Source organism: Parablautia sp. Marseille-Q6255 (genome assembly GCF_951230155.1).
Lineage (GTDB): Bacteria > Bacillota > Clostridia > Lachnospirales > Lachnospiraceae > Choladousia.
The window spans coordinates 1-111,292 of the sequence record NZ_CATNVD010000017.1; the positions used below are offsets into that span (position 1 = coordinate 1).

The 111,292-nt window shown below is 47.1% G+C and carries 112 protein-coding genes and 1 riboswitch; of the genes, 104 read left to right on the forward strand and 8 right to left on the reverse strand.

From position 1 onward, the window contains the following. On the forward strand, nucleotides 1-488 hold a 488-nt coding region (locus tag QOX44_RS13595), incomplete at its 5' end, for a UPF0236 family transposase-like protein (protein ID WP_283683797.1). Nucleotides 489-838: 350 nt separating this feature from the next. After that, nucleotides 839-1,414 (forward strand): pentapeptide repeat-containing protein, encoded by a 576-nt coding sequence (locus tag QOX44_RS13600; RefSeq protein WP_283683799.1) that lies wholly within the window; start codon nucleotides 839-841, stop codon nucleotides 1,412-1,414. A gap of 198 nt (nucleotides 1,415-1,612) precedes the next feature. Here the strand turns inward: QOX44_RS13600 and QOX44_RS13605 are convergent, their stop codons facing one another. Continuing rightward, a complete protein-coding gene (locus QOX44_RS13605; protein ID WP_283683800.1) occupies nucleotides 1,613-2,440 on the reverse strand; it encodes a helix-turn-helix domain-containing protein in 828 nt (275 codons plus the stop codon). Nucleotides 2,441-2,577: 137 nt separating this feature from the next. On the opposite strand from QOX44_RS13605, the gene QOX44_RS13610 reads away from it, so the two are divergent. The 10 genes from QOX44_RS13610 to QOX44_RS13655 all read left to right on the forward strand — a co-directional run bounded on the left by QOX44_RS13610 (nucleotide 2,578) and on the right by QOX44_RS13655 (nucleotide 8,268). After that, a complete protein-coding gene (locus tag QOX44_RS13610) occupies nucleotides 2,578-2,775 on the forward strand; it encodes a helix-turn-helix domain-containing protein (RefSeq protein WP_283683802.1) in 198 nt (65 codons plus the stop codon). Between the two features lie 2 nt (nucleotides 2,776-2,777). Further along, nucleotides 2,778-2,972: a DUF6462 family protein gene (locus QOX44_RS13615; RefSeq protein WP_283683804.1), complete on the forward strand. Its 195-nt coding sequence runs from the start codon at nucleotides 2,778-2,780 to the stop codon at nucleotides 2,970-2,972. A 161-nt stretch (nucleotides 2,973-3,133) separates the two neighbouring features. After that, on the forward strand, nucleotides 3,134-3,652 hold the full coding sequence (locus QOX44_RS13620) for a CHC2 zinc finger domain-containing protein (RefSeq protein ID WP_283683806.1): 519 nt from the start codon (nucleotides 3,134-3,136) through the stop codon (nucleotides 3,650-3,652). 3 nt (nucleotides 3,653-3,655) lie between these two features. Then, the gene (locus QOX44_RS13625) at nucleotides 3,656-5,020 is read left to right on the forward strand and encodes a DNA primase family protein (protein WP_283683808.1); all 1,365 of its coding nucleotides are present in this window, start codon (nucleotides 3,656-3,658) and stop codon (nucleotides 5,018-5,020) included. A gap of 257 nt (nucleotides 5,021-5,277) precedes the next feature. Continuing rightward, a complete protein-coding gene (locus tag QOX44_RS13630) occupies nucleotides 5,278-5,571 on the forward strand; it encodes a hypothetical protein (protein WP_283683810.1) in 294 nt (97 codons plus the stop codon). 98 nt (nucleotides 5,572-5,669) lie between these two features. Then, on the forward strand, nucleotides 5,670-6,179 hold the full coding sequence (locus QOX44_RS13635) for a hypothetical protein (RefSeq protein WP_283683812.1): 510 nt from the start codon (nucleotides 5,670-5,672) through the stop codon (nucleotides 6,177-6,179). 297 nt (nucleotides 6,180-6,476) lie between these two features. Then, nucleotides 6,477-6,629: a hypothetical protein gene (locus tag QOX44_RS13640; protein ID WP_283683813.1), complete on the forward strand. Its 153-nt coding sequence runs from the start codon at nucleotides 6,477-6,479 to the stop codon at nucleotides 6,627-6,629. A 2-nt stretch (nucleotides 6,630-6,631) separates the two neighbouring features. Beyond that, entirely contained in the window at nucleotides 6,632-7,426 is a 795-nt protein-coding gene (locus QOX44_RS13645; protein WP_283683814.1) for a hypothetical protein, read from the forward strand. A 151-nt stretch (nucleotides 7,427-7,577) separates the two neighbouring features. Further along, complete coding sequence (locus tag QOX44_RS13650; RefSeq protein WP_283683815.1) at nucleotides 7,578-8,006, forward strand: hypothetical protein; 429 nt, start codon at nucleotides 7,578-7,580, stop codon at nucleotides 8,004-8,006. After that, the gene (locus QOX44_RS13655) at nucleotides 7,999-8,268 is read left to right on the forward strand and encodes a hypothetical protein (RefSeq protein WP_283683817.1); all 270 of its coding nucleotides are present in this window, start codon (nucleotides 7,999-8,001) and stop codon (nucleotides 8,266-8,268) included. Before QOX44_RS13650 ends, QOX44_RS13655 begins: the two co-directional genes overlap by 8 nt. Nucleotides 8,269-8,767: 499 nt before the next feature. Here the strand turns inward: QOX44_RS13655 and QOX44_RS13660 are convergent, their stop codons facing one another. Further along, nucleotides 8,768-8,971, reverse strand: a complete 204-nt coding sequence (locus QOX44_RS13660; protein WP_283683820.1) for a hypothetical protein — start codon at nucleotides 8,969-8,971, stop codon at nucleotides 8,768-8,770. A gap of 341 nt (nucleotides 8,972-9,312) precedes the next feature. Here QOX44_RS13660 and QOX44_RS13665 point away from each other — a divergent pair, with 341 nt between their 5' ends. From QOX44_RS13665 to QOX44_RS13795, 27 genes are all read left to right on the forward strand, one after another. After that, nucleotides 9,313-9,642 (forward strand): hypothetical protein, encoded by a 330-nt coding sequence (locus QOX44_RS13665; RefSeq protein ID WP_283683822.1) that lies wholly within the window; start codon nucleotides 9,313-9,315, stop codon nucleotides 9,640-9,642. 183 nt (nucleotides 9,643-9,825) lie between these two features. Next, the gene (locus QOX44_RS13670; RefSeq protein WP_283683824.1) at nucleotides 9,826-9,957 is read left to right on the forward strand and encodes a hypothetical protein; all 132 of its coding nucleotides are present in this window, start codon (nucleotides 9,826-9,828) and stop codon (nucleotides 9,955-9,957) included. A gap of 78 nt (nucleotides 9,958-10,035) precedes the next feature. Further along, a complete protein-coding gene (locus tag QOX44_RS13675; RefSeq protein ID WP_283683826.1) occupies nucleotides 10,036-10,194 on the forward strand; it encodes a hypothetical protein in 159 nt (52 codons plus the stop codon). 5 nt (nucleotides 10,195-10,199) lie between these two features. Then, nucleotides 10,200-10,349, forward strand: a complete 150-nt coding sequence (locus QOX44_RS13680) for a hypothetical protein (RefSeq protein ID WP_283683828.1) — start codon at nucleotides 10,200-10,202, stop codon at nucleotides 10,347-10,349. Between the two features lie 179 nt (nucleotides 10,350-10,528). Then, entirely contained in the window at nucleotides 10,529-11,752 is a 1,224-nt protein-coding gene (locus QOX44_RS13685; RefSeq protein WP_283683830.1) for a tyrosine-type recombinase/integrase, read from the forward strand. Nucleotides 11,753-11,946: 194 nt separating this feature from the next. Further along, nucleotides 11,947-12,291, forward strand: a complete 345-nt coding sequence (gene ylxM, locus QOX44_RS13690) for a YlxM family DNA-binding protein (protein ID WP_283683832.1) — start codon at nucleotides 11,947-11,949, stop codon at nucleotides 12,289-12,291. A gap of 1 nt (nucleotide 12,292) precedes the next feature. Then, complete coding sequence (gene ffh / locus QOX44_RS13695) at nucleotides 12,293-13,642, forward strand: signal recognition particle protein (RefSeq protein WP_283683834.1); 1,350 nt, start codon at nucleotides 12,293-12,295, stop codon at nucleotides 13,640-13,642. Between the two features lie 32 nt (nucleotides 13,643-13,674). Beyond that, nucleotides 13,675-13,920, forward strand: a complete 246-nt coding sequence (rpsP, locus tag QOX44_RS13700) for a 30S ribosomal protein S16 (RefSeq protein ID WP_120392143.1) — start codon at nucleotides 13,675-13,677, stop codon at nucleotides 13,918-13,920. Nucleotides 13,921-13,936: 16 nt separating this feature from the next. Continuing rightward, a complete protein-coding gene (locus QOX44_RS13705) occupies nucleotides 13,937-14,167 on the forward strand; it encodes a KH domain-containing protein (RefSeq protein WP_176851299.1) in 231 nt (76 codons plus the stop codon). 76 nt (nucleotides 14,168-14,243) lie between these two features. Next, entirely contained in the window at nucleotides 14,244-14,753 is a 510-nt protein-coding gene (gene rimM / locus QOX44_RS13710) for a ribosome maturation factor RimM (RefSeq protein ID WP_283683837.1), read from the forward strand. Further along, nucleotides 14,750-15,541 (forward strand): tRNA (guanosine(37)-N1)-methyltransferase TrmD, encoded by a 792-nt coding sequence (trmD, locus tag QOX44_RS13715; protein ID WP_283683839.1) that lies wholly within the window; start codon nucleotides 14,750-14,752, stop codon nucleotides 15,539-15,541. The genes rimM and trmD overlap by 4 nt, the downstream gene beginning before the upstream one ends. A gap of 95 nt (nucleotides 15,542-15,636) precedes the next feature. Further along, on the forward strand, nucleotides 15,637-15,984 hold the full coding sequence (gene rplS, locus QOX44_RS13720; protein WP_283683840.1) for a 50S ribosomal protein L19: 348 nt from the start codon (nucleotides 15,637-15,639) through the stop codon (nucleotides 15,982-15,984). A 93-nt stretch (nucleotides 15,985-16,077) separates the two neighbouring features. After that, nucleotides 16,078-16,692 carry a signal peptidase I gene (gene lepB / locus QOX44_RS13725; protein WP_283683841.1) on the forward strand — a complete coding sequence of 205 codons (615 nt, stop codon included), beginning with the start codon at nucleotides 16,078-16,080 and terminating at the stop codon, nucleotides 16,690-16,692. A 49-nt stretch (nucleotides 16,693-16,741) separates the two neighbouring features. Then, a complete protein-coding gene (gene ylqF / locus QOX44_RS13730; RefSeq protein WP_283683842.1) occupies nucleotides 16,742-17,593 on the forward strand; it encodes a ribosome biogenesis GTPase YlqF in 852 nt (283 codons plus the stop codon). Between the two features lie 28 nt (nucleotides 17,594-17,621). After that, nucleotides 17,622-18,215 carry a signal peptidase I gene (gene lepB, locus QOX44_RS13735; RefSeq protein ID WP_331488410.1) on the forward strand — a complete coding sequence of 198 codons (594 nt, stop codon included), beginning with the start codon at nucleotides 17,622-17,624 and terminating at the stop codon, nucleotides 18,213-18,215. A gap of 59 nt (nucleotides 18,216-18,274) precedes the next feature. Continuing rightward, on the forward strand, nucleotides 18,275-18,784 hold the full coding sequence (gene lepB / locus QOX44_RS13740) for a signal peptidase I (RefSeq protein ID WP_283683844.1): 510 nt from the start codon (nucleotides 18,275-18,277) through the stop codon (nucleotides 18,782-18,784). A gap of 10 nt (nucleotides 18,785-18,794) precedes the next feature. Next, nucleotides 18,795-19,553 (forward strand): ribonuclease HII, encoded by a 759-nt coding sequence (locus tag QOX44_RS13745; RefSeq protein ID WP_283683845.1) that lies wholly within the window; start codon nucleotides 18,795-18,797, stop codon nucleotides 19,551-19,553. Between the two features lie 39 nt (nucleotides 19,554-19,592). Next, complete coding sequence (locus QOX44_RS13750) at nucleotides 19,593-19,997, forward strand: YraN family protein (protein WP_283683846.1); 405 nt, start codon at nucleotides 19,593-19,595, stop codon at nucleotides 19,995-19,997. 50 nt (nucleotides 19,998-20,047) lie between these two features. Continuing rightward, nucleotides 20,048-20,944, forward strand: a complete 897-nt coding sequence (gene pgeF / locus QOX44_RS13755; RefSeq protein WP_283683847.1) for a peptidoglycan editing factor PgeF — start codon at nucleotides 20,048-20,050, stop codon at nucleotides 20,942-20,944. A gap of 289 nt (nucleotides 20,945-21,233) precedes the next feature. Next, on the forward strand, nucleotides 21,234-22,808 hold the full coding sequence (locus tag QOX44_RS13760) for a response regulator transcription factor (RefSeq protein ID WP_283683848.1): 1,575 nt from the start codon (nucleotides 21,234-21,236) through the stop codon (nucleotides 22,806-22,808). Nucleotides 22,809-22,819: 11 nt separating this feature from the next. After that, the gene (locus tag QOX44_RS13765; RefSeq protein WP_283683849.1) at nucleotides 22,820-23,665 is read left to right on the forward strand and encodes a sensor histidine kinase; all 846 of its coding nucleotides are present in this window, start codon (nucleotides 22,820-22,822) and stop codon (nucleotides 23,663-23,665) included. Next, a complete protein-coding gene (locus QOX44_RS13770) occupies nucleotides 23,634-25,040 on the forward strand; it encodes a hypothetical protein (protein ID WP_283683850.1) in 1,407 nt (468 codons plus the stop codon). The genes QOX44_RS13765 and QOX44_RS13770 overlap by 32 nt, the downstream gene beginning before the upstream one ends. A 117-nt stretch (nucleotides 25,041-25,157) precedes the next feature. Beyond that, the gene (locus QOX44_RS13775; protein WP_283683852.1) at nucleotides 25,158-26,177 is read left to right on the forward strand and encodes a sugar ABC transporter substrate-binding protein; all 1,020 of its coding nucleotides are present in this window, start codon (nucleotides 25,158-25,160) and stop codon (nucleotides 26,175-26,177) included. Between the two features lie 89 nt (nucleotides 26,178-26,266). Further along, nucleotides 26,267-27,745, forward strand: coding sequence for a sugar ABC transporter ATP-binding protein (locus QOX44_RS13780; RefSeq protein ID WP_283683854.1), 1,479 nt, complete (start codon nucleotides 26,267-26,269; stop codon nucleotides 27,743-27,745). A 10-nt stretch (nucleotides 27,746-27,755) separates the two neighbouring features. Further along, complete coding sequence (locus QOX44_RS13785) at nucleotides 27,756-28,757, forward strand: ABC transporter permease (protein WP_283683855.1); 1,002 nt, start codon at nucleotides 27,756-27,758, stop codon at nucleotides 28,755-28,757. Nucleotides 28,758-28,786: 29 nt separating this feature from the next. Further along, complete coding sequence (locus QOX44_RS13790) at nucleotides 28,787-30,307, forward strand: sialate O-acetylesterase (RefSeq protein WP_283683856.1); 1,521 nt, start codon at nucleotides 28,787-28,789, stop codon at nucleotides 30,305-30,307. Nucleotides 30,308-30,320: 13 nt separating this feature from the next. Next, nucleotides 30,321-32,417: a glycoside hydrolase family 3 C-terminal domain-containing protein gene (locus QOX44_RS13795; protein WP_283683857.1), complete on the forward strand. Its 2,097-nt coding sequence runs from the start codon at nucleotides 30,321-30,323 to the stop codon at nucleotides 32,415-32,417. A 197-nt stretch (nucleotides 32,418-32,614) separates the two neighbouring features. On the opposite strand, the gene QOX44_RS13800 is transcribed toward QOX44_RS13795, so the two are convergent. Further along, nucleotides 32,615-33,784: a ribose-phosphate pyrophosphokinase gene (locus tag QOX44_RS13800; protein WP_283683859.1), complete on the reverse strand. Its 1,170-nt coding sequence runs from the start codon at nucleotides 33,782-33,784 to the stop codon at nucleotides 32,615-32,617. A gap of 128 nt (nucleotides 33,785-33,912) precedes the next feature. Next, nucleotides 33,913-34,317 (reverse strand): DUF3783 domain-containing protein, encoded by a 405-nt coding sequence (locus tag QOX44_RS13805; protein WP_283683967.1) that lies wholly within the window; start codon nucleotides 34,315-34,317, stop codon nucleotides 33,913-33,915. 177 nt (nucleotides 34,318-34,494) lie between these two features. Here QOX44_RS13805 and QOX44_RS13810 point away from each other — a divergent pair, with 177 nt between their 5' ends. The 19 genes from QOX44_RS13810 to QOX44_RS13900 all read left to right on the forward strand — a co-directional run bounded on the left by QOX44_RS13810 (nucleotide 34,495) and on the right by QOX44_RS13900 (nucleotide 56,463). Then, the gene (locus tag QOX44_RS13810; protein ID WP_331488411.1) at nucleotides 34,495-35,886 is read left to right on the forward strand and encodes a DUF512 domain-containing protein; all 1,392 of its coding nucleotides are present in this window, start codon (nucleotides 34,495-34,497) and stop codon (nucleotides 35,884-35,886) included. Beyond that, the gene (gene der / locus QOX44_RS13815; RefSeq protein ID WP_283683860.1) at nucleotides 35,879-37,204 is read left to right on the forward strand and encodes a ribosome biogenesis GTPase Der; all 1,326 of its coding nucleotides are present in this window, start codon (nucleotides 35,879-35,881) and stop codon (nucleotides 37,202-37,204) included. Before QOX44_RS13810 ends, der begins: the two co-directional genes overlap by 8 nt. A gap of 3 nt (nucleotides 37,205-37,207) precedes the next feature. Further along, the gene (gene plsY / locus QOX44_RS13820) at nucleotides 37,208-37,861 is read left to right on the forward strand and encodes a glycerol-3-phosphate 1-O-acyltransferase PlsY (protein WP_283683861.1); all 654 of its coding nucleotides are present in this window, start codon (nucleotides 37,208-37,210) and stop codon (nucleotides 37,859-37,861) included. 38 nt (nucleotides 37,862-37,899) lie between these two features. After that, nucleotides 37,900-38,904, forward strand: coding sequence for an NAD(P)H-dependent glycerol-3-phosphate dehydrogenase (locus tag QOX44_RS13825; RefSeq protein WP_283683862.1), 1,005 nt, complete (start codon nucleotides 37,900-37,902; stop codon nucleotides 38,902-38,904). 289 nt (nucleotides 38,905-39,193) lie between these two features. Further along, complete coding sequence (locus QOX44_RS13830; protein WP_283683864.1) at nucleotides 39,194-39,616, forward strand: cobalt transporter; 423 nt, start codon at nucleotides 39,194-39,196, stop codon at nucleotides 39,614-39,616. A 29-nt stretch (nucleotides 39,617-39,645) separates the two neighbouring features. Next, nucleotides 39,646-39,828, forward strand: a complete 183-nt coding sequence (locus QOX44_RS13835; RefSeq protein WP_283683866.1) for a CooT family nickel-binding protein — start codon at nucleotides 39,646-39,648, stop codon at nucleotides 39,826-39,828. A 70-nt stretch (nucleotides 39,829-39,898) separates the two neighbouring features. After that, nucleotides 39,899-40,825: a methylenetetrahydrofolate reductase gene (locus QOX44_RS13840; RefSeq protein WP_283683867.1), complete on the forward strand. Its 927-nt coding sequence runs from the start codon at nucleotides 39,899-39,901 to the stop codon at nucleotides 40,823-40,825. A gap of 91 nt (nucleotides 40,826-40,916) precedes the next feature. After that, entirely contained in the window at nucleotides 40,917-41,687 is a 771-nt protein-coding gene (locus QOX44_RS13845; RefSeq protein ID WP_283683868.1) for an ATP-binding protein, read from the forward strand. A gap of 43 nt (nucleotides 41,688-41,730) precedes the next feature. Next, on the forward strand, nucleotides 41,731-43,623 hold the full coding sequence (gene cooS / locus QOX44_RS13850) for an anaerobic carbon-monoxide dehydrogenase catalytic subunit (protein ID WP_283683869.1): 1,893 nt from the start codon (nucleotides 41,731-41,733) through the stop codon (nucleotides 43,621-43,623). A 59-nt stretch (nucleotides 43,624-43,682) separates the two neighbouring features. Then, nucleotides 43,683-44,453, forward strand: coding sequence for an ATP-binding protein (locus QOX44_RS13855; RefSeq protein ID WP_283683870.1), 771 nt, complete (start codon nucleotides 43,683-43,685; stop codon nucleotides 44,451-44,453). A 13-nt stretch (nucleotides 44,454-44,466) separates the two neighbouring features. After that, the gene (acsB, locus tag QOX44_RS13860) at nucleotides 44,467-46,599 is read left to right on the forward strand and encodes an acetyl-CoA decarbonylase/synthase complex subunit alpha/beta (RefSeq protein ID WP_283683871.1); all 2,133 of its coding nucleotides are present in this window, start codon (nucleotides 44,467-44,469) and stop codon (nucleotides 46,597-46,599) included. 391 nt (nucleotides 46,600-46,990) lie between these two features. Then, on the forward strand, nucleotides 46,991-47,932 hold the full coding sequence (acsD, locus tag QOX44_RS13865; protein WP_283683972.1) for an acetyl-CoA decarbonylase/synthase complex subunit delta: 942 nt from the start codon (nucleotides 46,991-46,993) through the stop codon (nucleotides 47,930-47,932). A 30-nt stretch (nucleotides 47,933-47,962) separates the two neighbouring features. Beyond that, nucleotides 47,963-49,312 carry an acetyl-CoA decarbonylase/synthase complex subunit gamma gene (gene acsC / locus QOX44_RS13870; RefSeq protein WP_283683872.1) on the forward strand — a complete coding sequence of 450 codons (1,350 nt, stop codon included), beginning with the start codon at nucleotides 47,963-47,965 and terminating at the stop codon, nucleotides 49,310-49,312. 87 nt (nucleotides 49,313-49,399) lie between these two features. Next, nucleotides 49,400-50,185, forward strand: a complete 786-nt coding sequence (gene acsE / locus QOX44_RS13875; RefSeq protein ID WP_283683873.1) for a carbon monoxide dehydrogenase/acetyl-CoA synthase methytransferase subunit — start codon at nucleotides 49,400-49,402, stop codon at nucleotides 50,183-50,185. A 185-nt stretch (nucleotides 50,186-50,370) separates the two neighbouring features. Beyond that, nucleotides 50,371-52,299, forward strand: a complete 1,929-nt coding sequence (acsV, locus tag QOX44_RS13880) for a corrinoid activation/regeneration protein AcsV (RefSeq protein WP_283683875.1) — start codon at nucleotides 50,371-50,373, stop codon at nucleotides 52,297-52,299. A gap of 135 nt (nucleotides 52,300-52,434) precedes the next feature. Further along, entirely contained in the window at nucleotides 52,435-53,070 is a 636-nt protein-coding gene (locus tag QOX44_RS13885) for a DUF3786 domain-containing protein (protein WP_283683877.1), read from the forward strand. 32 nt (nucleotides 53,071-53,102) lie between these two features. Beyond that, a complete protein-coding gene (locus QOX44_RS13890; protein WP_283683879.1) occupies nucleotides 53,103-54,788 on the forward strand; it encodes a formate--tetrahydrofolate ligase in 1,686 nt (561 codons plus the stop codon). Between the two features lie 133 nt (nucleotides 54,789-54,921). Then, nucleotides 54,922-55,551, forward strand: coding sequence for a cyclodeaminase/cyclohydrolase family protein (locus QOX44_RS13895; protein WP_283683881.1), 630 nt, complete (start codon nucleotides 54,922-54,924; stop codon nucleotides 55,549-55,551). A gap of 57 nt (nucleotides 55,552-55,608) precedes the next feature. After that, nucleotides 55,609-56,463: a bifunctional 5,10-methylenetetrahydrofolate dehydrogenase/5,10-methenyltetrahydrofolate cyclohydrolase gene (locus QOX44_RS13900; RefSeq protein WP_283683884.1), complete on the forward strand. Its 855-nt coding sequence runs from the start codon at nucleotides 55,609-55,611 to the stop codon at nucleotides 56,461-56,463. Between the two features lie 127 nt (nucleotides 56,464-56,590). Here QOX44_RS13900 and QOX44_RS13905 read toward each other — a convergent pair whose 3' ends face one another. Both QOX44_RS13905 and QOX44_RS13910 read right to left on the reverse strand, forming a co-directional pair. Then, on the reverse strand, nucleotides 56,591-58,324 hold the full coding sequence (locus QOX44_RS13905) for an FAD-binding protein (protein ID WP_283683886.1): 1,734 nt from the start codon (nucleotides 58,322-58,324) through the stop codon (nucleotides 56,591-56,593). Between the two features lie 24 nt (nucleotides 58,325-58,348). Further along, the gene (locus tag QOX44_RS13910) at nucleotides 58,349-59,071 is read right to left on the reverse strand and encodes a FadR/GntR family transcriptional regulator (protein ID WP_283683888.1); all 723 of its coding nucleotides are present in this window, start codon (nucleotides 59,069-59,071) and stop codon (nucleotides 58,349-58,351) included. Between the two features lie 256 nt (nucleotides 59,072-59,327). Between QOX44_RS13910 and QOX44_RS13915 the strand changes: the two genes are divergently transcribed. The 40 genes from QOX44_RS13915 (at nucleotide 59,328) to QOX44_RS14110 (ending at nucleotide 102,856) form a co-directional block, all read left to right on the forward strand. Next, nucleotides 59,328-60,995, forward strand: coding sequence for an ABC transporter substrate-binding protein (locus tag QOX44_RS13915; RefSeq protein ID WP_283683889.1), 1,668 nt, complete (start codon nucleotides 59,328-59,330; stop codon nucleotides 60,993-60,995). Nucleotides 60,996-61,067: 72 nt separating this feature from the next. Further along, the gene (locus tag QOX44_RS13920; protein ID WP_283683890.1) at nucleotides 61,068-62,027 is read left to right on the forward strand and encodes an ABC transporter permease; all 960 of its coding nucleotides are present in this window, start codon (nucleotides 61,068-61,070) and stop codon (nucleotides 62,025-62,027) included. An 11-nt stretch (nucleotides 62,028-62,038) separates the two neighbouring features. Continuing rightward, a complete protein-coding gene (locus QOX44_RS13925; RefSeq protein WP_283683892.1) occupies nucleotides 62,039-62,947 on the forward strand; it encodes an ABC transporter permease in 909 nt (302 codons plus the stop codon). 11 nt (nucleotides 62,948-62,958) lie between these two features. After that, the gene (locus tag QOX44_RS13930) at nucleotides 62,959-63,984 is read left to right on the forward strand and encodes an ABC transporter ATP-binding protein (RefSeq protein WP_283683893.1); all 1,026 of its coding nucleotides are present in this window, start codon (nucleotides 62,959-62,961) and stop codon (nucleotides 63,982-63,984) included. Next, nucleotides 63,977-65,002 carry an ABC transporter ATP-binding protein gene (locus QOX44_RS13935; RefSeq protein ID WP_283683894.1) on the forward strand — a complete coding sequence of 342 codons (1,026 nt, stop codon included), beginning with the start codon at nucleotides 63,977-63,979 and terminating at the stop codon, nucleotides 65,000-65,002. The genes QOX44_RS13930 and QOX44_RS13935 overlap by 8 nt, the downstream gene beginning before the upstream one ends. Next, nucleotides 64,999-65,922: a dihydrodipicolinate synthase family protein gene (locus QOX44_RS13940; RefSeq protein ID WP_283683896.1), complete on the forward strand. Its 924-nt coding sequence runs from the start codon at nucleotides 64,999-65,001 to the stop codon at nucleotides 65,920-65,922. Before QOX44_RS13935 ends, QOX44_RS13940 begins: the two co-directional genes overlap by 4 nt. Nucleotides 65,923-66,069: 147 nt before the next feature. Then, nucleotides 66,070-67,239 carry a PdaC/SigV domain-containing protein gene (locus QOX44_RS13945; protein WP_283683897.1) on the forward strand — a complete coding sequence of 390 codons (1,170 nt, stop codon included), beginning with the start codon at nucleotides 66,070-66,072 and terminating at the stop codon, nucleotides 67,237-67,239. Nucleotides 67,240-67,504: 265 nt separating this feature from the next. Continuing rightward, nucleotides 67,505-68,197, forward strand: coding sequence for a response regulator transcription factor (locus QOX44_RS13950; protein WP_283683899.1), 693 nt, complete (start codon nucleotides 67,505-67,507; stop codon nucleotides 68,195-68,197). A 29-nt stretch (nucleotides 68,198-68,226) separates the two neighbouring features. Then, on the forward strand, nucleotides 68,227-69,717 hold the full coding sequence (locus QOX44_RS13955; RefSeq protein ID WP_283683901.1) for a sensor histidine kinase: 1,491 nt from the start codon (nucleotides 68,227-68,229) through the stop codon (nucleotides 69,715-69,717). An 89-nt stretch (nucleotides 69,718-69,806) separates the two neighbouring features. Then, nucleotides 69,807-71,360: a DUF6034 family protein gene (locus QOX44_RS13960; RefSeq protein ID WP_283683902.1), complete on the forward strand. Its 1,554-nt coding sequence runs from the start codon at nucleotides 69,807-69,809 to the stop codon at nucleotides 71,358-71,360. 1 nt (nucleotide 71,361) lies between these two features. Then, nucleotides 71,362-72,258 carry a hypothetical protein gene (locus QOX44_RS13965; protein WP_283683903.1) on the forward strand — a complete coding sequence of 299 codons (897 nt, stop codon included), beginning with the start codon at nucleotides 71,362-71,364 and terminating at the stop codon, nucleotides 72,256-72,258. A gap of 3 nt (nucleotides 72,259-72,261) precedes the next feature. Next, a complete protein-coding gene (locus tag QOX44_RS13970; protein ID WP_283683905.1) occupies nucleotides 72,262-72,993 on the forward strand; it encodes an ABC transporter permease in 732 nt (243 codons plus the stop codon). 55 nt (nucleotides 72,994-73,048) lie between these two features. After that, a complete protein-coding gene (locus QOX44_RS13975) occupies nucleotides 73,049-73,723 on the forward strand; it encodes an ABC transporter ATP-binding protein (protein ID WP_283683907.1) in 675 nt (224 codons plus the stop codon). A 45-nt stretch (nucleotides 73,724-73,768) separates the two neighbouring features. Next, a complete protein-coding gene (locus QOX44_RS13980) occupies nucleotides 73,769-75,844 on the forward strand; it encodes a hypothetical protein (RefSeq protein ID WP_283683908.1) in 2,076 nt (691 codons plus the stop codon). A 46-nt stretch (nucleotides 75,845-75,890) separates the two neighbouring features. Continuing rightward, complete coding sequence (locus tag QOX44_RS13985; protein WP_283683910.1) at nucleotides 75,891-76,673, forward strand: hypothetical protein; 783 nt, start codon at nucleotides 75,891-75,893, stop codon at nucleotides 76,671-76,673. A 119-nt stretch (nucleotides 76,674-76,792) separates the two neighbouring features. Continuing rightward, nucleotides 76,793-76,994, forward strand: a riboswitch (cobalamin riboswitch). Between the two features lie 405 nt (nucleotides 76,995-77,399). Beyond that, the gene (locus tag QOX44_RS13990) at nucleotides 77,400-78,347 is read left to right on the forward strand and encodes an L-lactate dehydrogenase (protein ID WP_283683912.1); all 948 of its coding nucleotides are present in this window, start codon (nucleotides 77,400-77,402) and stop codon (nucleotides 78,345-78,347) included. Between the two features lie 40 nt (nucleotides 78,348-78,387). Beyond that, nucleotides 78,388-79,215 (forward strand): CoB--CoM heterodisulfide reductase iron-sulfur subunit B family protein, encoded by an 828-nt coding sequence (locus QOX44_RS13995; RefSeq protein ID WP_283683913.1) that lies wholly within the window; start codon nucleotides 78,388-78,390, stop codon nucleotides 79,213-79,215. Further along, nucleotides 79,212-79,601, forward strand: a complete 390-nt coding sequence (locus tag QOX44_RS14000) for a 4Fe-4S dicluster domain-containing protein (protein WP_283683915.1) — start codon at nucleotides 79,212-79,214, stop codon at nucleotides 79,599-79,601. The genes QOX44_RS13995 and QOX44_RS14000 overlap by 4 nt, the downstream gene beginning before the upstream one ends. A gap of 5 nt (nucleotides 79,602-79,606) precedes the next feature. Then, nucleotides 79,607-81,595 (forward strand): CoB--CoM heterodisulfide reductase iron-sulfur subunit A family protein, encoded by a 1,989-nt coding sequence (locus tag QOX44_RS14005; protein ID WP_283683917.1) that lies wholly within the window; start codon nucleotides 79,607-79,609, stop codon nucleotides 81,593-81,595. Next, nucleotides 81,586-82,032: a hydrogenase iron-sulfur subunit gene (locus tag QOX44_RS14010; RefSeq protein WP_283683919.1), complete on the forward strand. Its 447-nt coding sequence runs from the start codon at nucleotides 81,586-81,588 to the stop codon at nucleotides 82,030-82,032. Before QOX44_RS14005 ends, QOX44_RS14010 begins: the two co-directional genes overlap by 10 nt. Before the next feature lie 35 nt (nucleotides 82,033-82,067). After that, nucleotides 82,068-83,066: a 4Fe-4S dicluster domain-containing protein gene (locus QOX44_RS14015; protein ID WP_283683973.1), complete on the forward strand. Its 999-nt coding sequence runs from the start codon at nucleotides 82,068-82,070 to the stop codon at nucleotides 83,064-83,066. A 3-nt stretch (nucleotides 83,067-83,069) separates the two neighbouring features. Then, a complete protein-coding gene (locus tag QOX44_RS14020; RefSeq protein WP_283683920.1) occupies nucleotides 83,070-84,122 on the forward strand; it encodes a 4Fe-4S dicluster domain-containing protein in 1,053 nt (350 codons plus the stop codon). Continuing rightward, a complete protein-coding gene (locus tag QOX44_RS14025; protein WP_283683922.1) occupies nucleotides 84,119-85,012 on the forward strand; it encodes an FAD/NAD(P)-binding protein in 894 nt (297 codons plus the stop codon). Before QOX44_RS14020 ends, QOX44_RS14025 begins: the two co-directional genes overlap by 4 nt. 52 nt (nucleotides 85,013-85,064) lie before the next feature. After that, nucleotides 85,065-85,739 (forward strand): 2Fe-2S iron-sulfur cluster-binding protein, encoded by a 675-nt coding sequence (locus QOX44_RS14030; protein ID WP_283683923.1) that lies wholly within the window; start codon nucleotides 85,065-85,067, stop codon nucleotides 85,737-85,739. A gap of 12 nt (nucleotides 85,740-85,751) precedes the next feature. Then, nucleotides 85,752-87,353 carry an FAD-dependent oxidoreductase gene (locus QOX44_RS14035; protein WP_283683925.1) on the forward strand — a complete coding sequence of 534 codons (1,602 nt, stop codon included), beginning with the start codon at nucleotides 85,752-85,754 and terminating at the stop codon, nucleotides 87,351-87,353. Between the two features lie 39 nt (nucleotides 87,354-87,392). Continuing rightward, on the forward strand, nucleotides 87,393-88,235 hold the full coding sequence (locus QOX44_RS14040) for a fumarate hydratase (protein WP_283683975.1): 843 nt from the start codon (nucleotides 87,393-87,395) through the stop codon (nucleotides 88,233-88,235). A 1-nt stretch (nucleotide 88,236) separates the two neighbouring features. Next, complete coding sequence (locus QOX44_RS14045; RefSeq protein WP_283683927.1) at nucleotides 88,237-88,797, forward strand: Fe-S-containing hydro-lyase; 561 nt, start codon at nucleotides 88,237-88,239, stop codon at nucleotides 88,795-88,797. Nucleotides 88,798-88,832: 35 nt separating this feature from the next. Next, a complete protein-coding gene (locus QOX44_RS14050; RefSeq protein ID WP_283683929.1) occupies nucleotides 88,833-89,522 on the forward strand; it encodes a YoaK family protein in 690 nt (229 codons plus the stop codon). 68 nt (nucleotides 89,523-89,590) lie between these two features. Continuing rightward, nucleotides 89,591-91,060 (forward strand): stage IV sporulation protein A, encoded by a 1,470-nt coding sequence (gene spoIVA / locus QOX44_RS14055; RefSeq protein ID WP_283683930.1) that lies wholly within the window; start codon nucleotides 89,591-89,593, stop codon nucleotides 91,058-91,060. 179 nt (nucleotides 91,061-91,239) lie between these two features. Beyond that, nucleotides 91,240-92,349 (forward strand): cell wall hydrolase, encoded by a 1,110-nt coding sequence (locus QOX44_RS14060; protein WP_283683932.1) that lies wholly within the window; start codon nucleotides 91,240-91,242, stop codon nucleotides 92,347-92,349. A gap of 141 nt (nucleotides 92,350-92,490) precedes the next feature. Beyond that, nucleotides 92,491-93,105, forward strand: a complete 615-nt coding sequence (gene ruvA, locus QOX44_RS14065) for a Holliday junction branch migration protein RuvA (RefSeq protein ID WP_283683934.1) — start codon at nucleotides 92,491-92,493, stop codon at nucleotides 93,103-93,105. A gap of 14 nt (nucleotides 93,106-93,119) precedes the next feature. Further along, the gene (gene ruvB, locus QOX44_RS14070; protein WP_283683936.1) at nucleotides 93,120-94,112 is read left to right on the forward strand and encodes a Holliday junction branch migration DNA helicase RuvB; all 993 of its coding nucleotides are present in this window, start codon (nucleotides 93,120-93,122) and stop codon (nucleotides 94,110-94,112) included. 160 nt (nucleotides 94,113-94,272) lie between these two features. Beyond that, complete coding sequence (locus QOX44_RS14075) at nucleotides 94,273-94,680, forward strand: cell division protein ZapA (RefSeq protein ID WP_283683938.1); 408 nt, start codon at nucleotides 94,273-94,275, stop codon at nucleotides 94,678-94,680. 116 nt (nucleotides 94,681-94,796) lie between these two features. Continuing rightward, nucleotides 94,797-97,232 (forward strand): peptidase U32 family protein, encoded by a 2,436-nt coding sequence (locus QOX44_RS14080; RefSeq protein WP_283683940.1) that lies wholly within the window; start codon nucleotides 94,797-94,799, stop codon nucleotides 97,230-97,232. A 3-nt stretch (nucleotides 97,233-97,235) separates the two neighbouring features. Further along, entirely contained in the window at nucleotides 97,236-98,924 is a 1,689-nt protein-coding gene (locus tag QOX44_RS14085) for an FtsW/RodA/SpoVE family cell cycle protein (RefSeq protein ID WP_283683942.1), read from the forward strand. Nucleotides 98,925-99,042: 118 nt separating this feature from the next. Then, nucleotides 99,043-100,401, forward strand: coding sequence for a peptidoglycan D,D-transpeptidase FtsI family protein (locus tag QOX44_RS14090; protein ID WP_283683977.1), 1,359 nt, complete (start codon nucleotides 99,043-99,045; stop codon nucleotides 100,399-100,401). Nucleotides 100,402-100,517: 116 nt separating this feature from the next. Beyond that, nucleotides 100,518-100,970: an NUDIX hydrolase gene (locus QOX44_RS14095; protein ID WP_283683944.1), complete on the forward strand. Its 453-nt coding sequence runs from the start codon at nucleotides 100,518-100,520 to the stop codon at nucleotides 100,968-100,970. A gap of 77 nt (nucleotides 100,971-101,047) precedes the next feature. Further along, nucleotides 101,048-101,377, forward strand: coding sequence for a hypothetical protein (locus QOX44_RS14100; protein WP_283683946.1), 330 nt, complete (start codon nucleotides 101,048-101,050; stop codon nucleotides 101,375-101,377). Nucleotides 101,378-101,397: 20 nt separating this feature from the next. Next, on the forward strand, nucleotides 101,398-102,390 hold the full coding sequence (locus tag QOX44_RS14105; protein ID WP_283683948.1) for a DUF2953 domain-containing protein: 993 nt from the start codon (nucleotides 101,398-101,400) through the stop codon (nucleotides 102,388-102,390). A 58-nt stretch (nucleotides 102,391-102,448) separates the two neighbouring features. Further along, on the forward strand, nucleotides 102,449-102,856 hold the full coding sequence (locus tag QOX44_RS14110; protein WP_283683950.1) for a GerW family sporulation protein: 408 nt from the start codon (nucleotides 102,449-102,451) through the stop codon (nucleotides 102,854-102,856). 354 nt (nucleotides 102,857-103,210) lie between these two features. Here the strand turns inward: QOX44_RS14110 and rpmB are convergent, their stop codons facing one another. Beyond that, nucleotides 103,211-103,399 carry a 50S ribosomal protein L28 gene (gene rpmB, locus QOX44_RS14115; RefSeq protein WP_176851380.1) on the reverse strand — a complete coding sequence of 63 codons (189 nt, stop codon included), beginning with the start codon at nucleotides 103,397-103,399 and terminating at the stop codon, nucleotides 103,211-103,213. Nucleotides 103,400-103,626: 227 nt separating this feature from the next. Between rpmB and QOX44_RS14120 the strand changes: the two genes are divergently transcribed. Genes QOX44_RS14120 through recG form a run of 3 tightly spaced genes read left to right on the forward strand, consistent with a single transcriptional unit; the run spans nucleotide 103,627 to nucleotide 107,761 of the window. Further along, a complete protein-coding gene (locus tag QOX44_RS14120) occupies nucleotides 103,627-103,983 on the forward strand; it encodes an Asp23/Gls24 family envelope stress response protein (RefSeq protein ID WP_283683952.1) in 357 nt (118 codons plus the stop codon). 12 nt (nucleotides 103,984-103,995) lie between these two features. Further along, nucleotides 103,996-105,675 carry a DAK2 domain-containing protein gene (locus QOX44_RS14125; protein ID WP_283683953.1) on the forward strand — a complete coding sequence of 560 codons (1,680 nt, stop codon included), beginning with the start codon at nucleotides 103,996-103,998 and terminating at the stop codon, nucleotides 105,673-105,675. Between the two features lie 28 nt (nucleotides 105,676-105,703). Next, nucleotides 105,704-107,761 carry an ATP-dependent DNA helicase RecG gene (recG, locus tag QOX44_RS14130; RefSeq protein WP_283683955.1) on the forward strand — a complete coding sequence of 686 codons (2,058 nt, stop codon included), beginning with the start codon at nucleotides 105,704-105,706 and terminating at the stop codon, nucleotides 107,759-107,761. A gap of 108 nt (nucleotides 107,762-107,869) precedes the next feature. Here recG and QOX44_RS14135 read toward each other — a convergent pair whose 3' ends face one another. Continuing rightward, entirely contained in the window at nucleotides 107,870-108,277 is a 408-nt protein-coding gene (locus QOX44_RS14135) for a methylglyoxal synthase (RefSeq protein WP_283683956.1), read from the reverse strand. Nucleotides 108,278-108,569: 292 nt separating this feature from the next. Between QOX44_RS14135 and QOX44_RS14140 the strand changes: the two genes are divergently transcribed. The 3 genes from QOX44_RS14140 to QOX44_RS14150 all read left to right on the forward strand — a co-directional run bounded on the left by QOX44_RS14140 (nucleotide 108,570) and on the right by QOX44_RS14150 (nucleotide 111,083). Continuing rightward, complete coding sequence (locus QOX44_RS14140) at nucleotides 108,570-110,036, forward strand: DUF1846 domain-containing protein (RefSeq protein ID WP_283683958.1); 1,467 nt, start codon at nucleotides 108,570-108,572, stop codon at nucleotides 110,034-110,036. 160 nt (nucleotides 110,037-110,196) lie between these two features. Then, complete coding sequence (locus QOX44_RS14145; RefSeq protein WP_283683960.1) at nucleotides 110,197-110,628, forward strand: DUF6465 family protein; 432 nt, start codon at nucleotides 110,197-110,199, stop codon at nucleotides 110,626-110,628. 200 nt (nucleotides 110,629-110,828) lie between these two features. Then, nucleotides 110,829-111,083, forward strand: coding sequence for an alpha/beta-type small acid-soluble spore protein (locus QOX44_RS14150; protein WP_283683963.1), 255 nt, complete (start codon nucleotides 110,829-110,831; stop codon nucleotides 111,081-111,083). The last annotated feature ends 209 nt before the right edge of the window (nucleotides 111,084-111,292 follow it).

The window sequence follows — 111,292 nt, forward strand, 5'->3', positions numbered from 1 at the left end:
ATCTGGAGCTGTATAAAAACAGCCTGTCAGAGGAGAAAGAGATCAAGGACGCGGAAGAACTGATCCGTTATTATAAAAACAATAAAGAGGGACTGCTGCCGTATCAGTCACAGGGATTAGAACTGCCGGAGAACCCGGAGGGGCTGGAATACAGAAATATGGGAACGATGGAAAACCATGTATGGAGCGTGATCGCGAAACGGATGAAACACAACCATACGAGCTGGAGCAAGCGAGGAGGGAACCATCTGGCAAAGATACTGGCAAAAAAATGCAGTGGAAAACTGTATGAAGTAACACAGAGTCTGAAGCAGCCATTGTTTGAGACGGAGACAGTCGAGGAGCTGTATAGGGAGATCCTGTTGTCAGCAAAGGCACCGAAGAAGGATGGAAAAGGTTATGAATATCCGGTGATCGGTCATGTAGTAGGCCTGGAAGGAAAGGTGCGAGGTGACGGACGGAAGCTGTTAGCAATGGCAGGATATTAAACAGCCCGGAACAAAAACAGATACCAAATGCAACACCTGTGAAGCCGCCGGTACTTAATGAATCAGAGTCGCAGGTGAGATGGATGAGGTCAGCTTCCGCTGCGAGCGAAATGGAGCGAGAATGCGTTAGCAGCGTTGCCTGTATCCTGAACGGGCGTATGATAAATCATGTATGAAAAAATTTGCCAACGATTACTTGACAGTAACTTGGAGCATCTTCTGATTGAAAATTCCCCGCTGCTGCCGTACAATATTTTAATTATAGAGGATATCGGATGATCGCCGAAAACGCAAACAAAGAATAAATCAGAAAAAGAGCGTTTTTTTATCTGTGAGGAGGCTCATAGTTTATGGAATACGAATCACAAAAGTTTGAAAAATTAAATATAGAAGGGAAGCGCTTTGAGAATCTGACCTTCTCGGAATGTGAGTTTTACAGGTGTGAGTTTTTTGAAAATGTGCTGGAGCGCTGTGCGTTTAAAAATTGCATTTTTCACAAGTGTGTGATCGTCAATAATGCGTTTTCGCATACTCTGGCAGCGGGGAATCGCTTCACGGGGTGCACGGTCATCGGCTTAAACTGGGACAAGATCACGCAGCCGCATGTGCTGTTTCTGCCATTTGAAAAATTTGAGGACTGTGTGCTGAAATATAATGTGTTTTATCACTTAAAGCTGAAAAGACTGGATCTGCATGGCTGCGATCTGCAGGGAAGCTTTTTTGAGGAGTGCGATCTGACAGAGGCGGATTTCAGAGACTGCAATCTGGCAGAGACAGTGTTTACCGGCGCTAATCTGACGAGGGCAGATTTTCGCGGTGCGAAGGATTATGTGATATCGCCGCAGGACAACCGGGTGCGCAGGGCAAAGTTTTCGTTTCCGGAAGTGATGAGTCTCCTGCGGTGCCTTGAGATTGAAATAGAATGAGAGGAGAGGGGCATATGCAGATTGTAAATTAAAAATAAAAAAATCAAGTGTCAATAAAAAATTTTTGACATGAATATCTTAGAAATGCCGTGTTTATACGGTGTCTAGGAATTAAAAATAGGATTTTGTGACAATGTTGTGACAAAAATGAGAAATCCCCCTTTTCCGGCTGTGTGCTGGGAGGGGGGATCTTATTTTTTATGGTATTTTTCTAAATTCAATTTCTTCTTCAGTGAGATATTCTGGTATTTTGGTAAGCAATTCTAATAATTCAATTGCTTTATTTCTACCAGCAAAATTTAATTGAGAATATGCGGATTCAAGGTATTTTTGCTGCTGAGCTTCCTCTGAATACTGGGAGGGTTCTTCTTTGTAACAACGCACAGGATAAAATTCAAAGGGGGTTAAATGTGGACCTGAATATTTTTCAAGTAGTCTAAAATAAACATTTGAAGGAATATCATCAACATAAAAGCTTTTTTCCAATTCATACCGGCAATATGTATTGTAATCAACATGATTGATATCTAACCCCGAACGATAGAGAGACTTTGAAAATTCAGCTTCAAAACCATCTATTATTGCATTATATATTTCATCTTCTGTCGAGTCCTTAGAATTTAATACATTTCTAACCCGTTCTAATACTGTATCAGCTTCTTTGTAATCAAGAAATTTTCCAAATTTATCAAAGGCCTGTTTGTACTTTTTATGATATTCTTGATGTTCCTTTATTTGGTATCTATTAGAAGGAGAGTATGTAAAATGGCAAACATCACATTGCACTTGTAATGCACAGGAACTGTTAGTTGAGTCATTTTTAAATTCAAGAGCATTAGATATTAACATACTCATAGAAATATCCAGAATTTCAGCTATTTTGTTTAACATTGCTATTTTAGGTTCTCGTTTATCTAATTCATATTGTTGTAAAGTTCCTGTTGCAATGTTTAGTTTTTCAGCTAAATCTTTTTGACTTAATTTTTTCTTTTGTCGCAAAAATTGTATTTTTTTCCCTAAGGTCATTATAACCACCTCCTTACACAATCTATAATATCATAAAAAAGAAAAACAATCAATTTGAATGTAAAAAACTAGTTGCACAATCTTAAAGAATGTGATAATATGTAAATATATTCAAAATGAATGTGAGGAGGTAAAGAATGAAAGCGAATGTTGTAAAGGTAAATATTATTATGGCGAATAATTATATGAATACAAAAGATATTCAGACAATTACCAAAATGCCGCGACCAACACTTAATAATGTGATGTCTGGGCGTTCTGTTCGCCCTGCAACATTAGGACGAGTGGCAAAAGCTTTAGGTGTCGATGTTCGTGAAATTATGGAGGTGGAATAGTATTGAATTTAGCTAAAAACCGTAATGAGAATGGAGAATTGTTAACGATTCAACAAACGTGCCAACTCTCAAATCTAGGACAAACAGTGGTTAGACAGTTAGCTGAAGAGTCTAAAGCGGTTCGGCGGATTGGGCGAAGTTACCGAATCAATAAAAAAATTTTTTTTGAATACATTGAAAATGTGTTCGCAGAATGACTCACATCAGATAAAACCTCAACAGAGGATCAATTCACAAAAGAACCTACGGGAATAATTTACAAAAGACAAATCGCCGAAATCCGGCATAAATTCCAAATTAATAAATGAAGTTAGGAGGACGAGTTGTCCGGACATAAAACTGCGGTTTCTCCTAAAAAATGAAAGAAGATTTTGAATTAATAAAACAGAAAATTAGAATTGAAGATATTTCTAACTACCTATTAGGCAAAGATGTACGAGGAATGTATAAATTTCCTCAAGAGCGAACAGCATCAATAAAAATCTATCCCAAAACACAATCATTTTTTGATTACGGGCGTGGAATCGGCGGCGATGCTATTCGATTGTGGAGCCATGTTCGTCAAGTCGATTCATGGATAGCTTTAAGTGAAATTAAATCTGCATATGGCATTTCTAATTCGCCTGATAAGGAAAATATACGGCAGAAAATCCGGCAGCAGGAACTAGATAGGCAAGCAGCTAAAAAAGTAGAGGAAAAACGGAAAGAACAATGGAGAAATAAGGTTAATTCGTTGAAAGCAGAATTTACTATTTATGAAAATTTACTTGCATCAGAGCATATATCACCTTTGTCGTGGGTTTGGTGCGAGTGCAAAAATAGGAGCCAGCTTTTAAATTATAAACTTGACTGTTTGTGCATTGAGGAAGGTGGTTGAGATTTGCAAGTTGATAAGATTCAATTTCATTTGATTGATTCGCATGGAAAGCCGACCGGGACGTTTGATTTTCGAATTTTTGAATACATAACAAATAATTATCCAATGTTTGTATGCGGCTGTCCATATATTTATGATCATGGCGTATTTGAGCCAGATCTCCAGGGCACCAAATTGAAAAAGATAATTCGTGAATGTTTATTTGACCAATTCAAGAAAAGCCGCACAATTAACCAAATCTACAACTTGATAGTAGATGCGGACGAACTACAAAAGGATATTGCAAAAGCAAACCAATATCCGAAAAGTTGGGTTAATTTTCAGGATTGCATGGTGGATTCTAAAAGCATGAATCAAATAGAACACAGCCCCCAATTTTTGAGCATTAATCAAGTGCCCTGGAAATGGGAGGATGTGAAAAAATCTTCAGAGGGCACAGAAATAGAACGTTTTTTCAGCTTTATTTTTAACTGTACAGAGGACAAAGAAATGCTATTGGAATACGCTGGCCTATGTCTGACGAAAGACACGTCACAGCAAAAGTTTTTAATTTTGTGTGGTCTGGGCGGAACAGGAAAAAGCCTTTTGATTTCCTTGATTGAAAAAGCGGTTGGAGTATCTAATGTAAGCAATATCTCGCTTCAAGAGCTGAGTAGGCGATTTTCAACATCATTATTGGTCGGGAAAACGTTAAATTCATGCGCTGATTTATCCGTAGAAGCTTTGGAAGATACGGCAACAATGAAAAAATTACTAGGAGAAGACTTTATTTTCGGGGAACAAAAAGGAAAAAATGGGTTCATGTTCAAAAATTACGCTAAAATGTTGTTTTCTACTAATACTCTTCCTCTTGTAACATCAGAGCGAACGAACGGCTTTTTTCGGCGATTGCTTATTCTGAAGATGGACAGGCAACCGGAAAACCCAGATCCGAATTTGATGGAACGACTTGAAAAGGAACTACCCTACTTCGTGCAATTGGCAGTTCTGGCATTGCATGAAATGTATCAACGCGGAACCATCACAGAATCAGCAAACAGTCGTCAAGCTGTGGCACAGATGAGGCGAGATTCGGACGTTGTAGAAAGTTGGCTGGCTGAGCGTTGCACCGTTAGAGCAGAATTGAAAGCGGATCGTACACTGGCGTTTGATGACTTTAAAGAATTTTGTGAAGCGGAGGAACGGACAGCACTCACTAGGAACAGTTTTTTCAAAGCTTTAAGGACAAAGAATTTTTCAGAGGCACGAGGAAAAACGGAACGCTATTTTTGTGGATTTTCTGTCGGCAAAGTGACGGCAGACAATCAAAAAAGTGACGATTTTATTGTTGTGACGCAGGAACAGCTTAAGGATTTGCCATTTGATTGAAAAAGTGACGTCAGTTTTTAGTCAAAATCGTCAGCATATCGTCAGTATTTGGAAAAAAGTGACGGCTGAAAAATCTTGAATATTCAATGATTTACAGCGATTACCGTCAATACCGTCAGTTTTTTACTTATAACTATGTAAAACAATGATAATAAGTATAAATACATATATAAAAGAAGTTGCGAGAAAAAAATGGCGAAAGTGACGCAAAGAGATTTTTCCTTATCAGGCCTGATAAGACAGAAAGGGGTAAATACATGGATTTTAAGCAGCGGTATTTTAATATTTGGAGCGAAGCATGGCAGCTTCACAAGAAGTTTGCTGGAATGGCAGGAAATGATGAAGAATGGGGTGAACTTGTTCAGACTTCCGAAGAAATCATGAAGGAATATGAAAAGGAACCACAAGCAAATTTTATGAAGTCGTTATTGTTGGCGGTTCTGGCGGAAATTGAGAGGAACTGTCAGTCAAGAGGAAAGGGAGGTGCGTCAGATGGAATACATGGCAAATTGGAACCGGTTTGTACAGGAGACACTGAAGCAGCGGGATAAGCCAGATAGAGAAGATAAGGGCAACCGCTGCGAACAACTTAACATTACAAAAAAAGTTGAAAATAACAGTGATTTTTCAGAGAAAGAGAGTTTGAAAGATGGCAAAACAGAATAATTTCCCAACAGGTCAATTAAATGAGGTTCCGGCTGAATTTGTGAAAGGCACAGTTAGTTCATTAAGACAATTATATGATAAAGGCAAACCGGAAACAGATATGGAACTTGAAAGCCGGATTGATGAATATTTTCAATTTTGTGAAAATTCTTCAATTCGTCCGGGCGTGGAATCGTTGGCGGTGGCGTTATCGACTACAAGAACAACTTTATGGAACTGGGAGCATGGCGTGGGGTGTAGTGATAGGCGGCAAGAGTTAATTTCAAAGGCTAAGGCGTTTATTACGGCGTTTTTGGAGCAGATGATGTTAAGTAATAAAATTTATCCAGGAAGTGGGTGCTTCTTTTTGAAAAACTGGGCAGGCTACAAAGATTCTGTAAGCGTGGAACCAGTAGAAAATAATAACATATACCCAACAAGTAGCCGGGAGGAGATCGCAGCCAGACACGCCGGATATATTGGGGCAGCAGAGCCGGAAAAGCCGGAATTTTAGACTATTTGTCACAACAAATGTCACAAGGTAATAAGATAAGGCTTGCAAATGGCTTATTTACAAGAAAAATCAAAGGTTACATATCAAGACAGAAATTTTGACATACGGTTTTGATACATCGGAAGAGAGCCGGGAGGGGTGTATGTAGGCCACCGAATAGCTCGGGCAAGGTGCTTTTGTTGCCGAAACCAATAAAAAGGCCCTCCTGCTGCCGACCGCAAAAAATTTCAAAATTTGCAAAAAGGCACTTTTAACAAGCGTACCCAGAAGTACGGGTTCAAAAAGGGAGTTGATGACATGGAAACAATTAGAGAGCCGCCGAAAACATTTGAAGAATTTATGAAAATGTCATGGACAGAAAAACGCCGGGTAAAAGAAGAATCTCCAGATCAATACTGGTCTTTTATCGGGCAAATTCGAAAATTAGAGCGTATAGTAAAGGAGAATTAAGAATGAATAAGTTTGATATTTTTAGAACGATTTTATCCCAGTTTACAAATGAGATTAGCCCACTTGCAGCAGAGAAACAAAAAAGGGCTGAGGAAATAAAAAATACATATCTCCCGGAAAAACGGAAAGAAAAATTTGAACAGTTGGATGAAGAATACAGCCAAAAAGAAAAAGCGATTCGGTCAGAATATCTTTCCATGCTTGAAAACAGTGTGAAAACCATGCAGGCCGCAGAACAAGGAAAGACAACTAGTCGAATTGATTTTGAACTGCTAAATGAACTGAATATTTTATCCTCTGCCGGCATTCCGTTGAGCAAAGAGGAAATTTCTATTTACGCAGAAAAAGCACTTCGTTCCGGTTCTTCCATCTGCTGCCGGAAAATAACAGATATGGCTGGAAAATCAGGTTTTAAACTATCGTTGCCAGATGAGGCTACAGCAACATCAATTATAAATGAAGCGGCTGAAAGGTTAATTGATTGTGTCAAAAGATTTGATGGCAATACAAAAATTGATAACACAACGACTACCGATGAACGCATGGTTAAAATGGCGGCGAGTGGGCTTTTCCTCGATAGCCTTGAAAGAAAGTTTTCTTCTGTGACGGTTGCTGATGTGGTTCTTGATGAAATTGACGAAAACGGTCAGAAAGTCGAACGGAAAGAAACAGAGAAAACGCCGTTGAAATTCTCTATTTCTATTGATGATAGTAATGAGGAAAGCCCGGCGGCTAAATATGCCAAAGAGTATTCGGAACGAATGGCGGCAACACCCATTGAGGTTAGTGGTATTTAATAATCATGTAGTAGATAAATAAAAATAGGGCAATTCCGGCTTGAAATAGCTTTAAGGTACTATTTAGCCTAAATTCATTTTGAGCCGGAAATAAGCCTAAAATCATAATGTGGAAGGGGAAAGAGAACGAAGGAAAGATCAGGAAGAAGCTTTGGAGTGGATTTTGAGGAATCAGTTGGGACGGAGAAACCTTACTGATTTTCAAAGAAATAGAATTGCACTGAAATACGAATCTGTTATTTCGGAAAGGATGAAAGGGCGTCAAGCAACTTCTACAGGAGGGAAGAACCCACAGCTTTTGACCAAATGGTCAGAAGCTGAAAAAAAGAAAAAAACAACAACGAGAAAGGAACTTGCCAAAATCGCTGGAACTTCACAAGGAAGTATTCAACGGACAAAATTGATTTTGAATAAAGGAACATCAGAACAAATTAAACGTGCGGAAAAAGGAGGAAAAGGAAACAGTGTGTCAGCAATAGCGATAATTGTTTTAGGGTGGGAATATACCGCCCACCCTCCTAGAAGTCGAAATAAGGCAAAAAATTATAATGTGGAGAAAGGACGCGGAATACATGAGTAATAATTGTTGTATGGTTTTGAAAATAATTGGTGTTTCGGTATATAACGGAACAAGCCGAGGTGGAAAACAATATACTTTGACAAATCTTGAACTTGATTATCAGGGGCGGAAAGTAAAAATCAAAGGTTTTCAAGAGGGGGCAAAAATTGGCGATTATGCGCAAATAGGAATTTCTACAAGAAGAAGTGTATACGGTGAGGAATTTTGCGTTGAGATAGAACGAATAATTCCTGCTGCCGAAATTGAAAATAATTGGAAATAATGTGATTGCCTGATATGGGAAACTGTGCTATGCTGACATTACGGAAAGTCAGAGCACATAAAAGGCGGCCTACCCTCCATCTCGGAGGGGCTAACCCTCCAGACCAAAGAGGAAAGGAGGGCGATGCCAATGTATGTTACATATTCGGATTTAATCCAGATAGGTATCTTGTTGGTTGCCCTTGCTAGTCTCATTTACGAGATTTTCAAGGGAAGAAAATAGCCGCCCACTACTGCGAATAGTGAACGGCTGATGCTGTAAAGCATATAGTTGATTATTATTGAGGGTAGGCTGTGTGTTTCTGACTTTCCCTTTTCTATTATCAATATAGCATATCTGGCAGCAGGATACAAGCAGAAAATGAAGAAAACCGCCCTTACAATAAAGACGGTTCTTCATTCCTTTAGACTTGTGCCAATCTTTCAGAAAATTGCCTATACAAATATTCTATAATTAATATAGCATATATCTGATGCGAAGGCAATAGCCTGTTTCCTGCCTATTCTTCCCTATCAGGCAAATTATCCCTGGACATTCTTTCGTCAATAGATTTTTTTATGTAGCCATTTACAGTTTCTCCTGCTGCATCTGCTGCCGCTTTGATTTCATCATACTTTTCTTTTTGAACATCAAGCGGGATGCGTTTAAGTTTGTTTTTGGCGTATTCCATATTATATTTAGTTTTAGCTGTAAGTTCAGTCATTGTTTCACTTCCTTCCGTAGGACGTTATAAAAATGGTGACACCTTTTCTATTATGTACATAGTATACCATAAAATCAAGACTATGTACATGGTGAAAATAACAGAAATACCACGTACATATTTGTGAAATATGTCAATAGACTATAAGCTACGTACGTGGTATAATGAGGACATAAGATAAAGGAAACGGAATAAGCGAAAGGTGAAAACGAAGTAGCGAAAGCACACCGGAGACACCGACATAACACCGGACAAGGGTAAGGGGATAATGAGATGGTCAAGATACCTTAGATAGCTTTAAGACCTGCCGGGGCTTGTTCCAATACAAAGGAGGTCATAAGATGAAATACAATTTAGGCCAGATAATGAAAAAGGCATGGGAACTTTTCAGAAAAGCGGAAATTACATTTTCCGAAGCACTTCACAGGGCTTGGCTGTCTGCAAAGGCTGTTGAAATTAACCAAAACCGCATTGAGAGAGCTAAAGCGGCGGCAGGAGTCACAGAGGAAACAAATACATGGAGTGAGTGGAAAAAGCTGGGATATGAGGTTATACATGGCAGCAAGGCTGTATTTGGTGCTGATTTGATATGGGGCAGTAAAGGAGATGGAGCCATGTATAAAGCCAGGTTCTTTGGACGATCACAGGTTCAGGAGGTGGTTATAGCGTGAGATACCGCATTGATTTTTGCGGGGAGCGTCAGAGCTTAGTCGTAAATAGCAGAAGGGATTTATTGGATTGGCTTAAACTTTTACATCCAAATACAATAGAAGATATACGAAAATTATATAACAGCGGTATTTCTTATTCTGTTATTGGTACCTATGATAAATACATAAGATAAGGAGAAAGTTATGCAAAAATGTGTTTGTATTCCTGTGGAACGATATGAGTTAATGTTGGCTACCTACGATAAAGTAGTTAAAGAATTGGAAGATGCGAAAAAAGCCCTTGAAGAAGCGGCAACTTCTCCAAAGGCAGAATAACCCGGACAAAAGCATAAAAGCCGGATATACTTCGATTATATGGCTTATTCGGCTAGAAATCAAGGAGGACTTTGAGAAATGCACAAAGAAACTTTAGCAAGTGAAATAATCGCTGAATTACAGGAAACAGCTGACCGAAAGAAACAGTTGATTGATCTGATTAATAATATTGAGAAACCGGAACTGATTGATTATCTATTGGGATTAGTGTCTGGAATAATTGAAAAGTGGGGGTGAAAGTTATGGATTATCAGAAGAATATTGTGGAGATGGTTCAGAAAATCACAGACGAATCAGTACTGAAGATTATTTGTGATTTCGTTACAGTACCATATAACAGAGCAAAATTAAAAAATGAGGGGGAGCAGTCAGCATGGACTACAAGAAAATGATTTTTGATTTGTTAGACAAAGTACAGAATGAATATATTTTAAAACGTGTTTATCGGCTTTTGGAGTATCTGTACATTAGAGGGTAAGAAAGTAAGGGCTGGGGATGGTTTATGCTTTATTAGGCCATTTCCCGGCTTTTACTAAATAACGAGCCTGATAATGAAGAAAGGGTGGAGATTATGGCAGGAAAGCGGAAAGACAATAAAGGGAGAAATCTGAGAACTGGAGAGTATTATGACTCAAAGAACAAACGGTATATGTTCCGAAAAATGATTGATGGAGAAAGAATATCAATTACGGCTACAGATTTGGCTGAATTAAGAGCACAGGAAAATGAGTTGTTGTGCCGGATTGACAAAGGAAATAAATTAAATACCAGGGATGCAAAAATGTCTTTAAATTCTTATTTTGATTTCTGGATGGAGACTTTTGCCAGAAGTGGAAGAAAAGCCACTACCTGTATAAATTACAAATCATATTATAATACATACATTAAAAATACCATAGGCAAAAAGCCAATTGGAAAAGTGACAAAGGTGGACTGCCAGAAGATTATTAATGATATGATTGCATCTGGAAAGAAACATTCTACCATGTCAAACCTGAAAAGCTGTTTGAATTTACTATTTGAATGTGCGGTGGATGATGATGTTATTTTGAAGAATCCGGCGAAAAATCTTCAAATACCTCAGACTGAGAGCCAAAAAAGAAAAGCTATCGAACAGAATCAGATTGATGTATTCATGGAATATGTGAAACATAAAAAAGAATATGCCTATGCGTATCCAGCGTTCGTGATCCTTTTTAATCTGGGACTTAGGATTGGAGAAATGGCAGCTCTTACATGGAATGATATTGATTTCAAGCAGAATACGATTACAATCAATAAAACACTGAACAGATACAGGAAAGTGGATTATGGTTTTACGATGGGGATTGCTTCGCCTAAAAGCAAAACTTCTAATCGAACTATTTATATGAACAGTGTAGTAAAGACAACTCTGTTAAAGCTGAAAATGTCAAGCGTAGCAGTGCAAGGCGAAAAATTGCCGTATGTGGATGATTCTGGCCATAAGAGAGGGGAGGTCTCTGGGTTTGTGTTTTATAATAGCATTGGTCATGTATGGAATGAACCTAGTTTCCGAGAGTTGATAAAAAGAATTGTGAAGAGAATAAACAGAGATGCGGAAAAGAACGGCACAGTACAGATTGAAAACTTTTGTCCTCATATGGCACGCCATACATATACAAGCCTTGCTTATTCGGCTGGTGCAGATGTAAAAATAGTTAGTCAGATATTGGGGCACGCTTCTACATCAATAACATTAGACACCTATACACACCTTACAGAGGATAAACAAAAAGAACAGGAGAACATTGCGAGGACTGTGAAAATATCATAGTAGTTTGTGACAATTTCTGTGACAAATAAAAATATTAAGATGAAATAAGATGGTGCAAGACGAAAATGAGGAAAACGGAAAGACCTTGATATTACAAGAGATAAGCAAAGACGAAATAACACGAACATAAGTTCGTAAAGAAAAAATACTTGACACCGCACGGTTTTTGCTATAAGATAGCAGAGGTGATGGACATGGATGATTTTTTAAGGCAGTCGCTTCTGTATGATTTTTACGGGGAGCTGCTGACGGAGCATCAGCGCAGTGTATATGAAGAGGTTGTGGGAAACGATCTGTCATACTCTGAGGCGGCAGAGGAATTTGGCATCAGCCGTCAGGGGATACACGAGCTGGTCAAGCGGTGCAATAAGATCCTCGCGGGATACGAAGAAAAGCTTCATCTGGTAGAACGCTTCCTGCGGATACGGGAAAATGTGCAGCAGATCCAGAAACTGTCCTCACAGTATGAGACGATCGAGAAGGAAGTACTGGCGCACAGAGTGCTGGATATTTCCGATATGATTTTAGAGGAGTTATAATATGGCTTTTGAAAGCTTATCCGAAAAGCTGCAGAATGTATTTAAGAATCTGCGCAGCAAGGGAAGACTGACAGAGGCTGACGTAAAGACAGCGCTTCGTGAGGTTAAGATGGCTCTTCTGGAAGCAGACGTCAGTTTCAAGGTAGTAAAACAATTTATTAAGTCCGTACAGGAAAAAGCAGTCGGACAGGACGTGATGAACGGGCTGAATCCGGGACAGATGGTGATCAAGATCGTAAATGACGAGCTGGTTGCGCTGATGGGTTCACAGACAACGGAGATCGCCCTGAAATCCGGCTCTGAGATTACTGTCATTATGATGGCAGGTCTGCAGGGCGCAGGTAAGACGACTACAGCGGCGAAGCTGGCGGGCAAGTTCAAGTCCAAGGGACGGAAACCACTGCTTGTTGCATGTGATGTATACCGGCCGGCTGCGATCAAGCAGCTCCAGGTCAATGGTGAAAAGCAGGGGGTAGAGGTCTTTGCGCTTGGCGATAAGATCAGCCCGGTCGAGATCGCGCAAAGGGCGGTCGAGTATGCGAAAGCAAACGGTTTTAATACTGTGATGCTCGATACGGCAGGGCGGCTTCATGTCGATGAAGACATGATGAAAGAGCTGCAGCAGATCAAGGAGCATGTGGCAGTTGATCAGACAGTCCTCGTGGTAGATGCCATGACAGGACAGGATGCGGTGAATGTCGCTTCCATGTTTGAGGAGAAAATCGGGATTGACGGAGTTATCCTGACAAAGCTTGACGGCGATACGAGAGGCGGCGCAGCGCTTTCTATCAAAGCGACCTGCGGAAAACCGATCCTCTATGCAGGTATGGGCGAAAAGCTTTCCGATCTGGAGCAGTTTTACCCGGATCGTATGGCGTCCAGGATCCTCGGTATGGGCGATGTGCTTTCCCTGATTGAAAAGGCACAGGAGACGATAGACGAGGAAAAAGCGCGCTCTATGGAGCAGAAGCTGCGCAAAGCACAGTTTGGTTTTGATGATTATCTTGAGAGCATGAACCAGATGAAAAACATGGGCGGTCTCTCCAGTATCCTGAGCATGATGCCGGGAGTTGGCGGCGCTCAGATGAAACAGCTCGAGGATGCGATCGATGAGAAGAAAATGGGGCGCATCGAGGCGATGATCCTCTCCATGACGCCAAAGGAGCGGTCGAATCCGGAGATCCTTAATCCGTCGAGAAAGCGCAGGATCGCGGATGGCGCAGGCGTGGATATCAGTGAGGTAAATAAGCTGGTAAAGCAGTTTGAGCAGAGCCGCAAGATGATGAAGCAGTACTCCGGTATGTTCGGAGGTAAGGCAGGTAAAAGAGGCAAGTTTAAACTTCCCTTTTAACATAATACAAAATCCCTAAGGAGGTGAAAGTGATGGCAGTAAAGATCAGATTAAGAAGAATGGGACAGAAAAAGGCTCCTTTCTATAGAATCGTTGTAGCAGATTCCAGATCACCGAGAGACGGAAGATGTATCGAGGAGATCGGTACTTACAACCCGAACACAGATCCGAGCGAGTTCAAGATCAATGAGGAGCTTGCAAAGAAGTGGCTTGCAAACGGTGCTCAGCCGACAGAGGTTGTCAGCAAACTTTTCAAAGTAGCTGGTATCGAGAAGTAAGATAGAGGTGAGCATGATGAGAGAGTTAGTTGAAGTAATTGCAAAGTCTCTAGTCGAAAATCCGGACGAAGTAGTAGTTACTGAGAAAGAAAGTGGGAAGGCTCTTGTTTTGGAGCTCAAGGTCGCACCGTCCGATATGGGCAAGGTGATCGGCAAACAGGGGAGGATTGCAAAAGCAATCCGCTCTGTTGTAAAAGCTGCAGCATCGAAGGAAGACCGGAAGGTGATTGTGGATATTTTACAGTAAAATCGACTGCCGTGATTGATCATACGATCAGTACGGCAGTTTTTTGTATCATGGGAAAGAATACGAGGAGAAAATTATGCAGGATATTTTACAGGTGGGGGCAGTGACATCGACGCATGGTCTTGCAGGAGAGGTCAAGGTGTTTCCAACGACGGATGATCCGAAGCGCTTCAAAAAGCTAAAGCAGGTACTCCTGGATACCGGGAAAGGCATGCGGGAGCTTGAAGTGATGCAGGTGAAATTTTTTAAGAATCTTGTGATACTGAAGTTTCGCGGCTGTGATAAGATCGAAGACGTGATGGCTTTTAAGGGGAAGAATCTTTACGTAACGCGGGAACACGCAGTGAAGCTGAAAAAAAATGAATATTTTATCGCAGATCTGATCGGAATGGATGTCTGCCTTGAAGACGGCAGTCATCTCGGAATGCTTGAGGAGGTTCTGCAGACAGGTGCGAATGATGTATATGAGGTGCGTCTGGAAGACGGCCGGGAGGTGCTGATCCCTGCGATCCGCCAGTGCATTCTTGAGGTGGACGTAGAAGCGGGGCGGATGACGGTACATTTGCTGGAGGGGCTGCTTGAATGAATTTTTATGTGATGACATTGTTTCCTGAAATGATTGAAAACGGAATGCATACGAGTATTACCGGACGTGCGATCGCAAAGGGGCTTCTGTCTTTGGAAACGGTAAATATCCGTGCGTATTCTGAGACTGGAAATGGAAGGATAGACGATTATCCCTATGGGGGCGGCGCGGGAATGGTGATGCAGGCAGAGCCGGTTTGCCGCGCATATGAGGGACTCGTGGAAAAAATCGGATCCAGGCCGCGTCTGGTATATCTGACGCCGCAGGGCAGAGTATTTGATCAGAGGATGGCAGAAGAGCTGGCGCAGGAAGAAAATCTGATCTTTTTGTGCGGACATTATGAGGGGATTGACGAGCGTGTGCTGGAAGAGATAGCGACAGACTTTGTGTCGATCGGAGACTACGTGCTCACAGGCGGCGAGCTTCCTGCGATGGTCATGATGGACTCGATCTCAAGGATGGTGCCGGGAGTACTGAGCAATCAGGAATCCGGGCAGTTTGAGAGCTTTCAGGGAAATTTGCTGGAGTATCCGCAGTACAGCCGTCCGGCAGTATGGCGCGGAAAGGAGGTGCCGCCTGTTCTTCTGTCAGGACACCATGGCAATGTAGACCGCTGGCGGCGCGACCAGTCGATCCTGCGGACATTAAAAAGTAGGCCGGAGCTGCTTTTGGAGGTTGCATTTGATAAAAAGGACCGCAAATTCCTCCGGGCGCTGCTGGCAGATGAAGGAGACGAGCGCCTGACGGAAGAACAGAAGAGTTTTTTGACAAAACTTCTTGCATTTTAGGAAAAAACATGATAAAATTATTTGCGTTGTGAGAAAGAGATGGTCCTCTGTTACAGATTGTATTAAGAACATCCGAGAATATAAGGAGGCACACAATGAACGAGATTATTAAGAACATTGAGGCTGAACAGCTTCGCGCAGACGTACCGCAGTTTAACGTAGGTGATACGGTAAAGGTTTACGGTAAGATCAAAGAGGGAAACCGCGAGAGAATCCAGGTTTTCGAAGGTGTTGTTATTAAGAAGCAGGGCGGAAGCGTCAGAGCTACGTTCACAGTTCGCAAGAACTCCAATGGCGTAGGTGTTGAGAAGACATGGCCGCTTCATTCTCCGTCAGTTGAGAAGGTAGAAGTGATCAGACACGGTAAAGTAAGACGTGCAAAACTGACTTACTTAAGAGGTCGTGTTGGCAAACGTGCTAAGGTGAAAGAACTGGTGAAATAATGAGTGGATCAGGGAGAATTACATCGTGTGAATTCTCCCTGTTTGCGTTTTGATGCCACAGTATCCGGCGTCAGACGGGGGAAGGAGTGTGTGATGAAAAGGCAGAGACAAAGGCGCAGAGAGCCTGGCGTGATGGAGCTTGCGCAGCCGGCAGAAGCTGTGCCGCACAAAAAGAGATCCGTGATCCGCAATATATTTTTGTGGACCTTTGAGATACTGGTTGTCATTTTGTTTGCGTACGTTGTAGTCTATTTTTTTGGACAGTCACGTACAAATGTCGGTCAGTCTATGGATGTAACGCTCTCGGGCGGTGATACGGTGCTTTTGAATGTCCTTTCCTATCGGCTCGGTTCACCGAAAAGAGGCGATGTGATCTCATTTAAACCAAATGGGAGCACGACCGGCAGATCAAGCATCAAGCGTGTGATCGGACTTCCGGGTGAGACGGTACAGATAAAAGACGGTATGATCTACATTGATGGTGTTGTATATCTGGAGAAAAAGAGTTATCCTGTTATTACGAATCCGGGTATGGCAGCAGAAGAGATCACGCTTGGCGATAAAGAGTACTTTGTTCTGGGTGACAACCGGAACAACAGCGAGGACAGCCGGTTTGCCGATGTAGGACTGGTGCATTCCAGCTTTATTGAAGGAAAGGTATGGTTTGTCCTGTCCCCGTCAGAGCATCGCGGTTTTTTGAAGGAATAAGAGTACAGGCTGCCTGTGCCGGAGCCGGGCAGCGGAAATGGAGCAGTGAATGAATTATCAGTGGTATCCCGGTCATATGACAAAGGCCAGGCGGATGATGCAGGAAGACATTAAGCTGATCGATCTGGTGATCGAGCTGGTGGATGCGCGAGTGCCCGCCTCCAGCCGCAATCCGGATATTGACGAGCTGGGAAAGAACAAAGCGCGTCTGATCCTTTTGAATAAGTCTGATCTGGCAGATGAGCAGCAAAATCAGCTGTGGGCAGAATATTTCAGGAAAAAAGGATACTCCGCCGTAGCGCTCAATGCAAGAAATGCAGCAGGGATGAAGCAGATCCAGGCGGCCGTGCAGGAAGCGTGCAGAGAAAAAATCGAGAGGGACCGCAAACGAGGTATCATGAACCGTCCGGTGCGGGCAATGGTTGCAGGTATCCCGAATGTCGGAAAGTCTACCTTTATCAATACATATGCGGGAAAGGCCTGTACGAAGACCGGAAACCGTCCGGGTGTGACCAAGGGGAAGCAGTGGATCCGCCTGAACAGGAACGTGGAGCTTTTGGACACGCCGGGGATCCTCTGGCCGAAGTTTGAGGATCAGAGTGTCGGGCAGAAGCTTGCGGTGATCGGTTCGATCAAGGATGAAATTTTGCAGGCGGAGGAGCTGGCTTTATGGATCCTTGATTTTATGCGGGAAACGTACCCGGGACGGCTGGCGCAGCGCTATCAGGTACCCGAGGAAGGAACTGCGGTACAGCTTCTGGAGCAGATCGCGCATGTGCGCGGCTGCAAGCTAAAAGGCGATCTGCCGGATTATCCGAAAGCAGCAGCGCTTATTGTAGAAGACTTCAGAAGCGGCAGGCTCGGGCGCATTACATTGGAGCGGCCGCCTGCAGAAGAATAAGATAACATATACGAAAGTGGTGAAGAGTATGGAGAATCAGAAAGAGGGACAGAATCCGGAAAATGGCTCTTCCGGTGAAAAGAAAATGGACCTGAAAAAAGAGATTTTAAGCTGGGTGCTCTGGCTTTTGTTTGTAGTCGTGTTTGTCTATGTAGTGATCACGTTTGTCGGGCAGCGCACCGTTGTAGACGGCAGATCGATGAACCCGAACTTAAACGACGGCGACAATCTGATCGTTGAAAAGCTGTCCTATCGTTTTAAGGATCCGGAGCGCTTTGATATTATCGTGTTCCCGCCGCAGGGGGCGCCGAATGAGCATTATATCAAGCGTATCATCGGGCTTCCGGGGGAGACTGTGCAGATTGATACGGACGGAACGATTTATATTAACGGAGAAATCCTGGAGGAGGATTACGGACTTGAGACGATCCAGAATCCGGGGCGTGCGGCTGAACCTATTACACTGGGGGAAGATGAGTATTTTGTGCTGGGGGACAACCGCAACAACAGTACAGACAGCAGGACAGAAAAGGTAGGAAATGTAAAGCGTGATACGATCACGGGGCGTGCATGGGTACGTATCTGGCCACTGTCGGATTTTGGAGTATTAAAACATCAGTAAACGGTGGGTGAGGAAAATTGCGTCAGGCACAGGGAAAGAAAAAGAGCATATGGAAGGAAATGATAAGCTGGATTTTTTATCTGCTGCTTCTTTTTGGCGCAGTCTATCTGATCGTTCATTACGTTGGAGAGCGGACGCAGGTGCGGGGGGATTCGATGTACCCCTCGCTCTGCGATGGTGATAATCTGATCGTAGACAAGATCTCTTACCGGTTTTCTGATCCCGGGCGTTATGATATCGTGGTATTTCCGTTCCGCTATCAGGAGGGGATGTTTTATATCAAGCGTGTGATCGGGCTTCCGGGAGAAACTGTACAGATCCAGGATGGAAATATCTATATTAATGGAAAAATCCTGAAGGAACCCTATGGAAATGAGCCGATCCGCAATCCCGGACTTGCCTCAGAGGCGATCACACTTGGCCAGGATGAGTATTTTGTGCTGGGGGACAATCGGAACAACAGTGCGGACAGCAGAGAGCCGAGTGTGGGCTGTATTTCACGGGAGGATATCATCGGAAGAGCTGTGCTGCGTATCTGGCCGGCATCCTCGATTGGTTTTTTGAATTAATGAGGTTAGTATGAAAAAGAGTATCAGTGAGATCAAAAAAGAATTTGCAATGGCCGACAGCGAGATGCTCCCTGCTCTGTGTAAGAGGTATGCAGAGGATGAGAGGGCAGGCGTTGCCGGCCTGATTGCGCAATATCAGAAAAAACTGGAGCGCCTGGAGGCAGAACGCAGCCGCCTGGATGCCATGCGCGAGTATGAGCGCAGATATGCCGGATACGGTGTGGTCTGCGGGATCGATGAGGCCGGGAGAGGGCCTCTGGCCGGTCCTGTCGTTGCAGGCGCGGTGATCCTTCCGCAGGACTGCGAGATTTTATATCTGAATGATTCCAAAAAGCTCAGTGAGAAGAGACGTGAGGAGCTGTATGAGGAAATTCGTGAGAAGGCTGTCTCCTGGGCAGTCGGTATGGCTTCTCCGGCCCGGATCGATGAGATCAATATTTTGCGGGCTACGTATGAGGCTATGGCGCAGGCAGTGTCGCAGCTTGCTCCCGCTCCGCAGGTGTCGCTAAATGATGCTGTCCGGATCCCGCAGCTTTCTATTATGCAGGTGCCGATCATCAAGGGAGATGCGAAGAGCGTTTCAATCGCCGCGGCAAGCATTATGGCAAAGGTGACCAGAGACAGGCTGATGAAAGAGTATGACGCCGTGATGTCTCAGTATGGTTTTGCATCGCACAAGGGCTACGGATCAGCGGCGCACATTGAGGCGATCCGCAAGTACGGACCCTCGCCGATCCACAGAAAAAGCTTTATTGGAAACTTTTTATGATGTTTTGCCGGAGGAGGATGTCAGATTCGGATGCAGCGCATGAAACAGAAGAAAGCGGCCAACAAAGAAACACTGTGTAAGGCGGCACATCAAAAAACGAGTAACCGTGCGTCAGGGCTTGCGTATGAGAAGCGCGCCGCACAGTATCTCGAAGCGTTCGGTTACCGGATTCTTTCGTATAATTACAGATGCCATCTGGGAGAGATCGACCTGATCGCGAGGGATGGCAGGTATCTCGTATTTGTAGAGGTAAAATATCGTGCGGATGCCCGGAAGGGATACGGTGCAGAGGCAGTGGATCTGCGCAAGCAGCGGCGTATCATCAACAGTGCGCGATGGTATCTGATGGAGCACGGGTGTCCGGAAGATGAGCCCTGCCGCTTTGACGTAGTAGCATTTCTTGGCGGGGAGGCTGTGCTGATCCGGGATGCGTTTTCCTGCTAAACGTGCAGGCGGGCAGTGATACAGGAGAGTAGAGCAGGCGGAGACAGATTATGACAGAAGAGAGAAGAACGAATAAGAAGACTCAGATAAGAGGAGACAGAACGCTTTTTTGCAGAAAGGGCGGTGCACCTCTTTTGCAGGAAAACTGGAAGGACGGCGTCCTGTATCTTACCTTTCCCGGCCTTGATGCATGCGGGAAAGTGATACATGGCTTTTCTACACGCATCGGTGGTGTAAGTGAGAACGAATTTGCACAGATGAACCTCAGTTTTTCGCGTGGAGATGAAAAAGAACGTGTCATGGAGAACTACAGGAGGATCGCCGCGACAATTGGATTTGACGCGAAGGATATTGTCTGTTCGGATCAGACCCACACCGCGAATGTGCGGGTGGTGACGGCACAGGACTGCGGCAAGGGCTATACAAAGCCGCGTGATTATACAGATGTAGACGGGCTTGTGACGAACGAACCGGGCGTAGTCCTTGCAACTTTTTATGCAGACTGCGTACCTTTGTATTTTGTAGATCCGGTGCATGGTGCAGTCGGTCTGTCCCATTCGGGATGGCGCGGTACGGTGGGAGATATTGCAGGGGAGACAGTTCGTACGATGAACCGGCAGTACGGCACAGTTCCTGCGGATATCCTCGCAGCGATCGGACCGTCGATCTGTCAGGACTGCTATGAGGTCAGCGAGGATGTGATTGTGCAGTTCAAAGAAGCGTATGAGACAGACTTGTGGGAAAAGCTGTTTTATGCGAAAGGAGCTGGAAAGTATCAGCTTGATCTGTGGGAAGCATGCAGACAGAACATGCTTCGCGCAGGCATATTGCCAGAGCATATTTCGGTGACCGATATATGCACCTGCTGCAATCCGGATGTATTATTTTCCCATCGCGCTTCGCATGGAAAGCGCGGTAATCTGGCGGCATTTCTTGGGCTGCGCTGATTATTTAACTTAAAAAGAAGAAAAAGAACGGGAAGCTTGCAGAATGGAAAGGCAAGCTTCCTTTGTTATATATAGCAGTTATAAAATTCCTTCGTATTATTGAGAAAATGAGACAGAATGAGACAGAATCAGAAATTTGGTTTTGGTTTTCGATATTCTGTGGTATACTTGACATGGCATAAAACTCCTTGCTGTGTACATGCATTTTGACAGCTTAACAGCTCATATGCGAGTGAGTTTATGTCTTTTTCTGAGAAAAATGTACATTAGAAACATAGAGGAGAAAGAAATGTATAAGGCAATTATCGTTGATGATGAGATGAAAATCTGTCAGTTGATTCGATGTTTGGGAAAATGGGAAACGCTTCAGATAGAGATTATCGAATGTTGTCAGGATGGAGAAACTGCCTTGGAATGTATTTTCAGAGAACGCCCGGATATCGTTTTGACAGATATCCGTATGCCGATTTATGATGGCTTGGAGATCATTCAAAATGTGAGAAAAGAAGGTCTGGAAACAGCTTTTATTGTCATCAGCGGTTATAAGCAGTTTGAATATGCGCGACAGGCACTCCAGTATGGTGTAGTAGACTTTCTCGTGAAGCCGATTAACGAAGCTGACTTAAATATTGCACTGGAAAAGGCGATTGCGGCAATCAGTGATATTCGGAAGCGTGAGGAAGCCGATTCAATTTTGCTCAATAGTGAGCGAAGAGAAAAAGAACAGCTTTTATCGAATATGGTATCTTTAAATGAAAATGAGAAAGTGTTCGAGAAATTGGAGAAAAGTGCAGAAAAAATACAGTTTGAGAGCGAAGTGTTTCAAGCGGTATTAATTAAGACCAACAGGCAGGATCTGAACCAGACAGAGTCTGTGTTTTCTGAGAATATGGTTCATTTTGTAGAGGACATGTTTCAGATAGGGGAAACGATTGCAGTTGCACGAGATGGGGGGATTTATATCCTGCTCAACTATAAAAAAGAAGAGGAACCTCTGATAAAAAATGGTTTTTATGAAATTTTGAAACACATCAAGCAGGAAAGCGATATTTACGGGCGATTTGAAGTGACTCTTGGTGTGGGATTGCCAGTTTATAATATTGGTCAGATGTGTCATTCTATACAGACAGCAAAAGCGGCCTGGCAAGAACGCATCATCCGAAATGAACGCGAAGTGATTGAATATGGGAGATTAATACAGTCAGAGGAAAAATGCAGGGCATATTTGCAGGATGAAGATTGGAAGGAGCTAAGGCGCTTTTTGGAAAACTGTGATGTGAATGGTATCAAAATGGTATTACGGACGATGGAAGCAGGCGTTGGGCGGGCGAACCGTATTAGTGTGCAGGTATTGTTAGAAGAGGTTAAGCAGATTATTATTATGGTACAGAAGCAGATCAGTGACGATGAAGCGGATTGCAGCAAGGCAGTAGAAAGCATTTTTGAAGAAATGCGATTGTGTAATACAGTTTCGGATCTGTTTTTGCGATTAACACATTTTTCCGTTACACGTATTCAAGCGTACCATGAAGAAAAAATGATGGCGAAAAAAATGCCGGTACTTGCGGCAGAAAAATTTTTGGCCCAGAATTATATGAAAGATATTTCACTGGAGGATATGGCAGAGCAGGTAGATTTGAGCCCTACATACTTTTCAAAATTATTTAAAAGTGTGGAGGGAAAAAATTATATTGACTATCTGACAGAGCTACGGTTGGAAAAAGCGAAAGATCTTTTGAAGACTACAAATCAACCGATTAAAACGATTGCTCTGGAAGTGGGTTATCCAAATGAGAAGTATTTCCACAAATTATTCAAAAAGGTTGTTGGAATTAAGGCCAGCGAGTACAGGAAACTGCATTAGGAAGGAGCGCCATGAGCACGCAGATAGTGATAGTGATTTTGATCAGCGCAGCGATCTATAGTGTGACGATATTTTTCATGCAACGACGTCAGAAAAAGACAAACACGCTTCTTTTGGAACAGTTTGCAAGAGAAAAGAAGAGTATGGAAGAAGAGTTTCTATCAAAGACATTGAGTAAGCAGGTGCAGTATGAAGCATTGCAAAGTCAGATCAACCCGCACTTTCTTTATAATACGCTGGATTCTATTAGGGGAGAGGCGATGGTTGCAGGAAATATGAGTATTGCAGCTATGACGGAGCATTTATCGCGATTCTTTCGGTATTGTATATCAAATAAGGGAAATGTGACAACGATTCTTGATGAGATCAATAATATATTTGACTACTTTCACATTCAAGAGTACCGTTTTGGCGATAAATTTCACTTGATCACAGAGGTAGAAGAGTCTTGTTATAATTATCGTATTCCGCAGATGACGTTGCAGCCGATTGTAGAAAATGCTATTTTTCATGGACTGGAGCGAAATAAAAATGGCGGGACAGTGACAATTACAATCTTTGAGACAGAAAAACATGTGCGTTTGCAGGTTTCGGATAATGGTCTGGGAATGGATGAAACACAGTTGAATAAGCTGAATGAAAGCCTGCTTGGTACGGAAGAAATTCATCGAAGCAGAAATGAGGAAAGGAAAAGAACAGGGATTGCACTTCAGAATGTAAATAAGCGCATTAAATTATGCTATGGAAAAGAGTATGGGATTACAGTCCGTTCAACCCTTTACCTTGGTACAGATGTAATGATTGTAATTCCTAAGACGAGAGAAAATGAAGAAAAAGGAGATTTTGTCCTGCCGTAATTTGTGTGTGGGACGGCATTATGGATTAAATCATTTTCAGATGGAAGTTTATCAGTCGGAAGGGGTGCTGGTATTGGGGAACTGTGCCTCTGGAAAAGAGATTTTAAGAGAACTGTTAGTGGGACAGAGGATACAGTACGAAGGTACTTTTTACTGGATGGAAGAAAGTATCACACCTAAAAAGTTGCGTGAAATTATTAAACAGCATGCGATTTTTTATGTAAATCCTGATAAAGTGCTGATTGAGAATTGCAGTATTGCAGAGAATATTTATGTGATTCGCACGCGTAAGGGAAAAGGCATTGTGATGCCTTCGGCAAAAGCGATTCATATTCAGACCGCCAACCTTTTGCGTGAATTTGAAATTTCATTGAATCCACAGATGCTTGTAAAGGAACTTACATATTTTGAGCGTTTATTGGTGTGTCTGATAAAAGCAAAATCTTATGATAGCAAAGTGGTGATTTTAGAACATTCTGATGACAATTTGCAGCCGGGGGATCTGGCAGTGTTAAAAAAAATACTTTTGCGCCTGAAAGAGCAGGGGACATCATTTATTTTTCTTGCGGAGAAATATGATAATGTGCGCGAAATGTGTGACCGCGTAATCTTGATGAGTGATGGGAGAGATAAAAAGACATCGACAACAGACAGCATTATCAAAGAGGAGATACCGTATTATTGGCTGGGAGAAGCGTACCGGAAAAATCGCTTTTCGGCAGCAGGTGCGGTCAAAGCGGATGTCTGGATTGAAAAAGAAGATGTGCATGACATGCGCAGAAAAAATGTGATGGGTATTTTTGACAAAGACTGGGGAAGCCGTGAGGGAACGCCAGAGGATCTAAAAAAACTATTTCTGGAAAATTGTGAGGTTATGCAGCCGTACAAAGCATTTACAGAAAATCTGTTTGCTACAGAAAAATTTAAACGGAAGCAGTATTTATATGTAGAAAATCGAGAATATGATAAGCTGCTGGGCGATATCTCTCTGGCAAATAATCTGATGCTTTGCAGAGACTTGCGCGAGTTTTTCGGAATGATTCATAAATCAAGGGAAATGATTTTGGAAAAAGAGTTTTATAAACAGTTTCCATTTCTGGTGGCACGCGGCAGACAATATTCGGATCACTTTTTTTACCGTTTGGTAGCTATTTACCGGTTAGAAAGATTTCACCAGAAGCTAATGATTTTAGATAATCCATTTGTGCGTCTTGATGTGGCGGAGGAAAACTATATGCGGGAATATTTGCTACATTTAGCGCAGTGGAAAAAACTGATTTTGATCAGCCATCGATTACATGAGATTGATTGCATTGCGGGAACAGTATTGTATGTGGAGGATGGTAGAATTGTACAGATTGAAACGGTTGTGTAAATGACAAAAAAGGATACCATTTCACAAGAATGGTTCCTTTTTTTATTATAGGGTTATCGATATACTAATATCACAAAGTTCAATTTCAAAAAAATTATGAAACAGGAGGAAGAAAGAATGAAACGGAAATTGGTAAGCGTGGTTTTGGCACTTAGCATGGCGTTGGGAATGATGAGTGTCAGTGCTGGAGCAGAAGAGGAAACAGAGGTATCGACAGAAAAGGTTACTACGATTAACGGAGAAGAACTGACAAAGATCGGTCTTTCCGTGGCGGCAATGGATAATGAATTTACGACCAACCTTGCAGATAGCCTGGAAGCAACGGCAGAAGAGTATGGTATTGAATGCGTAGTAGCACAGGCAGATCAGACAACAGCAAAGCAGGTGGAGCAGATCGAGAACATGGTGGCATCTGGTGTACAGGCAATCTGCGTTATTCCGGTTGACTTAAATGGTATTCTGGATGCGCTGAAAAATGCAAAAGACCAGGGCGTTGTTATTTCTATGTGCGGATGTATTCCGGAAAGCAAAGATAACTACGATGTAGTGGCCAATGTAGAGCAGTATGATCTTGGAAAATCGGCTGCACAGGCAGCTGCAGACTGGATTGATAGTACTTTCCCGGATGCAGAAGACGGAAGCATTGAAGTTGTACTTCTGACATTGAATAATACGGAAGAAGCAATTAAGAGAGCAGAGGGACTTAGGGAAGTAGTCAATTTGACATCAAAAGCAACTATCGTAGAGGAATACGATGCGACAGGAGTATCTTCCATTCCAACAAAGGCACAGGAATTTACAGAGATGGCACTTGTTTCTCATCCAGATGTAAAATGTATCCTTACATACTCCGACTTTATGGGACTTCCGGCAGACGAAGTTATTATGCGGACACCGACTGTTGATCCGGCACAGTTTGGAATTTTCGGATGTGACTATTCCTCTACAGGATGTGAAGCAATCCAGAAATCAATCAATAACGAAAGTACTTACAGAGGCTCTGGTGCCTTTGGTGTAACTTTTGGAAAAACAATGTTTGATACAGTTATTGGTGCGGTTGAAGTGGATGAAGCAGGCGTATACTACGAGCCGACATTCTTCATAAATGCAGATAATGTAGCTGATTACCTGAAGTAAACCGAAACAGAGTGTGGTTTAATTTGTAGAGGGATGTTGAAAAATATCCCTCTATACATTTAAAAGAATGAACAGCGAGGTATGATGGAATGGGTAAAATACTTGAGCTTGAGCATGTCAGTAAATTATATCCCGGTGTTGTTGCACTTGATGATGTCAGCTTTTCAATAGAAGAAGGACAGGTGCACGCGCTGATGGGTGAAAATGGTGCAGGAAAATCGACACTGATTAAGGTGATCAGCGGGGCAATCAAACCGGAGCAGGGAACAATTATAATCGGGGGAGAGCGCTATCAGTCACTGACACCGGCACTTTCTAAAGAAAAAGGTGTGGGTGTGATTTATCAGGAATTCAATCTGGTACCGACGATGTCGGTTGTAGAAAACATATTTTTAGGTGAAAGAATTGGTAGTAAGATCACGCCGGATTTTAAAAAAATGCGGGAAATGGCACGTGAGATTTTTGATGAGTTCGGTGTAGAAATTAATGTAGATGAGATGGTCAGCGAATTGACTCCGGGAAAGCAGCAATTAGTAGAGATTGCGAAGACGCTTACCAGAAATGTGAAATTGATTATTATGGATGAGCCAAGCGCCTCAATTTCGGTTGCGGATGTAAAAACGCTGTTTGAAATTATTGCGAAATTGAAGAAGAAAGGCGTAACCATTATATATATTTCTCACCGCATGGAAGAAGTATTTGAAATTGCTGATGTAGTCAGTATCATGCGCGACGGGCATTATATCGGAACCTGCGCTATGAAAGATGTGACAAGAAAAGAACTGATTACGATGATGGTGGGACGAGAATTAAATGAATCTTATCCAGAAAGAAATATTCCGAAGGGGGAATGTGTGTTAGAAGTAGAGCATCTTTATGGAAATGGCGATAGAGATATTAGTTTTTCTTTGCATCAGGGGGAAATTCTTGGGATTGCAGGTCTTGTTGGTGCGGGCAGAACAGAACTGGCAAAAGTAATTTATGGTGCGGCAAAGATGGATCACGGTACGATTAAGGTGGATGGAAAAACGGTTAAAATTCGCACCCCACATGATGCGATTGAAGCAGGTATTGGCTATATTCCAGAGGATAGAAAAAACGAAGGCGCATTTCTTGAATTCCCTATTGATTGGAATATTTCTATTATGTGTCTGGAAAAATATTCTAGGCGAATGGTTGTGGAAGTAAAGAAAATTGAAGAATTAGTAGAAGAATTTCAAAAGAAATTAGGAATTAAAGCGCCATCCATTAAACAGTATGTGAAAAATTTAAGCGGTGGAAATCAGCAGAAAGTTGTGGTAGCAAAGACGCTGGCAACGAATAGCCGCATTATTATTTTCGATGAGCCGACAAGGGGAATTGACGTCGGTGCAAAGCAGGAAATTTATCAGTTGATGAATGCAATGGTACAGCAGGGAATTTCGATTATTATGATTTCTTCAGAAATGGAAGAACTGATTGGTATGAGTGATCGTATCATTGTTATGCATGAAGGCAAGCTTGCTGGTGAACTCGAGAAAAAGGACTTTTCGCAGAATAGAATTCTTGAATATGCATCAGGAATGTAAGGAGGATCTCATGAAACTGAACAAAAAATTTAGTGCAAGCGAATTTTTACGAAACAATATGGCATGGGTATTATTAGCGGTATGCTGTTTGATTTTCGGAGTAATTTCTCCGAACTTCTTTTCATTAGTTAATATCATTAATATTCTGAATCAGAATGCATACATCATCATTACGGCATTGGGAATTTCTTTTATTATGATGTCTGGTGAGGTGGATATTTCGGTTGGTTATGCGATTTCTTTAAATGGTGTTGTGATTGCGCTGCTGATGACGAAATTTGGGATGTCCCCAGTGGTGGCTGTGATAGTAGCTGTTTTGCTTGGCATTGTACTTTGCTTGGTAAATATGCTGATTGCTTATAAATTGAAGTTGCAGCTTTTTATGGCAACGGTTGGTACATCAACAATTTTTCAAGGACTTGCGTTTGTTATGACACAGTCTAAAACAATTTCCAATCTTCCTCCGTCTTTTAAAATTATTGGACAGGGATATATTGGGATTATTCCAATTCCGGTAGCAATTGCGCTTGTATTGTTGATTGTGGTGAGCTTTATTTTAAATAAAACATATGTGGGGCGTTATGTTTTTGCGATTGGAGGGAATGTTGAAGCTGCAAGGCTGGCTGGTATCAATGTATTTGGTATGAAAATTTTCATTGCATCAATTGCAGGTTTTATGACTGGTATCGGTGCAATTATTCTTTCCGCAAGGCTCGGCTCGGTAACAGCGAATATGGGAACAGGACTGGAATTTACGATTATTACAGCTGTTTTGCTGGGCGGTGTTAGTGTGCGAGGCGGTGAAGGAAAGATCTCAGGTGTAGTTGCAGGTGTATTGATTTTGGCGATTCTTTCTAATGGTATGCAGCTGGCGAGACTGGATGTATATTATCAGTTTGTAGCAAAAGGTATTATCATGCTGGCGGCAATCGGTTTTGATGTATATCAGCTTAATCGTAGAAAGAAAATTACGATTAAAACCCAGGGAGGCAAGGAAAACATAAAAGACTAAAAATAACAGAACATGGAAGAGGCGCAATTATGGAATGGGGACATCGGATAATCAGCAATGGAATGGTTCTGCAGCAGGAGGAGGATTTTATACTGACAGGTGCAGCCGCGGACGGCGAACTTGTGAAAATAACGTTTGCAGAAGAAGAAAAAGAAGTATTTGGTGAACGGGGAAGATTCTGTGTGCGTTTTGAAAAAATAAAAGCAGGCGGCCCTTTTTCACTCACAGTAACACGCGGTGGGTATCGTGAAACAGTAGAAGATATTCTGGTTGGCGATATTTATTTTATGAGTGGTCAGTCAAATATGGAACTGGATATCAATTGGGTTTATTATAGTTTTCAAAAAGAAATTGATGAGACGTATTGCGATGCCATCAGGCAGTTTAAGGTGCCGATTTCGTATGATTTTACACAAGAGTGGTCGGATGTTTCCGGTGGTGAATGGAAAAAAGCGATTGGTGAAGATAAAAAAACGTTTGGTGCACTCGGATTTTTTATGGCAAAGAAATTATATGAAAGATACAGGGTACCGATCGGACTGATTCAGACAGCGGTGCCAGGATGCCCGATAGAGTCTTTTATGACGAAAGAAAACGCAGAGAAATTTCAACAGGTTGTTTTGGATGAAAAATGTGTTTCGCAGGAAGCAATGCGTAAGCAGAAAGAGAAAGAAGAACATGACTGGGAAATGCGTGTGCAGGAGATGCTGCGTGCAGACGATGATTTTCCGCAGGGGAGCTGGAAGCGTACGGTGATACCGTTTTTACGAGAAGAATCACAGGATTCGCAGGCAGGGATTTATGAGTTTCGTAAAATGGTTGAATTAGAAAAAAAACCGGAAAAAGATGCTGTGCTGAAGCTGGGGCTTTTAATCGAGGCAGATGTTACATACGTAAACGGTAAGATGGTAGGGAAAACCGATTATCAGTATCCCCCCAGGCGTTATATAGTACCACATGGATTACTGCACGCAGGTAAAAATGAAATCATAGTAAAAGTAATTGTAACAAATGGCATTTGTCGATTCTGGGAAAAGTTAGAATATTCTCTTGAGGTAGACGGAACGATAATTGATCTGACGGGAGTCTGGCAGATGCGAAAAGGAAAATTTTCCTCAGAGGGATTTTTTAAAAAAACTTTTTGGGAATATCTTCCGTATGGTGTGTATAATGCTATGCTTGCACCTCTTATGGAAATTCCGGTCAAAGCATTTCTGTGGTATCAGGGAGAGAGTAATACGGGGGATCCGGAAAATTATTGTAAAAAATTTGCTGTTCTTATAGAGCAGTTTCGAGAGGCAATGAAGCGGCCGGATCTGCCTGTTTATTACGTACAAATTGCATATTATGAAGATCCGGCAGATGTGGACGGAAATGGATGGAAACAATTACGCAGAGAACAGGAAAAAGCTCAGATGCTTCCGCATGTGAATATGACAGTGTCGGGCGATGTTGGTTCTCCAACTGATTTGCATCCGCAGAATAAAAAAGTCATTGGAGAGCGTATAGCGCAGCAAATTATAAAAAACACAGAAGCAGAGCAGAAATAAAAAGGAGAAAAAATTGGACAGAAGAGAAGCAAGACAGAAAGCAAAGGCGTTAGTAGCGCAAATGACATTAGAAGAAAAAGCTAGTCAGTTACGTTATGATGCACCGCCTATCAGACGGCTTGGCATTCCGAGATATAATTGGTGGAATGAAGGCCTGCATGGTGTAGCAAGGGCAGGACAGGCAACGATATTTCCACAGGCTATAGGTATGGCGGCAACCTTTGATACAGAGTTAATGAGCGAAATGGCAGATGTTGTTGCAACTGAGGGACGGGCAAAATATAATGCGTATGCAGAGAAAGATGATCGCGATATTTATAAAGGTTTAACCTTCTGGTCGCCGAATGTAAACATTTTTCGTGATCCAAGGTGGGGCAGAGGACATGAGACATATGGAGAAGATCCTTATCTGACAGAATGTATGGGGGTTGCGTTTGTGAAGGCTTTGCAGGGAGACGGAGAAACTATGAAAGCAGCTGCATGCGCTAAGCATTTTGCGGTACACTCCGGTCCAGAGTCAGTGAGGCATGAGTTTGATGCACGGGTTTCACAAAAGGATATGGAAGAAACTTACCTTCCGGCATTTGAAGCACTTGTAAAAAACGCAGATGTAGAGGCAGTCATGGGCGCGTATAATCGCACAAATGGAGAACCTTGTTGTGGAAGTGCAACTTTACAGAACATTTTAAGAAAACAGTGGGGGTTCCAGGGGCACTTTGTCTCAGATTGTTGGGCTATCCGTGATTTTCATGAACATCATATGGTTACGAGAAATATGGCTGAGTCGGCGGCGATGGCGATTAACAATGGCTGTGATTTGAATTGTGGAAATACCTATCTTCATATTTTGAAAGCATATCAAATGGGGTTAGTTACGGAAGAGACAATTACAGAATCTGCAGTACGTTTGTTTACAACGCGTTATCTGCTGGGAATGTTTGAAGGCAGTGAATATGACAATATTCCATATACGGTGGTAGAATGCTCAAAACATTTGGCACTGGCAGAAAAAGCAGCGCAGGAGAGCTTTGTTCTACTGAAAAATAATGGCATTTTACCGTTGGATAAAAATTCGATAAAAATCCTTGGGATCATCGGACCAAATGCAAATAGCAGAGCTGCCCTGGTTGGCAATTATCACGGAACAGCATCTGAATATATAACACTTCAAAAAGGAATACAGGAGTATCTTGGGGATGATGTACGGATTTTAACATCTGTCGGTTGTGAGCTGTTCCGTGAAAAAACAGAAAATCTGGCATTGCGGCAGGATCGTCTGGCTGAGGCGGAAATTGTAGCGAAAAACAGTGACGTGGTAGTTCTTTGCCTTGGTTTGGATGAAACATTGGAAGGCGAAGAAGGTGACACGGGAAACAGTTACGCTTCTGGAGACAAAATGGAACTACAATTGCCGAAAGTACAGTGTGAGCTGATGGAGGCGGTGGCAAAATATCATAAACCGGTTGTACTCTGTTTGATGGCAGGCAGTGATATCGATATGCGGTACGCATCGGAGCATTTTGATGCAATTTTAATGCTCTGGTATCCAGGCGCGCAGGGCGGCAGAGCGGCGGCAAAGGTACTTTTTGGAGAAATATCACCATCTGGGAAACTACCGGTTACGTTTTATAATACATTGGAGGAATTACCGGCCTTTGAAGATTATTCTATGCGGGGCAGAACATATCGCTATATGGAGCAGGAAGCACAGTATCCATTTGGCTATGGGCTGACGTATGGTGACGTGGAGATCAGAAATGCGGCTGTGCAGACAGCGGGAGAGAATGTTTTTGTGGAAGTGGAGGCGGTTAATAATGGTGCGTATGATACACAAGAGGTTGTGCAGGTCTATGTGAAAAATCTGGATTCAATACACGCAGTAAAAAATCCGTTCCTGACAGGCTTTGCAAGGATGTCCCTAAAGTGTAACGAACATGGCAAGATACGGATTCCCATATCGAAAAAGGCATTTGAAATCGTAGATGATACTGGAACCCGCAGAGAAGAAGGCTCCCATTTTAGATTTTATGTTGGTTGCAGCCAGCCAGATACAAGAAGTACAATGCTTACAGGAAAGTGTCCGGTGGTGTTGGAATATAATAAGTGCTAAAAAGAGTATTAGATTTTTTATAGGAAAGATCACCTGGGGTGTTCTCTTGCGTAATCATACAGTCAAAATTGTGGTTGAAAAGCAACTTTCTCACATAAAATGGGACTTGTTACTTGAGAACCTATAAAATAGGAGCAATGTTTGTCTGAATGAAGAATCGGACAGATATTGCTCCTGGTTAAAATATGCGGGACTGTTTATTTGCGTACTTTGATAAGCAGATCGTTGATTTTGTTTGTCGGAGATTCGATCTTGCTCAGTGTCTCATCGTGATTTAAGGACTCGATGATCGAAGCAAGGAATTTCGTCATATCTGCCTCTACATAATATGGCTTTGTAAAAAGCTCCGGATCCCGGTAGTTCAGGTTTGTCGTAACAACCTTGGAAATATATCCTTTTTCGTAGTACTCATCAAACTTGGCAAAGCCATCTGTGAACAGTCCAAAGGTGGTGCAGACAAAGACGCGTTTTGCGCCGCGTTCCTTGATCTGTTTTGCGACGTCAAGCATACTGTCACCGGAGGAGATCATATCATCTACGACGATGACGTCCTTTCCCTTGACCGAGTCACCGAGAAACTCGTGTGCAACGATCGGATTTTTGCCGTTTACGATCGTAGAATAGTCGCGTCTCTTATAAAACATACCCATGTCAACGCCCAGAATATTAGAAAAGTATACGGCGCGGCTCATTGCTCCTTCGTCCGGACTGATGATCATGAGATGATCGTTGTCAATGATGAAATCCTCTGCGCAGTCGAGCAGTGCTTTGAGAAACTGGTAGGTCGGCATAAAAGAATCGAAACCATTGAGCGGGATCGCATTCTGTACGCGTGGATCGTGTGCATCAAAGGTGATGATATTGGACACGCCCATATCTACAAGCTCCTGAAGTGCGAGAGAGCAGTCAAGAGATTCTCTTTTTGTACGTTTATGCTGCCGGCCTTCATACAAAAATGGCATGACTACGCTGATGCGCTTTGCCTTTCCGGTAGCGGCTGATATGATACGCTTGAGATCCTGATAATGATTGTCCGGAGACATGTGGTTTTCAAAGCCGCAGACGGTATAGGTGAGGCTGTAATTGCATACATCAACAAGAATGTAAAGGTCCGCGCCGCGGACGGAATCATTGATATGTCCCTTTCCTTCGCCGGTACCAAAGCGCGGGCAGTGGCAGTCCAGCAGATAAGAATCTGCGATATAGCCCGGAATGGCAGCCGCTGCGCTATTGTGCAGGCTGGCTTCCTTTCTGGATGCGACAAGGCAGCTGTCGACGGCTTTGCCGAGGTTGCGGCAGCCCTCCAGTGCGGCGATCTTGAGTGTGCCAACAGGTAAAATGTGATCCATTCGCTTGAAATCAGACATGTTTTCCTCCATCTATTAAAGAAATTTTACATACTTTTTCATAATATTTATATCATTTTACAAATGGTGCGTCAAGAATAATGGCGCAATTTGCCGAATATCGACGCATTTAAATAGTGCGGCCCGGATCAGACAGACGGATGCTCTGCTTTTATCTGCCGTGTCATTTCTTCATGTTCTTTTTTGATTTCTGCATAAAGCTGCCAGAAACGCCACGAACAGTTGGTTGGTGTGATGACTGCCTTCAGCGCCACGCTGGCATGGATCTTTCGCAGCTCACGCAGCAGCTCGTCCAGCCGCTCTTCGCTGAAATTATAAAAAATCAAAACTTCATCCTGGATTACCGGACGGAACTGAAACTCATTCCAGCCGGTTTCGCTGTACGTTTCAGCTTCTTTTATACCGGCCAGGGCGCCGACGGTTTCGTTTACCTGCTCTGGCAGGATGTCTCTGATGCGGATGCCAAGGCGTGCTACAGTCTCCTTTACAAGGCGTGCCTTTGCCGGGTTTTGTGTATTATAATACATCACCATCTCTTTCACAGTTATAGTCTCCTTTTTGCAAAAATATAGTTATGGTTCTTTTCGTTCTGTTTTTTATCATAGCAGTTTTCTCTTTTTGATTCAATAAAAAGAGAGTGTCTTTGTGAACCCGGGACTGCTGCAAGGTTGCATTTTGCGGCGGAAAATAGTATACTCACGATAAATATTGTGAAAGACAGGCAGGATGAAGAGATGAGGAATACAGAGCATAAGATAAAAGAGATCATACCGGGCAGTATTGCCGAGGAGCTGGAGCTGGAGGCAGGAGATACGCTTGTCTCGGTGAACGGACAGGAGATAGAGGATGTATTTGACTACCATTACTATATGAATGACGAGCTTGTGACGGTGCTTGTGCGAAAGCCTGACGGGGAAGAATGGGAACTGGAGATAGAGAAGGAATACGAGGAGGATCTGGGTATCGTCTTTGAGAGCTCGTTGATGGATGAGTACCGCTCCTGCCGGAATAAGTGTATTTTCTGCTTTATCGACCAGATGCCAAAGGGGATGAGAGAAACCCTGTATTTTAAGGATGATGATTCCCGGCTGTCTTTTTTGCAGGGGAATTATGTGACGCTGACGAATATGAGCGACCATGATATCGACCGTATCATCCGGTATCATTTGGGTCCGATCAATATCTCCTTTCATACTATGAATCCGCAGCTTCGCTGCAGGATGCTGAACAACCGTTTTGCGGGAGATATTTTTCCTAAGGTAGAGCGGCTGGCTGCCGCGGGGATCGAAATGAACGGTCAGATCGTGCTCTGCAAGGGCGTCAATGACGGAGAGGAGCTGGAGTACTCTCTGGAGCAGCTTACACAGTACCTGCCTGCGCTTCGCAGTGTTTCGGTTGTGCCAGTAGGTCTGACAAAATTCCGGGAAGGTCTGTATCCTCTGGAGCCGTTTGATCAGGAGGATGCGAAAGGTGTGATTGACTGTATCGAAAGATGGCAGAAAAAGATTTATGACAGGTACCGCCTTCATTTTGTGCATGCTTCGGATGAGTGGTATCTGCTGGCAGGACGCAGCCTCCCGGAGGCAGAGCGCTATGACGGGTATCTGCAGCTGGAAAACGGTGTCGGTATGCTGCGTCTTTTGCATGAGGAGACGATGGAGGCGCTGGCGGAGAGGGCCGAGGATGCCGGTCAGGGATCTGACGGCGGGCGCGTGAGGGAGATTTCCCTTGCGACCGGAATGCTTGCCGCGCCGTACCTGAGGCTTTTGTATGAAGAGATCAGAAAAGAGTATCCGCAGGTAAGGCTGCATATCTATGAGATAGAAAACAGATTTTTTGGAGAACGGATCACCGTATCCGGGCTGCTTACAGGTCAGGATCTGATCGCGCAGCTGGAAGGGAGAGCACTTGGGGAGGAACTTTTGCTTCCTGTCAATATGCTGCGCAGCAGGGAAGAGGTTTTTCTGGACGATATTACAGTCAAAGAACTGGAAAGTGCTTTACAAATAAAGGTTCGTATTGTAGAATCAAGCGGATATGATTTTGTGGAGGCAGTGACGGGAGTGCCGCTGCCGCGAAAAAAGGAGGAGTTTGATGAGTAAGCCGATCGTTGCCATTGTCGGACGCCCGAATGTAGGGAAGTCTACGCTGTTTAATGCGCTGGCGGGTGAGAATATCTCGATTGTAAAAGATACGCCGGGCGTGACGCGCGACCGGATCTATGCGGACGTGGAATGGCTGAATATAAGCTTTACGATGATCGACACAGGAGGAATTGAGCCGGACAGCAGTGATGTGATCCTTTCTCAGATGCGGGAACAGGCGCAGATCGCGATAGATACGGCGGATGTGATCATTTTTATGGTAGACTGTAAGCAGGGGCTCGTTGATGCGGATTCCAAGGTGGCAGATATGCTGCGCCGTTCGCACAAGCCGGTCGTGCTTGTTGTCAATAAGGTTGACAGCTATGAAAAGTATATCGCAGATGTCTATGAGTTTTATAATCTCGGTATCGGAGATCCGTATCCGATTTCGGCGGGGAACCGTCAGGGACTTGGAGATATGCTCGATCAGGTAGTATCGTACTTTGATAACGCTGAGGGGGAGCAGGAGGAAGATGATCGTCCCAGAGTTGCGATCGTAGGGAAACCGAATGTCGGGAAGTCCTCTCTGATCAACCGGCTGATCGGAGAAAACAGACTGATCGTATCGGATATTGCAGGAACGACGCGGGATGCCGTTGATGCAGATGTTACATGGAATGGCAGAGAGTACGTGTTTATTGATACGGCGGGACTGCGCAGAAAAAATAAGATCAAGGAGGATCTTGAGCGCTACAGTATTATCCGTACCGTGACAGCGGTGGAGCGCGCAGATATTGTCATACTGATGATCGATGCCTCTGAGGGCGTGACGGAGCAGGATGCAAAGATTGCCGGAATCGCACACGACAGAGGAAAGGGTATTGTGATCGCAGTAAATAAGTGGGATGCGATCGAAAAGAATGATAAAACGATCTACAAGTACACAAATGATATCCGTCAGGTGCTGTCGTATATGCCGTATGCGGAGATTGTTTTTATCTCGGCGCAGACCGGTCAGAGAATCCCGCGGCTCTTTGAGACGATCGACATGGTGATTGAGAATCAGTCGATGCGGGTAGCTACGGGCGTGCTCAACGAGATCATGGCAGAAGCGGTGGCGATGCAGCAGCCGCCGTCGGACAAAGGAAAACGCCTGAGGCTTTACTACATCACACAGGTTTCTGTGAAACCGCCGACCTTTGTTATTTTTGTCAATGATAAGCAGCTGATGCATTTTTCCTATACAAGATATCTGGAAAACAGGATCCGCGATACATTTGGATTTAAGGGGACTTCTTTAAAATTCATTATAAGAGAACGAAAGGAAAAAGAATAGATCATGGAACGTTTGGTTTGTCTTGTGATCGGATATGTGTTCGGGCTGTTTCAGACGGGATATATTTACGGGCGGCTTCATGGGATCGATATCCGCAATTACGGCAGCGGAAATGCGGGGACAACGAACATGCTCCGCACGCTCGGTACGGGCGCCGGGGCTGTCACGCTGCTCGGGGATGCGTTTAAGTGTGTCATCGCAGTGATGGTGACTAGAATGATCTTTCGGAGTACACAAGGGGATATTTTGCCTCTGCTTGGACTTTATACCGCAGCGGGTGTGATCCTTGGCCATAATTTTCCGTTTTATCTGCATTTTCGCGGAGGAAAAGGGATCGCAGCGACAGCAGGGCTGATCCTTTCTATGGATCCGATTATGACGCTGATCGCTCTTGCGGTGTTTGTGGCCACATTATTTCTGACTCACTATGTTTCTCTGGGTTCCCTGCTCGTCTATATCTGTTTTATGGCAGAGCTTCTCGTTTTTGGACAAAGCGGCGCCTTCGCAATGGAACAGAGATATCTGAATGAAATGTATATACTGGGAGGCTTCCTTATGCTGCTGGCATTCTGGATGCATCGCCAGAATATCAAAAGGCTTTTGCACGGAGAAGAACGCCGCACCTATCTGTTTAAGAAAAAAAGTGAGACAAAGTAATGCAGTGCGGTCGGTGCAGACCGGGAACAGGAGGAGATATGGCAAAGGTTGGAGTGATCGGTGCAGGAAGCTGGGGGACGGCTCTTGCGATCCTGCTAAGTGATAATAAAAATGACGTGATACTGTGGTCGCATCGGGAAGCTGAGGCGGAGAAGATCAGGCGTACGAGGGTGACGGCAAAGCTGCCGGAGATCACGCTGCCGCCGCAGATCCGCGTGACTGCAGATCTGGCAGAGGCTGTCGGGGACCGGGAGGTGCTGATCCTTGTCGTGCCTTCAGCATGCGTAAGAGAGACGGCCCGGAAAATGCAGCCGTATGTTGCGCCGGGGACGGTGATCGTCAGCGCATCTAAGGGGATCGAGGAGAGCACGCTTATGACGATGACCGATATTGTCGAAGCGTGTATCCCGCAGGCACGCGCGGCGGTGCTTTCCGGTCCAAGCCATGCGGAGGAGGTCGCCAAAGGGCTTCCGACTGCCTGTGTTGTGGGCGCCAAAGAGGAGGAGACTGCGCGCAGCCTTCAGAAGCTTTTTATGAGTCCGTGCTTTCGGGTATATATCAGTCCGGATATGCAGGGAATCGAGCTGGGCGGTGCTCTGAAAAATGTGATCGCGCTCGCGGCAGGGATTGCTGACGGGATGGGGTATGGAGATAATGCAAAGGCAGCTCTGATCACGCGGGGGATGGTAGAGATCGGACGCCTTGGAATAGCGATGGGAGGAAAGCTTGAGACTTTTTCCGGGCTTACCGGGATCGGAGATCTCATCGTGACCTGTGCCAGTATGCACAGCCGCAACAGGAGAGCAGGAATACTTCTCGGGAAAGGGTACTCGATGGAAGAAGCCATGGAGGAAGTGAACATGGTCGTCGAGGGAGTCTATTCTGCGAAGTCGGCTATGAAACTGTCAGAGAAATACCATGTGGAGCTCCCGATCATTGAGCAGGTAAATAAAGTCCTTTTTGAAGGGAAGGACCCCAAAACGGCAGTTGCGCAGCTGATGCTGCGGGATAACAAGCAGGAAAATTCTGTGATCCCATGGTGATTCCAATTTAAGAAAAATTTAACAAAGTCTGGAGAAAAACGGGAAAAATCTGTGCGGTGCAGCGCTGTGATCCCGGACCGGATACAGGCAGAAGGAAAAAATAAAAGTACGGCGGCAGGATATATGACAGATCCTGCCGTATTTTTTTGTGAAAAACGAAAAAGTTTTGAAAAAAATACACGCCAATTGTTGTGGATAAAAACAAGATATGCTATAATACAACCAAATGTCATATACTATCTTGGCATGTGAAAAAAATAACAAACATTTGCGGAAAGGAGAGCTGATAATGCATTTGATTCACGATGAAAATGGTAATCTCTGTGCTCATACCCATGATCACGAGCATCCGCATACTCATACGTATGAACATACGCATACGCACAGCCATGAGCATGGTCATGAAAATGAACATGAGCATACGCACGATCATACAGAATGTGCACAGAGCGCTTGTGAGAGTGGATGCGGCGGGTGCGGACATGACCATTCGCATGAGGCGCAGGCACCGCAGGGTGACAAGATGGTCGCATTGCTTGACTATATGCTCAAACACAACGAGCATCATGCGGCAGAGCTTGATCAGGTGGCTGAGAATCTGCGCAGAGCCGGCAAAGATGCGGCGGCAGAGCAGATCAAAAAGGCGGTGGATGAATTCCAGAAAGGAAATCTTTACCTGGGACTTGCTCTGGCATCTGTAAAAGAAAATTAGAAAAACACGCAGGCGAAGGAGGTGTTTTTATGTGTCTTTCAACTGCATATAAGACAAGTGATCCGGACTGTGTGCTCATGGAGTATATCAGCAGGATTGATGTGGACGGAAACCAGATCACGCTGACAGACGTGATGGGGGATACCAGGACGATCGAGGGAACGATCGCGATGGCAGATCTGACCGGCGGTGTCGTAAAGATCAACTGCTGACCAGAGGACCGGAAGCATATGGATTTGGTAGTAAATAAATATTTACATAAAAAAGTGGAGGTAACTAAAAATGGCAAAAGTAAAATTATCAGAAATGATGAAAGAAAAACAGCTTCTTTCTTTCGAGCTCTTCCCGCCGAAGACAGATAAGGGTATGGAGAATCTTCCGGGAACGATCGGACACCTGTGCGAGTTCCAGCCGGAGTACATTTCCTGTACATACGGTGCAGGCGGAACAAATGTTGGAAAGAACATGGATGTCTGCAAAATGATCCAGGATGCAGGTACGATTCCGGTAACACATTTCACATGTATCGGAAATACACGCGAGGGTATCAAGGAGCAGCTCCAGAACTACCTTGACAACGGTGTGGACCATATGCTGGCACTGCGCGGCGACCTTCCGTTTGGATGGACAGGTACAGGCGGAGACTTCAAGTACGCAACAGATCTCGTAGCTTTTGTACGCAAAGAGTTCGGCGACAAGATCGAGATCGCTGTAGCAGGATCTCCGGAAGGACATATCGCATGCCGCAGCCTTGAGTCTGATATCGCAGTGCTCAAGCAGAAACAGGACAACGGAGCAGACTACATCATGACACAGCTTTGCTGGGATATGGAGCAGTTTAAGCGCTGGCTCGACGCGATCCGTACAGCAGGCGTAACAATGCCGGTAGATGTAGGTATCATGCCGATCCTGGATCAGGCAGCTACGATCAACATGGCTCTGTCACGTAACGCATGCGTAATGCCGCGTGCACTGTGCGAGCTGATCTCCAAGTACTGGATCTTCCCGAATCCGTTTGACAAGGAGCCGTTCGATGCAGCAGTTGATCAGAAGAAGGCTGACTTTAAGAAGGCTGGTATCGAGTACACGATCAAGCAGATGGATGAGTACCGCGCACTTGGTATCAACGGTATCCATCTGTACGCTCTGAATAAGTGGAAAGACGTAACGGATATCATCAACGAGTCCGGTATCAGAACATTAGTATAAGACCAGACGCAGCTTTTGCTGCAGATGACTGCATGGCAGACCGGCTGTGTACTGCCGTGCAGTCTGAAATATTGAATATCAGGAGGCACACATGGCACACGTAATAGCAGTTGCAGGAAAAGGCGGAGTAGGAAAGACAACGCTCTCCGGGATGCTGATCCAGAGCCTGTGCAGGATGGGGAAGACGCCAGTCCTCGCAGTCGATGCGGATGCAAATTCCAATCTGAACGAAGTCCTTGGCGTTGAGGTTGATATGACGCTGGGCGATATCAGGGAAGAGGTTGCTCAGGCAGAGAACAGTCTGAAAAATCCTATTCCCGCAAGTATGTCAAAGGCAGACTATATGGAAGTCATGTTTCAGCGCTGCCTTGCAGAGGATGATGATTTTGACCTTCTCGTGATGGGGCGTACGCAGGGCAAAGGGTGTTACTGCTTTGTCAATGGTCTGCTGCAGACCCAGCTCCAGAAGCTACTCCCGAATTACAAGTACATGCTTGTGGACAATGAAGCGGGAATGGAACATATCAGCCGGGGCATCCTGCCGAAGGTAGATACGATCATTCTTGTCAGTGACTGCTCCAGAAGAGGCGTGCAGGCTGCCGGAAGGATTGCAGAGCTTACAAGAGAATGCAATATGAATCCGAAGACGATCGGACTGATCGTGAACCGTGCGCCGGAGGGCAAACTGAACCAGGGTACAATGGAGGAGATCGAGAAACAGGGACTGACACTCCTTGGCGTTGTGCCGCACGATGATCAGGTTTATGAATATGACTGCGATGGAAAGCCGACAGTCGGCCTGCCGGATGATTCACCTGTCCGCGTGGCGCTCGAAGAGATCATCAAAAAGCTTTCCTTATAATGTAGCTACACCCATTAATTAAGAATATTCAAGGAGGTTTATAATGGGAGACTTTAAATTAACGACAGTGGAAGAGTTTGAAGCTGCTACCGAACGGCTTCTGGAGACCGGAAAAAAGGTTGGAGCAGATGCATGGCAGTATCGTGTAAAGAACCAGACTCCGCACTGTAAATTCGGTGAGCAGGGTATCTGCTGTAGAATTTGTTCCATGGGACCGTGCCGTATCACACCGAAGGCACCGAGAGGAATCTGCGGATGCGACGTTCATGGTATCGTTGCACGTAACTACCTGAAATTCACAGCAGGAGGAGCTGCTACACATTCTGACCACGGTCGCGAGATCTGCCATACACTCTACTGCACAGACCCGAATGGCGCTTACAAGGTAAAAGATCCTGAGAAGCTGATCCGTATCGCAAAAGAGTGGGGCGTAGAGACAGAGGGTAAGGACATTTACGATCTGGCTCATGAGATGGCGCTTAAAGCTCTGGAAGAGTATGGAAAGCCGTTTGGCAACCAGAACTTCATTAAGAGAACACCGCAGCATACACAGGATCTGTGGAAGGCTCAGGAGGTTGCTCCGCGTGCGATCGACCGCGAGGTATCTTCTTCCTTACATATGACTCATATGGGATGTTCTTCCAAGCCGGAAGCACTGATCCGTCAGTCCCTGCGTGTAGGTCTTGCAGATGGATGGGGTGGTTCCATGGCAGGTACAGAGTTCTCTGACGTGCTCTTTGGTACGCCGAAGCCGATCGATACAGAGGCAAACCTTGGCGTTATGAACGCAGAAAACGTAAATATCGTTGTGCATGGACATGATCCGTCACTGTCTGAGATGGTTTGTGAGTATGCAGATGATCCGGAGATGATCGCATACGCAAAAGAGATGGGCGCTAAGGGCATCACAGTATCCGGTGTATGCTGTACATCCAATGAGGTTGCAATGCGCCGTGGTATCCCGATGGCAGGTAACTTCCTGCAGCAGGAGAATGTCGTACTGACAGGTGCGTGCGAGGCGATCGTCGTTGACGTTCAGTGTATCTTCCCGGCACTCGGGCCACTGAGCAAATGCTTCCACACAAAATTCATCACAACTTCTCCGATCGCACAGATGCCGGATTCCGAGTTTATCCAGTTCTCACCGGAAAATGCGGATGAAAATGCAAAGGCGATCGTTAAGCTTGCTATTGAAAACTTCAAGAACAGAAAGCCGGAGCTTGTTCATATCCCGGATATGAAGCAGAAGGCAACAGTAGGTTACTCCTTAGAGGCAATTGTTAAGGTACTGGATGGCGTTACAAACTCTCAGGTAGATACGCTTGGCACAACAAAGCCGCTGATCGAGTGTATCACATCTGGTGTTCTGCGCGGTGCTGTGGCAATGGTAGGCTGCAACAACCCGAAGGTACGCCCGGATACAGCACATATCGAGCTTATGAAGAAGCTGATCGCAAACGATATCATCGTGGTAGCTTCCGGATGTTCTGCACAGGCTGCAGCAAAAGCAGGTCTGATGGATAAGAGAGCAAAGGATCTGTGCGGTGCAGGACTGAAGAGAGTCTGTGAGCTGGCAGATATCCCGCCGGTACTCCACATGGGCTCCTGTGTAGACATCAGCCGTATGATGAACCTGGTTGCAGAGCTTGCTAAGGATTCCGGCCTGAACATTTCACAGCTTCCGGTTGTAGGCTGTGCTCCGGAGTGGATGTCTGAGAAGGCAGTATCTATTGGTAACTACGTAGTAGCAACCGGTATTGATACATTCCTCGGTGTTGACCCGTATGTGAGCGGTTCTTCTGAGGTTGCAGAGCTTCTGACCGGCGGAATCAGAGACTGGGTAGAGGCAGCTTATACAGTAGAAACAGATATTGAGAAGCTTGTTGATAAGATGATCGACAGAATTGAAGAGAAGAGAGCGGCAATCGGTATCTGATGACTGTTTGGAACGGCTGCCGGTTTCGACAGAATATAGAATTATGAGGTGACTGGATTATGAAGATTGCTATTACCGGAAAGGGCGGTGTAGGAAAGACAACATTTGCGGCGACGCTCGCAAGAATGTATGCAGATGAGGGGAGATCTGTTCTCGCTGCGGATGCAGATCCAGATGCGAATCTTGGTCTTGCACTCGGATTTTCCGAGGAGGAGCTGGATGAGATTATTCCGATCTCAAAGATGCGTAAGCTTGTAGAAGAGCGTACCGGTGCGGATGAGTTCAACAAGATCTTCAGAATGAACCCAAAGGTCGATGACATTCCGGATAAATACGCGAAGGTCTGCCACGGAGTCAAGCTTCTCGTGCTTGGCACAGTAGAGACCGGCGGGAGCGGCTGTGTCTGCCCGGAGCATGTGATGCTCAAGCGCATTATCAGCCATCTGATGCTCCGCAGCAATGATGTCGTCGTGCTTGATATGGAAGCAGGGCTGGAACATCTTGGACGGGGCACAACAAGCGGCATGGATGAGTTTGTTGTTGTGATCGAGCCGGGTGCCAGAAGCGTGCAGACCTATAAAAATGTCAAACGTCTGGCAAATGACCTTGGTGTAAAGCAGGTGCGTGTTGTGGCAAACAAGGTGCGCAGCGAGGACGATGAGGCGTATATCCGCTCAAAGATCCCTGCAGAGGATCTGCTCGGTTTTATCCATTATAATTCCGAGGTGATCGATGCGGACCGCCAGGGACAGTCGCCTTATGATTTCAGCCAGAAGCTGATCGAAGAAATTCGCAGCATAAAAGAAAAAATAGATCAATCGAACAATTAGTGGAGGTAGAACAGTGACTTTATTTGATATTGCTTTTAGCGGAAATGATACTGTATACGGATTGACAGAAGGTGCAATCGATGCAGCCATTGCGCAGTATGGTGCTGACAAGGCAATTGCTTTTCCGGATACAGCATACAGCCTGCCGTGCTACTACGGAGTAACAGGTACCAAGGTAGGAAACCTTGGCGAACTGAAAGAGGCACTCGGCGTAGTAAAGACTCTGATGACACGTGAGAAAAGATTAAATGACGTATTCATGTCAGGCGTGGCTACAGCTCTGTGCGCAGAGTTTCTTGAGGTGCTGAAATACATTGACGGTGCGACACCGTACGAGGCTCCGTGCTACGGACATCTCGGCGATGCTACGATCCGTGAGCTGGGCGTACCGCTCGTAACAGGCGACATTCCGGGCGTAGCTGTTATCCTTGGAGCAGCTCCGAGCGCAGAGGAAGGCGTTGCTCTTGTAAAGAGCTATCAGGCACAGGGTATCCTGGTAACACTTGTCGGCGGTATCATTGACCAGTGTGAGGAGCTTGGATACAAGACTGGTGCCAACGTACGTGTGATCCCGCTTGGAAAAGATGTGACATCCGTTATCCACGTTGTATCTGTTGCAGTAAGAGCAGCCCTGATCTTTGGTAACATCAAGGGCGGAGACGCAGCAGGCCTGATGGAATATACATTCAAGCGCGTGCCGGCATTTGTAAACGCATTCTCACCGCTTGATCCGGTGATCGTAGCATGCGGTGCAGGAGCGATCGCACTTGGTTTCCCGGTAATCACAAACGAGACTTCCTTCCCGAATATCAGCGTTCCGAAGAGCCTGATCGTACAGCCGGATGTAAGCAAGTTCAATGCTACATCTCTTGAGGCGCGTGACATCAAGATCAAGATTACAAACATTGATATTCCGGTAGCATTCGCATCTGCATTCGAGGGCGAGATCATCCGCCGCGGTGATATGCAGGTAGAGTTTGACGGATCCAGAGTAGACTGCTTCGAGCTTGTTACAACAAAGGACGTAACAGAGGTAGAAGATCACAAGATCGAGCTGATCGGACCGGATATCGATGAGTTCGAGGTAGGCTCCAAGCACTCCATTGCTTACGTGGTAGAGGTAGCAGGAAAGAGTATGCAGTCCGACTTTGAGCCGGTATTCGAGCGTAAATTCCACTCTTACTTAAACTGCGTAGAGGGTATGATGCATACAGGACAGCGTGATATGATCCGTATCCGTATCAGCAAGGACACCTTCAATGCAGGCTTCCGTGCAAAGCACATCGGTGAAGTTCTTTATGCGAAAGTAAAGAGTGAGTTTGCTGCTGTTGTTGACAAGTGTCAGGTTAAGATTTATACAGATGCAGAGCAGTGTACCAAGCTTCGTCATGAGCTGGCTATTCCGTCATTTGACAAGCGCGACGAGCGTCTGAATACACTGACAGATGAAGGCGTAGACGTATACTACAGCTGTATCATGTGCCAGGCATTCTCCCCGAGCCACGTATGTGTGGTTACACCGGAGCGTCTCGGACTTTGCGGTGCCGTTTCATGGCTGGACGCAAAGGCAACGAACGAGCTGGATCCGCAGGGACCGTGCCAGGTGATCACCAAGGAAAAAGTAATCGATGAGCGTATCGGTGAGTATGAGGACGTAAACGAGGCAGTTCGTAAGTTCTCTCAGGGTGCTCTTGAGGATGTATCCCTGTACTCTATCATTGAGAAGCCGATGACCTCCTGCGGATGCTTCGAGTGTATCTGTGGTATTGAGCCGCTTTCCAACGGTGTATGTATCGCAAACCGCGAGTATGCAGGAATGACTCCGATCGGAATGACCTTCCCGGAGCTTGCTTCCATGACAGGCGGCGGTGTTCAGACACCAGGCTTTATGGGACATGGTAAGCACTTCATCGCTTCCAAGAAGTTCATGAAGGCAGAGGGCGGAGTTGCCCGTATCGTATGGATGCCGAAGGATCTGAAGGAGCAGGTAGCAGAGCGTCTGAACGCAACAGCAAAAGAAATGTACGACATCGACAACTTCACAGATATGATCGGTGACGAGACAGTTGCAGAAGATCCGGAAACACTGCTGGCATTCCTTGAAGAGAAGGGCCATCCGGCACTCTCCATGGAACCGATGATGTAACACCGAGGAAGGAAAGGACGCTTGCGTACTTTCAACCGAGGTGTCAGCGAGAAAATCAGAAGGTGTGTTACACCGGCAGACGTGCCTGCACGGCTGGATTTTCGAGCCAGGGGATTCGCCAGCGAATCACCGTATGATGTTCACAGTTTGGGAAGTCGCTTGCGGGTTCCCATACGAGAACAGCATGATTTTTTAACGAGGAAAATGTGTAACATTTTTCGAGTCTGACAATGAGATGCAAAGGTGAAGCATTCAGGCTAGCGAATCACAATATTAATATTATTTTGTGTATCACCCCGGCTTTGCCGGGTATCAAATAAACCAGCAAACATACAGTCCTGCGTTTACCCGATGCAGGACTGGTATGGAAAAACAAGGAGGTAATGTAGAAATGCCGTTTACTGCAAAATCAGGAAAATTCAACGCAAAGATCAACACAGTTGAAATTGGCACTGGCGACAAAGCGATTAAAATTGGTGGAGAGAACGTACTTCCGTTTTATACATTCGACGATGCGATCGAGAATGCACCGAAGGTAGGTATCGAGATCACAGACGGCGGTCTGGACAATGAGCCGGAGTGCGTAAAAAAATATTACGAAGGCTGCGCAACAGTTGTTGATATGGCAAAAAAAGCCGTTACATTTGAGGGCGTTGATTTCCTCAGCATACGTTTGGAAGGCGGAGATCCGAACGGAGAGAACAAATCTACGGAGGAGCTGGTACAGCTCGTAAAGGACATCGCAGAAGCAGTTGATGTTCCGCTTGTAGTTTGCGGATGCAAGCACGTAGAAAAGGATGCTGAACTTCTGGACAAGGCAGCAGCAGCTCTGGAAGGAAAGAATGCAATGATCCTTGCAGCAAAAGAAGAGAATTACAAGACAATCGGTGCTTCAGCAGGTCTTGCTTACAAGCAGATCGTTGGCGCTGAGTCAGCCGTTGATATCAACCTTGCAAAACAGCTTAATGTACTGCTTACACAGCTTGGTGTAGATGGCAAGAGCGTAGTGATGAATGTTGGTACAGCAGCAGCAGGATATGGTTTTGAGTACGTTGTATCTACAATGGATCGTGTAAAAGCAGCAGCTCTGTCACAGGGCGATGCAACACTGCAGATGCCGATCGTTACTCCGGTTGCTTCCGAAGTATGGGGCGTAAAAGAGGCAATGGCTTCTGAAACAGATATGCCTGAATGGGGATGCCAGGAGGCTCGTGGCGTTGATATGGAAATCGAGACTGCAGCGGCAGTTCTTGCAGCAGGTTCAAACGCTGTGATCCTGAAACATCCGGAATCTGTAAAGACGATCAAAACACTGATTGCGGAATTAGCATAAGAACTGTGAAGCATAAGGAGGAAAAAAGATATGGCACTCAAAGGTCTTGATATTTTCAAACTGTCACCAAAGAAAAACTGTAAGGAATGCGGCAGCCCGACATGTATGGCGTTCTCTATGAAGGTCGCACAGGGCGCAGTATCCATTGATGCATGTCCGTACTTCTCAGAAGAAGCAAAGGCTGCCATGAGTGAGGCAACAGCTCCGCCAATGAAGACGATCAAAGTCGGCGCTGGCGAGAACGAGATGTCACTTGGCGGCGAGACAGTTCTGTTCCGTCATGAGAAGACTTTCGTAAGCAAGACAAGATATGCGGTATCTCTTTGCAGCTGCATGGATGACGCAACAATCGATGCAAAGCTGGCAGAGATCCCGAAGGTAGATTACGAGCGTATCGGTGAGAGAATGTTCGTAGAGATGGTATATGTAAACTATGCTGCAGAGGCAGGAAAGGACAAATACCTTGACCTCGTAAAGAAAGCGGCAGGACTTGGCCGTGTTCTGATCCTCGGATGTACAGACGCTGAGGTGGCAAAAGAAGCAGTTGCCCTTGTAAAGGATACAAAGCCGGTATTAAACGGAGCAAACGCTTCCAATTACGAGGCAATGAACGCAGTAGCTACAGAGGCAGGCGTAGTACTTGGCGTACAGGGCGCTGACATCAACGAGCTGTATGACACTGTGGCAGCACTTGAGAAGCTTGGCAATAAGAATCTGCTGATCGACTGCGGCACGACATCGATCAAAGATGCGTTCACAACAGCAGTTCAGTTCCGTAAAGCAGCGATCAAGGACAGCAACCGTACATGCGGTTACCCGTCTATCGTAAATGTAGCAATGCTTGCAAAGGGCAACGCTCACCTGCAGGCAGCACTTGCTTCCCTGTTCACGATGAAATATGGTTCTATCGTAGTTATGGAGCAGATGACATACGCTGAAGCACTTCCGCTTTACGGTCTGCGTCAGAACGTATTTACAGACCCGCAGAAGCCAATGAAGGTTGAGCCGGGCATCTACCCGTTAAACGGTGCAGATGAGAATTCTATCTGTGTAACAACAGTAGACTTTGCTCTTACCTATTTCGTAGTATCCGGTGAGCTGGAGCGTTCTGGTGTTCCGATGAACCTGATCATCAATGATGCCGGCGGACTTTCCGTACTGACATCATGGGCTGCCGGTAAGTTCTCATCAAGCTCCATCGCAAAATTCTTCCAGGAGCAGGATATTGAGGGCAAGATCAAGTCAAGAAGACTGGTTATCCCGGGTAAGGTAGCTGTACTGAAGGGCGAGCTGGAAGCAAAGCTTCCGGGATGGGAGATCATCATCGCTCCGAACGAGGCAGTTCAGCTTGTGAAGTTTATGAAAGAGATCACAGCATAAGCTACATAGCGCTTGCAGTACTTCAGAAAGTGCACAGAGCATCTCTGGCTGCGCTTTCTAAAAATAATACAAATAAGGAGAATGACAATGGGCAAATTTATTACAATCGGCGAAAGACTTTCTACGACTGCTCCGGCAGTAAACAAGGCTTTTACGGAGAGAGATCCGGAACCAATCATCAAACGTGCAAAACAGCAGCTTGACGCAGGCGCTGTTTATCTTGATGTAAACATCGGACCGGCAGAGTCAGACGGTGAAGAGCTGATGAAGTGGGCAGTAAAGCTTCTTCAGAGCGAGTTTGACAACGTTCCGCTTGCACTGGATACTTCCAATAAGAAAGCAATCGAGGCTGGTATCTCTGTTTACAATCGTTCCAAAGGAAAACCGATCGTAAACTCTGCCGATGCAGCAGGAAGAATCGAGTACGTTGACCTTGCAGCAGCAAACGATGCAATCGTTATCGCTCTTTGCAATGGTGAAGGTATCGCTGCAGACAATGATGAGCGTATGATGTTCCTTCAGACACTTCTGGAGAGAGGTATGGAGCACGGCATGGAAGAGACAGATCTGTGGTTCGATCCGCTGTTCCTTGTTGTAAAGGGAATGCAGGACAAGCAGCTGGAGATCCTTGAGTTTATCAAGATGATCTCTGATATGGGTCTGAACTCTACAGGAGGACTTTCCAATAACTCCAACGGTATGCCGAAGCATATCCGTCCGATCATGGATTCCGCTCTCGTAGCAATGGCTATGATGCAGGGTCTTACATCTGCGATCGTAAACCCGAATGATCTGCGTCTCATGGAGACAATCAAGTCCTGTGACGTATTCAAGGGTAATACGCTGTATGCAGATTCTTATCTTGAGTTATAATTTTATTTAAACTTTTGAACGGTGTCATAACAGAAACAGGCAGTGCAGGAGGGATTTTTGCCCGGAAACAGTTTTGCCATGAGTGAGCTGACAGCCGTAAGAGAAAGCAGTACATTCAGATACCCGGAGGCACATGTGTTTCCGGGTATCTGACCAGAAAGCTGTAGAAAAGTAGAGGAAGACGAATGTTTAAAGTAACTTTCAAATTCGAAAACAGCGAGGATGTTGTAGTGTTTGCAGCAGAAGGAGAAAACCTTCTGGAGCTGGCAAAAAAAGCAAATGTGGCCATTGATGCACCGTGTAACGGAAATGCGGCATGTGGAAAGTGTAAGGTGAAGCTGCTGGGCGGCAGCCTGCTTTCTGAAAAAACGCGTCACATTACACAGGAAGAATACGATCAGGGCTGGAGACTGTCCTGTATCAGCACGGTCAATTCTGACGTGGAAATACTGGTACCGGACATTGCGTCTGCCTACCGCAGCCGGATGAAGGTTGCTGATCTGAGTTCTACAGAAGAGATTCAGATTTTTGAAAAAGCAAAGGCGGATATCGCAGAGGCCGGCATTACATTTGAAAATGATCTGGAGATCATTGATGTACAGCTGGAGACTCCTTCGCTGGATGATACGATGCCAGATAATGAGCGGCTGATCCGGGCGATCGTGGCACAGTGCGGTGTGAAAAAGGTGAAGATCACGTTTGCTGCGCTGAAAAAGCTGGCGGATGCACTGCGCCAGTCAGGCTTTCATCTGAAATGTGTAGTGCGTCGTTTGGACAATAAAATGGAAGTTCTGGATGTGATGCCAAAGGGGGCACAGCCACAGGTAGGCGGACTTGCCATTGATATTGGTACGACAACTGTATCGGCGCTTCTGGTCGATATGCTGACAGGAAAGATCCTTGCGAAGGCTTCTTCCGGAAACGGTCAGATCCGCTTTGGCGCAGATGTGATCAACCGGATTATTGAGCAGCAGAAGGTTGGAGGCCGTAAAAAGCTTCAGGCGGCAGTCGTTGATGAAACGCTGAATCCTCTTGTGGATTCTCTTTGCCGTGCTTCAGGCTTTGCTCATGATAATATTTTCAGGATCTGTATTGCAGGAAATACGACCATGAATCATCTCTTATTTGCCGTCGATGCTGATCCGGTCCGCATGGAACCGTATATTCCGACGTTTTATGAGGTGGATGGCGTTTATGCGGCTGATCTTGGTATTGATATCAACCGGCATGCGCGCGTGATCATTGCGCCAAACATCGGAAGCTATGTGGGAGGAGACATTACGGCAGGTACGCTTGCAAGCGCGATCTGGAATAAAGACGAAATGTCCCTGCTGATCGATCTTGGTACAAACGGAGAGCTTGTGTTTGGCAATTCCGAATTTATGATGAGCTGCGCATGCTCCGCAGGTCCTGCCTTTGAAGGCGGCGACATCAGCTGCGGAATGCGTGCGACGGATGGTGCGATCGAAGCATGTACGATTGACAGGGAAACCATGGAGCCGACGTTTACGATCGTCGGAGAGGAAGGTCAGAAGCCGGCAGGTATCTGTGGCTCCGGTATCATCGACATTATCAGTGAGCTGTTCCGCTGCGGTATCATCAGTCCGAAAGGCAAGTTTATCCGTGAAGGCAGCAGGATCCGTCACGACGAATACGGTATGGGAAGCTTTGTGCTTGCCTTCCGCGAGGAGGCGGCGTCTGTTAAAGACATTGAGCTGACAGAGGTTGATATTGACAACTTTATCCGCGCCAAGGGCGCTATCTTTTCCGCCATTCGCGTGATGCTGCAGTCTCTTGATTTTGACGTGGACATGATCGATCATGTATACGTAGCAGGCGGCATCGGGAGCGGGATCAATATGCGCAATGCGGTGAACATCGGCATGTTTCCGGATATTGAGCTGGAGAAATTCACGTATATCGGAAATTCTTCTCTGTCAGGCGCTTACGCTATGCTGTGTTCTGCACAGGCAGAAGAGAAGGTCGCTGACGTGGCGCACAATATGACGTATCTGGAACTCAGCAATGAGCCGACATATATGGATGAATTTGTAGCAAGCTGCTTTTTGCCGCACACAGATGCGACACTGTTCCCATCACTGGAAATGAAGTGATTCAACAGTTCTGTACGGCAGTAATCCGAAAAAACAGACTGTGCAAGCTTGCCTGCATACGGGCTGGATTTTTCGGATTACGGGAAAGAACAGGAATAATATACTATAAAAATTATGCAGAGTAAGGAGAATTGTATGGAATTTGAATACGAAAAAGACAACATAGACAGGGTGCCTTTTGAACATTATCTGGAAGAGTATGCGAAAAAGGATCCGAAAGAAATCAGTTTGCGTACCGGTTTTCCTTATTCTGAAGAAAAAGGCGCATTTACTCTGCTGTTCCTTGGAAAGGAGTACGAGGTCAGCTATCCGGATTTTCATGTAAGACGTACGCAGGAGGACGATCAGTGGTGTCCGCTGCCTGAGATGGCAAAAGCAAAGACGCTGGTCATCCGTTTTCTGACAGAGTGCTGCCAGGCAAAGAGTACCGGGAAGTTTCTGACATACCGGGAAGTGCCGTGGGGTGAGCTGTACTACCGTCAGTTTAACGGACGCTGCATGATGCGTCTGGCATTTTCCTATGGCAACAGGCTGGAGGAATTTGTCCGTGTAATGGAAAAAATGAAGGCGAAAAAAATCAAGGCAGGAGACGAGGGGTATGAAATCGAGCTGTTTTCAGGGTTTTTCATCCGCTTTCAGCTCTGGGGCGGTGATGAGGAGTTTCCGCCGTCCTCGCAGATCCTGTTCAGTGATAATTTTCCGGTCGCCTTTCATGCGGAAGACCTCGTGGTCGCCTGCGACGTTATCCTTGGGACAATGAAGCAGTTGTAAATAAATAAAAATTATAGCAGGAGGGTTTACCAATGGGATTCAAAACAGACATCGAAATCGCACAGGAAACTACAATGTCTCCGATTACGGAGATCGCAGCAAAGGCTGGCATTGATCCGAAGTATCTGGAGCAGTACGGAAATTATAAGGCAAAGATCGACTACAATCTTCTGAAAGAAACAGATAAGAAGGACGGAAAGCTCATCCTTGTCACAGCGATCAACCCGACTCCGGCAGGAGAAGGAAAGACAACGACGACAGTTGGTCTGGCTGACGGACTGCAGAAGCTGGGCAAGAACGTTATGGTAGCGCTTCGTGAGCCGTCCCTCGGACCGGTATTTGGCGTAAAGGGCGGAGCAGCAGGCGGCGGATACGCACAGGTCGTTCCGATGGAAGATATCAACCTCCACTTTACCGGTGACTTCCATGCGATCGGCGCAGCAAACAACCTGCTTGCAGCAATGCTTGACAACCACATCTACCAGGGCAATGCACTGAACATCGACCCGAGAAAGATCACATGGAGAAGATGTGTGGATATGAACGACCGTCAGCTGCGTTTCGTTGTAGACGGACTTGGCGGAAAGACAAACGGCATGCCGAGAGAGGATGGCTATGATATCACAGTAGCATCCGAGATCATGGCAGTTCTGTGTCTGGCAAGCGACATCACAGACCTGAAGAAACGTCTGGCAAGAATCATTGTTGGTTATACATACGGAAAAGCTTCTGAGCAGAAGCCGGTAACAGCAGGCGATCTGCATGCAGAGGGCGCTATGTGCGCACTGCTCAAGGACGCTCTGAAGCCGAACCTTGTACAGACACTGGAGCACGTTCCGGCGATCGTACACGGCGGACCGTTCGCAAATATCGCACACGGATGTAACTCCGTAATCGCAACAAAGATGGCGTTAAAGCTTGGTGATTATGCGATCACAGAGGCAGGCTTCGGCGCAGACCTCGGAGCTGAGAAGTTCCTTGACATCAAGTGCCGTATGGCAGGACTGAAGCCGAATGCAGTCGTGATCGTAGCTACGGTACGTGCGCTGAAATACAACGGAGGCGTTCCGAAGGCTGACCTGAACAACGAGAACCTTGAGGCTCTGGAAAAGGGACTTCCGAACCTGCTCAAGCATGTAAGCAATATCAGAAACGTATACAAACTGCCGTGCGTAGTAGCGATCAACGCATTCCCGACCGATACAAAGGCAGAGCTTGACCTCGTAGAGAGCAAGTGTAAAGAGCTCGGTGTAAACGTAGCACTGTCCGAGGTATGGGCAAAGGGCGGCGAAGGCGGCATCAAGCTTGCAGAAGAAGTGATCCGTCTCGTAGAGGAGCCGAACGACTTCACATACAGCTATGAGCTGGAGGGAAGCATCGAGGATAAGCTCAACCAGATCGTACAGAAGATCTACGGCGGCAAGAGAGTTGTCCTGACAGCAAACGCACAGAAGCAGGCAAAAGAGCTCGAGGCTCTCGGCTACGGCAACTGCCCGATCTGCGTGGCTAAGACACAGTACTCCCTGACAGACGACCAGACGAAGCTCGGCGCGCCGACAGACTTCGAGGTAACGGTACGTAACCTCAAGATCTCCGCAGGTGCAGGCTTTATCGTAGCGCTTACCGGTGAGATCATGACAATGCCGGGTCTGCCGAAGGTACCGGCTGCAGAGAGAATCGACGTAGACGAGACAGGAAAGATCTCCGGGCTGTTCTAAATTTCTTTGCAGAAAACGATACTGTGGAAAGCGTGCAGCTGATACGCTGCTGCAGGCTTTTCACAGTGAAAAAAGTTTTGTAAAACAGATATTCAGGAATATCCGTGACAGGTAGATTAGGAGGTAGATAGCGATGGGTTTTTCAACAGTACCATGTAATGAATTTGTAGAAGTGCTCGCGTCTAAGGCTCCGGTTCCAGGCGGCGGTGGTGCATCTGCGCTTGTAGGCGCAGTTGGAACAGCTCTTGGAAACATGGTCGGAAGCCTCACAGTAGGAAAGAAAAAATATGCTGATGTAGAGGCTGAGATGTATGAGCTCAAGGCAAAATGCGACAAGCTGCAGGCAGAGCTCCTTGCGCTTGTAGAGAAGGATGCGGAGGTATTCGAACCGCTTGCAAAAGCATACGGTATGCCGCGTGCCACAGAGGAAGAAAAGGCAGAAAAAGCGCGCGTGATGGAGATCGTCCTGAAAGATGCGTGTGCAGTGCCGATGGAGATCATGGAGAAATGCTGTGAGGCAATTGAACTGATCAGAGAATTTGCTGCAAAGGGTTCTGCACTGGCGATCAGCGATGCAGGCGTGGGCGCAGCGTTCTGCAAGGCCGCATTAAAGGGAGCAAGCCTGAACGTATACATCAATACGAAGTCTATGGCAAACAAAGAGTACGCAGCAGAGCTGAATGCAAAGGCTGACGCAATGCTTGAGAAATATCCGCCGATGGCAGATGAGATTTTTGACAGCGTACTGGCACGCCTGAAATAAGGTCTGTAAAGCAGGCAATTAAATTATACGAAGCGAATAGCAGAAAAGGAGCACAAAATGGCAAAGCAGTTACTTGGTAAAGAGGTTACGGCTGCCCTCAACGAGAGAATTAAAGCGAAAGTAGCCGAACTGGAAGCAAAGGGTGTAAAGCCGACACTTGGCATTATCCGTGTCGGAGAAAATGAGAGCGATATTTCCTACGAGAGAGGTGCAACAAAGCGCTGCGAAACACTTGGCGTAGCATGTGAGAAGATCCTTCTTCCGGCTGACGTATCTCAGGAAGAGCTTTTGAAGGTGATCGACGATGTAAATAAGAATGACGCGATCCACGGCGTTCTTCTGTTCCGTCCGCTTCCGAAGCACCTGAATCAGTCTGTGATCGAGAACGCGCTGGATCCGGCAAAGGATGTTGACTGTATGACAGATGGTTCCATGTCTGGTGTATTTACAGGAAAAGCTATCGGCTATCCGCCGTGCACACCTCAGGCATGTATGGAGATCCTGGATCATTACGGGATCGACTGCACAGGCAAAAAAGCAGTTGTGATCGGACGAAGCCTTGTCGTAGGTAAGCCGGCAGCCATGATGCTGATCAAGAAGAATGCGACTGTTACTGTATGTCATACAAAGACAGTTGATATGCCAAGCGTTGCAAAAGAGGCAGATATCATCATCGTAGCAGCAGGACGCGCAGGTGTTGTAGGCGCAGAGTATGTAAAACCGGGACAGGTTGTCATCGATGTAGGTATCAACGTAAATGCAGAAGGCAAGCTTTGCGGCGATGTTGACTACGCAGCAGTGGAGCCGATCGTAGAGGCGATCACTCCGGTACCGGGCGGCGTAGGAAGCGTAACGACTTCTGTGCTCGTAAGCCACGTAGTAGAAGCTGCTGCAAAGAAGGCAGGTATCTGATCCGGCCAAAAGCAGTAAAAGATAAATGAAAAGAAAACAGCCTTTTTGTGTCGGAGTGAAAAGTCCGCAGGACATATTCACTTTCCATATACACAAAAGGCTGTTTTTTATTAAGAAGATAACCGGCTTAATCGACTGCATCTGAAAAATCCCGGTCCATACACGGGGAAAAGGAAGAATGCAACGTTCCGTTTTGTATGGAGATTACAATGCGTTTTTCCCATGCCGGATCTGTGAGAGGAAAGTCACTGCGGTAATGTCCTCCACGACTTTCTTTTCGCTGCGACATGGCAAGAGCAAGAGCTTCTGACAGAGTCAGTGCATGCTCCGCACAAAGTGCAGCTTTTAGAACACTCTCCTGCGAAGAAAACAAATATTTCCAGGGAAAGAATTTCTGACGCAGTGTTTGGATTTCCTGCCTCACAAAGTCAAGGTCGGATTGATTTCTTTGGACATTGCAGTATTTCCACATGAGATCTTTTACTTTCAGGGTGATGGCCTCTGGAGAAAGAAGATTTTCAGAAGCAATAGTATGGTCCGAGCGGTAAGTTCTGTGAAGCTGTGTTTGTAATTCGCTTTCAGATAAGGAATAAATGGAGGTCTGACTTGCATATGCAGCTGCAGATATAGCAGCCAGAGTTCCAAATACAAGGCAGCTTCCAGAAGCATTTCCACCGAGCCGGTCAGCACCGTGAATACCGCCGGCACATTCACCGCATGCGAATAGACCGGGAATGGTGCTCTGGCAGGTGTGGTCGACAAAGATTCCGCCATTAGCGGCATGAAAAAACGGTGCGATTTTGATCGTGTCTTTTGAGAGGGTTATATCAAATGTTTCGTGTAACCAGCTTATATAATCCCTTACATAGCTTCGCGGATCAAGAAGAATTTCCGGCCGGTAACAAATCTCTACTCCGTTATCACAGCTTTTTAAAGCAGCATCGAAAAGAGCAAGATCAAACTCTCCAGTTTTGTCTGCCGTCGTAAAAGGACCATGGAGCGCCCGCTTCTTCAGACAATGGCCCATTTCTTCATCGGAAGAGAAATACTGACGCAGTACATTTGTCTGGCTGGAGTCGAACAGTCCGCTGCAATAATCAAGACTGCCCTCCCGGAATACAATTTTATATCCCGGAGAGATAAAGCCGGGGATAAATTGATTAAATTCCAGATTAATTAAGGAAGCACCTGCTTTTAATGCTAATGCCTGACCATCCCCGCATACGTCAGGACTGTTAAGATTATGTTTATAAAGTCCTCCGAAACCACCGGTAGCAAGGATCACGGATTTGGCTGTGATGGCTTCATATGTCCTTGTGTTTTTCCGGTAGAAGCAGGCGCCGCAGATTGCTCCTGATGATTGCTGTAACAGGGCGATCAGTTCAGTATCCTCTGCGAGCGTGATGTTTGGGTGGGCTTCTATACGAGCGCGCACGGAGGTACGGATCTGCTTCCAGTCCTTCCAGAAATATAAGTCATGTGCATGTGTTCCGAAACAGGGAAGCTTGGGCTCCGGTAACTTTTCAAAAGCTATGCCCATTCGTTTCAGGTAAGAAATACAGGAACGGATGTTGCGGATGTAATACTGGTTCATCCAGGTATCATTCATGCGGGCACTGCAGGCGAGGATGTCTTCCAGAAAAACGGTTTCGTCATTCTCATCTATAGTTGCCTGGCAATGGATGGTATCCATCAGTCCGTAAAAGCTTGAGCCGGAGCAAAGCTGTGTTTTGGTTATCAGCAGTACGCGCACACCGGCGTCAGCGGCGCGGAATGCGGCTGTGATCCCGGCAAGCCCGCAGCCAATTACGAGGACATCAAATGTTTCTTTTTTTCTTTTTACCGGAAGTACATCGTACATTCTATTATCCTCCTCAGGTTTCGTTTATTTTTTATCGTAATCGTAATTAAAATGATAATACATGGCATCATGAAAAGCAGAGCGGTCATGTGCAAGCAGCGCTTCATAAATCCGTTTATGTTTGTCTATTGTAATATTCAGGTGGCTATGTGTGCTTTTCATTTTGTAGGTTTCATCGTACGCCCAGAAAAAGTCGATAATGGAGGTCATCAGACGATTTTGAACGTGAGAGAAGAGCGTGCGGTGAAAGGATGCATCCGCTTTAGCAAAAGCAACGCCAAAAGAGGACATTGTTTTTGCCTTTGCCTGTGATTTCCCTTTTTTCTCCATTGTGTCAACGAGAATTGCAAGCTCTGCAATATCTTCCTGTGTGATACTGTCGAAGGCATGATCCATGAAACCGATCTCAAGAATGCGCCGCAGCTCTTCGATATATTCTTCTAAATGAGGATCGCGGTAAGCAGAGAGCTGACTGACCAGAGTGGACATGAAAAAGTCCATATTGCAATCACGGATAACAATGCCGACGCCCGGCCTGGATCGCACGAGTCCCGTAATCTCGAGTGCTTTGATAGATTCCCGAAGGACATTTCGGCTGACGCCGAGCGATTCACACAGCTCCATTTCTGTAGGAAGCTTATCCCCGGGCTGAAGATTATTTCGGAAAATATATTCTTTGATCTCATCGTAAACACGAATATATAATTTTTCAGATTTCAGATTGTGAAGACCAGAAGTAGTTGTCATTGAGAGACTCCTCCTTATTTGTGTGCTGTATTTGTAGTACAAAGTACAATTATATAAAAACATAATAGTATGTTTTACAAATAAAGTCAATAACAGGTTATAATATACAAAAAATAAGATAAAGAATAGAAATATATAACATAATAGACAAAAGATTGCTTGACATAACAAAAAAACTATGTTATTTTCAACTTATCAAGGGCTTTTGTAACTGAGATTGTAGTACAAAGTACAAATTAAAAAAGGAGGACAAAGTATGAAACTCAAAAAAATCACAAGTTTCCTGTGTGCAGCTGCTATGGCAGCGGGGATGCTGTTGGGGAATGGTACAGCAGTAATGGCAGAAGAAAAAGCAGTCAGCTGTCAGGAACTGGGTACGCCGCTTGCAGATGTACGTGTGCGTCAGGCACTTGCTTATGCGATTGATCTGGACGCGATCGTAGATTCTTTGTTTGACGGAAAAGCAGAGAAGGCGATCAGCTTTACGGCGCCGGGTGACTGGCTTAATGCAGAGCTTCCGGTTTATTCCTACGATCCGGAAAAAGCAAAGGAGCTTTTGAAGGAAGCGGACTGGCCGTCTGATTACACACTGGATGTTGTATATTACTACGATGATCAGCAGACCGTGGATTTAATGACGATCATCGGACAGTATTGGAGTGAGGTAGGGGTAAAGGCACAGTTCAGAAAACTGGAAGGGGATCTTGCGGCGCAGCTTTGGGTAGCTCCGGAGGATAAGGAAAATGGACCGTCGGCGGTGAAATGGGATCTGGCATATGCGGCAGTAGCAGCACTTACAGAGAGTGAGTTTTATAACCGGTTTGCATCAACGGCAACGAATAATTCTTCCGTCCCGCTTCAGGAAGGACTGGATGAGCTGATTGCAGCATCGAACTCTACGATGGATACAGATGAGCAGAAAGAAGCCTTTAAGCAGATACAGGCTTATGTCGCAGAGAATGAGCTGGCGATGCCGCTGTATCATCAGGTATGCTTTATCTACAACAGTGATGATCTCGACATGGCAGGAAGTAAAGTCGGAAATGACCAGTTCTCTTATGAGAAAAATATTCTCGACTGGAATATCAACCGTGAGGATAAGACATTGTATACAAATGGAGGTCCGCAGGAATTCTTCTGGTATCCGATGGTAAATCCGGGATATATGATCAATACAGAGCTGATTTTTGACAAGCTGATCAATGCCGACAGTTCATTGAACCCAACGGAAGGCATGCTGGCAGAAAGCTACAGTGTCAGTGAGGATTCCTTATCCATCGAGTTTGTACTAAGAGATGGACTGACCTGGCATGACGGCGAGCCGCTTACAGCAGAAGATGTGAAGTTTACGATCGAGCTGATGTTAAAGACTCCGGGTGCAAATGCAGTGGCGACAGAGGTGGTTCAGGCGATCACAGGCGCACAGGACTATCTGGATGGAAAGAGCGAAGATCTGGCAGGTGTCGTAGTAGACGGAAATAAAGTAACGGTTCAGTTTGATAAGATTGCAGCAAATGCACTGCAGGTATTCTCTCAGTGGCCGATTCTTCCGAAACACTGTCTTGAGAATGCCGATCCGGCAACCTTACAGCAGGATCAGTTCTGGCAGAAGCCAATTGGCTCAGGTCCGTTTATGGTAGATGAGGTTGTCCTGAATAATTATGCCACATTGAAGAGATGGGATGGATACTATAAACAGGGCAGCGGAAATATTGAAAAAATTTATATGTTTGCAAGCGGAGAAAATGATGCAAACCTGGTCAAAAATGCAAGTGCAGGAAAGATCGATTATGCATGGAGCAAATCTACAGATGATGCAAAGGCAATAGAAGAGCTGGAGAACATGAATGTAGAGGTGGCAAATATCCGGTATACGAGATGCTTCTATATCAATCAGTTCCCGCATGAGGCAAATATCAAGTAATGAATTGTATTGAGGTGCTGCAAAATCCACGGAAAGAAGTTTTTGCAGCACCTCGTTTTTTAGGAGGCAGGTATGACGAATTATGTAATTAGAAAGATTCTGTCCTTAATCCCTATGATGCTTGTTTTAAGCTTTTTAATCTATCTGGGGATTGAACTGATGCCAGGAGATGCAGTGGATTTTCTGATTCCGCCAGATGCGCTGTCCACGATGTCAGAAACGCAGCTTAATGAGATGAGAGAATCGCTTGGATTGAATGATCCTTTTATGGTCCGCTATGTTAAATGGCTTGGCGGAGTTCTTCATGGAGATTTTGGCTATTCTCTGCAAAGCGGCGTTCCGGTTGCAACACTGATGAAAAATCATCTTCCGGCAACAATCGAGCTGACAGTGACAGCGCTTATTTTTTCTTCTATTTTTGGCATTTTGTTCGGCGTCATCAGTGCATTGAAAAAGGGCAGCATTCTGGATCAGATGTTAAGTGTAGTCGGTATGATCGGCGTGGCGATTCCTCAGTTTTTGCTTGGTTTGATCTGTATCAACGCATTTGCTCTGCATTTGAATCTTCTTCCGGTTGGAGGACGGATGGCTTCCATGGATCAGAATTTCTTTGAAAGGCTTCCGTATCTGATCATGCCGGCGCTTGTACTCGGATTTTCTCTTACCTCAGGTGTGATGCGCTATGCAAGAGGAAGTATGCTGGACTCGATGGGAAAGGATTATATGAAGACAGCGCGCGCAAAAGGAATCCCTGAGTGGAGGCTGAATCTGCTACACGGTTTGAGGGCAGCACTGACACCTGTTGTTGTGCTGATCGGATTCCGTCTTCCGATGCTCATCGGAGGAGCGGTGGTGATCGAAGAGGTGTTTCAGTGGCCGGGGATCGGGGCCCTGTTTGTGGATTCTGTCCGGGCGCAGAATACGCCGCTTGTAATGATGATCGGATTTTTCAGCGTACTGCTGGTGCTGATTTCAAGTATTATTGTGGATATTGTAACAGCGGCACTTGATCCGCGTATTAAGTTGAGTTAGGGAGGCGCCAGATGAGTTCATTAGATCGGAAAATGGATAAAATCCTGGCCAGAGAGGAAGCCGGGCAGATAAAAAAGCGCATGAAAAACAGAGCTCTGCGTAAGATGTTTGCCAACCGGCTTTCAGTGGCAGGAATTATAATTTTTGTTGTTATTTTATTTATGTGCTGTGCAGCGCCTCTGTTCACGCCGTATGATGCAACGAAGGTAGATCTGCGAAGCATCCTGCAACCGCCGTCAGCGGAACATATTTTAGGAACAGACAAGATTGGGCGTGACATCTGGGCAAGGATTTTGTTTGGAGGAAGAGTTTCCATTGCAGTCGGACTGGGAAGTGCGCTGATAGCGACAGTACTCGGTGTATCACTTGGTACGATTGCGGGCTATAAGGGGGGATGGCTGGATGGCATCGTAATGAAGGTATCAGAGATCATGATGGCATTCCCACAGATGATCCTCGTATTGATTTTAGTAACGATTACAGGACAGAGCCTGTGGAACCTGATTTTTATTTTTTCTCTTACCGGCTGGCCTTCGATGTATCGTATGGCACGTTCTCAGATGCTTTCTCTTCGGGAACAGGAATATGTACAGGCACTGAAAGCATTTGGCATCGGCGGAATGAGGATTGCGTTTAAGCATATTCTTCCGAATGCGATAGGTCCCATTTTTGTCAATATCACACTTTCTACTGCTATGTTTATCCTTCAGGAGGCAGCACTTAGCTTTCTTGGCCTTGGCGTACCGCTTGAGGTAGCCACATGGGGGAATATTTTGAATGTGGCACAGGATTTGACGATTTTGAAGCAGGCATGGTGGATCTGGCTTCCGACCGGTATTGCAGTAACGCTTTTTGTTATCAGCATAAACTTTATTGGTGATGGCCTGCGTGATGCAACAGATCCTTCTCAGATAGGATAAGAGGTGATGGAATGGAACGAAATCAGGATGTAGTTGTGAAGGTGGAGGACCTTCATGTGAATTTTTATAACAATGACCGCTGCAACAAGGTGCTGCGAGGGGTTTCTTTTGAGCTGAAAAAGGGAAAGATCATGTGTATTGTCGGAGAGAGCGGCTGTGGAAAATCAGTTACAGCTAATTCTATCATGGGACTTCTGCCGGATCTGTCAAGGATAGAAAAAGGGAGCATCACCTTCCATTATCAGGGCGAGGATATCCGTATCGACAGGCTGAAACGAAAAGGGAAAGAAATGCGAAAGCTGCGCGGAGAGGGAATGGCAATGATCTTTCAGGATCCAATGACAGCATTAAATCCTGTATTTACCGTGGGCTATCAGATTAATGAGGCGTTGCTGTATCACAACGGTGCTTCTTCGCGTAAGGATGCAACGAAAAAGTCGATACAGCTTCTGAAAGAAATGGGGATCCCCCTTCCCAAGCAGCGGGTAAAGGAATATCCGCATCAGTTTTCAGGTGGAATGAGCCAGAGGGCAATGATCGCAATGGCGATGAGCTGTCGGCCAAAAGTACTGATCGCAGATGAGCCGACAACGGCGCTGGATGTAACGATACAGGCACAGATCTTCGAGCTGATGCTGGATCTGAAAGAAACTAATGATACGGCTATTTTACTGATCACACATGATATGGGAGTGGTCGCAGAGCTGGCGGATGATGTGGCGGTAATGTATATGGGGAATATCGTTGAGAGCGGGGATGCAAGGGCAGTCCTGACGCGGCCTTCGCATCCTTATACGAAAGCGCTTCTGGATTCCATACCAGTACTGGGCAGAGGGAGGGAACAGAAGCTGGAACCGATCAAAGGCTCTACGCCGGATCCTTACAACCGTCCGGCAGGCTGTCAATTTGCTCCCAGGTGCGCATATGCCACCCCGGAATGTGAGACCGGTATGCCGCCTGAAAGCATGGTAGAAGAGGGGCATATGTGCAGGTGCTTCCATCATCTGAGAAAAAAGGAGGGAGAAGCGAATGACTGATGACAAAAATGTCCTGATCAGGGTCAGAGGGCTGAAAACATGGTATCCGGTAAAAAAAGGAGTTTTTAAGCATACGGTTGGATATGTAAAAGCAGTTGATGATGTGGACCTTGATGTATATCGCGGAGAAATCCTCGGGGTGGTAGGAGAGAGCGGCTGCGGTAAGACCACGCTTGGAAAGAGCATCCTTCAGTTGATACGTCCTTATGCGGGAAATGTTTTTTACGATTTCCCGGAAGGAGAAAAAGATCTGATGACCATGAAAAAAAAGGATCTGGACGAGGCGCGGCGCCGGATGCAGATTGTATTTCAGGATCCCTATTCTTCATTAAATCCATCTTTTACGATTTTCGGGTCTATGCAAGAGCCGTTGATCCGTTTTGGAATGAAAAACAAGGAGGAGCGGAAAAAGAAAATCGCAGAGCTTTTGCAGGCAGTGAATCTTCCAGAGGATTACATGGAACGTTATCCAAATGAGTTTTCGGGCGGACAAAGACAGAGGATCGGAATAGCCAGAGCTTTGTCTGTTTCACCGGAATTCATTGTATGCGATGAAGCTGTATCAGCCCTTGATGTTTCCATTCAGGCGCAGGTACTCCAGCTTTTGATGAAGCTGAAGGAAGAATATAAGCTGACGTATATGTTTATCACGCATGATCTGTCGGTTGTTGAGTATATCAGTGACAGGATCATTGTCATGTATTTGGGGCATATTGTTGAGATTGCGGATACACAGGAGCTTTTTGCCAATACACTTCATCCGTATACAGAGGCGCTCATCAGTGCGATCCCGGTTGCGGATATCAACCAGAGAAGAAAGCGGATCCCACTGCAGGGAGATGTTCCAAGTCCGGTAAATCCGCCGTCCGGCTGCCCATTCCATCCCAGATGTCCCAAATGTCAGGACGTCTGTAAAACAAAAAAACCAGAACCGGTGACGCTTATGAAAAATGGCCGACCGCATACGGTCTGCTGCCATCTTGTAAAAACAGAAGAGAGAAAGGAGAAAAAAGAATGAAACATTATGATGTTACAGAAATCAAGGGAGTAATTCCGGCAAATCTGACAATCTTTGATGAAAAAGAAAATCTGGATGACAGCCGCACAAAAGAAGTCCTCGATTTTTTGCTGGATCATGATGCAGATGGATTTTATCTGACTGGAAGTACGGGCGCATGCTTTACCATGACAATGGAGGAACGTATGCACACAGTAGAAACCGTGATCAATCATGTAAATGGCAGAAAACCGGTAATTGTCCACGTGGGCGATATTGGGACAAAGAAATCGATAGAGCTGGCAAAACAGGCAGAAAAAGCAGGGGCAGATGCGATTTCTTCTGTGCCTCCTTTTTACTGGAAATTTTCGCAGGATGATATCTTTTCCTATTATAGGGATATCTCAGAATCAGTAGACCTGCCGATGATTGTATATAATATTGCACTGGCCGGGATTATGGACGAAGGACTTTTGCAGAGGATTGCGCAGCTTGATCACGTAAAAGGATTAAAGTATACAGCTCGTTCTCATGATGAAATGGGATTCCTGAAAGAAAAGCTGGGAAAAGATTTTATGATTTATTCCGGCTGTGATGAGATGGCACTTTCCGGGTTCTGCTTTGGAGCGGACGGCATTATTGGTTCTTTTTATAATGTTATTCCTGACATTTACAAGAAAATAGAGAATTCGTTCCGTGAAGGAAATATGCCGGAGGCTATCCGTTTGCAGAAAATGGCAGATGAGTTTATCTTCGCTTGTCTGAAGTATGATTTTCCGTCTGTTTTGCATAATCTGCTGCGATGGCGGGGCGTGGATGGCGGATATATCCGCAGACCTTTCTGCAACTATGAGGAGGATGATCTTCAGGCGCTTAAAGAAGCAATCCGGGAGATCCGGGATCGTCTTGGAGCAAAAGAATTGGATGTATTTGAGATCTGATGCATGGAAAATATACAAAAGACAGAGACGGCGTTGTCACAGGGCAACGCTGTTTTTTCATCTTTCAATTGACAATCGGTATGGGTCCCGATATCATAGAAAATAAGAACCTGAGCGTTAAGAAAGGGACAGAGGAGGATATATAATATGAAAAGGATCCAGCTGTATATAAGCAGTGTTTTGGCCGGCGTGCTGTGTTTTGGAGGTTTTGCTTTGGGTGCGCAGGCGCAGGAGCAGGAGGGTGCGTTTGGCGTATATCAGGTAGAGAAAAAGACGGAAGCCTCCGGTGAATTTGTTTCGTATGAGTATCCGGTGCTGACAGGGATCGACAGCTTTGATCAGGAGATTCTCGATAAGGTCAATCAGTATTTTTATGATGAAGCAGTACGCACTGTGCAGACAGAGGCTGCGAATATGGAGCAGGTACAGGCAGAATTGCAGGAGTATAATTCAGAAGCAGCAAATGCGCTTGCATTTGATGTGACGTGCGATTCTCTTTATCTTGACAGTGACATTTTTTCTGTGATGCAGTATGTTTATACATACAGCGGAGGGGCTCACGGGTACGGCTATGCAGTCGGTACATCGTTTGACCTGCGTACAGGGGAGCAGCTCACGATGGGAGATCTGCTTGGCTGCGAGGAGGAGACGGCAAAGGAGGCTGTTGTGGAAGCCTATCGGGAACATATCATCGGACAGGTTGAAAATATTACGGAAGACAGTATCCGCAGCTATCTTGACGAAATGGCTTATTGGAAGACTGCGGAAGGGATGTACGCGGATATCCCGGCCTACGGTGTGGCATCGTATGCAGCAGGACCGCAGCAGGCACTTGTGACTCCGGAAATCGTAGCGAAGGTAAAAGAACGTATGGGTACACAAAATAGCGGTGCAGATGAAGGCGCTGCCGGGTCTGCTGCTGATACGGATGCAGAGACTTCCGGGCAGCTTACTGTGATAAATGGTATCCTGGCTCCTGCTTCCGACTTTATTTTCCCGCACAGCAGCAAGGAGCTTCTGACGGATGAGGATCTGACAAAGCTGCAGGCAGATACAGTGGAAGAACGCCATTACTGGTCGCAGCTTGCTATTAATGAGATCCTGGCGCGGTACGGCTATACGTTTAGTGAGGCACAGGGCGGCGCGGCGAAGGAGGCGTACGATCAGTTTGAAGGCAAGGACTGGTATGAGCAGGCAAAGCCATACTGCCCGTCTGCATCAGCGAATGAAATGCTCTACACATATATCAGCGCCACAGAGCTTGAAAATGTCAATATCATCTGTGAGTGGCAGAAACAAAACGGGTGCTATTACTGATATATGACTATATGACTGTATCGGACCAGGCAGAAGGAAAATATAAAAACAGATAAAAGTAAAGGAAAAGGCCGTAGCGGATATCGCTGCGGCTGTTTTTTGCCTGACAGGCGTCCCTTACAGCGTACAGAGATGGGGGCATTTTATTGCTTTGCAATGTGTGTCTTATTTATTTACAACTTAGTTACAATCGCTTTGTATCATATATGTCATAATAAAACTATCAGGGCAGCTGGCTGCCCGGGATGAGAAATGGAGAAAAAAGATGTCAGAACGTATTTTAGTAATAGAGGATGAAGACGCGATCAATGATCTGATCTGCATGAATCTGGAGGTGGCCGGCTATGAGTCACAGCCGTTTTTTGACGGGAAGGAGGCATGGGAGGCACTTGCGGCAGATCACAGCTATAGCTGTGCGGTGGTTGATGTGATGCTGCCGGGGCTGGACGGTTTTGCACTGCTGCCGCACCTTCGCGAATACGGGATCCCGGTGATCTTTCTGACTGCGAAAGGGGATGTGAACAGTAAGGTACGGGGGCTGACTGCGGGGGCAGAAGATTATATTGTAAAACCGTTTGAAATGCTGGAGCTTCTGGTTCGCATAGATAAGGTGCTCGCCCGTCGCCGTCCTGCTGATGCAAGGATCCGTATCCGGGATGTGGAGATTTTCCCGGAGGAGCGCAAGGTACTAAAAAACGGCTGTGAGGTTTATTTAAAGCCCATGGAATTTGACTGCCTGATGATGTTTGTGCGAAACAGAAACAAAGCGCTGACGCGAAGTCAGCTTCTGAGCGCGCTCTGGGGTGTGGCATTTGATGGGGAGACGCGGACCGTGGATGCGCATGTGGGACGTATACGGAAAAAGCTTGGCTTTCAGGATGTGATCCGTACGATCCCGCGCGTCGGATACCGTATGGAGGCAGACGCAGGCACGCAGGAGGGCGGACAAGACAGGTAAGATAGAGCATGGACAACAGGGGTATATGTATGAAGCAGTTTTGGGATACAGGGATGAAGACAAAAAAAGGAAAAACAAAATGTGGAGCGCTGTTCTGGAAAATTTATCTGCAGGTATCGCTTGGAATGGTGCTGCTGGCGGTAATCCTGACCGGATACCTTCTGTGGAAATCACAGCAGCAGGGCATGGAGGATATTGTGCAGTATGAGAAGGAGCGGATCGCGCGGGAATGCGTACAGATGCAAACGAATATGTGGCATGCTAGGACTGCAGCTATATCGGACAGAAGCAGTGAGGCACAGAATGAGGCGGTACTGTACAGAGCAGTGGCGACAGGGGCATTCCGGCGGATATTTCTGAGCAGAGGCGCGCTGTTTGAAGGAACAGAAGAAATATTTAACAGCTCTCCTTATACATATGATATAGATTTTTTAAGAAAGAACGAGGAACTGCTTTCCAGTTATCCAGATATGATTTCTGTAAGCAGCGTTCAAAAGGTAAATGGCAGAAGGCTGCTTTTGTTTTCTCAGGGTGGGATCACCGCCGGGGGACAGACTTACAGTGTGATCCTCTACCGGGATGTAACGGACATCTTTGCGAGAACACAGAAGGTGTTCTGGCAGGGGATTGCCTTTACATCATGCCTGCTTCTGCTTTGCGGCGTCTTTTTGTACGCCGGGATCGCCCGCGCGCTTTTTCCTCTGATGGAGCTGCAGCAGGCGGCTTCTGCCATTGCAGGCGGGGCATATGAGAGCCGCGCACAGGTAAGAGGACGGGATGAGATCGGCGCGCTGACTGTGAGCTTTAACCAGATGGCAGAGAAGGTGGAGGAGCATATGGCGCTTCTGACAGATACGAATGAGCAGCAAAGGCAGCTTCTTGGCAGCCTGGCGCACGAGCTTAAGACGCCTCTGACAGCGATCATAGGATACGCAGATACGCTTCTTACGACGTGTCTGTCTGAGAAAAATCGCGTACGTGCTCTTGGCTACATCCGCAGTGAAGGAAAACGGCTGTCCCGGCTGTCTGAAAAAATGCTGGAGCTGACAGGGCTGTATGAGAGCAGTACGCAGGAGATTTGCCTGCGTACGGTAAGGCTGGAGGAGCTTTTTCGTCGGCTGGAGGAGCTGACCGTATTCAGACTCCGGCAAAAAAACATCCGGCTCGTCTGTACCTGCATTCCCAGAGATCTGGAGCGCAGTATGGATGCGGATCTGATGATGAGCCTTCTGATGAATCTGGTAGACAATGCCTGTAAAGCATCCCCGGACAGAAGTGAGATCCGCGTGATCGCAGACGATCACAGCATTGTGGTGGAAGATCACGGAAAAGGCATTCCTGCAAATGAGCTGGGGCGGGTGACAGAGGCATTTTATATGGTAAATAAATCGCGGGCAAAATCTGCGGGCAGTATCGGGCTTGGACTGGCTCTGTGCAGCAGGATCGCGCGGCTGCACGAAGCGCAGCTTGTGATAGAGAGTGAGGAAGGAAAAGGGACGCGGGTGTCGGTGGTGTGGTAGTTACAAAATGGTTACAGTTTGGGGAAGACTTGCCCGAGGCAGCTTTGCTACAGTAAGTACGGAGTAAATTCAGAAAGAAGGGGACCATTATGAAGAAAAAATACATTTCCATGCTGGGTATTGTTATTGGCGCCATGGTGTTTTCCGGGTGCGCAAAGACGCCGGAGAGCTCGCTTGTGAAGCAGAAGGGGAAAGCTTCTATGGAAAATTATAAAGAAAGCACATCCGAAAAAACAGATGATGCTGCGAAAGGGGATGCACAGAAAGAAGATGCAGCTGCGCAGGAGGGAGAACTGCGGACGCGTCTTGGAGCGCCAAAGCATTATCAGAATGAGACGGTGGACGCAACCGGACGGCTGACCGTCACAACAGATGCGGATGTAGAAATACCTGCTGCGGATCAGGCGTCTATGATCGAGGTGAGTCAGCATCCGCTTGATCAGGAACAGATAGACCGGATCACAGAGACGTTTTTTGGCGATGCAGAGATTTATGATACCTACAGCCTGATGCAGGAGACAAAAGGAGAGATACAGACAAAGCTCGAAGAACTAAAGGGATACGTGTCACAGGGAAACATGGACCCATATGATATGGGCGTAGATGAAGAGGGAAATTATTACTATGATATTAACCGGAGCATCGAGGAGCTGGAGGCGGCAATGGCGGAGGCGCCGGAGGAGCGCACGTGGGAAGAGGTCAAGCCTCAGCTTGTATCGGATGGTCAGGAAGAGGGGGGATCCTTTGCGGGATATGTCAGTATGCCGGATGGGACCTATTGTAACTATCGTATATCGTCATATGCAAGCTTTCCCTTTGAGGTAAATATCGATAGAGTGAAGGATATAGAAGATACTTCTGCGTCCGAGCAGTGGCTGGAATACGATCTGCTCAATAACGGAAGTATCTCGGATCTGCCTTCTGAGGAGGAAATAAGCGAGGAGATCGGTATTTCTTTTGAGGAAGCAGTGGCGATCGCAGAGGAAAAGGTAGAACAGCTCGGATTTACGGATATGAAGCTGAACGCCTGGGAAAAAGGAGTGAAATACTGGGAGGAAGCAGATCTGTCTGCGACAGATAATGTCGGCTATGCCAGAGAGCGCCAGACCGGGGCAGGCTACATCCTGCATTATACGAGAACGCTGGACGGCGTTCCGGTGACCTATACGTCACAATACGGGGGCGGACTTGAGAGCATGGACAGTGACATGGAGACATGGGGGTATGAGCGCCTGGATATGATCATTTCCAAAGATGGAATCGAAAAGGTGGAATTTCTCAACCGGTACGATATCGGTGAAGTGCGGACACAGAATCTGGAGCTTCTGCCATTTGACGAGATTATACAGATTTATGAAAAGATGATGCAGGTCAGCAACGCAGATGTCCTGAACTATGAAAAAGAGAGAAATTATCACATCAGCCGTATCGTGTTTGGCTATGGCAGGATTTATGAACCTGCCTCTGACGCGAACTCCGGTCTGCTGGTGCCGGTGTGGAATTTCTTTGGAACATTTCAGTCCAGCTATGAAGAGGAAAATGGACAGATTGCAGAATATGGCGGATCAAAGAGTAAACAGGAGAGCTGCCTGACGATTAATGCCGTAGACGGAAGCATCATAGATCTGGGACTGGGGTATTAATATGCAGGCGATCCGGCAGGTCTGTTCTGTTGTACGGTACAATTTCCGGGGCTTCTGGAAGAACCCGAAGGTCATACTGACATTTTTGCTTGGCTTTGTCCTGTGTTATCTTTTAAGCTCGAGAGTAATGGTGGTCATAGATGCGTATGGAACGCCGGTACAGCTTGCGGAACCGTTTCTTTGGACCTTTGGCGACCCGACCTGCGTGCTGCTTAGCTCAGTGCTGCTTTTGCTGCTGTTTTCAGATCTGCCGCAGATGAGCAGTGCGACGCCCTATTATCTGTACCGTACGACCAAAAAGCGATGGCTGGCGGGGCAGTTTGCTTATGTGATCTGTGCTTCCCTGCTGTATACGGTATTTCTGTTCGCGGCTACTGTTCTTTTATGTATGAAGATGAGCTATGTGGGCGATATCTGGAGCGAGACGGCGGCAATGCTTGCGTATTCTAAGCTCGGGGAAGAGCTTTGCGTACCATCTACAGTAAAGGTGATGGAAAGTATTACGCCATACGGCTGTATGCTTCAGGTGATACTGCTTTTATTTCTGTATACGCTGTGCTTAAGCTTTCTGATCCTTGCAGGAAACATTGCGCTTGGGGCAAATCGGGGGATGCTGCTCGGGCTGTTTTTTAGCCTGTATGGTTTCCTGCTCGAACCGGAGGTACTAGGGGCACTGTTACATATGGAGGAATACGAGATGTACAAGATCAATGTGCTGATCGGATGGCTCAGCCCTTTAAGCCATGTGACGTATGCCAGACACAGCTTTGGCTATGACCGGCTTCCTGCTGTCTGGCAGTCCTGTATCGTTTTTGGCGTGCTGCTTGTGGCGTTTTCAGGGCTCGCGCTTGGTTCGATGAAACGATACAGCTTCCGTTTCCTTGGAGAGAGGAGCTGACGTGTGATGAAAAGCGAGCTGGCAAGAATGTTTCTGGGGAAAGGCTTTTGGATCGCGCTGGTCTTAGCTGTTGCGGGCATGATCGCAGGGACTCCATTGCCCAAACAGGAGGGGCTGCTGCAGACCGGCTGGTTTCTGGAGGCATTTGAGAAAATGATTTCCTCCAAATCAGTCTGTTATCTGCTCCCGGCCGGGGCTGTGCTTGCCTGGAGCGATTCTTTTTTGTATGAGTGGAAGGGCGGATTCCTAAAAAGCGCACTCCCGAGAACCGGAAGGCGCGCTTATGTCGAGAATAAGATTTTAACCGTCGCATGCAGCGGCTTTTGCGTCTGGGTCATTGCGGGGCTTTTGGTACTGTTTGGATATTTCCTGTTCTTTTTCCCATTAGAGGAAACCGGGAAAATCAGGCTGACGGCGGTATGGGAGGCTCTGGAGCCTCTGCTTCGCTGCGGGCTGATCGGAGCCGTGTTTGCTTCACTTGGCGGATTTTGCGGTGTGCTTGGCGGTTCCGGATATCTTGCATTTGGTATTCCATTCGTATTTTATTATTTTTGCATCATTTTACAGGAGCGATATTTTCCTGATGCGCTGTGGCTGTATCCACCGCAGTGGATTTCCGGGAGCGCACAGTGGGGCGGCCGGGGCGAGGGACTCTGGCTGTTTTTGCTCCTGCTTTTATTTCTTTTTGCCGGGGCGCACGCAGCGGTGATGTATGCAAAACTGGAGGAGCTGTAGGGATTGCGGACACAGCGAAAAGAGGATGGGACAAAGGCATGGGAGGAAATACAGGATGCTGTCAGGAGCAAAAAAAGAAATGTGGCTGGAGCTTTCCGGTGTGACGAAACGTTTTGGAGATGATCTTGTCTTAAAAGAACTAAGTCTGTCACTGGAAGCGGGAAAAGTGTATGGGATTGTGGGAAATAACGGATCTGGAAAGACTGTTTTGATGAAATGTATCTGTGGATTTCTGACCGCTACGACAGGGACGGTGCGTGTATTTGGACAACAAATCGGCGTGGATACGGACTTTCCTGAAAGTCTGGGGGTCATTATAGAGACGCCCGGTTTTCTTACGAATCTTACCGGCAGGAGGAATCTTGAGATCCTGGCTGATATGCGGCACAAGATTTCCAGGGCAGATGTCCGTCTGGTGCTAAAAAAGGTAGGACTGGATCCGGATATGAAAAAACCTGTGGCAAAATATTCTCTTGGTATGCGTCAGCGGCTGGGGATTGCGCAGGCAATCATGGAAGATCCCCGCCTGCTGATCCTCGACGAGCCGTTCAATGGTCTTGATAAGCACGGCGTGGCAGAAATCCGCAGGATTATTCTGGACTTGAAGCAGTCCGGCAAAACGATATTGCTGGCAAGTCATAATGAAGAGGATATTCGCATTTTGTGCGATGAGGTCTATGAAATGGATGCAGGTGTGCTGCGCAGAATGGATCCTGAAGCAAATCCATAAAATACAGACCGGTTGTTTACGATCAGAAACAGGGAGCGTATGAAAATGAAAAGAAGATCAGTAAGTATAACAGTGACTGCCGCGATCCTTATAGCATCAGGCGCAGGCTGGATCGGATGGGGCAGCTCTGTGGAAAGGGTACACGCGGCAGAAACAGAAATATGTATCGAAGCGGTCGGAGAGCCTGCTGCATACAGCGCTGTTAAAGAGAAAAAGAACAGGACGAAGGAAGAGGTGAAGCGAACCGTCCCGACGGAGACCGCACCGGATTTTCTGATAGAAAATATTGAAGTATCTGATCCGGGACTAAGCGGAAGTACTGCTTTTGGCGCTTCGGGCGGCGAGAGCAGCGCGCTTCCAAACGGGCAGGCACAGACGGTACCGGAGACGCAGCAAAATGAAGGAGTGCCGGAGACACAGCTTTCGCAGGAGGAGTGGCAGCAGCCTGGGGCGGAGGAAGGACAGACGGAACCAGAGTCTGACGCGGCAGGAGGGGACCAGACCGGATCCGGGTCTGATATGACAGAACCGGATCAGACCGAATCGGAGTCAGAGCTGGTGATGGAGCCGCAGACGGAAGCTCAGACACAGTCGGAGGAGATGCAGGAAAGTGAGTCCGGTCATACGCAGGAGCAGGAAGAGGCGATCTATCTCGGGATAGATAACCGGCACCGCTACAGGGGAATGAAGCAGTCATTCTCAGAAGGGTACCAGCCCAAAGTAAAAAAAGGCGTTTTGTACCTGGCGATCCCATTTACTGCCAGCGGAGCGCTCAAGGAGGACCGTCTTACTGTGGATCTTGCATTTGCGCAGACAGAAAATACGCCATTTGTATTAAAAAATTATCAGAAGGATATTTCCAGCAAATGGTACATTCTGCAAAACGGTATCATGGAAGAAGATGCCGATCAGAGTGATCCGGCCAAAGAAAGTTTGCATGCTGCTGGTGCGCTTGGATATTCCTCTGACAGAAAGCAGGTCTATCTCTACACCTGCGAGGTGCCGCTTCAGGAAAGTGCGGTACCGGGTCAATACTGTGTGACGGTGAAGGCATGGGGCTATACGAACAGGAATGAAAAGGTTTCTCTTGATTATCAGATTTTTGTGCAGATACCAGAACCAAAGGATCCAGGGAAGGGGGAGAACTTCGGCGGCGGAGATACAGGCGGCGGGGGCGGAGGATATTCTGGAGGAGGCGGAGAGGCACCGGAGGAGATTATCCGGCAGCCAAAGTTTCTTCTGGAGGAGAGCAGCTTATCCGGAAAGAGCCTGCCGGCGGGAGGACAGGAGACGATGCGTGTCTCGTTTCGCAATCGCAGCAGCTCTCAAACGGCACATAATCTCAAGGTAACTGTACAGACAGAGGCAAAATCTGTGCAGCTTGGGCGTAATTCTTTTTACTTTTCAGAAGTAGCGCCGGGCGGAGAGATCGAACTGGAAAATACGATAAAAGTAATGCCGCTTGCCGAGGAGGATCGGGCAGTGCTGTCTTTTCTCTTTGAGTATGAGGACAAAAAGGGGACACAGGTGACAGGCACAGAAAGTCTGACTGTCCCTGTCGTACAGCCGGTGCAGGTGGAGCTTGAGATGGGGCAGATCCCTGCCGACGTATATGCCTCTGATACTGTAGAGCTGCCTCTTTCTGTCATGAATCTGAGCCGCACGGATGTGTACAATGTGAGACTGAAGCTGGAAGGGACCGGCCTGTTTCCAAATGAAGATGCTTTTATCGGAAATATGGAGGCCGGTACACAGGGAAATACCGTTATGCGCGTTTATGTAGGTACGCGGACCATGGAAGCGATCGGAGAAGATCCCGGTACAGAGGATTCTGAAAAATACGGGCCGGTAACCGGTACAGTGACACTGCAATATGAAGATGTAAATGGCGAAACACATGAAATAACGAAAGAATATCAGACAGAAATAAAAAAAGCAGAGGTGCTTTCTCTGAAAGTCGAGGATGAGCCAGAGGCCAATTCCTGGTGGATATCAGTTTTTGCGGCTGTTATTGCAGGACTGATCCTGCTGATCCTGATTCTGATCTGGAGACTTCGCAGGAGCGGCGTGCTGCTTAAGGAAGCGCGGCAGAGCTCCCGTACAGATCCCCCAAGACAGTAGGCAGCATCGCACGGCGCTTACTGGAAAAGGATGATACGAGGAAGGGATGACGCGGATGAAGAGGGGAAAGAAAGCATATATACAAAGCAGTGCAGACAGGATCGTGTTCTGGTCCTGTACAGCTTTGCTGGCAGCCCTTGTATGGCTTGGCGTATCGCTGTTCCAAAGTGTGCAGTCGCAGAAAAAGATCTGTCAGGGGATCGTACCGCTTGGTAAATACAGCTATGACGCGAGATTTCTGGAGCAGGCGAAAGCGCTTCCAGGGCTTCGCTCCATCACGCCGATATGTGAGATCCCGGTGCGGCTGCGGGTAGAAGATTATGTGATGGACACAGTATGGACGGGAGCAGACCTGACGCAGCTTCAGATGCATGTAAAGCAGGCGCAGGATACAGCGCTTGGGAAGGTGCCGGCTTTGTTGATCGGTGAAAACAGCCTGCAGGCCCTGACGGATATGACCGGACATGCGGTTTCGGAAAAACGGAGACGCTCCATACTGGAGCAGTATAAGGAACTTACCTGGCAGTATCAGCTCATTGACGGTATACCGGCAGCAGACAAAGAGGCAGAAGGGAATGCAGACAGCGTCACAGGAAAAGCAGCTTCGCCAGAGGGCAGAGCCGCCCCAAAGGACGGGGACTGGAGCCCCTGCAATGTGGCAGCGGTACTCGGAGAATCAGAAGAACGCATCTACCTTCCGTATGAACAGGCCTGTACCCTGCAGCCATCCGATAGCGATGTCACACAGATACTTCTGTGTGTACGGGGAGAGGACAACTATGAGCAGGCATTGGAGCTGATCCGGGGAGCGTCAGAGAGCAACGAGTGAAGCGTTTACCGGTGCGGGATATTCGGAAAATTTCGGAAAACTGTAAAAGCGGGAGGAAAAAGGGGATATATTTGTAGTTGACGGGGCAGAAAAGAAGTGCTATAGTTTATTTGTGTAATTTAGAAATTGCCATGTCAAGTGCAGAAGATCTTCCGGAAAGGAAGCTTCTGAAGAGGGAATCAGGTGAGAGGCCTGAACGGTCCGGTCACTGTATGCAGCGAGCAGACTCCGTATATCCATTGCGTACCCGTTAGAGCGCGAGAAGGAGGAGCAGGCGTTTAAGCTGTGAGTCAGGAAACCTGCTTGATATGAGAGATGAGCTTCCGGTAAAGCCAAACACTCCACACGGTCGCAGGACCGCATCAATCCGCGATGGGGAAGCGGATCCACAGAAAAAAGGAATGTTATCTCGGGGCAATGACCTACACAAATACCTCCTTGTTCTTTGGCGCAGTTCGGACTCCGCAAACCTGAGGCGCTGAAGATAGTACAGATGACATTCCGCAAATGAGTCTGTACGCTGCACGGTCTTTCTCTGCTGAGGAGCAGATGAGGACCGTGTTTTTATTTGCAGACGGAAATTAATTAAATCGAAAAAATAATAAAAAACAGTTGTTAAAACTTTGTCAATATGATATACTACAGAAAATGAAATCTGAATAGTGTAGGATTTCATTTTTTTGGGAAGAACTCGTTAAAAAAATAACAATAAAAAAGGAGAAACGTATGAGCAGCAAAATTACAATTATCGGAGCGGGCAGCGTAGGTGCAACTATTGCATACACATTATCTCATGAGGATTTCGCATCAGAGATCGTTTTGATCGACATTAACAAAGAAAAAGTAGCGGGCGAAGTTATGGATATTGAGCAGGGAACCTGTTTCCGTGATCCGATTTCGATCGTAGCCGGAGAGTATGAGGATGCGAAGGATTCCGATATCGTAATCATCACATCCGGGATTGCCAGAAGACCGGGACAGACCAGGATCGAGCTGACGCAGACAAATGTCAATATCCTTAAATCGATCACACCGGAAATTGTAAAGGCAGCGCCGAATGCGCTTTACATCATCGTCAGCAATCCGGTTGATATTCTGACCTATGTATTTACTAAGATTTCCGGACTGCCGGAAAATCAGATCATTGGTTCTGGTACAGTGCTTGATACGGCACGTCTGAAATATGGACTGTCTGAGCATTTTAAGGTTGCACAGAAGAATATTCATGCGTATGTATTTGGCGAGCATGGCGATACCTCATTTGTGCCGTGGTCAGGAGCATATATTTCAGGTGTAAGCGTAGATGAATACTACAAGATCATGAAAGCGCATGGAAAGGATATTGAAGAACTCGACAAGCAGGCAATGGAAGAGTACGTGCACAAGTCAGGCGGACAGGTGATCGCAAATAAGGGTGCGACCTTCTACGCAGTCTCTACATCCGTGTGCAATCTGTGCGCATCTCTGGTAGCCTCTTCTGAATCGATCGCCACAGTATCTTCTATGATGCATGGCGAATATGGGATCGAGGACGTATGTCTTAGCACTCTGGCTCTGATCGGACCGAACGGGGTACAGGGCAAGATCCCGATGCGTATTACAAAAGAAGAGCATGACAGGCTGCAGGCAAGTGCAGATGCGCTGAAGGCAGTCATCGCTCAGATCGAATTATAATCGTATCCGGTACATCCGGTTATAAGAAAGGACGAAAAATATGAAGTACAGCTATTATCCCGGTTGTACTCTGAGAAATAAAGCGAAAGCTCTGGACGATTATGCCAGAGCTTCTGCTTTAGCTCTTGGATTTGAACTGGAAGAGATCAGTGAATGGCAGTGCTGCGGCGGTGTGTATCCGCTGGGCAGCGATGAGATTGCTACAAAGCTTTCTTCTGTGCGCGCCCTGAATGCAGCAAAAGAGAAGGGGCAGGATTTGGTGACGCTGTGTTCTGCCTGCCACCATGTGATCAAACGTGTAAATGATGATATGAAAAACGTAGAGGATATCCGGACAAGGGCGAACAACTATATGGCGCTTGAAGAGCCATATGCAGGAGAGACGACCGTGCTTCATTTCCTTGAAGTGCTTCGCGACCGTGTAGGATTTGACAGGCTGAAGGAAAAGGTAGTACATCCATTTACAGGAAAACGGATCGGTGCATACTATGGCTGTCTGCTTCTGCGTCCGGGCCGGATACTGGAATTTGATAATCCGGAGAATCCAAGGATCATGGAGGATTTTATCCGCGCGATCGGAGCGGAGCCGGTGCTTTACCCATATCGCAATGAATGCTGCGGCGGGTATGTGTCACTGAAGGAGGCAGAACTGGCAAAAGGCATGTGCGACAAGATCCATAAAAGCGCCTCCGGGTTCGGCGCAGATATGCTGATCACGGCGTGTCCGCTGTGCATGTACAATCTGAATAAAAGTCAGACGGGAGGACTTCCGGTGTATTATTTCACTGAGCTTCTGGCACGCGCGCTCGGCGTATGCGAAGCGTGTGGTAACAGCCGGGAAGAAGACGGGGAGGTGACATCACTGTGACAGCACAGAAAAAACAGGCAGAGCAGATAAAAGAGATCAGCGGTGTGAATCCTCTTAAATGTATGAAGTGCGGAAAATGCTCTGCATCCTGTCCATCGTACAATGAGATGGATATTAAGCCGCACCAGTTTGTCTCCTACGTGATAAATGAAGATATAGAAGCGCTGGTACATTCGAAATCTCTGTGGAAATGTCTGTCGTGCTTTGCATGTATAGAGCGCTGCCCGCGTGATGTAAAGCCTGGAAAGCTGATCGATGCAGCCAGACAGCTTGTAGTCCGGAAAAAGGGCGGAGATTATCTTTCTCCGGATGAGATGGCGCAGCTGCTCGATCCCGAGATCCCACAGCAGCTTCTTGTGAGCGCATTCCGAAGATACAGGAGGTAGGACAGGTGCAAAGAGTAGGTGTATTCGTCTGTCACTGCGGCAGCAATATCGCAGCCACGGTAGACGTAAAAAAGGTAGCAGAGATGGCGCTTATGGAGCCGGGAGTGGTCCATGCTGAAGATTACCAGTATATGTGTTCTGAGGCGGGGCAGGCGAGGATCCAGGAAGCGATACGGGAAAAGCAGCTGACAGGGATTGTTGTGTGTTCCTGTTCTCCGCGCATGCATGAGACGACATTCCGTACAGCGGCACAGCGCGCCGGGCTGAACCCGTATATGGTCGAGATCGCAAATATCCGTGAGCATTGTTCATGGATCCATAAGGATATGGAGGAGGCCACAAAAAAGGCAGTGCTCCTGATGAGAGCTGCCGTGGCAAAAGTAAATCTCAATACGCCTCTTCGGCCGGGAGAAAGCCGGGTGACGAAGCGTGCGCTTGTGATCGGAGGCGGCATTGCGGGAATACAGACAGCGCTTGATATCGCAGATGCAGGATATGAGGTAGATATTGTAGAGAAAACGCCGAGCATTGGAGGACGGATGTCACAGCTTGACAAAACCTTCCCGACGCTTGACTGTTCCGCCTGCATCCTGACTCCGAAAATGGTGGAGGCAAATGCGCATGAGCGGATCACGATCTATACATACAGCGAAGTAGAAAAGGTGACGGGCTTCGTAGGTGACTTTACCGTAGATATCCGTAAAAAGGCACGCAGCGTTGATATGAACAAGTGCACAGGCTGCGGCGTCTGTCAGGAAAAATGTCCAAGTAAAAAGACGCCGAGCGAGTTTAACCGCGGACTGAGTACGAGGAGCGCGATTTATACGCCGTTTGCACAGGCGATACCGAATGTCCCGGTTATCGACCGGGAGCACTGTATCAAATTTCAGACTGGAAAATGCGGTGTCTGTGCGAAGGTCTGTCAGGCAGGTGCGATCGATTATGAACAAAAGGATGAGATCATCACGCAAAAATACGGTGCGATCGTGGTGGCGACCGGCTTTGATATGATCCGGCTGGATGATTATGATGAGTATGCGTACAGCCAGAGCAAAGACGTAGTCACATCGTTAGAGCTGGAGCGTATCATGAACGCCGCAGGTCCGACGAAGGGACATCTGGAGCGCCTCTCAGACGGAAAAGCGCCCAAAGAGATCGTCTTTATCCAGTGTGTCGGAAGCCGCTGCGCAGACAACAGGGGAAAGAGCTACTGCTCGAAGATCTGCTGTATGTATACGGCAAAGCACGCGATGCTGATCCGCGACAAGTACCCGGATGTAAATGTAACGGTATTTTATATTGATGTCCGCACGCCGGGGAAAAATTTCGATGAATTCTACAGACGCGCTGTGGAGGAGTATGGTGTAAATTATATCAAGGGACAGGTCGGCAAGGTGATCCCTCAGCCGGATGGCAGACTCCTTGTACAGGGAGTGGATCTGATTGACAACAGACAGATCCTGAAAGAGGCCGATATGGTCGTGCTGGCGGCGGCGATCGAGCCTGATCCGGATGTCCGTAAAATCGCGACAATGCTTACAGCAAGCATTGATACGAATAATTTTCTGACAGAGGCACATGCGAAGCTGCGGCCGGTCGAGTCTCCGACAGCAGGGATCTTTCTCTCCGGAGTATGCCAGGGACCGAAGGATATTCCAGAGACGGTATCTCAGGCAGGTGCGGCTGCAGTCAAGGCGATCGGACTTCTGGCAAAGGATAAGCTGCTGACGAATCCGTGTACGGCTCATTCGGATGAGCTTTTGTGCAACGGCTGTTCCCAGTGCGCGAATGTCTGTCCGTACGGTGCGATCTCCTATGAGGACAGACAGGTCAATGATCATGGGATCCGGGAGGTGCGCCGCATTGCGGTTGTCAATGACGCGCTGTGCCAGGGCTGCGGAGCATGTACCGTTACGTGCCCATCCGGCGCTATGGACCTGCAGGGATTTTCAAACAGACAGATTCTGGCGGAGGTAGATGCATTATGTCGATAGAAGCAAAAGAAGAATTCAGACCGAAGATCGTCGCTTTTTGCTGCAACTGGTGCAGCTATGCAGGCGCTGATCTGGCAGGGAGCAGCCGTCTGTCTTATCCGGCAGATGTAAAGATCATCCGTGTGCCATGCTCCTGCCGCGTAAACCCGATGTTTATCCTGCGGGCGTTTGAGAAGGGGGCAGACGGAGTGATCATCTGCGGCTGCCATCCGGGGGACTGTCACTACACGACGGGAAACTTTTATGCGAGACGCCGTATGACTCTTTTATTTTCCATGCTTGATTTTATCGGCGTGGAGAGCGGGCGCACACGTGTGGAGTGGGTCTCGGCTGCGGAGGGCGTGAAGTTTTCGGCAACGATGAACGAGTTTGTGGAGAAGATCCGTTCCCTCGGCAAGAACGTGAGATTGGAGGATTTGAGATGCCAGAATGTGTAAAAACGATGAGTCAGGCAGAACGCGAAATCCATTTAATGACTGCACAGCAGCAGACGACGCAGACTCAGGTGGTGAACCGCGCAAAAGAACTCCTCGCTGATGGAACTGTCGCGCGCGTGCTCGGCTGGAAGGCGGGAGAGCTGCCGTATGCTCCACAGCCTGCGTACTTTGAAAAGGAAGAGGATCTGGAGGAATTCGTCTACAACGGATTTTGCGGGGCGAACCTGAGTAAATATATGATCGAGGCTTCTAAGCTGGACGGAAAAACGCTCGTCTGCCTGAAGCCGTGTGATACCTACAGCTTCCGGCAGCTTATGAAGGAACACCGTGTGGACCGTGAAAAAGCATATATCATCGGTGTGGGCTGTAAGGGAAAGCTGGATATCGAAAAAATAAAAGCACAGGGCATAAAAGGCATTCAGAGTATCCAGGGCGCAGAGCGGACAGATGATGCGGATACACTGACGATCCAGACGCTTTACGGAGAAAGAACCTGCGCTTATGCAGATGTCATGCTGGAACGCTGCCATGTCTGCAAGGGGAAGGAGCATATGATCTTTGACGAGCTGATCGGGGAGTCCAGAGATACGAAGGACCGTGACCGGTTTGCACAGGTCAAGGAGATCGAGGCGATGACTCCCGGGGAACGGTTTGCATTTTTTCAGAAGGAACTTAGCCGGTGTATCCGCTGCAATGCGTGCCGCAATGTCTGTCCGGCGTGCAGCTGCCGCAAATGTGTATTTGACAGCAGCCAGTTTGACAGTGCGCAGAAAGCAAACGCGGATCCGTTTGAAGAAAAAATGTTTCATATCATCCGTGCGTTCCATGTGGCGGGAAGATGTACCGACTGCGGCGAATGCAGCAGAGTATGTCCGCAGGGGATCCCGCTCCACCTGTTTAACCGGAAATTTATCAAGGATATCAATGAATTTTACGGTGAATACCAGGCCGGAGCTGATCTGGAGCCGAGGGGGCCGCTGACTAGCTATGTATTTGAGGATGTGGAGCCGGGCATCGTGGCAGAAAGGGGATAATGGATGTACAAGATAGCAAAAAAAGATCTGCCGGCATTATTCCGCAGGATTGCCGCCGGTAAGGAGTTGTATCTGCCGCTGGAAAATGGCGGTCAGGTAAATTTTGGAGTATGGGATGAGGGGGGCAGCGTATCACTCGATACACTGAAAACAGTAAAATCTCCCAAGGATGCATTTTTTCCTCAGAGTGAGACGCTGTATACCTGCAGGCGTGACGGCAAAAATCTTTCGGTCGATCCGGAAGCGCTGCAGGAGCAGGAATTTGTCCTTTTTGGAGTAAAAGCCTGTGATGTCAGAGGCTTTGAGATACTGGATCAGGTCTTTCTGGCCGATCCGGTGGATACGTTTTATGAGGCAAGAAGAGCGCACGCCACGATTGTGTCGCTTGCATGCCATGAGCCGGAAGAGACGTGCTTTTGCAACGTATTCGATATCGACTGTGCGGCTCCCGCCGGAGATGTAGCGTCGTGGAGCATCGGGGAAACACTTTACTGGAAGCCGCTTACTCAAAAAGGAGAAGCGCTGACCGAAGCAGTAAAAGACCTGCTTGCACAGGCGCAGGAAGAACCGGTGGAGTCAGAAAAAAACTCCATCCGCGCAATCGTCGAAAAGCTTCCGTATTCGCATCTTTCCCTGGAAGGCTGGGGCGGCGGTGCACTGGAGGAGGCATTTGATTCTCCGCTCTGGGAGGAGCTTTATAAGCCATGTCTGGCATGCGGTACCTGTACCTTTGTCTGTCCGACGTGCCAGTGCTATGATATTAAGGACTATGATACCGGACACGGAGTGCAGCGGTACCGCTGCTGGGATTCCTGTATGTATTCTGATTTTACGATGATGGCGCATGGCAACAACCGTACCAGCCAGATGCAGCGGTTCCGCCAGAGATTCATGCATAAGCTTGTATATTTTCCGGCAAATAATGACGGGATATATTCCTGTGTCGGCTGCGGGCGGTGTGTGGAAAAGTGTCCGTCAGCGCTTCATATCGTAAAGGTTATCAAAACCTTTGCCGAAGCTTCAAAGAGCAAACACACAGGAGGTGAGCAGCCATGAGCGGGATAACGCAACATACAGGAAATACTGACAGAAAGGATACATGCTCCTGTCATAAAAATTATACGCTGGACACTCTGATCCCGAAGGTAGGCGTGATCACAGATATCCGGGAAGAGACGCCGGATGTAAAGACCTTCCGTGTCAATGCGCCGCAGGGCGGTAAGCTTTTTGAACACATGCCCGGGCAATGCGCGATGCTGTGCGCACCGGGGATCAGTGAGGGGATGTTCTCCATCACCTCTTCTCCGACCAATGAGGCGTATCAGGAGTTCAGTATCAAAAAGTGCGGGATGCTGACCGATTATCTGCACAGCCTTTCCGTCGGGGATCAGATCACCGTGCGTGGGCCATACGGCAATCATTTTCCGGTTGAGAAAGAATTAAAAGGAAAAAATCTTTTGTTTATCGCGGGCGGTATCGGACTTGCGCCGCTGCGCTCAGTGATCAATTATGTCCTTGATAACAGGGGCGATTATGGGAAGGTGGATATTGTCTACGGATCCCGTTCTGCCGATGATCTCGTTCAGCTAAAAGAGATCCGTGAGGTCTGGATGAAAGCGGAAGGCGTCGATGTCTACCTGACGATCGATCGCCCGCAGGAGGGCTGGGACGGACATGTCGGCTTTGTTCCGGATTATGTAAAGGAGCTTGGCTTCGATGTAAATAAAACAGCGCTTGTATGCGGACCGCCGATTATGATCAAATTTGTACTTGCCGGACTGCAGGAGCTTGGTTTTTCAAAAGAGCAGGTCTATACGACCCTGGAGCTGCGCATGAAATGCGGAGTCGGCAAATGCGGGCGCTGCAATATCGGATCCAAATACGTATGCAAGGACGGTCCGGTATTCCGGTGCGATGAAATTGATGAAATGCCGAATGAATATTGATCAGCAATGAGCAGTGCTCGGGCTTACATAAATGTGGAAAGGAAATACTGACATGGAGAAAATGGTAAATGTATATTTTTTCGGTAAAAAATACAGCGTTCCGGCTGACCTTACGATCATGACAGCTATGGAGTACGCAGGCTATACATTAAAGCGGGGCTGCGGCTGCCGCCACGGTTTTTGCGGTGCATGTGCGACAATTTACCGTATTAAGGGGAAAAATGAGCTGAAGACCTGTCTTGCCTGTCAGACACAGGTAGAGGAGGGTATGTATGTTGCCAGTATCCCGTTTTTTCCAACGGATAAGCGCACGTACGATATGGAAGACCTGCGTCCAAACCAGCAGGTGATGATGGAGCTTTACCCGGAGATCTACAGCTGTATCGGCTGCAATGCCTGTACGAAAGCCTGCACGCAGGAGTTAAATGTAATGCAGTATATTGCATATGCGCAGCGCGGAGAGCTGGAAAAATGCGCGGAGGAGTCATTTGACTGCGTTGGCTGCGGCTGCTGCTCTGTGCGCTGTCCGGCGGGTATTTCTCATCCGATGGTCGGGCTGCTCGCAAGAAGGCTGACCGGCAAATATATTGCCCCGGAATCGAAGCATCTGACACAGCGTGTCGATGAGATCCACAGCGGAGCGTATGACGAGCTGATTGAAAAGATCATGCAAAAACCGATAGAAGAGATGCAGGAACTGTATAATACAAGAGAGATTGAAAAATAAGGAGGGAGATTCATGTTTACACCGGAAATGATGGAATCCGTGAAAAAGGTGGAGGCAACCAGAGCATCCCGGATGGGGATGGAGCCAAGGCGGATGACGGCGGAAGAAAAGGATGTCCTTCTGAAAGCATTTCATCCTGACTATAGAGAGGACGCGTTTGAGGAGATCAAAATAGGGCCGAATAAGGGACAGAAGGCTCCGGCAGAGCTTGTGCATCTGCTGCATTCCAACAGCCGCCTGCTGGCAGAAAAGATAGATTTGAATAAAGTGGACTATGATGTAGATGTGCTGGTCATCGGCGGCGGCGGTGCAGGCGCCTCAGCGGCGATCGAGGCGCATGAGGCAGGGGCAGATGTGATGATCGTCACAAAGCTTCGCATCGGAGACGCAAATACAATGATGGCAGAGGGCGGTATCCAGGCCGCAGACAAGGAGAATGATTCTCCGGTACAGCACTATCTTGACGCCTTTGGCGGCGGGCATTTTGCAGCCCGGCCGGAGCTTCTTAGGAGACTCGTCATGGAGGCGCCGGATGCGATCCAGTGGCTGAACCGCCTTGGCGTGATGTTTGACAAGGACGAAAATGGACGGATGGTGACGACGCACGGCGGAGGCACATCCAGAAAGAGAATGCATGCATGCAAGGATTACTCCGGCGCAGAGATCATGCGGACCCTGCGGGATGAGGTATTAAACAGGAAGATCCCTGTCGCAGAGTTCACCTCTGCAGTCGAGCTTCTAAAGGATGAAAAAGGGCAGGTCGCAGGTGCCGTCCTTTTAAATATGGAAACAGATGACTACCTTGTCGCGCGCGCAAAGACCGTCGTGATCGCGACAGGAGGAGCCGGACGTATGCATTATCAGGGGTTCCCGACCTCCAATCATTATGGGGCGACGGCAGACGGACTGATCCTGGGCTACCGTGCCGGAGCGCCGCTTTTGTATCAGGATACCATCCAGTATCATCCGACTGGCGTAGCGTATCCATCGCAGATCTTTGGTGCGCTCGTGACAGAGAAGGTACGCTCCCTCGGTGCGATGCTCGTTAATAAGGATGGAGAAGCGTTTATGCATCCGCTGGAGACACGTGATGTGGCGGCTGCATCGATTATCCGGGAATGCTCGGAGAGAGGGAAGGGAGTCACAACTCCGATCGGAAGCGGCGTATGGCTCGATACCCCGATGATCGAGGAGCTTGGCGGGGCAGGAACGATTGAAAAGCGGATCCCGGCAATGCTGCGCATGTATATGAATTACGGTATTGATATGCGAAAGCTTCCGATCCTGGTTTATCCGACGCTGCATTACCAAAACGGAGGCCTGGAGATCGGCGGGGACGGCTTTACAAAAGTCATTGATAATCTTCTCGTGGCGGGAGAGGCAGTCGGCGGCATTCACGGAAGAAATCGTCTGATGGGAAATTCTCTTCTTGATATTATTGTATTTGGACGCAATGCCGGAAAAGCTGCCGCAAAAAAGGCGAAGAACGTATCGCTTGGAAAGGCAAATCTCGATCATGTGCAAGCGTATGCCAGGGAGCTTTCAGAAGCAGGGCTTGATACCGGCGATGTATCCCCGCTGCTGCTTCCCAGGTATGCAAGACATGAGCGGTAAAACCGGAGGCAGGCAGAAAAACAATGGAGGTGGTTTATGATGCGTGAAATACAGGCACAGCAGATCACAGACACAGTCGAGCGTCTGTGCATTGAAGCAAACCAGTATCTGCCGGAAGACGTACAGTGTGCGATCAGGAACTGTCGCGCATGCGAGGACTGGGAGATCGCGCAGGGTGTGCTTGATAAGATTATTACTAACTTTGAGATCGCAGGAGAAGAGCAGGTGCCGATCTGCCAGGATACCGGCATGGCATGCGTATTTCTGGAGATCGGCCAGGATGTACATATTACGGGAGGCAATCTGGCAGATGCTGTGGACGAGGGGGTGCGCCGCGGATATGACAAAGGGTATCTGCGGAAGTCTGTTGTCAGAGATCCGGTGCGCCGCGGGAACACAGGCGATAACGCGCCGGCAATGCTCTATACGGAGATCGTACCTGGAGAACAGATCAGGATCACAGTCGGCCCAAAGGGCTTTGGCAGCGAAAATATGAGTGCGATCCGCATGTTCAAGCCGTCTGCCGGGCTGCAGGGGATCAAGGATTTCATTCTTGAAACTGTCGAAGCGGCAGGACCTAATCCGTGCCCTCCTATGGTGGTAGGCATCGGTATCGGAGGTACTTTTGACAAAGCGGCGCTTCTTGCAAAGAAGGCGCTGATGCGTCCGGTCGATTCCAGTAACCCGGATCCGTTCTATGCAGATCTCGAGAAAGAAATGCTGGAGAAGATTAATGCGCTTGGCATTGGCCCTCAGGGCTTTGGAGGAAAAACTACAGCGCTCGGACTTAATATTGAGACGCTTCCAACTCATATCGCCGGAATGCCGTGTGCGATCAATATTAACTGCCACGTGACGCGTCATAAAACGGAGGTGATCTGAGATGGAAAAGCATATTACCCTTCCCTTAACAGAAGCGCTTGCAAAAACGCTCCGCGCAGGAGATACAGTCTATCTGACCGGAACGATCTATACGTCCAGAGATGCGGGCCATAAGCGGATGTGTGAAGCGCTCGCAAGGGGTGAGGCTCTCCCGTTTGATCCGACAGATGCGACCATCTATTATGTAGGGCCTACCCCGGCAAAGCCAGGAGCTGTGATCGGCTCTGCGGGTCCGACAACAAGCGGGCGCATGGATGCGTATGCGCCGACGATGATGTCAGCAGGCGCGCGCGGCATGATCGGAAAAGGCGCGCGTCTTCCGGAAGTCGTAGAGGCAATGAAGAAATATCATGGCGTGTATTTCGGAGCAATCGGCGGGGCGGGCGCACTGCTTGCAAAATGTATAAAAAAGGCTGAGCTGATCGCGTATGAGGATCTTGGCGCGGAGGCGCTTCGCAGACTTTATGTAGAAGAGATGCCTCTTGTTGTTATCATTGACTGTGAGGGCAGAAATCTTTATGAAGAAGGCAGAAAAGCGTATCTTGACAGCAAAAAAGGGTGAGCCCGGAACGTTTTTTGCCAGGTAAGGAGAAGGCTATGAACCAGCTTCAAAAGAAGGCTTCAGAATCCTATACGGTGGCCATCATACTTGCTTTTGTCGGCGGTTTTCTCGACGTGTATACGTATGTGTGCCGCGGAGGCGTATTTGCAAATGCGCAGACAGGAAATATCGTTCTGCTCGCGATCCATGCATCGAAAAGAGAGTGGGCGCAGGTAGGGATGTATGCACTTCCGATCTTTGCGTTTATGCTCGGAATCCTTGTGACAGAATTTGTGAAGGTCCATTACAGACGAACCCATCATTTTCACTGGAGACAGATCGTGATCGGTCTGGAGTTTCTCGTGCTGTGCACGATCGCTTTCGTGCCGTCCGGAAAGTATGATGATTTTGTAAATATTGCAGTGTCTTTCGTCTGCTCCATGCAGGTAGAAAGCTTTCGGACATTTGAAGGAAACGGTTTTGCCACAACGATGTGTACCGGAAATCTTCGTTCCGCCACAGAGCTCCTGTTTTACTCCAGCGTCAACAAAGACGAGCGGGCACGCAGGAGAAGCCTGCAATATTATGGTATTATCTGCGTCTTTATCCTCGGAGCGATCTGCAGCATGCAGGTCACGCAGACGTATCAGGAACAGTCGGTGCTGTTTCTGTGTATTTTGCTGGCAGTTGTATTTGCGCTGATGTTCATCCCGATGGAGGAAGAGTCTTCTCAGAAAAAAAAATAAATTTGTTCTTAGCATAACCGATACGCCCCCTGCATATATTTTTACCAGTAGATGCAGGGGGTCTTTTGATGGAAAAATTTAATTTATACAAAGACATTCAGATGAGGACGGGCGGAGAAATCTATGTGGGAATCGTAGGCCCTGTGCGGACAGGGAAATCGACCTTTGTGAGAAAATTTGTAGAACAGCTTGTGCTTCCGGAGCTTTCTGCGCAGGAGCGCGACAGGACAAAGGATGAGATGCCGGCAAGCGCTTCCGGGAAGACCGTTACTACTGTAGAGCCAAAGTTTATCCCGAGACGTGCGGCGCAGATCGAGATCGGAGACGGCACCGTGATGCAGGTGCGGCTGGTAGACTGTGTCGGTTTTCTTGTGCCCGGCGCAGAAGGAGCGGAGGAAAATGGTATGCCAAGAATGGTAAAAACTCCGTGGCAGGAAGAGGAGCTTCCATTTTCCGAGGCGGCGCGGATCGGCACGCAGAAGGTGATCACGGATCATGCCACGATCGGCATTGTAATGACGACAGACGGAAGCTTCGGAGATCTTCCACGGAGCAGTTTTCTGGAAGCAGAAAAAGAGGCGATCACACAGCTGTCCAGACTGGGAAAACCGTTTCTCGTGATCGTCAATTCAGCAAAGCCATACGGAGAAGAGGCAAAGAGTGCGGCAGAATTTATCAGGAATACGTACGGGGTTTCCTGTCTGACCATGAACTGTGAACAGATGGGGCAGGGAGATATCCAGAAAGTATTTGAACAGTTTCTGCTGGAATTTCCGCTTACCCGCGTTGTATTTCAGGTCCCGAAGTGGACAGAGACGCTCGAAAACGACCACTGGCTGAAGCGGGAGCTGTTCCAGACGGTCCGGGCTGCCATGCAGGAGCTTCGCTGTGTCAGAGACATTTACCAGGAAGATTTCAGGCTTGAGAGTGAATACATAAAAAAATCAAAGGTTGAGCATGTAGACCTTGCGAGCGGCGGCGCGGAAGTGTCTGTGACGATGCAGGAGCCTCTGTACTATGAGATCCTGAGTGAGATGACGGGTACAGACATACGCAGTGAATACCAGCTCATTTCTATTGTGCGTGAAATGGCAAGGCTGAAACAGGAATATGAGAACGTAGCCTCCGCTGTGTCTGCCGTGAAGCAGACAGGATACGGTGTGATCACGCCGCAAAAGACAGAAATCTCGATGGAGGAGCCGGTTGTGATTCGGCAGGGAAGCCGCTACGGTGTAAAGATCCGGGCAAGTGCGCCGTCGATCCATCTGATCCGGGCGGATATTGAGACAGAGATCGCTCCGATCGTTGGCAGCGAAGCCCAGGCAGAGGATCTGATCACCTATATGAAGGCGAGCAAAGAGCAGGAAAATGGAGAAGGGAACGCTCTTATTTTCGGAAAGTCAGTAGATCAGATGGTGGAAGACGGTATACGGACAAAATTATCCTCCATCGGAGAAGAGAGTCAGATCAAGCTTCAGGAGACAATGAAGCGTATCGTAAACGATTCCCGGGGGCGGCTGATCTGCATTATTATTTAAGGTTTTATGCATATTCTTTTTTGTGGCGGGCGGTTTTCCCGCCACAGAGTATTTTGGGCGCGGGCGTGTAAGAAATTACCATATTTAATATATAATTGACAAGTTGTAATATATATCATATAATATGAACGGTATGTTACAAAATAATGAACGAATGCAGAAAGAGTGAGGGAGAACATATGGCAAACCAGTGGAAAAACAGAAAGCGTTTTTGTCTTGCAGGACTTCTGTTTTTGATGATGTTTCTGAGTGTTCCGGTAAGCGCGCAGGCGAAATGGAAGCAAAACTCCAATGGTACATACTCGTATTATAAAAAGGGAAAGCTTCAGCGAAACCGTTGGGTCGGAGACTATTATGTCAATAGCAAAGGTGTGCGTCACACCGGTTTTCTTCATAAAAAGGGAAAATGGTACTTTTTTACAAAGACAGGTACGCTTCTGAAAAGCACCTGGATCAAGTCAGGGGACGATCTGTATTATGCAGGTCCGTCCGGCGCCCTTTTGACTGATGGAAAATACAAGATCGGCAATTATTATTATGGGTTTGACAAGCGTGGAGCGCAGCTTCGCGGCAAAACCGTGATCGATGGAAAGACCTACTTTTTCGGTTTGAAAAAAGGGCAGATGCAGACGAAAAAGTGGATCAAGACAGGAAACAAATATTATTATTACGGTAAAAACGGCGTGATGAAGACCAGCCAGTGGGTCGGTAAATACTACGTCAACAAGCACGGCGCCCGGACAAAAAAGGTCAGGGATGAAGAAGAAAATAATACGGGAAATAATTCCGCAAACGGCGGAAAGCCATCCAACGTACCTGCACCGCACTGCAGTGTGGAGAGTACCTATTATACGCATCCGGTAGTAGATGATCAGACGCTTCTGTCCGCGATCATTTACTGTGAGTCCGGCAATCAGCCGTACAAAGGGCAGCTTGCAGTCGGTATGGTCATTATGAACCGGGTATACAGCCCGCTGTTCCCGTCTAAGACGATCCGCGAAGTCATATATGAAAAGACACAGTTCACTCCTGCACGTGACGGCAGCTTACAGAGAGCCTTGACCAATCCGCTGATCATTACGGACTCGGCCAAACGCGCAGCCGCAGAGGTGCTTGCGATGTACAAGGACTATACTCCCGGAAAGACGATGTATCTGAATACCGGGAAAAAGCTGGTTCCATTCCCCTATATCTTTTTTATGACAAAGGCTGCCTACCAGCGGCTGGGACTGTCCTCCCCATATAAAAAGATCGGAGATCATGTATTCTTTACTGTCTGGAAATATTAAAAGCCGGACAGACACAGAAAAAAGCCCAAAAGGATAAAATCGAACGTATGATTGATTTTATCCTTTTTCTATGCTAAAATGCAGAAGATATAACACCAAAAAAGGTGTTAGTGTACAAAGGTATAGATAAGGAGTCAGATTTTGATCGCATATTTAAAGGGAATAGTAGCTGATGTTTCAGAGACACGGCTTGTTTTGGATGTAAACAATATTGGATACCAGATTTTTATCTCTTCGCGGGAGGCGGCGGCGATGCCCGGGCGCGGCGAGGAGGTCAAGATCTATACGTATCTGAATGTAAAAGAGGATGCCATGCAGCTTTTTGGATTTCTTTCAGAGGATGATCTGGAAATGTACCGGCTGCTGTTGAATGTAAATGGGATCGGGCCAAAGGCCGCACTGGGCATACTGTCTGTGCTGACGGCTGATGATGTGCGTTTTGCAGTGCTCTCTGATGATGCAAAATCCATAGCCAGAGCACCTGGCGTCGGTACAAAAACAGCGCAGAAGCTGATCCTTGAGCTAAAGGACAAGCTGAGTCTTGAGGATGCATTTGAGAAAAAACTGGAGCATACGGCGCAGGCGGCAGGGAAAAGCGGGCTGTCTGATGCAAAGGCAGAGGCAGTACAGGCGCTTACCGCTCTCGGGTATTCAAGCAGTGACGCGTTAAAAGCGGTGCGCCGGTCAGGCGCAGACGATACGATGGATACAGAAGAAATCTTAAAGCTTGCGCTAAAGCAGATGGCGGTTTTATAGATTAAGGAGAAGACATGGCAAAAAGAGTGATTGCAACAGATACGACGGAGGAAGATATCCGGCTTGAGCCGGGACTGCGTCCAAAACTCTTAAATGAATATATCGGTCAGGAGAAGGCCAAAAGTACGCTCAAGATTTTTATAGAAGCAGCAAGACAGAGGAAAGACTGTCTTGACCATGTGCTGTTTTACGGACCGCCCGGGCTTGGAAAGACAACGCTGGCATGTATCGTGGCAAATGAGATGGACGTCAATATCAAGATCACATCCGGTCCTGCGATTGAAAAGCCGGGGGAGATGGCTGCGATCCTGAATAACCTTCAGGAGGGTGACGTACTCTTTGTCGACGAGATCCATCGTCTGAACCGTCAGGTAGAAGAGGTGCTCTATCCGGCAATGGAGGATTTCGCGATCGACATTATGATCGGAAAAGGGGCGGCAGCGCGCTCTATCCGGCTTGATCTGCCAAAGTTTACTCTGATCGGGGCGACTACGAGAGCCGGTATGCTCTCTGCCCCCCTGCGCGACCGCTTTGGAGTCGTCAACCACCTGGAATATTATACAGAAAAAGAGCTCCAGACGATCGTGCTGCGTTCTGCCGATGTGCTTGATGTCGCGATCGACAGCCGGGGGGCGCTGGAGATCGCGCGCCGCTCCAGAGGTACGCCGCGTCTGGCAAACCGGATGCTAAAGCGCGTGCGTGATTATGCGCAGGTACGCTACGATGGAAATATATCCTCTGCTGTCGCCGCAGAAGCGCTCGATCTGCTGGAGGTGGACCGTTATGGGCTTGACCGGATCGACCGGGGGATTCTGGAGCTGATGATGGATAAATTCGGCGGAGGACCGGTCGGACTCGATACACTTGCAGCGGCGATCGGAGAAGATCCGGGTACGATCGAGGATGTATATGAGCCGTATCTGATCAAAAACGGCTTTATTAACCGCACTCCAAAGGGCCGTGTGGCGACAGACTTTGCATACGAACATCTCGGCAGAACAAAATAAGTAACCGTCTGGCATCCTTGCGAAGCGTTCAAACGGGTCCGGATTCAGATTTTGCAGCTTTGTGCACGGTCAGACTGTTACCAAAATAAAGTATTGTAATTCTCTGATTTTAGATTATAATCAATGTATAGAAATACACAGGTGGAAAGGTAGGGCAGCTATGTCGGCCAAAAATAAAACACAAGTGATAATCGCAGGAAAGATTTATACACTGAGCGGCTATGAGAGCGAGGAATACCTGCAGCGTGTTGCATCATATCTCAACGGAAAGATCTCTGAGTTTAAAAATATGGAAGGCTATTCACGGCTGTCACCGGACCTCAAAAGTATTATGCTTGATCTGAATATGGCAGACGACTATTTTAAAATGAAGAAAAAGATCGAGGAGCTGGAGCAGGAGCTGATCGCAAAGGAACGGGAGATCTACGATTTCAAGCACGACCTGATCACGGCACAGATCAGACTGGAGAATGCACAGAAGGATGTCCAGACACTGGAAGAAAAAAATATCCAGCTCCAGAAGGAAAATATTCAGATGGAAACGCAGCTCAAAAATACGAGCAGATGATAAAACAGATCACGGGGATTTCAGAAGACGCGATCGAAGCTGAGATGCCTGCATATACGTCAGTGCACAATGGACGACATGCCCCTTGTCCACTGACTTTTTTATAAGGAGGTATTATGGTCGAATTGCTTGCTCCTGCAGGCTCCTTTGAGAGTCTGCAGGCAGCTGTGAACGCCGGCGCAGATGCGGTTTATATTGGAGGGGCGCATTTTGGAGCCAGAGCATATGCGGATAATCCAGATGAGGAGCATCTGAAACGCGGGATGGATTACTGCCACCTTCGCGGCAGAAAGCTCTACCTGACAGTAAATACGCTTCTGAAAGAGCAGGAGCTTGAGGAAAAGCTCTATCCATATCTTGCGCCATATTATGAAAATGGTCTGGATGCAGTGATCGTGCAGGATCTTGGGGTGCTCAGTCTGATCCGGCAGTACTTTCCGGAAATGGAACTGCATGCAAGTACTCAGATGACGGTGACAAGCTCTTATGGCGCCGGATTTTTAAAAAGACAGGGGGTTCATCGCGTCGTTTTGGCCAGAGAGCTCTCCCTTTCAGAAATAAAAGCGATCATTCAGGAAACGGGAGTAGAAGTGGAGACATTCATTCACGGTGCGATGTGCTACAGCTATTCCGGGCAGTGTCTTTTAAGCAGTATGATCGGCGGACGCAGCGGCAATCGGGGACGCTGTGCGCAGCCGTGCCGGCTGCTGTACTCTGCATCAGAGCAGGGGGAAAAAAGGAAAAAAGAAAGACAGCAGTATCTGCTCAGTATGAAGGATATGTGTACGCTTGATCTGCTCCCGGAGCTGATCGAAGCAGGGATCGCTTCTCTGAAAATCGAAGGGAGGATGAAGCGTCCGGAATATACGGCAGGCACGGTCAGCATATACCGGAAATATATAGACCGGTATTACCAGTATGGGGCAGACGCATACCAGGTGGATGAGGAGGATCGCCGTATGCTTATGGACCTGTATAACAGGGGCGGATTTTCGGATGGTTATTACCATATCCATAATGGCAGGTCAATGATGGCGCTTGACCGTCCGAATCATCTCGGGACTGAGGCTGCCCGGATCACCCGAAGCCTTCGCGGACAGACAGAGGCGGTTGCACTGGAGCCGCTCTACAAAAGAGACGTTCTGGAAATGGCTCCCGGCCATGAGATCACCCTGTCAGCCGATGTCAGACAGGGCGCTTCTTTTCTGCTTCCATGTACAAAAGCAGGAATACAAAAAGGCAGAACGCTCCATCGGACGAAGAGTGAAAATCTTCTTGCTTCTTTGCGGGAGAAATTTCTTGACACCGGCGATAAAGAAAAAATTAAGGGTGAGTTAAGGATTTTTTGCGATTCACCTGCTATACTAAAATTACGGTGCAGAGATATCGAGGTGGTATGCTCGCGCGACATTGCCGAAAAAGCTGTGACAGTGCCGACAGATGAAGCTGCGGTGCGTCGGCAGATGAACAAGACGGGAAATACACCGTTTGTATTTGAAACGCTTGAGATCTGTCTGGATGAGGGACTGTTTGTACCTGTGCGGGCACTGAATGAGCTGAGAAGATGTGCGATGGAGGCGCTGGAACACGCGGTGCTGGAGCAGTTTTACAGAAAACCGTCCGCGTTCTGTGCCGATACCGTTCTGAACGAAACAGGATCTGAAAAGCGGAAGAATCCAAAATATAAAGATACGGCAGACAGCAGGCTCACGGTTTCTGTCATGACGCGCGGCCAGCTTGGTGCTGTGCTTGCCTTTGACGGACAGCTGATCGATACAGTATATCTGGATTCTATGCTTCTGGGCGATGCACAGGAGAGAAAAAATAGCTGTGCATGGCTTCAAAAACAGATCACAGCGCTTCAGGGAAAGGGATGCAGATGCTTTTTCAACTGTCCTCCCGTGCTGCGTTTTCGTGAACAGAAGCTTTTATCTGAGCCTGCCGTTGTGCAGGTACTTGCTTTGATGGATGGTTTTCTGGTACATACGGCAGATGAGCTTGCCTATATCCAGGAGATCACCAGAGATTTTTCCAGGTCAACAGAGATTGCCTCAGATGCTGATCTGTATGCCTGCAACAGCCGTGCGCTTGCATTTTTGAAAGAGCAGGGCGTCTCCCGTACAGCCTTTTCGCAGGAACTCAATTTCCGCGAGCTGGGGATACTTACAGGAGAAGGCAGGGAGCTTACGGTATATGGATATCAGGCGCTGATGCAGTCTGCGCAGTGTGTGGTAAAGAATACAAAGGGCTGTACAAAAATGCCGGAGATCCTTTACCTGCGCGACCGCAAAAATGCCTATTTCCCGGTGCAGAACCGCTGCAGTATCTGCTGCAATACGATTTATAATTCTGTACCGCTGCAGCTGGGCGGCTGCCGCACAGAGATCGCCCGCCTTGCACCGGACTATATCAGGCTTTCTTTTACCATAGAAAGTTCCCGGGAGACAGAAAAGATCCTCGCAGAGTATGGAGCGCTTCTGCTGGGAGAACGAAGGAATGAGGATGCTGACCTGGAAGGAACCAGAGGACATTTCAGAAGGGGAGTAGAGTAATATATGACCAATCTGATTATACAGGTTTCAAAATACCTGATCATTATTTTAATGGCGCTTTATACGTTGCAGTGCTTTACTGTATTTAGCAGAAGAGATGAAGAATCGCGACAGTATCTTTTTCTGCGCCAGAATATGCTGATGTTTTTTATGCACTTTGTGGCTTTTATGGTCCTGTATCTGGAGATGGCGGAAACGACACTGCTGATTTTTTACGGAGCGCAGGTGATCTATCTGGCTGCCGTTCTCCTGCTGTTTACGAAGCTGTATCCGCGTGCGTCCAGACTGCTGGTCAATAATATGTGTATGCTGATCAGTATCGGATTTATTATGATCACACGGCTCTCATACAGTCAGAGCACCAAACAGTTTAAGATAGCTGTCGTAGCCTCTGTAGTGGCGCTGCTTGTACCGGTTCTGATACGCAAGCTGCGTTTCATCACAAAAATATACTGGCTGTATGTACTTGTGGGTATCGGGCTGCTTGCCCTTGTTGCGATCGCGGCACAGTCCACCTACGGAGCAAAGCTTTCCTTTAATTTTGGCAGCTTTTCGATCCAGCCCTCCGAGTTTGTAAAGATCATTTATGTGTTCGCGATCGCGGGACTGCTGTCCCATGCGCGTGATTTTAAACGGATCGCAGTGGCGACAGGGCTGGCCGCGCTGCACGTGCTGATCCTTGTTGTTTCAAAGGACCTCGGAAGTGCGCTGATCTTTTTTGCCACCTATCTTGTTATGATCTTTGTATCAACACGCAATCCGTTTTATACCCTGGCGGGGATACTTGCCGGGTCAGGAGCGGCCGTGGGCGCCTATTTTCTGTTTAACCATGTCCGGGTGCGCGTGCAGGCATGGCAGGATCCCTTCCAGGATTATCAGGGAGGCGGCTACCAGATCTGTCAGTCGCTGTTTGCGATCAGTGCGGGAGGATGGTTCGGAACTGGGCTGTGTCAGGGATCACCGGAGGCGATCCCGTTTGTAGAGCAGGACTTTATGTTTTCGGCGATCGCGGAGGAGCTGGGAAGTATCTTTGGCATATGTCTGCTTTTGGTGTGCATGAGCTGCTTTGTCATGTTTGTCAATATTTCCATGCAGCTGACCAACCGCTTCTACCGTCTTGTGGCAGTGGGGCTTGGCACGACGTATGCGGTCCAGATCTTCCTGACAGTAGGCGGAGGGATCAAGCTGATCCCGATGACTGGTGTGACGCTTCCTCTTGTCAGTTACGGCGGAAGCTCGATGCTCAGTACACTGATCATGTTTTCTATCGTGCAGGGGCTGTATATGCTCCAGAGAGATGAGGAGATCAAAGACGAAGAAAAGAATCTGCGTATGGCTCAGGACGCTGCTTTCACGCAGGGATATCAGCAGCAGGGCGGCGGATATGATCCGTTCTATGATACCGGATATGGGCAGGAGTCCTATCGAAATGACGGATACGGGCAGCAGCCGTATCCGGATGATCCATATGAGGACGACCCGTATGCGGATCAGACGTATGATGAGCCGGGATATATGCGGGATGGATATAAAGAAGAGTATGATGAGCCGCCATATGGCGGCGATGACAGCGGAAATCCGGGATATGGAGGATATGACGGGTATGACGACGGAACGAAATACGACTACTACGGGGAAGAAACATACGGAGCGTACGGGGAAGAGGACGAGGAGGACCCGTACCGGCAGTAAGATCCCTGTAAAAGTAAAGGAAGTACACTTTGAACAGGAGCCGGAGCCGGTAACCGGAAAGGGGAGGAACACAGAGCTTGGCATTGTGACCTATGTGTTTGTGTTCGTCTTCCTGCTGATGATCGGCTATCTGGGGTATATTAATATCTGGAAGGCGGATGAGCTCAATAAAAATGCATACAATACAAAACAGGACGCAAACATGGACAAATATATCCGTGGCTCTATCCTCTCCTCAGACGGGAATGTCCTGGCACAGACAACGGTAACAGATACCGGAGAGGAAATCCGGGAGTATCCGTATGCAAATGTTTTTTCTCATGTTATCGGATATGCTTCAAACGGCAAATCCGGGCTGGAGGCAAGCGCAAATCATGACCTGCTTTCCTCTCATGCATCCGTACTGACACAGATACAAGACGAAGCGGACCAGGAAAAAACAATGGGAGATTCCGTTGTTGTGACACTGAACGCACAGCTTCAGAGTGCGGCTTACGAGGCGCTCGGTTCTTATAATGGAGCGATTGTTGCGATGGAGCCGGATACAGGAAAGATCCTTGCAATGGTGTCCAAGCCGGATTTTGACCCGAATTCTATTGAAGAGATCTGGGACAGCGTCGTGACAGACAGCTCGAGCAGCGTACTTTTAAACCGAGCGACACAGGGGCTTTACCCACCGGGATCGACCTTCAAGATCCTGACAACGCTTGCGTATATGCGGCAGGAGCCGTCTGATTTCCGCAAATTCCAGTATGACTGTACCTCTAAGCTCACGGTCGAGGATGTGACGATTAATTGCTACAACAATTCCGTACATGGACAGGAGGATCTGAAAAGCGCGTTTGCTCACTCCTGTAATACGGCATTTTCTACTATCGGTCTGGAGCTTGACAACGATGAGTTTCATTCTCTGTGTGAGGAATTTCTGTTTAATAAATCTCTTCCCACGAAGTTGCAGCACAGCACCTCCAGATTTGAGCTGGATGGCAGCTCCTCCTATGGCGAGGTGATGACTACGGCGATCGGACAGGGAAATACACTCGTCACGCCGCTCCAGATGGCGATGATCACATCCACGGTCGCAAACGGCGGTATCATGATGAAGCCGTATTATGTGGACCGGATACAGACGCATGACGGGAATACGGTATCCAGGACAAAACCCTCCCGGTATAAACGTCTGATGACGACAGAGGAGGCGAGAACCCTGTCGGAGTATATGCAGGAGACAGTAAAAAGCGGAACGGCGACTGCTCTTGGCTGGTATGACTTTACTGCCGCCGGAAAGACAGGGTCTGCAGAATATGTATCAAACGGATATGAAGGTACACATTCTTGGTTTGTCGGATTTTCAAATGTAGATAATCCTGACCTTGTGGTAGCTGTGATCGCGGAGGATGGGGGCACGGGAAGTGAAACGGCTGTACCGATCGCCGCACAGGTATTTCAGGCGTATTACAGCATATACGGCCACTGATCCTTTCTGACTTTGAAGGCATCACATACGCGCAAGGATTTCTGGTTGCGTGATCTGCAAAAAAGAGTTATACTGAGTGCAGTCATTTTTGGCACACGCAGACAGGAGGGATTGCAATGATCGAGGCAACAAGCTGTGGCGGTGTGGTGATATTTCGGGGAAAGATCCTTGTCCTTTACAAGAGCTACAAAAATAAGTATGAAGGCTGGGTGCTTCCCAAGGGGACAGTGGAAGAAGGCGAGGACTACAAAGAGACTGCTGCCAGAGAGGTTCTGGAGGAGACAGGAGTCCGCGCTTCCATTATCAAATACATTGGCAAAAGCCAGTATACCTTCAATGTCCCGGAGGATACAGTCGCAAAGGATGTGCACTGGTATTTGATGATGGCAGACAGTTATTACAGTAAACCACAGCGAGAGGAGTATTTTATCGACTCAGGGTATTACAAATATCATGAAGCATATCATCTTTTAAAATTTACCAATGAAAAGATGATCTTAGAAAAAGCTTATAATGAATATTTGAATCTGAAAAAAAATAATCTTTGGGGCAGTAAAAAATACTTTTAACCACCTGATGCCGGGATTTCGCGTCTGCGGAATGTCGGCATTTTGGCAGTATGCGTTTGGGTGATGGAGGCTAAGAGATGAAGTGGCATACACAGCTGTATCTGGGTGCGACAGTCAAAAAGAAAAAGGATATTCTGATTCAAAAGATAGAAGAAGGGAAAACTACAGTTAATATCTATTTGATCACACTTTCCGGAAATGAGAGAAATCAGCTGGAGATCATACCGACATGGAATCTGCGGTTCTGGTATACGCGGGAAAACTGTCCGTGTATCGTCGGGCTTTCCTTCGGCTGGAGCGAGGCGTGCGGACTCGTGGCGCAGATCGTGCAGGAGGCGTATGAAAAGACCGGCGGCACGGATCTTCGGAGTTTTTTTGCAATACAGGAAATGAAAACAGTATTATAGAGAGGGCAGCAGGAGAGAATATGCTACATATTATTCTGGGTATACTAAAGCTTATCGGTATCATACTGGGCATTTCGGTGCTTCTGGTTTGTACTGCACTGCTTTGTATTCTGTTCGTTCCGGTGCGCTACCGGATCAGATTGCAGAGGGAGCCAGAACAGCTAAGGGGATCGGTGCAGGCGAGCTGGCTTATGCATAGCGTCAGTGTGAAAGCCTGCATGGATAAGGATTCTGGAGGCACAGTCCTGGTGAAGCTTTTTGGAATACGGCTGTTTGGATCCGGTCAAAAAAAGGAGACTGAGACACAGCAGATGCGGCAGACATCCGGCATGCAAAAACCGCCCGGGCTATATCCGGTTCCGGATAAGGAGGAACTGCATAAGGCACATCCGATGCCGGACGGGGAGGAGCTGCACAGGGCGCATCCGGTTTCAGACGAGGAAGGACAGCTCAGGATACATCCGGTGCCAGATGTGAGGGAGACGAAGGCTTCAAAAAATAAGTGCAAAGTAAAACGCATCTGTGATAGAATAAAGCAGGGCAGGGTGCTGGGAAAACGCCTTTGGAACTGGTTTTCCGGGATTCCGGACAGGATCAGGCGCGCTTATCAGACGCTTTTGAAGGCGTTCCATAAATTTGCCGGGTTACTTCATAAACCGGAGGAGCTCATGGAGCTGTTTCGGCGGTATGAGATAAAAGAAAATCTGCGTACGCTGTATGGCTATCTGCGTGATCTGTGGAAGCATTACTGTCCCCGGCGTATCAGCGGATACCTGCATTTTGGAACAGGAGATCCGGCACTTACCGGGCAGCTTACCGGGATCATTTATCTGGTGCTGCCGGCACGGGCAGACAGATTTACAGTCCGTCCGGATTTTGAAGAGCCTGTGCTTGAGACAGATCTTTTGTGTACCGGGCATATCCGGCTGTTTCACTTTCTCCGGATCTGCATGCGTGCGTTCTTTGATGAAAGGCTTCGCCGCCTGATCAGACAGATACGTGCGAAAAGATAGGTGCAAATAAGAAAATAAAACAGAAAATCCGCCCAGACAGCGGGAAAGGAGACCGAATATGGAAAATTTTCAGAACACAGTAGGGTCATTATTTAAAGGAATGGAGAATTTTATTACTACCAAAACAGTGGTCGGCGATGCGATCACGGTCGGCGATACGATCATTCTGCCGCTCGTAGATGTGAGCTTCGGCGTAGCTGCCACCGCAAAAACAGAGGAAAAGAAAAATAATGGCGGTGGAGGTATGGGAGGAAAGATCTCGCCAAGCGCCGTGCTTGTGATCCAGAATGGAACGACCAAGCTTGTCAACATCAAGAATCAGGACAGTGTGACAAAGATCCTGGATATGGTACCGGATTTCGTGAATAAATTTACAGCCGGAAAAAACGCAGATGCAGGGGCTTCTTCTGCGCCTGATGTAGATGAGGCGATCCACAATGTAGCATCGGAAGAGAAAACCTTTTGAGCAAAGGCCTGGAATCGTGACCGGCTCTTGGGATATTTCTAAAAGAGCAGTGTTGAATGATGCATTCTGTGCATATGATAGATATAAGAAACAGAAAGAGGGTATCTGTGTATGCGCAGAATGGCCGGATTTATCGTATTCTGGATCGCGGTCGGAATGATTGTGGAGCTGTTTATAGAGAGTATCCTGATCAGTATACTTCTGATACTTTTTTTGCTGCTGTTAGGGTACAATCTTTTTTTGTGCTGATACCGCTAATCGTACAGGTTGTTTTTTCTGCGCACTTCCGGAATATGAGCATAACAAAAAGGCAGGTTATCTTTCGATAACCTGCCTGCATCTGTTTCATGAAAACTAAGCTCTCTCAACTTTTCCGGATCTCAGACAAGAAGTACATACATACATCTTTCTGGCAGCACCACCGTTAACTTTAACCTTCACATGTTTGAGATTTGCTTTCCAAACCTTGTTGCTTCTTCTATGAGAATGACTCACATTGTTTCCAAAATGAACAGCTTTATCACAAATAGCACATTTAGCCATGACCGCACCTCCTTGAAATGAATTAAGTCTAATTTCACGATTTAGACTCACAGCACAATTATTCTATCAGATACTACAATATTTTGCAAGTGTAAAATAAGAAAAAATAAAATAATTTTGCAATTCATAAAAAGCATCTTTGCAAGACGCAGGTTTTCTGGTAAGATAGGTATGGAGTATGCTTTGCATGGAAGATTATATTTTGAAATAGATGGAGGTTTCTGTTTATGAAAGGACGCATGAGCAATGAACTCGGGTCTATCGTAATCGACCCGAACGTGATCGCTACCTATGCAGGCAGCGTTGCAGTAGAATGTTTTGGTATCGTCGGCATGGCGATCGTCAGCGTAAAAGACGGTCTTGTCAGACTTTTAAAGCGTGACAGCCTTGAGCGCGGACTGAATGTAAAGATAGAGGAGAACCGGATCACGATTGACTTCCATGTTATCGTTTCCTACGGTGTGAGCATTTCCGCTGTTGCGGATAATCTTTTCAGCAATGTCAAATATCGTGTAGAAGAGTTTACCGGTATGGAAGTGGAAAAGCTGAACATGTTTGTTGAAGGCGTAAGAGTAATTGATTAAGGAGGAACAATCGTGAGTGCGATTACAATAGATGCTTCTCTTTGCGCCAGAATGTTTCTGGCCGGAGCTAAGAATCTCGAATCAAAAAAAGAATGGATCAACGAATTAAACGTATTCCCTGTACCGGATGGCGATACAGGTACAAATATGACCCTGACGATCATGGCGGCGGCAAAGGAAGTCGCAGCGATAGAGCAGATCACTATGGAGAGCTTTGCAAAGGCTGTCTCATCCGGTTCTCTGCGCGGCGCGCGCGGCAATTCCGGTGTCATTCTTTCTCAGCTTCTGCGCGGCTTTACAAAGGTGATCCGCAGCGAAGAGGTCATTGATGCGGCAGTGCTCGCAGCAGCGTTCCAGAAGGCGGTAGAGACGGCATACAAAGCAGTCATGAAGCCAAAAGAAGGAACGATCCTGACCGTAGCAAGAGGCGGCGCAGAACGCGCGGCCGAGCTGATCGAGGAGAATCCGGACATTGAGCTTGGCGTGATGATCGAGGAGATCATCAAACGCAGCGAGGAAGTGCTCAATCAGACGCCGGAAATGCTTCCGGTACTGAAGGAGGCAGGCGTGGTGGACTCCGGCGGACAGGGGCTTGTGCAGGTACTAAAGGGTGCGGCGGATGCGTTTGCGGGAAAAGAGATCGATTATACGATCGAAGGTGTATCAGCAGGAAATGGAGGAGCTGCCGCTTCTGCATCGGCTGCCGCTCCGGCTGATATCAAATACGGCTACTGTACCGAATTCATCATTATGCTGGAAAAAGAATATACAGAGGAGACGGAGCTTTCCTTTAAGGCATTCCTCGAGTCGATCGGAGATTCTATTGTTGTTGTATCAGATGACGGCATCGTAAAGGTGCATGTCCATACGAATGATCCGGGTGTTGCGATCACACGCGCGCTCACCTATGGTTCTCTGACCCGTATGAAGATCGACAACATGCGTGAGGAGCATCAGGAAAAGGTCATCAAAGAAGCGGAAAAGCAGGCGGCAGCACAGCAGGCAGTCAAAGCAGAGCAGCCCGTCAGCTTAAAAGAGACCGGCTTTATTTCTGTATCGATCGGCGACGGGATCGGCGATATTTTCCGTGATCTCGGTGTGGATTATCTGATCGAGGGCGGTCAGACCATGAATCCGAGTACAGAGGATATGCTGAACGCGATCGAGCAGGTGCACGCAAAAAATATTTTTATCCTTCCAAACAACAAAAATATTATTCTGGCAGCGAATCAGGCAAAAGCGCTTACAGAAGATAAAAATATCATCGTCATCCCGACAAAGACGGTACCGCAGGGGATCACAGCTGTGATCAACTTCGTACCGGAAAAGTCGCCGGAAGAAAATGCGGCCCTGATGGAGGAGGAGATCTCCAGAGTCAGAACAGGGCAGCTCACCTATGCGGTGCGCGACACACATATTGACGACAAGACGATCCATGCCGGCGACATTATGGGCGTCGGGGATCATGCGATCCTGTCTGTGGGAAAAGATATTGATACGGTTGCGCTTGAGACAGTCAGCCTGATGGTGGATGAGGACACAGAACTGATCAGCATTTACTACGGCGAGGATATGAACGAGGATGAGGCCTCCGCTTTGAGGGATAAGATCGAAGAGCAGCATCCCGACTGTGATGTTGAGCTGAACTGTGGAGGACAGCCGATATACTACTATATTATTTCCGCAGAATAAACAACGTCTGCAAGAGTAAGAGGTAACTATGGATCTGGGAGCTTCTCTTGATTCCCTTAAAGGGATCGGTGAAAAAACAAAACAGATATTTGAAAAGGCCGGCATCAGAGATATTGCCTCCCTGCTGGCCTATTATCCCAGGATGTACGAGCAGTTTGAAGCGCCGGTTCCGATAACCAGGCTGCGAGAGGGGGAGACAGCCTCTGTGTGTGCACAGCTTACTGCACCGATTGCCACGAGGCATATAAGAGGTCTTTCCGTCTCAACCGCGCTCGCATCAGACGGGACGGATGGGATCGCTCTTACCTGGTTCAATATGCCATTTTTGCGAAACTCCCTTCGAACGGGAGAACGGTATGTATTCCGAGGCAGAATAAAATCAAAAGGACAGCGGCTGCTCATTGAGCAGCCTGCTGTTTTTCATGAAGAACAGTATCGTGCGCTGACAGATGAGCTGCGTCCCGTCTATCCGCTTGTAAAGGGGCTGACCGGCACGATGGTGCAAAAGGCAGTGCGTCAGGTTCTTGCGCAAAAGTCGCTGCTCGAAGATTATCTTCCGCTGCAGTATCGAAAGAGATATGATCTTTCCGAATATAACTTCGCAATTGAGCAGATCCATTTTCCTAAAGACCGGCATGCGCTTGCCCTCGCAAGAGGAAGACTTGTTTTTGACGAATTCTTCTTTTTCCTTTTGCAGCTGCGGAGTCTGAAAACTGCCCGGGTAAAGGCAAAAAACAGCTTCTCCATCGAAACGCCGTATCTGGCGCAAAAGCTGATCCAAGGTCTGCCGTATTCCCTGACAAAAGCACAGGAAAAAGTCTGGCAGACCATCGCGCAGGAGCTTCAGGGACCGTCTGTCATGGCGCGTCTGATCCAGGGAGACGTCGGATCAGGTAAAACCATTGTATCTGTTCTTGCGCTTTTGACCGTGGCGCAGAGCGGATATCAGGGGGCGCTGATGGTTCCGACAGAGGTACTTGCACGGCAGCACTACGCATCTATCACAGAGCTTTTCAGCCAAAACGGGCTTCCCTTTCATACCGTACTGCTTACGGGCTCGATGACAGTCCGGCAAAAGCGGGAAGCATACGAAAAAATAAGCTCCGGGGAAGCATCCGTTATCGTAGGCACGCATGCTTTGATCCAGGAGAAGGTTGTTTATCATGATCTGGCGCTTGTCATTACTGATGAACAGCACCGTTTTGGCGTACGGCAGAGGGAAATGCTCGCCCAGAAGGGCAATATGCCGCATACGATCGTGATGAGCGCCACGCCCATCCCGAGGACTCTGGCCGTGATCCTATATGGTGATCTGGATATTTCAGTGATCAATGAAATGCCTGCAAACCGTCTTCCGATCAAAAACTGTGTCGTGGGGACGGGATACCGGCCGAAGGCGCACGAATTTATCCGGAAGCAGATAGCTTTGGGACATCAGGCATATGTGATCTGTCCAATGGTCGAGGAGAGCGAGGCAGTAGAGGCAGAAAATGTAGTTGAATATACACAGCTGCTTCAGAAAGTGCTTCCTCAGGAGATCTGTGTAGCGTATCTGCACGGAAAAATGAAGCCCGCCGAAAAGAATGAGATCATGGAGCGTTTTCTGAAAAACGAGATACAGGTGCTCGTCTCTACGACTGTCGTAGAGGTCGGCGTAAATGTGCCAAATGCAACCGTCATGCTGATCGAAAATGCCGAGCGCTTTGGACTGGCGCAGCTTCATCAGCTGCGCGGCAGGGTCGGCAGAGGAGATGCGCAGTCCTACTGTATCTTTCTTTATTCCATGGAGGGAAAGGACATTAAACAGAGACTTGATATCCTGTGCCGGTCGAATGACGGGTTTGAAATAGCGAACCGGGACATGCAGCTGCGCGGACCGGGAGATCTTTTTGGTGTGCGCCAAAGCGGGATGCTGGATTTCCATCTGGCAGACATTTACACAGATGCGGCGGTGCTGGCCAAAGCAAACGAGGCAGTGGATGAGATCCTGTGTGCTGACCCGCAGCTTAAAAGGCAGGAGCATCGTGTATTGAAGCAGCGTTATGAGAAGTTTATGAAAGAGCAGACAGAGCAGATCAGTCTGTAGTCTCCGATAAGACAGGACATGCTCCGGTGCAGGTATACAGCTGCATCGGAGCATGTCCAATAGAAAAATAGAAAAGTGTATGGAGCTTCTTTTTTAGTGTCTGTCTGCTCAAAAATCGTCTGAGCGAATGTTCAGTCTCCAGTCGAGATCTCCGCGTGCCAGACCGAGCACCAGAGACTCTGCTGTAGCGATGTTCGTAGCGATAGGGATATTGTATTCATCACAGCATCGGGAGATCGCATAAATATCCGGTGAATTTGGGCTGGTCATTACCGGGTTATAGAAGAAGATGACCATATCCATACAATTTCGCTCAATCATATCGATAAACTGTTTATCACCGCCGACACTCCCTGGAAGGAACTTGTACACTTTCAGATTTGTGACGTCTTCGATTCGCCTTCCGGTACTTCCGGTAGCATATAAATTATGTTTGGAGAGGATATGCTTATATGCGAGACAGAAGTTTTCGATCAGAGTCTTTTTACTGTTATGCGCAATAAATCCGATATTCATCTTTTACCAACCTTTCCAAGTCAAATTGTCTCAAATATAGTATAGCAAAAATTTCTAAAAAAGCAAGTGATTTTATCCTTTTTTTATAACTAATGACAGAAAAGACGGAAAAACGTTTCCTGAACGAAAACGGAACCGTTCAGTCATGCACAAAAAATTATGTTTTATAAAATGTAATAGCCATTCGTCTAAAAATGTCGTATACTAAGAATATTGTATATGCAACACGCTGCCCGCAGATTTTGTCTGTGCGCAGGCAAACACAAGATCAGAGGAAGATGAGGAGAGAACTATGAGAACAGGATTTGACAACCAGAAATATCTTCGTATGCAGTCTGAAAAGATCAAAGAGCGGATTTCCATGTTTGACAACAAGCTTTATCTGGAGTTTGGCGGAAAGCTTTTTGACGATTACCACGCGTCGCGTGTTCTTCCGGGCTTTGCACCCTCCAGTAAGCTTCAGATGCTGCTGCAGCTAAAGGAGCAGGCAGAGATCATCATTGTGATCAACGCAGAGGATATTGAAAAAAATAAAGTCCGTGCAGATCTTGACATCACATATGATCTCGATGTACTCCGTCTGATCGACATTTACCGCAGCCACGGGCTGTATGTGGGCAGCGTCGTGCTGACGCAGTACCGCGGGCAGGGCCTTGCTGATGTCTTTAAGGCAAAGCTGGAAAAACAGGGAATTCCGGTATACTGCCATTATCGCATTGAAGGATATCCGAAAAATATTTCTCTGATCGTCAGCGAGGACGGATACGGAAAAAATGATTATATCGAGACGACCCGCCCGCTTGTTGTCGTGACTGCACCCGGACCGGGAAGCGGAAAAATGGCTACCTGCCTTTCTCAGCTCTATCATGAACACAAGCGCGGGATACGCGCCGGATATGCCAAATTTGAAACCTTCCCTGTCTGGAACCTGCCGCTTTCTCATCCGGTGAATCTCGCCTATGAGGCAGCTACGGCAGACCTCAATGATGTCAATATGATCGATTCCTTTCATTTGAGCGCCTATGGAGTGTCGACGGTCAACTACAACAGAGACATTGAGATCTTCCCGGTGCTTAACGCCATGTTTGAGAAGATCTTTGGCAGCAGCCCATACAAATCTCCGACAGATATGGGAGTAAATATGGCGGGGTACTGTATTGTGGATGATGACGCATGCTGCGAAGCATCCCGGCAGGAGATCATCCGGCGCTATTATGAATCGCTGATCCGCAAAGCAGATCTTGAGTCGACGGAGGATGAGCTCTTTAAAATAGAATTTCTGATGCAGCAGCTGGATATTACAACGAATGACCGTAAATGTGCAGCAGCAGCAAACGATCTTGAGGCGAAAAGAAATCTGACAAGCGCGGCGATCGAGCTGGCAGATGGAAGGATCATCACAGGAAAAACCTCTCATCTGCTCGGACCGTGTTCTGCAGTTCTGCTGAATGCCTTAAAAGAGCTGGCTGGCATCGATCATGAGAAGCTTCTTATTTCTGAAAAAGCCATTGAGCCGATCCAGAAGCTTAAGACACAGTACTTTGGCAGCCGCAACCCGCGTCTGCATACGGATGAGACACTGATCGCACTTTCTATCAGCGCTGCGGAAAGCGAAGACGCGCAGAGAGCGCTTGACGTCATGGGCGAGCTCAATGACTGTGAGCTGCACTGCTCCGCACGGCTTTCTAAAGTCGATCTGAATACGCTGAAAAAACTGGGCCTTCACGTGACAATGGAGCCAAAACGCGAAAAATTTTGACATTTTTTATGCAAAATTTCGGATTCCTGCTGAATTTTAAGGGAATTTTTGACTTGCAATGTCTGGCGAATTAGTATATGATGCTTGGTGATGTATATAATACCGTGCCATGTACGCGTTTTATACATGGAGCAGGTCTACAGGTTCTAGGAGGATTGTTATGAAAAAGGTTGTAAAGGATGCTGAGGTAATTGCCAGGGAAACAGCAGAGAAAGTCGCTGCTGAGGTGAAAGACGCACCGCAGACAGTAAAGAAGGCAACTGCGAAAGTGGCAAAGGCTGCAGCTGCGACTGTAAAAGAGGTCGCTGAAAAAGCAGAAGAAAAGACAGATGCAGTAAAGGCTGAAGTAAAGAAGGCTGCTGCAAAGAAAGCTCCTGCGAAAAAGGCTGTAGTAAAAGAAAGTGTTTACCTTCAGTACCTTGGAAAGGAGATCAGTCAGGCTGATCTCATGAAACAGGTAAAGGAGATCTGGACAAAGCAGATGAAAAATAAAGCTGCTGACCTGAAATCCATTGCTCTGTACCTTAAGCCGGAAGAGAACATGGTTTACTATGTGATCAACGATGACGTGACTGGAAGTATTGCATTATAACATTATATAGAATCGAAACGGCAAAGGATACCCTGAAGTCAGTGATGACCCGGGGTATTCTTTTTTTGTTTGTGATCATTTCAAACAATTTCCAGTTTATATCTTCTCAAGCTGCACATACTAGCAATGCAGCAACAAAGAGCTGCAAAACAACGAAATGATAAAAAAGAAAAGAAATGAAAACAAAGGAGGCGTTTGATATGGCATCAACAAACAAAGCAGTACCGGAGGCAAAAAGTGCAATGGATCGTTTTAAATTTGAGGTGGCAAGCGAGCTGGGAGTTCCGCTCACAGACGGATACAACGGAAACCTCACATCCAGACAGAATGGATCTGTTGGCGGATATATGGTGAAAAAGATGATTGAGCAGCAGGAGCGCCAGATGGCCGGTGGTCAGATGGGCGGCGCTATGGCAGGTGCCCAGATGGGAACTCAGCCGAACACTATGATGTAAGCAAAACGCACAAATGCAAACAGGGGGTGTCCGATCCGGGCATCCTCTGAAATAAAAAATAGCAAAATAGCAACAATATAGAACTTAGAGTATAATTATCATTGGCAAAAAGTAAAAAAATAAAGGAAGAGGCCGAAACCTCTTCCCAATCATACAGATTTGTCTTATTGTTTAATTGTCCAGAAAAAACATAAGGAGTCTGTATGATG

Bases quoted from the DNA above. Each gene is read 5' to 3' on its own strand.
- QOX44_RS13600 (WP_283683799.1), top strand. From the start codon at position 839: ATGGAATACGAATCACAAAAGTTTGAAAAATTAAATATAGAAGGGAAG.
- QOX44_RS13605 (WP_283683800.1), bottom strand. From the start codon at position 2,440: ATGACCTTAGGGAAAAAAATACAATTTTTGCGACAAAAGAAAAAATTA.
- QOX44_RS13610 (WP_283683802.1), top strand. From the start codon at position 2,578: ATGAAAGCGAATGTTGTAAAGGTAAATATTATTATGGCGAATAATTAT.
- QOX44_RS13620 (WP_283683806.1), top strand. From the start codon at position 3,134: ATGAAAGAAGATTTTGAATTAATAAAACAGAAAATTAGAATTGAAGAT.
- QOX44_RS13630 (WP_283683810.1), top strand. From the start codon at position 5,278: ATGGATTTTAAGCAGCGGTATTTTAATATTTGGAGCGAAGCATGGCAG.
- QOX44_RS13635 (WP_283683812.1), top strand. From the start codon at position 5,670: ATGGCAAAACAGAATAATTTCCCAACAGGTCAATTAAATGAGGTTCCG.
- QOX44_RS13640 (WP_283683813.1), top strand. From the start codon at position 6,477: ATGGAAACAATTAGAGAGCCGCCGAAAACATTTGAAGAATTTATGAAA.
- QOX44_RS13645 (WP_283683814.1), top strand. From the start codon at position 6,632: ATGAATAAGTTTGATATTTTTAGAACGATTTTATCCCAGTTTACAAAT.
- QOX44_RS13655 (WP_283683817.1), top strand. From the start codon at position 7,999: ATGAGTAATAATTGTTGTATGGTTTTGAAAATAATTGGTGTTTCGGTA.
- QOX44_RS13660 (WP_283683820.1), bottom strand. From the start codon at position 8,971: ATGACTGAACTTACAGCTAAAACTAAATATAATATGGAATACGCCAAA.
- QOX44_RS13665 (WP_283683822.1), top strand. From the start codon at position 9,313: ATGAAATACAATTTAGGCCAGATAATGAAAAAGGCATGGGAACTTTTC.
- QOX44_RS13670 (WP_283683824.1), top strand. From the start codon at position 9,826: ATGCAAAAATGTGTTTGTATTCCTGTGGAACGATATGAGTTAATGTTG.
- QOX44_RS13675 (WP_283683826.1), top strand. From the start codon at position 10,036: ATGCACAAAGAAACTTTAGCAAGTGAAATAATCGCTGAATTACAGGAA.
- QOX44_RS13680 (WP_283683828.1), top strand. From the start codon at position 10,200: ATGGATTATCAGAAGAATATTGTGGAGATGGTTCAGAAAATCACAGAC.
- QOX44_RS13685 (WP_283683830.1), top strand. From the start codon at position 10,529: ATGGCAGGAAAGCGGAAAGACAATAAAGGGAGAAATCTGAGAACTGGA.
- ylxM (WP_283683832.1), top strand. From the start codon at position 11,947: ATGGATGATTTTTTAAGGCAGTCGCTTCTGTATGATTTTTACGGGGAG.
- ffh (WP_283683834.1), top strand. From the start codon at position 12,293: ATGGCTTTTGAAAGCTTATCCGAAAAGCTGCAGAATGTATTTAAGAAT.
- rpsP (WP_120392143.1), top strand. From the start codon at position 13,675: ATGGCAGTAAAGATCAGATTAAGAAGAATGGGACAGAAAAAGGCTCCT.
- QOX44_RS13705 (WP_176851299.1), top strand. From the start codon at position 13,937: ATGAGAGAGTTAGTTGAAGTAATTGCAAAGTCTCTAGTCGAAAATCCG.
- rimM (WP_283683837.1), top strand. From the start codon at position 14,244: ATGCAGGATATTTTACAGGTGGGGGCAGTGACATCGACGCATGGTCTT.
- trmD (WP_283683839.1), top strand. From the start codon at position 14,750: ATGAATTTTTATGTGATGACATTGTTTCCTGAAATGATTGAAAACGGA.
- rplS (WP_283683840.1), top strand. From the start codon at position 15,637: ATGAACGAGATTATTAAGAACATTGAGGCTGAACAGCTTCGCGCAGAC.
- lepB (WP_283683841.1), top strand. From the start codon at position 16,078: ATGAAAAGGCAGAGACAAAGGCGCAGAGAGCCTGGCGTGATGGAGCTT.
- ylqF (WP_283683842.1), top strand. From the start codon at position 16,742: ATGAATTATCAGTGGTATCCCGGTCATATGACAAAGGCCAGGCGGATG.
- lepB (WP_331488410.1), top strand. From the start codon at position 17,622: ATGGAGAATCAGAAAGAGGGACAGAATCCGGAAAATGGCTCTTCCGGT.
- lepB (WP_283683844.1), top strand. From the start codon at position 18,275: ATGATAAGCTGGATTTTTTATCTGCTGCTTCTTTTTGGCGCAGTCTAT.
- QOX44_RS13745 (WP_283683845.1), top strand. From the start codon at position 18,795: ATGAAAAAGAGTATCAGTGAGATCAAAAAAGAATTTGCAATGGCCGAC.
- QOX44_RS13750 (WP_283683846.1), top strand. From the start codon at position 19,593: ATGAAACAGAAGAAAGCGGCCAACAAAGAAACACTGTGTAAGGCGGCA.
- pgeF (WP_283683847.1), top strand. From the start codon at position 20,048: ATGACAGAAGAGAGAAGAACGAATAAGAAGACTCAGATAAGAGGAGAC.
- QOX44_RS13760 (WP_283683848.1), top strand. From the start codon at position 21,234: ATGTATAAGGCAATTATCGTTGATGATGAGATGAAAATCTGTCAGTTG.
- QOX44_RS13765 (WP_283683849.1), top strand. From the start codon at position 22,820: ATGAGCACGCAGATAGTGATAGTGATTTTGATCAGCGCAGCGATCTAT.
- QOX44_RS13770 (WP_283683850.1), top strand. From the start codon at position 23,634: ATGAAGAAAAAGGAGATTTTGTCCTGCCGTAATTTGTGTGTGGGACGG.
- QOX44_RS13775 (WP_283683852.1), top strand. From the start codon at position 25,158: ATGAAACGGAAATTGGTAAGCGTGGTTTTGGCACTTAGCATGGCGTTG.
- QOX44_RS13780 (WP_283683854.1), top strand. From the start codon at position 26,267: ATGGGTAAAATACTTGAGCTTGAGCATGTCAGTAAATTATATCCCGGT.
- QOX44_RS13785 (WP_283683855.1), top strand. From the start codon at position 27,756: ATGAAACTGAACAAAAAATTTAGTGCAAGCGAATTTTTACGAAACAAT.
- QOX44_RS13790 (WP_283683856.1), top strand. From the start codon at position 28,787: ATGGAATGGGGACATCGGATAATCAGCAATGGAATGGTTCTGCAGCAG.
- QOX44_RS13800 (WP_283683859.1), bottom strand. From the start codon at position 33,784: ATGTCTGATTTCAAGCGAATGGATCACATTTTACCTGTTGGCACACTC.
- QOX44_RS13805 (WP_283683967.1), bottom strand. From the start codon at position 34,317: ATGGTGATGTATTATAATACACAAAACCCGGCAAAGGCACGCCTTGTA.
- der (WP_283683860.1), top strand. From the start codon at position 35,879: ATGAGTAAGCCGATCGTTGCCATTGTCGGACGCCCGAATGTAGGGAAG.
- plsY (WP_283683861.1), top strand. From the start codon at position 37,208: ATGGAACGTTTGGTTTGTCTTGTGATCGGATATGTGTTCGGGCTGTTT.
- QOX44_RS13825 (WP_283683862.1), top strand. From the start codon at position 37,900: ATGGCAAAGGTTGGAGTGATCGGTGCAGGAAGCTGGGGGACGGCTCTT.
- QOX44_RS13830 (WP_283683864.1), top strand. From the start codon at position 39,194: ATGCATTTGATTCACGATGAAAATGGTAATCTCTGTGCTCATACCCAT.
- QOX44_RS13835 (WP_283683866.1), top strand. From the start codon at position 39,646: ATGTGTCTTTCAACTGCATATAAGACAAGTGATCCGGACTGTGTGCTC.
- QOX44_RS13840 (WP_283683867.1), top strand. From the start codon at position 39,899: ATGGCAAAAGTAAAATTATCAGAAATGATGAAAGAAAAACAGCTTCTT.
- QOX44_RS13845 (WP_283683868.1), top strand. From the start codon at position 40,917: ATGGCACACGTAATAGCAGTTGCAGGAAAAGGCGGAGTAGGAAAGACA.
- cooS (WP_283683869.1), top strand. From the start codon at position 41,731: ATGGGAGACTTTAAATTAACGACAGTGGAAGAGTTTGAAGCTGCTACC.
- QOX44_RS13855 (WP_283683870.1), top strand. From the start codon at position 43,683: ATGAAGATTGCTATTACCGGAAAGGGCGGTGTAGGAAAGACAACATTT.
- acsD (WP_283683972.1), top strand. From the start codon at position 46,991: ATGCCGTTTACTGCAAAATCAGGAAAATTCAACGCAAAGATCAACACA.
- acsC (WP_283683872.1), top strand. From the start codon at position 47,963: ATGGCACTCAAAGGTCTTGATATTTTCAAACTGTCACCAAAGAAAAAC.
- acsE (WP_283683873.1), top strand. From the start codon at position 49,400: ATGGGCAAATTTATTACAATCGGCGAAAGACTTTCTACGACTGCTCCG.
- acsV (WP_283683875.1), top strand. From the start codon at position 50,371: ATGTTTAAAGTAACTTTCAAATTCGAAAACAGCGAGGATGTTGTAGTG.
- QOX44_RS13885 (WP_283683877.1), top strand. From the start codon at position 52,435: ATGGAATTTGAATACGAAAAAGACAACATAGACAGGGTGCCTTTTGAA.
- QOX44_RS13890 (WP_283683879.1), top strand. From the start codon at position 53,103: ATGGGATTCAAAACAGACATCGAAATCGCACAGGAAACTACAATGTCT.
- QOX44_RS13895 (WP_283683881.1), top strand. From the start codon at position 54,922: ATGGGTTTTTCAACAGTACCATGTAATGAATTTGTAGAAGTGCTCGCG.
- QOX44_RS13900 (WP_283683884.1), top strand. From the start codon at position 55,609: ATGGCAAAGCAGTTACTTGGTAAAGAGGTTACGGCTGCCCTCAACGAG.
- QOX44_RS13905 (WP_283683886.1), bottom strand. From the start codon at position 58,324: ATGTACGATGTACTTCCGGTAAAAAGAAAAAAAGAAACATTTGATGTC.
- QOX44_RS13910 (WP_283683888.1), bottom strand. From the start codon at position 59,071: ATGACAACTACTTCTGGTCTTCACAATCTGAAATCTGAAAAATTATAT.
- QOX44_RS13915 (WP_283683889.1), top strand. From the start codon at position 59,328: ATGAAACTCAAAAAAATCACAAGTTTCCTGTGTGCAGCTGCTATGGCA.
- QOX44_RS13920 (WP_283683890.1), top strand. From the start codon at position 61,068: ATGACGAATTATGTAATTAGAAAGATTCTGTCCTTAATCCCTATGATG.
- QOX44_RS13925 (WP_283683892.1), top strand. From the start codon at position 62,039: ATGAGTTCATTAGATCGGAAAATGGATAAAATCCTGGCCAGAGAGGAA.
- QOX44_RS13930 (WP_283683893.1), top strand. From the start codon at position 62,959: ATGGAACGAAATCAGGATGTAGTTGTGAAGGTGGAGGACCTTCATGTG.
- QOX44_RS13935 (WP_283683894.1), top strand. From the start codon at position 63,977: ATGACTGATGACAAAAATGTCCTGATCAGGGTCAGAGGGCTGAAAACA.
- QOX44_RS13940 (WP_283683896.1), top strand. From the start codon at position 64,999: ATGAAACATTATGATGTTACAGAAATCAAGGGAGTAATTCCGGCAAAT.
- QOX44_RS13945 (WP_283683897.1), top strand. From the start codon at position 66,070: ATGAAAAGGATCCAGCTGTATATAAGCAGTGTTTTGGCCGGCGTGCTG.
- QOX44_RS13950 (WP_283683899.1), top strand. From the start codon at position 67,505: ATGTCAGAACGTATTTTAGTAATAGAGGATGAAGACGCGATCAATGAT.
- QOX44_RS13955 (WP_283683901.1), top strand. From the start codon at position 68,227: ATGAAGCAGTTTTGGGATACAGGGATGAAGACAAAAAAAGGAAAAACA.
- QOX44_RS13960 (WP_283683902.1), top strand. From the start codon at position 69,807: ATGAAGAAAAAATACATTTCCATGCTGGGTATTGTTATTGGCGCCATG.
- QOX44_RS13965 (WP_283683903.1), top strand. From the start codon at position 71,362: ATGCAGGCGATCCGGCAGGTCTGTTCTGTTGTACGGTACAATTTCCGG.
- QOX44_RS13975 (WP_283683907.1), top strand. From the start codon at position 73,049: ATGCTGTCAGGAGCAAAAAAAGAAATGTGGCTGGAGCTTTCCGGTGTG.
- QOX44_RS13980 (WP_283683908.1), top strand. From the start codon at position 73,769: ATGAAAAGAAGATCAGTAAGTATAACAGTGACTGCCGCGATCCTTATA.
- QOX44_RS13985 (WP_283683910.1), top strand. From the start codon at position 75,891: ATGACGCGGATGAAGAGGGGAAAGAAAGCATATATACAAAGCAGTGCA.
- QOX44_RS13990 (WP_283683912.1), top strand. From the start codon at position 77,400: ATGAGCAGCAAAATTACAATTATCGGAGCGGGCAGCGTAGGTGCAACT.
- QOX44_RS13995 (WP_283683913.1), top strand. From the start codon at position 78,388: ATGAAGTACAGCTATTATCCCGGTTGTACTCTGAGAAATAAAGCGAAA.
- QOX44_RS14010 (WP_283683919.1), top strand. From the start codon at position 81,586: ATGTCGATAGAAGCAAAAGAAGAATTCAGACCGAAGATCGTCGCTTTT.
- QOX44_RS14015 (WP_283683973.1), top strand. From the start codon at position 82,068: ATGACTGCACAGCAGCAGACGACGCAGACTCAGGTGGTGAACCGCGCA.
- QOX44_RS14020 (WP_283683920.1), top strand. From the start codon at position 83,070: ATGTACAAGATAGCAAAAAAAGATCTGCCGGCATTATTCCGCAGGATT.
- QOX44_RS14025 (WP_283683922.1), top strand. From the start codon at position 84,119: ATGAGCGGGATAACGCAACATACAGGAAATACTGACAGAAAGGATACA.
- QOX44_RS14030 (WP_283683923.1), top strand. From the start codon at position 85,065: ATGGAGAAAATGGTAAATGTATATTTTTTCGGTAAAAAATACAGCGTT.
- QOX44_RS14035 (WP_283683925.1), top strand. From the start codon at position 85,752: ATGTTTACACCGGAAATGATGGAATCCGTGAAAAAGGTGGAGGCAACC.
- QOX44_RS14040 (WP_283683975.1), top strand. From the start codon at position 87,393: ATGCGTGAAATACAGGCACAGCAGATCACAGACACAGTCGAGCGTCTG.
- QOX44_RS14045 (WP_283683927.1), top strand. From the start codon at position 88,237: ATGGAAAAGCATATTACCCTTCCCTTAACAGAAGCGCTTGCAAAAACG.
- QOX44_RS14050 (WP_283683929.1), top strand. From the start codon at position 88,833: ATGAACCAGCTTCAAAAGAAGGCTTCAGAATCCTATACGGTGGCCATC.
- spoIVA (WP_283683930.1), top strand. From the start codon at position 89,591: ATGGAAAAATTTAATTTATACAAAGACATTCAGATGAGGACGGGCGGA.
- QOX44_RS14060 (WP_283683932.1), top strand. From the start codon at position 91,240: ATGGCAAACCAGTGGAAAAACAGAAAGCGTTTTTGTCTTGCAGGACTT.
- ruvB (WP_283683936.1), top strand. From the start codon at position 93,120: ATGGCAAAAAGAGTGATTGCAACAGATACGACGGAGGAAGATATCCGG.
- QOX44_RS14075 (WP_283683938.1), top strand. From the start codon at position 94,273: ATGTCGGCCAAAAATAAAACACAAGTGATAATCGCAGGAAAGATTTAT.
- QOX44_RS14080 (WP_283683940.1), top strand. From the start codon at position 94,797: ATGGTCGAATTGCTTGCTCCTGCAGGCTCCTTTGAGAGTCTGCAGGCA.
- QOX44_RS14085 (WP_283683942.1), top strand. From the start codon at position 97,236: ATGACCAATCTGATTATACAGGTTTCAAAATACCTGATCATTATTTTA.
- QOX44_RS14090 (WP_283683977.1), top strand. From the start codon at position 99,043: ATGATCGGCTATCTGGGGTATATTAATATCTGGAAGGCGGATGAGCTC.
- QOX44_RS14095 (WP_283683944.1), top strand. From the start codon at position 100,518: ATGATCGAGGCAACAAGCTGTGGCGGTGTGGTGATATTTCGGGGAAAG.
- QOX44_RS14100 (WP_283683946.1), top strand. From the start codon at position 101,048: ATGAAGTGGCATACACAGCTGTATCTGGGTGCGACAGTCAAAAAGAAA.
- QOX44_RS14105 (WP_283683948.1), top strand. From the start codon at position 101,398: ATGCTACATATTATTCTGGGTATACTAAAGCTTATCGGTATCATACTG.
- QOX44_RS14110 (WP_283683950.1), top strand. From the start codon at position 102,449: ATGGAAAATTTTCAGAACACAGTAGGGTCATTATTTAAAGGAATGGAG.
- rpmB (WP_176851380.1), bottom strand. From the start codon at position 103,399: ATGGCTAAATGTGCTATTTGTGATAAAGCTGTTCATTTTGGAAACAAT.
- QOX44_RS14120 (WP_283683952.1), top strand. From the start codon at position 103,627: ATGAAAGGACGCATGAGCAATGAACTCGGGTCTATCGTAATCGACCCG.
- recG (WP_283683955.1), top strand. From the start codon at position 105,704: ATGGATCTGGGAGCTTCTCTTGATTCCCTTAAAGGGATCGGTGAAAAA.
- QOX44_RS14135 (WP_283683956.1), bottom strand. From the start codon at position 108,277: ATGAATATCGGATTTATTGCGCATAACAGTAAAAAGACTCTGATCGAA.
- QOX44_RS14140 (WP_283683958.1), top strand. From the start codon at position 108,570: ATGAGAACAGGATTTGACAACCAGAAATATCTTCGTATGCAGTCTGAA.
- QOX44_RS14145 (WP_283683960.1), top strand. From the start codon at position 110,197: ATGAAAAAGGTTGTAAAGGATGCTGAGGTAATTGCCAGGGAAACAGCA.
- QOX44_RS14150 (WP_283683963.1), top strand. From the start codon at position 110,829: ATGGCATCAACAAACAAAGCAGTACCGGAGGCAAAAAGTGCAATGGAT.